We start from the raw sequence: 85571 nt of genomic DNA, 5'->3' as shown, positions 1-85571 counted from the left end.
ACTTCTGACCCGTCCGTGCCGCCCCGACCGGAGACCGCCGGGCCCGGGGCGCCTCTCACCTTCCGGGCCCGGCTCGTCCGCGGTCACCGCCGGCGGGTGATCGTCTTGTGCTCGACGTAGCCGGTCAGGCCCACCGATCCGTACTCGCGGCCGATGCCGCTGGCCTTGAATCCGCCGAAGGGCCCGTCGAAGCTCACCGGGGAGCCGTTCAGGGTCACGGTCCCGGTGCGCAGCCGGCGGGCGATCTCCAGCGCGCGCTCCGGGCTCGAGGTCCAGACGCCTCCCGACAGGCCGTAGTCGGATTCGTTGGCGATCCGCACCGCGTCGTCCTCGTCGTCGTAGGCGATCACGACCAGCACGGGGCCGAAGATCTCCTCCTGGGCGATGCGCATGCCGTTGTCGACGTCGGCGAACACGGTGGGGGTGACGTAGTTGCCCCGCTCCAGCCCCTGCGGTACCTCGGGGCCGCCGGTCACCAGCCGGGCGCCCTCCTGGATGCCCAGCTTGATGTAGTCGATCACTCGCTGCTGCTGATCGCGGCGGATCATGGGGCCGATAAAAGTGTCCGGCTCGGAGGGGTCGCCGACCTTCAGCGACTCCACCATCTCCTTCAGGGCCGTGACGACCTCCTCGTAGCGGCTGCGCGGCGCCAGGATCCGGGACTGCAGGATGCAGGCTTCGCCGTTGTTCGCCAGGGAGCCGAAGCGCAGCCCCTGCATCACGGCGGGGAGGTCGGCGTCGTCCAGGATGACGGCCGCGGACTTGCCGCCCAGTTCGAGGCTGACCCGCTTGAGCTGCTCGCCGGCGATCGAGGCGATGCGCCGGCCGGCGCGGGTCGACCCGGTGAAGGCGATCTTGTCGACGTCCGGGTGCGAGACGAGGTGCTCGCTGGTCTCCCGGTCCGCCGGGAGGACGCTGAGCACGCCCTCGGGGAGACCCGCCTCGTGGAAGAGGTCCGCCAGCAGCGTCATGCTCAGCGAGTTCTCCGGGGAGACCTTCAGCACCACGGTGTTGCCGGCCAGCAGGGCCGGGGTCAGCTTCGCCGTGGCCGCGGAGAAGGGCGAGTTCCACGGGATGACCGCGGCGACCACGCCGATCGGCTCGCGCCTGACGACGGTGTCGAAGTCCACCGAGGGGTCGGAGGGTTCGAGGACCTCCTCCCAGCCGAGTTCGCCGGCGGCCTTGAGGTAGGCCTCGACCTGGCGGGTCAGGAACGGCTGGCCGGCCTTGGTGAACCAGCCCGCCGAACCGTTCTCCGCGGAGATGGTCGCGGCGATCTCGTCGGCCCGGGCCTCGCGCAGCGCGTTGACCCTGCGGATCACCTCCTGCCGCTCCTTGGGGTCCGAGCGCGGCCACGGCCCGTTGTCGAAGGCCTCACGCGCCGCGGCAACGGCCGCGTCCACGTCCGCGTCGGCCGCCTGGGCCACGCGGCCGAGGACGGACTGGTCGTGGGGGGAGCGGATCTCGAGGAGGGGCTCCGGGTCGCTGGGGGTCACCCAGGAGCCGCCGATGTAGAGGCTGTCGCGAATGATCATCGGTTATGTCTTCCTGGCGATGGGGCAAAGGCGAAGAGGGGCGGGTGCAGGCGGGGGTGAGCGTCAGGCGGAGCGGGGTGCGGCCGGGTGGTCCGTGGAGCGGCTCACGTGAGCCCAGGCCCTGGCCTCCGCGAGTCGTGCCTCCTCCGCGCTCAGCGCGATCTCCAGGGCGTCGGCGCCGAGGAGCAGGCGGCGCGGGGGCTCCTCGGCGCCCACCACGTCGACGATCGCCCGGGCCATGCGGGCCGGGTCACCGGGTTCGTTGCCGCTGTAGGCCGCGAACCGCTCCTGCCACCGCCCGACGGTCTGCTCGTAGTCGGCGCCGATCGGGCCGGAGGTCAGCGCCGCGCCGGCGGCCCAGCCGGTACGGATGCCGCCCGGCTCCACGATGGTCACCTTGATGCCGAGCGGGGCGACCTCGTTCGCCAGGACCTCGGAGAAGCCCGCGACCGCGAACTTGGCGGTCTGGTAGGCGCTGAGGCCCGGCGTGCCGCCGACGCGGCCGCCGACGGACGAGACCTGCACGAAGTGTCCCGAACGCCGGCCGCGCAGGACGGGCAGCGCCGCCCGCGTCACGTTGACGACCCCGAAGAGGTTCGCCTCGATCTGCGCCCGGAACTCGTCCTCCGGGAAGTCCTCGACCGTGCCGGTGGTGGCGTAGCCCGCGTTGTTGACCACGACGTCGAGACGGCCGAAGCGCTCGACCACCGCGGCGACCACCTTCCGGGCCTCCGTGGGCGAGGTGACGTCCAGCGCGAGGCTCTGGAACCGCTCGGGGTGCGCCTCCGCCAGTTCCGTCAGTGCCTCCGGCCTGCGCGAGGTCACCGCGACCTGGTCGCCCGCCTCCAGCGCCGCGACCGCGAGGGCCCTGCCGAGGCCCTGGGAACCACCGGTGATCAGCCACGTACGTGCCATGGAACGTTCCTCCTGTCCTGTGACGAGCGCTCCCGGGCCGATGGGCCGAACCGCGGAAGCTGTGGAAGCTCGTCGACTAACTGCAACACCAATGTAGCAGTACTCCATCCTTTTGCAGCGACCACGATGGTGATGTACGTCTAATTGCGACTCGCTGCTAGCATGAGCGCCATCATGAGAGCCGATGCCGCACGTAACCTCGCCGTGGTCCTGCGCACCGGGGCCCGGCTGCTGGCCGAGGACCCCGGTACCTCGATGTCGGCCATCGCCAGTGCCGCCCGGGTGGACCGGACGACCGTCCACCGCCGGTTCGCCACGCGAGAAGCGCTGCTCAGTGCCGTCTTTCACGCGAAACTCGACTCCGCCGAGCGCGTTCTGGACGAGGCGCGGCTCATGGAGGCGCCCGTGGCCGTCGCCCTGCACCGCTACGTGGAGGGGATCGTCCCGGTCAGCCGCGAGTGGCCGCTCGACACGCGCCGCATGATGCGGCAGGACCCCGACGCCGACCGCCGGCGTGCGGTGCAGAGCGCGCGCCTGGACGCCTTCCTGCGGCGCGCCGTGGACGAGGGGTATCTGCGCCCCGATGCCGCCCCGGAGTGGGTGCGGGCGGTCCTCGACCAACTGGTGGACACCGTCTCCCACCGCTTTCCCGACGTGGAGCCCCCGAAGGCGGCCGACCTCGTGGTGGACGCGTTCCTCAGCGGCTTCGGCCGGTCCTGACCGCGCCGGCGGACGAGGCCCTGGCGCTCACAGGCCGAGTGCGATGGCGGTGCGGGTGAGTTCGGCGGTGCTGTAGATGCCGAGTTTGGCGCGGATGCGGCGCAGGTAGGCGTCGACGGTGTGCTTGGACAGTCCCATGTGGCGGGCGGTCTGGAGGTAGGTGCGGCCCGCGGCGATGTGGCGGAGGGTCTCGCGTTCGCGGGGGGCGAGTTCGGGGACCTCGGTCCCGGTGCCGGGGATCTCGGCGGTGTCGGTGCCGGGCTGGGGCGTGGTGGGTGCGGAGCTCATCGGGTGTCCTTCGGCGGCTGTCGTCCCTGCTCACGCCCTCGGAAGCAGGAGGTGGATGTCCGATTGGGGCGTTTTGCCCTCTATGGACCACCCTTGCGCGCCGACGTCATGACGCTGTCCGCCGACTGTCACAGACGTGTCACACCATGCCTCCGGGGGACCGGCCCGGCGGTCGCCCTTCCGGCAACACGCCTGCCATCAGCGGCAGTCGCCCTGCCCCCACCGTCAGTCGAGGGGCGGTACCGCGTCCGCGTCGAAAGGCTCCAGGCCCAGGAGCGGCGGGCGTGCGTCGGGGTCCGGCAACTGCTGCGCCGTCCAGATGCACTTGCCGTTGGGCGTGTAACGGGTGCCCCACCGCTGGGACAGCGAGGCGACGAGCTGCAGCCCCCGGCCGCCCTCGTCCGTCTCGGACGCGTGGCGGATGCGGGGCATCGTCAGGCTGTCGTCGGAGACCTCGCAGACCAGGTCGATGTCCCGCAGCAGTCGCAGCGTCATCGGGCCCTTCCCGTGGCGGACGACGTTCCCCACCAGCTCGCTGGCGAGCAGCTCCGTCGTCGGCGTCAGCTCTTCCAGCCCCCACGCCGACAGTTGCTCCCGCACGTGCCTGCGGGCCTTCCCCGCCGCCCGCGGGTCCTCGGGGAGCGGCCAGCACGCGATCCGTTCGGGAGCGAGCGCGTGGACGCGGGCGACGAGAAGGGCGATGTCGTCGCTGGTGGTCCGCCCCACGGGGAGCAGCCCGGAGGTGAGAGTGTCGCAGAGCGCGCCCAGGTCCCCACCGTCACCGTCGGCCAGCAGCCGCGCCAGGTCGCCCAGGCCCTCGTCGATCTCGCGCTCGGAGGACTCCACCAGCCCGTCGGTGAACAGCACGAGCAGGCTCTCCTCGGGGATCCGCAGCTCGATGCTCTCGAAAGGCTGCTCCGCCGCCCCCAGGGGCGGGTTCGGCGGCGCCTTCGGGAAGCGCACGGTCCCGTCGGGATGGACGACCGCGGGCGGGGGGTGGCCGGCGCGCGTCACCGAGCAGATGCCGGTGGTCGAGTCGTAGAGCACGTACAGACAAGTGGCGTACGAGTCCGCGCCGAGTCCGCCGACGATGTCGTTGAGGTGCCCCATGATCTCGTCGGGGGGCAGTTCGAGACCGGCCAGCGTGTGGACGGCCGTGCGCAGGCGGCCCATGGTGACCGCCTCGGACAGGCCGTGGCCCATCACGTCGCCGATGACGAACGCGACGCGCCCGGCGGACAGCGGGATCACGTCGTACCAGTCGCCGCCGACGTCGGCGCCCTGCTCGGTCGGCAGGTAGCGGGCGGCGAGGGTGCACGACGGCAGCGCGGGCAGTTCCTGGGGGAGCAGGGCGCTCTGCAGCTCCCGCGAGCGGGTGTGCTCGGCGTCGTACAGCCGGGCGCGTTCCAGGGCGTGGGCCACCAAGGCGCTGATGGCGCTCAGCAGGGTGCGCTCCTCGTCCGTCAGCCGCCGCGGCTGATCGAAGGCGACCACACAGACGCCGAACGTCTGCCCGGAGGCGGTCAGCGGCAGGAAGGCCCATGACCCCTTCCCGGTCAGGTGCGGGCGGTCCGCCGTGGCCGGGTAGCGCGCCGCGTACTCCCCCGGCGAGGAGACGAAGACCGGTCCGCTGGTCGAGATGGCGTCCCACACCGGGTCCTCGGCGCCCCGGGGGCGGCCTTGGAGGTTGTCGAGGAAGGGCTGCGGGTAGCCGACGGACCCCACGTTGTAGGCCCTGCCGTCCTCGAGCGCCTGCACCAGCAGCCCGGTGGCGCAGAACGGCGGCAGGACGCGCTGGGCGACGGCGTCCACCACGTCGCGCGAGGTCGTCGCCTTGGCGAGAGCCGCGGTCAGTTCGGCGATCCGGGCCGCGCGTTCGCCCGCCGCCCGCTCGGCGGCGGCGCGCTCGGCCTCGTGCCTGCGCCGGTCGGTGACGTCGGTGAAGTAGAGCGTCACCCCGTCGGGCTGCGGGACCAGCCGGACGTGGTAGCAGGAGCCCGTGTCCGGCATCCGTACGTCGAAGCTCGCGGGCGCCGCCTTGGCCGCGGCCTCCCGGCAGCGGGCCTCCAGGCCGGGGACCTGCCGGAGCGACGGCAGCGTCCAGAGCACCCGGCCGAACAACTCCTCCTCGGAGGAGCCGAGCACGTCCTCCGCCTCCAGATTGACGAAGGTGATGCGCCAGTCCTCGTCAGCGGAGAGGAAACCGTCGCTCATGTACCGCAGGGCACGGCTCAGCGCATCACGCGCGGAACGCGACTCATTGCTCTCCCACGCCGTGCCGATCATCCGGTACGGCTCGCCCCGGTCGTCCAGGACCACCTTGGCGCGGGTCTCGGTCCAGCCGTAGCTGCCGTCCGGGCGACGCACCCGGTACTCGGCCTCGAACACGCCCCGGTTCCGGATCGCCTTCTCGGCGGCGGCGAGCGTCCACCGCAGGTCGTCGGGGTGGACGACCTTCATCCAGCTCTCGACCCGGGGCACGAAGTCGGCGGGATCGGTGCCGTAGACGGCCATGGCCGCGTCGTCCCAGGCGAGTTCGCCGGTGCGGATGTTCCAGTCCCACGTTCCCACCTCGACGGCCTTCAGCGCCTGCCGCAGCCGGCTGCCGCTGGGCTCCTCGTGAGTGGGGCGGCTCGGGGGCGGGGCCTGGTCCACGCGTTCCTGCGCCCAGGCGGTCACCGCCTCGAGGAACCGCCACTGCTCCTCGGTGGGCTCCCCGGCCGGGCCGGTGACGACGGTCAGCGAACCCACCGAGCTGACGCCGTCCGAAAGTGCCACGGAGGCCAGTCCCGTGCCGGGCCAACCCATCCGCGTCGCGGGCCGGACGGCGCCGGCCGACCCGTTGGCCGCCCACACGCGGCCGTGCGTGCGCACGGCACGCGCCGGGACCACCGGGCTCTCCTGGTCGATGATCTCCCAGGGGCGAACGGACCCCGGCGACAGTCCGACCGTGGACACCATTCGCAGTGCGGACATCGGCCCGCACAGGTGGACCGTGCCGCCCAGCCCGTCCAGCTCGGCGACCGCGTGCTGCAGGGCGAGCCGGAGCACCTCGCCCTCGGCGATGCCCTTCTCGACATCGGCGAGCAACGCCAATCGGCCGTTCACCATGTAAATGTACATTTCCGGAGGAAAGCCGGCAGGTGAGGCGGGCCTTACTTCGGACCCCGGTCCTCTTGGACGTGCAGGAGGAAGAGGGCGTTCAGCACGTCGTCCGACATGCCGGCCAGGACGGCTTCCGGCGTGCTGGCCATCGCGTGTGCGATGTCGTCGACCAGGTGCGCCAGACCGTCGATGCCGGACTCCTGCGTGCCGGAGCCGGAGCCGGGGGCGCTGTCGAGGTCGGGGCCGGTGGGGTCGTGGTGGTCACCGGCGCTGCGATGGGTGGTCGTCTGGTGGTTCATGCGCATCTTCCGAACGGGGCGGGGGTTCACCGCGGCGGGAGGCCGAGATGTGCTTGCCACGGCCAAGGCTGCGTCATCGCGGCCGCGCCGGCCACGGAACGTTGGTCCTATGCCTCCCGGTACCAGGCAGCGCGCGCGGGCAGCCGTGTCCTGCCTGTCCCCGGGCAGGACACGGCCCGGCGTCAGGCGGCCCCGACGCGCCGCGCGACCTCCTTGCCCTTGATGGTGGCGTCCTCCAGGGCCCGGGCCCACGAGGCCTCGGCGAGCGGGACGAGCTCCGCCATCGCCGGGTTCGACGCCGCCGCGGTCAGTTCGGGAACGATGAAGTCCACGTCCAGGCCCATGTACTCACCGAGGATGGACCGCAGGTAGTTCTGGACGTACTCGGAGGACTCCCGCGGGGTGCCCGGCGCGTAGGAGCCGCCGCGGCTGGCGACGACGGTGACCGGCACGCCCTTCACGCTGGAGGTGTCACCGGTCGTCCGGCCGACCATGAGGACGTGGTCGATCCAGCTCTTGAGCGTCGACGGGATCGTGAAGTTGTACATCGGGGCGCCGAGGAGCACGGCGTCGGCCCGCTCCAGTTCCTCGATCAGGGCCAGACGGCCCGCGAAGGCCGCCGCCTGCTCGGGCGTGTGCGACGAGGTGTCGACGAAGGCGGCGGAGAAGCCGTGCACGTCGAGATGGGGGAGCGGGTCCGCGGCGAGGTCGCGGTAGACGACGGTGCCGTCCGGGTGCTGCTCCTGCCATGCGTCGCGGAAGGTCAGCGCCACGGTGCGGGAGCGGGAGTCGGAGCCCGGGTGGAGGGAGGAGTCGAGGTGCAGCAGGGTTGCCATGTGAAGTTCCATTTGCGTCAGACGTGTTCGTGGCCCCGTGGGGCGGCTCCCCGGCGTCACGGCGCCGGGGAGCCCGGTGGTCCGCGTCGCCGGGGGTGCGAGGCGCGGGTCCCACGGCTCCACCGTGGTGCACTCGGCTACCGCGGGCCAAAGAGGGGATTAGTCGCTTACTTTTGGTAAGTGCCTGGGCGTGGAGCGGCGACCTCCCCTGGTGTATGGGGAGTTGAAACGGCAATGGGACGGCGTGACACGCCAAGGCGCACCGCGGTGTCGCCCGGCGGGGAGGACTCACCCGGGGCGCGGCGGATCGTCGCCTCGGCGGCGCACGGGTCGCCGTAGGCGCTGAAGGGGCCGCCGGATGGGGCGGCGCCGAGCCTGTGCTCGAATGTGTGCGCCGACGTCGAAAGGCTCCCCGTTCCGGATAGGCCCGGACACCAGGAGGGGGAGGTGCGGGGCCGGGACGGGGAGCCGGCGCTGTTTCTCGCGCAAGAGTGTGGGGGCGCGCGCGGTGCGCGCGGCACGCGTCCGGCCGGCTCGTCACCGTGATGCCGGGTGTGCACCAGGGCGCGGGCGGCCTGAGTGTCGTGGAGCGGCCTCGGCGGTGTTCAGCCCTGGGCGGCCGTGGTGCCGGGGCCGGGCGCGTCGAGTGGGCGGCGGTGGGCGCCCATGCCCGGGATGCCGATGGCGGTGACGCGTTCGCCGGCGGGCCGGCCGCGGTGTCGTCCGCTGCCGGGGGCGGCGGCCGACTGCTGGCGCCGAACCGCCACGAGGACGTTGTTGAGCAGTCCGCCGGACTTCGTCGTTGGCGTGGTCTTGAGCATGGTGTTCTCCGGGTCTTTCGTGTGCCGGCGGCATCAGGGGAGGGCGAGCGACGGGAGCCGTCCGGTGCCGGGCCGTGTGAGGACGGGGCGGCTCGGCACCGGCGTGGCTCCCTGCCCTGTCGGCCGGGTTGTCCGGTCGCCGGGGCGTGCGTGGTCCGGCGGGGTGTGCCGGATCCGGTCGGGCCTCAGCGGACGGGTCCGTGGCCGTGGGACTGCCAGACGGTCACCCAGTGGCCGTGGGACCAGCGGGCCAGGCGGTGGCCGTCGTAGCGGTAGAGCTTGCCGTCGTACCCGTACCAGTACTGCACCTGGTGGTGGCCGTAGTCGTAGTGGTGGCGGGTGATCTCGTCGTGCCAGCGCCGGTCGTTGTTCCCGCCGCGGTCGGCGTTCCGGTCCCAGGGGGTGCTGCTGACGGTCACCGTCTGCCGGTCCTGGCCGGAGGGCCGGGGTGCGGCGGAGGCGGAGCCCGTGGCGCCGAGCAGGGCGGTGCCGGCGAGCGCGACCGAGGCGGTGGAGGTGGCGATGATGCGCGTCCACTTGTTCATGACTGGTTACTCCTTGCTGCGCCCCGGTGTGCGGGGCGTCGGACGACGGTCCGGCCGGTGGGCCGGTCCCCGTCGTGCGGGGGCGATTGCGCGGGGGCCGCCGGTGCGGGGCGCCTGGTTCGCAGGCGCTGGATCCGCGGGGCCGGCGTCGCTGTGAATCGCTGGTGAATGGAACCTAACAGATGATTGATGGCCGTCAATCGTTTATGGTGTGTGACCATCGCCTCGCGCAAGGAATCCGGAGAAGCGGAATAACAGGACACAAACGTCACTGACGGGGCGCCGTGGATCTCCGTCCGTGGAGCCGCCGCACGGTCCCCGAAATCGTTGAAATTCATGGATTACCCATAGACCACGATGGTTGGTGTCGCGCTACCATGTACGTATGGCAGTGAACGAGATCGCGGTTGAGGATGCCGCCGGCGGCGACCCGCTGGAGCAGCTCGGTTTCCTGCTGGCCCGGCACGGGGCCATCGCCAACGGCCGGGTCCAGCGCGCCTTCGCCTCCTGCGGTCTGACACCGCGGGCAGGTGCCACGTTGATGCTGCTCGGCAGGTGCGGATCCATGGGGCAGCAGGGTCTCGTCGCGGCGCTCGAGGTGGATCCCAGCATCATGGTCGCGATCCTGAACGACCTCGAGTCCGCGCAGCTCGTGGAGCGTCGACGGGACCCGTCCGACCGCCGTCGGCACATCGTCGCCATCACGGATCGCGGACGCGCCGTCCTGTCCGAGGCCCAGACGGCGGTGGAGGAGGTCGAACGGGGGCTGTTCGGTGATCTGTCCCCGGAGGAGATCACGGCGCTCCGCGGACTCCTGGCCCGGGTGCGCACATCACCGGGCGACGAGGTCTGCTCCGAGCAGTGACCCCGGGCCCCGGCCGGTGCCTCGCGGCGAACCGGAACGGGAACAGCACCTCCGGTGGCCGGAGGTGCTGGGGCTCTCGGGAGGCGGCGCGGAGGGGCCGGACGCTCAGTCGAGGATCACGCCGTTGTTGACGGTGCCGTTGTTGACGTTGGTGGAGTTGTTGTTACCGAGGACGATGATGATGCTGCCGTTACCGTTGCCACTGCTGTCGGGGCGGTTGCCGCCGTGCTTCCAGCCGCCGCGCCCCCGGTCGTCGTGGCCCCAGCCTCCGCCGTGACCGCCGCCGCGGCCGGCCTTCGCGGTGGCGGCGTGCGCCTCGGACGGCGTGGTGGCGGCGAACGCGGTGGTGGGGAGCAGCGCTCCTCCGGCGGCCAGGGCGGTCGCGGCGGTGAGGGTGACGAGGCGCTTGGTGTACGGGATGCGGGCCATGGTCGTTGTCCTTCGTGAGCGTCGGTGGAGGTTCCGGTGTGTCCGGTGGGCCGCCCTGGGGGCGTGAACCCGATGCCTCCAGTAAGCCGGGCGCGACGCCCGGCGTCATGTCGCTGAAATGCGGGACTTGACAGGGATTTGCGACCGGGGATATGCGGGCGCTGACCGGGTCGGCCGGTGACCATCCCGGCGACCAGGTTGACGGCCGTGGCCAGGATGCCGGTGCCGAAGACGTACGACAGCAGCGAGTGCCGACGCACCGTCGCACGGATCGCCGGGCTCGAGACGTCCGTGTCGGAGACCTGGTAGGTCACGTCGAATGTCACGGCTCGTGGCAACGGCACTTGAGATCGCCCGGAGGTTCCGGCGGCGTCCCGCCGGGTGCCGGGCCGCCCGCGCCGTCCCCGCGCGGCGGCGAACGGCGCGGGTACGGCGGCCCGTACCCGTGGTTGCGGCGCCCGCCGTCAGCCGAACTGGCCCGGCTGGTAGTCGCCGGCGGGCTGCCGGTTGATGACGTTGATGCGGTTGTAGGCGTTGATGACGGCGATCAGGCCGATCAGGGCGACGAGTTGGTCCTCGTCGTAGTGCTTGGCGGCGTTCGCCCAGACCTCGTCCGTGACGCCGCCGGCGGCGTCGGCGATCCGGGTGCCCTGCTCGGTGAGTTCGAGGGCGGCGCGCTCGGCTTCGCTGAAGACGGTGGCCTCGCGCCAGGTCGCGACGAGGTTCAGGCGCACCGAGGTCTCACCGGCCGCGGCGGCGTCCTTGGTGTGCATGTCGGTGCAGAAGCCGCAGCCGTTGATCTGGCTGGCGCGGATCTTCACCAGTTCCTGGGTCGCGAGCGGCAGCCCCGACTCCCCGGGCACCCGGCCCGCCGAGTTGATGTGCTTGAAGAACGTGAGCGCGAGGGCGTTGCCGAACAGGTTCACACGGGCTTCCATGGCGGTCTCCTCCTGCGTGGTGACGGTTACGCAGCCCTGACGTGCGGGGCTCGGGAAACGTGACACGGGCACGGATGTGACGTGGGTCTCGCGGCGGGTAGTGTCGCCACATGGCTGACGAGGAATTCGAGGACCCGCGGCTGGCCGCGATGTACGACGCCCTCGACCCCGACCGCGGCGACCTCGACGCGTACACCGCCGTGGTGCGGGAGTTCGACGCCCGCCGGGTCCTGGACATCGGCTGCGGAACGGGGGTGTTCGCACTGCGGCTGGCCGGCCTCGGGATCGAGGTCGTCGCCGTCGACCCGGCCCGGGCGGTCCTCGACGTCGCCCGGGCAAAGCCGGGTGGCGAGCGGGTGCGCTGGATCGCCGGTGACGCCACGGCGCTTCCGGCACTGCGCGTGGACCTGGTGACGATGACGGCCAACGTCGCCCAGGCGATCGCCGACCCCCGGGCGTGGCGGGAGACCCTGCGGGGGGCCCACGACGCCCTGCGGCCGGGCGGCCGCCTGGTGTTCGAGACGCGGGACCCGGCCAGGCGCGCGTGGGAGGGCTGGAACCGCGAGGCGTCGCACCGGGTCGTGGACGTGCCGGGCACCGGACCGGTGGAGCACTGGGTCGACCTTCTCGACGTCAGCGGCCCGTTGGTCACGTTCCGCTGGACCTACCTTCTCGGTGCGCGCCGGGAGGTGCTGACCTCGACCTCCACCCTGCGGTTCCGGGGGCGGGAGGAGATCGAGGCGTCACTCGCCGCGCAGGGGTACGCCCTCGACGACGTACGCGACGCCCCGGACCGGCCCGGCCGCGAGTTCGTCCTCGTCGCGCGCCGACCGGAAGCACAACCGGAACCGCGCTGATACCCGGGGCCGCACAGCGGGCACAACGGCTCTTGAACGCCCCGGCACGCCGCCCGCCGACCGGGCTCGCACGCTGCTGACGCGTACGGCCGCCGACGGAACCGGCGGCCGTACGGAGAGGGCGGCGCGGAGGTCAGCGCTTCCCGAAGACCCGCTTGCCGGAGCCGAGGTCCAGGAAGACCGTCTCGCCGGTGGCGTCGGCCAGGCCGTCGTTGTCGGTCACGGCGTAGACGTGGCCGTCACCGCCCACGGTGAGGCCCTCGAGCTTCTCCTGGGTCCACCCGTTCGTCGCCCGCAGGTCGGGCAGCACATCGTGGGCCAGCGTCTTGGGCAGCACCGGGAGCGACCCCGAGGGGGCGGCGGACTTCGGCATGCCGACCGTGTAGACGCGCTTGATCTTCGCGGCGGGGCCGTTGAGCTTGTCCCGCTCGATCAGAGCGAGCTTGTCGCCGACCGCCGTGATCTCGGACAGGCCGATCCAGTCGCCCGGGGTACCGGTGGTGCCGATCCGGTAGCCGAACCAGCTCCAGGTGCCCGACCGGACGTCGTAGCGGCCGATCCGGACGACCCCGGCCGGGTCGCCCTTGACCTCGCGCTGCAGGGTGGCCCAGACCACCTCGCGGCCGTTGCGGTCGGTGGTGGCGGTGACGCCCTCGAAGCCCTGCTTCGCCAGGCCCGCGGCGACGTCCGCCGGGAGCGGGACGACCTGGCGGGTCACGCCGTCGCGGTCGAGCCGGACCAGCTTGTTGCCGTCGCCGGTCGCGCCCTCGACGGCGAGCCAGAAGCCGCCCTGGGGGCGGGCGTGGATGCCCTCGGCGTCGTAGCCGGCCGGCTTGCCGTCGGCGTCCTTGACGGTCAGGGCCCGGGTGACGACCGCCGGCTTTCGCGAGGTGTCGATGGTCATGATCCTGGTGACGGAGTACGCCGCGTCGGTGACCGTGTACAGCTCGTGCGGCTTGCCTGGGACGGCGGACAGCGCGCCGAGCGCGCCCCATCCGATCGGCGCGCCGGCGGAGTCCGGGGCCGAGACGATGCCGGGGAACGACGGCGTGCCCTTGCCCAGTTGGAACAGGCTCACCGAGGCCCGCACGCCCACCGAGGCGTCGTCCTCCTCGCTGGAGACCGCGAGCAGGTCGCGCGACGGGATCGGCAGCAGTCCCTCAGGGCCGTTGGTGGTGGCCAGCATCTGGCGGAAGACCGGGGCGGCCGGGCGGCTGACGTCGTAGACGGCCACGAAGTTGCCGCGCTCGGAGCCGACGAAGGCGTACCGCACACCGTGGAAGGTGGCGACGACCACGCCCTCCGGCTCGGTGCCCTTCTTGCCCGCGCGGTCCTCGTCGTGCAGGCCGTAGCGCACCGCGAGGCGCTCGAAGCTGTTGCCCGCGTCCCAGACGACCTTGCCGGTGCGGCTGTCGAAGACGGTCCAGCCGCGCGTGCCGCCCTTCCAGTCGCCCTCGTTGGCGGTGGCGAAGTAGCGGTCGTCGATCCAGCTGACGGCGTCGGGCTCGCGCCGCACGTCGGTGATCGAGCCGCTCTGGTCGATGACGCCGTCCTTGACGGTGTCGATGCCGCGGACGGTGGCCGTGCCGGCGCTGAAGGCCTTGGTGATGCGGCCCGTCGGCAGGTCCACCAGGACGACGCCGTTGTTCTCCTGCAGCGTCACGGCCAGCTGGTTGCGGCCGTTGACCGCGACGTACTCCGGCTCCGGGTCGGTGGGCTCGACGATCCCGGCGGCGGTCAGCGTGGGCAGCGCGCTGCCGTCGGGCCGGGTCAGCGGCACGGCCCGGGTGCGCCAGTGCTGCGGCGAGGCGCCATCGAGGTCGACGATCCGCACGAATCCGGCCGGGGCCTGGGGCAGGTCGCCCTCCTCACCGCCGGGCGGGGTCGCCTCCTCGTCGCGCTCGTTCTCGATCGCGATCGCGGCGTACCGCTTGTCCTTGGTGATGGTGATGGAGTCCGGCTGACCGCCCAGGTCGATGCTGGTGACCCGCTCGCGGTTGCGCAGGGATATGACGTCGAGGCGCCCGGAGGGCGTGGAGTAGCCGCTGCTGGTGTTGACCACGACCAGCACGTACTGGCCGACCACGGCCACGGAGGTCGGCTCGTCCTCGGCGTCGCCGAGCTCGGTCAGCGACAACGTGCCCAGCCCGCGCGGGCTGCCCGGCTTGCTGATGTCGAGGAAGCCGATCCGCCGCGCCAGGGCGTCGGTGTAGACCAGAGTGCGGCCGTCCTCGCTGACCGCCGAGATCTCGGCGACGGTCGCGGTGGCCGGGTCCTCGCCCGCCGGGCGGTTCTGGAAGACCGGGTAGGTGGCGGTGCGCTGGAAGTCCGGCGTCACATGCGGGTGGTGGGCACTCGCCGGGCTCGCGGCCACCAGCGTGCCGGCCGCGACAGCCGCGGTCGTGAGCGCGGCGTAGGTTCTCTTGGGGAGCATCGTCTCTCCGTTGCGCTTACGGTCGGAAAGGCGATCATCTCGCCACCCGGTCAGCACCATCGGGCGCACAGGTGAACAACCGGCGAAGACCGTCCGCAGGGTGTGACCGGGACGCCCCGGTCCGTACGGGTGCCGGGAGTGCCGTCGCGGCACGGGGACGGTGCGCGCAGCGGCGGCTCCGGGGAATCCGGCGGCGGCAGCCGAGGGTCGCCGGGCTCCCCGGCGGCGCCTTGGACACCGGCCCCCGGTGCCGGGCGCCGCCTCGCGCGCGTACGCGGGACGGGCGCGCAAGAACGCCGGACGGGCGCGCATGGTCCGCCGCGGGCCCCCGGAACTACGGTCGGTGACGGACGCCGTCACCGGCGTCCGCGTACCCGACCGTGTACCGAAGGCCTCACATGACCACTGCAGACAACAGCCGCCCCGCCATCCTCCTCGTCCACGGTGCCTGGCACGGCGCCTGGTGCTACGACCGGCTCGTGCCCGAACTCACCGCGCTGGGCTGGCGCGTCGAGACCGTCGACCTGCCGAGCGCCGCGGCCGACGAGGCGAACACGGCCGGGATGTACGACGACGCGCGGGCCGTCCGGGAGCGCCTGGACGCGGTCGAAGGCCCGGTGACCGTCCTCGCCCACTCCTACGCGGGCATCCCCGCCACGCAGGCCGCAGCGGACGCGCCGAACGTCTCGCGCATCGTCTACCTCTCCGCGTTCGTGCTCGACGAGGGGGAGTCCATCGACGGCATGAGCGGCGGCAAGATCTCCGGCGCCGGCGTCGACTCGCTGTCCGCGCACGGCCACTACGAGGACCCCAAGGCCGCCTTCTACGGGGACGTCGCACCACGGGACGCGGAGGAGGCCACCGCGCGACTGGTGCTCCAGACGGCCAGGTCCTTCTGCGAACCGCTCACCGCCGCCGCGTGGAAGACCGTGCCCTCCACCTACATCCTCACCGAGCGGGACACGGCGCTCGCCCCGGAGTTCCAGGAGGCCATGGCGGCCCGTGCGCAGCGCGTCCACCGGCTGCCCTCGGGGCACTCGCCGTTCCTGTCCATGCCCGTCGAGCTGGCCAAGCTGATCACCACCGACGCCGGCCGGTGACGATCGCCGCACCCCGCCGTGCGGGCTCCCGGAGGTCGTCTCCGGGGGCCCTCACCCGGTCTCACCCGGTCTCATCCGGGCGGTGCGGTTCCGTCGTGCGGTAACGTCCGGGCGAGGACCCCATGACGCGCTTGAAGGCGTGGCTGAAGGAGCTCTCCGAGCCGTAGCCCCAGCGCGCCGCGATCGCCGCGACGGTGCGGTCGCTCGTCCTCAGCTCCCGTGCCGCGGAGCGGATGCGCCAGCATGCGAGGTACTCCAGCGGCGGCACGCCCACGGTCCTGGTGAACCGGTCGGCGAACCGGGACCTCGACATCCCGCTCCGCCCGGCGAGTTCGGCGACGGTCCAGGGGTGCGCGGGCCGGTCGTGCATCAGGCTCAGCGCGGCCCCGATGTGCCGGTCGGCGAGCGCGGTGAGCCAGGCGCCGCCCTCCGGCCCGTGCTCGGCCACGTGGGCCCTGAGCAGGTGGACCAGCAGGACGTGGGCCAGCCGCTCCGTCACGAAGGGTGTGCCCAGCGCGGGCTCACTGGTCTCCGCGCGGAGCAGTTCGAGCGCCGCCCGGATGCCCTCCGCCGCGGTGGACCCGGCGCCGACGTGGATCAGGGGCGGCAGGACGTCCAGGAGCACGGCGGCGTTGGCCTCGTCGAGGTCGAATCCGCAGCCCACGACGACCGCGTCGGGTGAGGTGCCGATCCGGACCGCGTCCCCGGGCGTGAAGCCGTCGAAGACCTCGGCGCTCGGCACCGCCGGGACCTCGGCGCCGCCCGACAGCTCGTATGCGCGGCCGCCGCCGAGCAGGTAGCAGTCGCCCGCCTTCAGGGTCACCGGTCCCGGGGTCCCGGCCACCGCGATCCGGCAGTCGCCTCGCAGCACGGCGCCGAACTTGATGTGCCGGAAGCCGGAGAAGCCGACGGCCCACGGTTCCTGGGCCTCCAGCCGCGCGAAGCTCCCGCTGCGCAGGTCGAGCAGGCCCAGGACGTCGGTCAGCGGATCGGTCACATGTCCTCCGGCGCCGTCGGCGGATGCCGCGGGCGCGTCCGTCAGCGGGTGGCCGCGGCGAGCGCGGCCCGGATTGCGTCGGCGGGCACAGGGGTCGCCGTGGCCTTCGTGAAGTCGGCCTCGCCGCCCGAGTACGGCAGACCGTAGACGGGGGTGCCGGGCTGGGAGCGCCAGCTGTCGGCGAGGGTGCCGTAGCCGACGGCATCGTAGCCGAGTGCGTCGAGGAGTTCGGCGGCGTGCGCGACGGCGGCCGGGTCGTCGCCGGCGATCGGCAGGGCGGTCCGGTCGGGTGAGCCCTTGGGGCGGGCGAGATCGCCGAGGTGGCGGAAGAAGATGTTGTTGAACGCCTTCACCACGTGGGCGTCGGGCAGGTGGCCCTGGAGCAGCCCGCTCTCCGTGGTGGTCCCGTCCTCGAGTGCGGCGATGCGGCCGTCACGCTCGGGGTAGTAGTTGCCGGTGTCGATGACCGTTTTCCCGGTCAGCGGTGCCACCGGGACCTGGTCGAAGGCCCCGAGCGGGATCGTCACCACGACCCAGTCGCCCGCCGCGGCGGCCTCGGCCGGGGTCGCCGCGCGCGTCCGGGCGCCCAGTTCGGCGACCAGACCGTCCAGGGTCTGCGGCCCGCGCGAGTTGCTGAGCACCACGTCCAGGCCCGCGTTCACGGCGAGTCGCGCCAGGGTGCCGCCGATGGATCCGCTGCCGATCAGTCCAAGAGTTGCCATGTCAATCGCAACCCCGCGCCCCGCCGTTCTGTTTCCGGCCGGCCGCAAAGACCGGGCAAAGCGGTCGGCGGTCAGTCGCCGGGGAGCAGCGTGAACACCTGCTCCACCCTTCGGGCCGGCGCCGCCTCGCCGGCGTCTTGGAGCGCGGTGCTGCCGATGGTCCTGCGCATCAGCCAGAAGCCGGCGACGATGGATGAATCTGGAACTGACCGGCCGCCGGGCCGGCGACGTCCGCCGTGCGGCCCGGGAACCGGCATCGGGTGAGGGCGGGAGCCGTCGGGTGAGTCGCCGCCCCGGGCAAGGGGCCTGACAGACCGTGACGGAGAACGCTATGCTCCCCGCGATGACGACCTACTCCCTTTCCAGATTGGGGGTCCCGTCCGCGCAAGGTGAGTGCTGATGCTCACTCCGATCGCGAACGAGGATTCCCGCCTTTCCCTCTGGCTGCGCGTGCGCGAGTTCGCCGTGCCGCCCTCCATGGTCGAGGCCGCCACCGCCCGCCGCCGCCGCGGTGACTGGAGCGGGGCGTGCGCCGCCGCCGGTCTCGACGTCGACCTCAACCTGCGTTCCCTCGCCCGCACCCACGGCCGGGAACTCGCGGCCCGGGTCCGGGCCGATCTCCGCCATCTGGCTCCCGACCTGCTGCGCTGGCACATGCCGCGGGTCGCCCCCGACGGTCTGCTGCGCCCGGGCCTGACCATCTCCCTGGCCCGGTACGGGGCCTTCGGACCGGAGGACGGGGACCGCGTGCACCTCGTGGCCAGGACCCCACCGGCATGGGCGGACGGCGGGCAGCGAATGAGCCTCGCGCTGTGGGACCCCGCCCGCCCCGAGGCCGGCGCCCTCCACCATCCGCACCCCCGGCCCCACCGGCGGTTCCGCCTCAACCTGCACCGCCACCTGTGGGACGCGCGCAGAACCGGCGAACTGCGGTTCCGCGCCGGAACCGGCCGCGGGCCCGCCGATCGGCCTCTCCTCCCGGACCCGCAGCCGCCCGGGCCACCGCCGCCGCAGCACCGCTGCGCGGCCGACCGGTGGGAGGACGAGGCGAGGATGGTGCTGCGCGCCGAGGGCCGGACCACCGGCGCCGTCACCGTGCGCCTGGGGTCCCGCCACCGGCTGCTCGTGGACGTGAGCGACGGTGGCGGCACGGGACGGCCCATCGCGCGGATCGCGACGGCCGCGGACGGCGCACGCGCCCGGGCGCTGCCCGTGTTGCCGGAGGCGGCGACCTGGGTGCCACCGGACCTCGAACTGCTTCAGGCCGGCCTGATCGACGCCGACGGGCTGCACCCGCTGGTCGCCGCCGCGCTCGTGCCCGGCCACACGCCGTCCGGCCCGTCCCTGCCGCGGGGGCGGCAGGGACAACCGCGCGTCGTGGAGTGCCGGGGCGCGCTGCACCGGATCGGCATGGTCGACGGTGTCCTGGCCGCGCTGGACCACGACCCGGACGAGATCCGCCGCGAGGAACTGCTGGTCGCGCTGACCGGCACCCCGCTGCCCTGCCTGCGGGCGATCGACCGGGCGCACCGGCGTCCGGAGTCCCTCGCCGACGTACGGGCACGTCTGGACCACGGCGACACCGTCGGCGCGCTGGCCGTCGTCGAGGGCCTGCTCGGGCCCGGCGCCGTGCTCCGCGACGGCCCGCTCCGGGACGAACTGGAGGCGGCGGCCCAACGGCGCATCGCGTACGGCCTGTTCAGAGCAGGCCTTGCCGGGCCCGCCCCCGGACGCGTCCCGCCGCGCGAGCGCTTCCCGGCACCCGGCGGCCGCTCCGGCCGGTCGCAGCCGCGGCACCGCACCTCCCGCTGACCCCGGGGCGTGCGCGGCGTCCCCGCGCAGGCCCCCGTACCCCCTTCGACTTCACGAACCCCAAGGTGACCATCCATGCCCACGCACGCCCCGTCCGCCCCGTCCGCCCCTGCCGCCCCGTCCGCCCCTGCCTCCGTCCCAGCAACCGCACCCCAACTCGAGGTCGCGGAATCCCTGTTGTCGCTGCTGCGTGACACCACCACCGAACCGCGCCCCGACACCCGACTGGAGGCCCTCACCCTGGCCGTCGCCGCCGACCTGCCGGTGCTTTTGTGGGGCGAGCCCGGGATCGGCAAGACCGCGGCGCTCACCCAGCTCTCCGCCGCGCTCGACCTGCCGCTGACCACGGTGATCGCCAGCGTCCACGAGCCCTCCGACTTCTCCGGGCTGCCCGTCGTCGGGGACGACCCCGCCGAGCAGGGCGTCCCGATGGCCCCGCCGGACTGGGCCGTCCGCCTGGTGCGGGCCGGCCGGGGCCTGCTCTTCCTCGACGAACTGTCCACCGCGCCGCCCGCCGTGCAGGCGGCCCTGCTGCGCCTCGTGCTCGAACGGCGGATCGGCGCCCTGCGGCTGCCGCCCGCCGTCCGGATCGTGGCCGCCGCCAACCCCCCTTCCTCCGCGGCCGACGGCTGGGAACTGAGCGCGCCGCTGGCCAACCGGTTCGTCCACCTGCAGTGGACCCATGACCACGACGTGGTGGTGCGCGGCCTCGGCGGGACCTGGCCCCGGGCGACGCTGCCGCGGCTCGACCCCGGAAAGCTGCCCGAGGCCGTGGACTTCGCCCGGCGCGCGGTGTGCGGGCTCCTCGCCGCCCGCCCCGGCCTCGTCCACCGCCTCCCCGGCAACGAGGCCCGGCGCGGCGGCGCCTGGCCGTCCCCCCGGAGCTGGGAGATGACGCTGTGCCTGATCGCCTTCGCGACCGCGGCCGGCGCCTCCCGGGAGGTGCTCTCCCTGCTCGTCAGGGGCACCGTCGGGGACGGCCCGGGGCTGGAACTGCTGGCGAGCATGGACCGGATGGACCTCCCCGATCCCGAGGAACTGCTCGCCGACCCCGCGGCTGCCGTCCTGCCCGAGCGCGGGGACCTGCGTCAGGCCGTACTGGACGGTGTGGTGGACGCCGTCCGCAACCGCCCGGAGAGGTCCCGCTGGGACGCGGCGTGGGCGCTGCTGGTCCGGGCCCTGGAGACCGGGGCCCCCGACCTGGTCGTCGTCCCCGCGACCACGCTCGCCTCGCTGCGCCGTGAGGACTGGGACGTACCCGAGGCCGTGGAGCGGCTCGCCGGAGTGGTGTCGCTGTCCCGGCGCGCCGACCGGGCGGCCGCCAGGTCCGGGCTCGTCGCGAAGGCCGGCCGGTGAGCGCGGACGCACCGGGGGCACTGGACCTCGAGAAGCTCTTCGCCGCCCGCCTGTACGCCGCGCGGGTCCGGCCCTACCTGGCGACCGCACTGTTCGCGCTGCATGTCGTGGAGTCCCGGCGGGTCCCGACCATGGCCGTCGACCCGCACTGGCGGTGTTACGTCTCACCGGCGTTCGTGGACCGGACGCCGCTGGAGCAACTGGCGGGGGTGTGGGTGCACGAGGTGTCCCACCTGCTGCGCGACCACCACGGGCGCGGCGACCGCGTCGCACGGGAACAGGGGCTGGAGGGCCCGGCGGAACGGCTGAGGATGAACATCGCCGCGGACTGCGAGGTGAACGACGACGCCTTCGGGGAAGGTCTGGACACGCCCCAGGGCGCCGTCATCCCGAAGTCCCTGGGACTTCCCGAGGGGAAGCTCATGGAGGACTATCTCGGGCGGTTCGGTCTCGGCCCGTTGACGCAGGACTTCGTCTGGCTGGACTGCGGCAGCGGCGCGGACGGCCTGGAACGGGAGTGGGACCTCGGACCGGCGGGCGCCGAAGGCCTGAGCGAGCAGGAACGCGACGCCGTCCGCTTCCGCGTGGCGCAGGGCATCAACGGCCGCCCGGGCCACGCGCCGAAGAGCTGGCGACGGTGGGCGGAGGAGGCGTTCCACCCGCCGCAGCCGTGGCGGCAACTGCTGGGAGCCGCCGTACGCTCGGCGGCCTCCGGCGCCGGCGCGGGCGAGGACTACAGCTACGGCCGGCCCTCGCGCCGCTCGGCCGGCGTGCCCGGTGTCGTGCTGCCGAGCCTGCGGCGCAGACCGCCCCGCGTCTGCGTGGTCATCGACACGTCCGGCTCCGTCAGCGACGCCGAACTGGGCAGCGCCCTCCTCGAAGTGACCGCGATATCCCGCGCCGTGGGAGGCCGCCGCGACATGGTCACCGTCGTGCCGTGCGACGCCGCGGCGAGAATCGCCCACCCGCTGTGCCGCGCCGAGGGCATCCCGCTGGTGGGCGGCGGTGGCACGGACCTGCGCACCGGCTTCACCAGGGCGCTGCGCACACGGCCCGGGCCCGACGTCGTCGTGGTGCTCACCGACGGCCAGACGCCCTGGCCGGCCTCGCGGCCGCCGTGCCGTACCGTCGTGGGCCTCTTCCCCCGGCACGGAACGCACCGGTCGTGGCGCGAGCACGATGCCGACCACGTGCCGGACTCGCCGCCCGACTGGGCGCGCGTGGTCCACATCGGGTCGTCCGGCACGGCGGGGTGACGGCGCCGGCGGTGCCCGGGCGGGCGTGCCCGGGCACCGCCGAAGGCGATCTCATGATCCGTCAGAATCCTTGTGCACAAGCGTTCCCCTGCGTCGGCCCCGGACCCTAAGATCACCCCGCCAGTCAGGGGACCGCGGCCGCCGGGGAGGCGACGTGAGCGACAGCGCACCTCAAGGGCAAGATCTCGAGAAGTACGGCTACACGCAGCAGTTGGCGCGATCACTGGGCTTCCGGGACCTGGTGGTCTACGGCCTGGTCTTCATGGTGCCGATCGCGCCGTTCGGCATCTTCGGCGGCGTCTTCCAGGGCTCGGGCGGCATGGTCGCCCTCGCCTACGCCATCGGCATGCTGGCGATGATGTTCACCGCTCACTCCTACGCCCAGATGTCCCGGGCCTTCCCGATGGCCGGGTCGGTCTACTCCTACGCGGGGCGGGGCATCGGCGCGCCGGTCGGCTTCCTGTCCGGCTGGATGATCCTGCTCGACTACATCCTCGTGCCGGCGCTGCTCTACTTGATCGCCGCCGTGGCGATGAACTCGCTCGTCGCCTCGGTGCCCGTGTGGATCTGGCTGATCGGGTTCGTCGTCCTCAACACCGTCGTGAACTGGCTCGGCATCGAGATGACCGCCCGGATCAACAAGATCATGCTCGTGGGCGAGCTGATCGTCCTCGTCATCTTCCTGGCCGTGGGCGTCACCGCGCTCGCCCAGGGCAAGGGCAACGGATCCGGCTTCCATGCCTTCTACGACTCCGGCACCTTCTCCTGGTCGCTCGTCTTCGGGGCGGTGTCGATCGCCGTCCTCAGCTTCCTCGGCTTCGACGGGATCTCCACGCTCGCCGAGGAGAACCGCGAATCGGCACGGGCCATCGGCCGCGCGATGGTCACCGCCCTGCTGCTCGCCGGGGCGCTGTTCATCGTGCAGACCTGGGTCGCGGCGATGCTGGTGCCCGACCCACAGGCGCTGATCGACACTGGAGACCCGGACGGCACCGCCTTCTACGACGCCGCGCGCGTCGCCGGCGGCGCCTGGCTCGGCACACTGAGTGCGCTGGCCACCGCCATCGCCTGGGGCTTCGCCAACTCCCTGGTCGCCCAGGCGGCCACCTCACGGCTGCTGTTCGCGATGGCCCGCGACCGGCAACTGCCCCGCTTCCTGGCCACCGTCGACGCCCGCCGCCGCGTCCCCGTCAACGCCACCCTCCTCGTGGCGGTGGTCTCGCTCGTCCTCGGCCTCTACATGAACTCCCGGGACGACGGCATCACCCTGCTCAGTTCGCTGGTCAACTTCGGGGCGATGACGGCCTTCCTGGTCCTGCACGTCTCGGTGGTCGTCCACTACGTCGTCCGCCGGGGCAGCCGCGACTGGTGGCGCCACCTGATCGCACCGCTGATCGGCTTCGCGATCCTCACCTACGTGGTGATCAACGCGAAGGTCACCGCCCAGCGACTGGGCTTCCTCTGGCTGGCGATCGGCGCCGCACTGCTGGTGGGCCTGCTCATCTCCGGCCGGCGCACGCAGATACCCGACGAGCCCGCCGTGGCCGAGGAGGCCGGACAGTCGTGAACGATCCCGACGTCGTACGGCTCCACCCGACCCCCGAGCAGTACGCCTACGCCTTCGGCGGCCGCGAGCCGTTGCTGCGGGTACGGCCGGGCACGATCGTGGAGCTCTTCACCGAGGACTGCTTCGGCGGCGTGGTCCGGGGCCCCGAGGACCTCCCGAGCAAGGTGTGCGAGTTCCCGTACCTCAACCCGGTCACCGGCCCGATCCACGTCGAGGGCGCCGAGCCGGGGGACACCCTGGCCGTCCACTTCGTGGACATCGAGCCCGCCCGGGACTGGGCGGTGTCCACCACCTTCCCGCACTTCGGGGCGCTGACCACGACGCATTCCACGGCGATGCTGCACGAGCCGCTGCAGGAGGTCGTCTGGCGGTACGGGATCGACCGCGAGCGCAACAGCTGCCGGTTCCGGGCACGCTTCTCCGACCACGAGGTCGAGTTGCCCCTCGACCCGATGCACGGCACTGCCGGGGTCGCCCCCGCCGCGGGCGAGGTCGTCATGAGCATCACCCCGGGCGCGCACGGCGGGAACATGGACACCCCCGAGCTGCGCGCCGGCACCACGCTCTACCTGGGCGTCAATGTGCCCGGGGCGCAGCTGGCGATCGGCGACGGGCACTGCCGGCAGGGCGAGGGCGAGGTGTGCGGCACCGCGGTGGAGGCCGCCATGCACACCGTGGTGGTGATCGACCTGCTCAAGGGCGGTGCCCCCGCCTGGCCACGCCTGGAGAACGACCGCTTCCTGATGTCGACCGGGTCGGTACGGCCGCTCGAGGACGCCTACCGGATCAGCCAGCACGACCTCGTCGGCTGGACGTCCGCGCTCACCGGCCTGCACCAGCTGGACGCGTACCAACTGGTCAGCCAGGCCGGACTGGCGCCCATCGGCAACGTGGTCGACACCAACTACACCGTGGTCGCCAAGCTGCCCAAGAGCGTGCTGGACGGCCCGCCCGCGTACGACGGCCTGCACAGGGCGCTCCGCGAGAAGGGCCTCGAGTACCTCCGCACGCGCTGAACCGCCGCCGGCGCCGCGAGGGACGGCCGGAGTACGCCGTCCGTCCCCGCCCCGGGGTCGGGGGCGGGACGGGGACGGACGGCCCGGCCTCAGCGGCGCCGGCGGCGGGAACCGCGGGTCAGCCGAACATGCCGAGCTGATACCCCCCCGCGGGCTGCTGGTTGATCACGTTGATCCGGTTGTACGCGTTGATCACGGCGATCAGCGAGATCAGGGCGACCAGCTGGTCCTCGTCATAGTGCTTGGCGGCGTTCGCCCAGACCGCCTCCGAGACGCCACCGGAGGCGTCGGTGATCCGGGTGCCCTCCTCGGCCAGCTCCAGGGCGGCCCGCTCGGCCTCGGTGAAGACCGTCGCCTCGCGCCAGGCGGCGATCAGGTTCAGGCGCACCGAGGTCTCACCGGCCGCGGTGGCCTCCTTGGTGTGCATGTCGGTGCAGAAGCCGCAGCCGTTGATCTGGCTGGCGCGGATCTTCACCAGATCCTGGGTGAGAGCCGGCAGCGTGGACTCCGCCAGCACCTTGCTCGCCGAGTTCAGATGCCTCATGACCTTGCCGGCGAGGGCGTGGCCGAAGTAGTTCACGCGGGCTTCCATGGTGAGCTCCTCTGGTGTGGATTGGGATTCGCAGTGATGACCGGGCTGCCCCGCGAGATGTGACAGCGGGGCGAAAGCGACGGCGACCGGTCAGGCGCCGACGGCCGCACGTCCCGCGACGTGGATGCGGGCCTGCTGGGCGACCCGCCGGCCGAGGTGCTCGGCGGTCGCGATGTCGGCCTTGTGGACCTCGTCCACGCCGACGTCGGTGTGCGTCTGGGCACCCGCGCCGAGGTAGATGCCGAGGCGGTTGAGGTCGTCCTCGGAGCCGGTGGTGCTGTTCCAGCCCGGGTGCAGGCCGAGGTTGACCCAGGTCATGCCGTGCTGGGCCGCGAGGATGCTGAAGTACTGCAGCGTGTGGAGCTTGTCGCCGCTCTTGGCACCGGAGTTGCTGAAGCCGGCGGCCAGCTTGTCCTTCCACGAGTGGACGAACCAGCGCTTGGAGGTCGTCTCCGCGAACTGGTGGAAGGCACCCGAGGCAGTGCCCATGTAGGTCGGCGAACCGAAGACGATCGCGTCGGCGCCGTCGAGCAGCCCCCACTGCTCCTCGGTGATCTCGTCGACCCTGACGAGGTGGACGACGGCACCGGCTTCCACGGCACCGGCACGCACCGCCTCGGCGATGACGGTCGTGTGGCCGTAGCCGGAGTGATAGGCGATCGCGACGACGGGGGTGGTCATGGACGTGCTCCTCCTGCGGTGGTCTTTCCGGCTCCCCGCGGGGGAGCCCTCATTCACCAGGACCGGACAGTGCCCGCCGCTATGACACCCACCGGCCGTTTGTGACCAGGAGCACGCCGACCGCCGAGGCGATCCCCGGACCGGTCAGCGGCACGCGGCGCCGGGCTCGAACGGGCCGGTGCCGGGGCGGTGAGGGACCCGGCGTCGGTCTTCGGGCCGGCCGCCGTGCCCTCCGGGCCGAGCGCGCCGCCCATGACCCGAGATACCCGGGGTCGTCAGCTCCAGCTCCGGGCCCACGGTCGCCGGCACCTCCGCCGGACCGGCCCACGGCATATCGCACCCTCCACGAGGCGCGCGCCCGGCCCCGCGAGCCGCCTCGACGGGGGACGGCTCCCACCGCCGCCGATCGGCGCCACCCCCGGGCCCGACACGCCGGGGGGCGGCCGGGCGGGCGGGACGACGGGCAGTGGCCGTGGATACTGCGGCCATGCGCGTCGACTTCGATCCCGAGGCCATGGGCGGCTCCGCCTTCTACCGCTTCCTGACCTCCGTGGTCGTGCCCCGGCCGATCGCGTGGATCTCCACCGTCACCCCGGACGGCCTCGCCGAGAACCTCGCGCCGCACTCCTTCTTCAGCATCGCGAGCACGGATCCGCCGATCGTGCAGTTCACGTCGATCGGCCGCAAGGACTCGCTGCGCAACGTCGAGGACACCGGCGAGTTCGTGGTGAACTTCGCCACCGAGGCGTTGATGCCGCTGGTCAACGCCACGGCCACCGATTTCCCACGGCACGTCAGCGAGTTCGACCACGCGGGCATCGAGCGCGAACCCAGCCTGCGGGTGCGGCCGCCCCGGGTCTCCGCGTCACCGGTCGTCCTGGAGTGCCGCTCGCACGCCGGCCTGCGGATGGGCAACTCCACCCTCGTCTTCGGGCGGGTGGTGCACGCCGCCGTGGACCGGGAGGTGCTGGTGGACGGCCGCCCGAGTGCTCCGTTGCTGCGGCCGCTCACCAAGCTCGGCGCCGACGAGTGGGGCACGCTCGGCGAGATCCGGCACCTGAACCGGATTCCGTACGAGGAGCCCGGCCCCCTATGATCGTCGCCGGCCGCCGGGGCCGGGGGAGGGGCTGGGCTCGTGGACGGGGACGGTTCGGTCCGCGAGGTCGTGTGGGGGCGGGAGCTGCCCCTGCGCTTCGCGCTCGTCGACGAGGAGTGGGACGGGGAGCAGACGGTGTGGGCGCGGTGCGTCGACGCCGAAGGACTGTTCAGGGACCGGGCCGCGTTCAGGGAGCGGCTGACCCTCCTCGGCTGCGCGCCCACCGGTCGGCTGCTCAGGGCCGCCGAGCGGTCCGCCGGGCACGCGCCGGTTCCCTTCGGCCAGTTGGACCTGATCGTGGACGACCTGGACGCCGAGGATCCGTACACCCACGACTACTTCACGCTGGAGGACCTCGACGTCATCGACGGCCGGCCCGCCACGGAAGACCCCTCGCGGCTCGACCTCGTCGTCGAGTGCGTGGTCACCCACGCTCCCTACTCCGGCCGCAGGCAGCCCCCGAGAGCGGATGTCATCCTGCTGAACGGCACCAGCGGCGGCCCGCTCGGGCGCTGCCGGCGGGTGGACGGCCTGTACGGTCACCGCCCGGCGCCCGCCCGGCGGCCCGTACGGCTCATCGGCTGCGAGCCCTCCCCGAAGCTGCTGCGCCGGCTGGTCGTGCCCCGCCACGGCGGCGACAACCTGTGGCTCTGGCTCCTCGACCGCACGGGCCGGCCCACCGCGGTCCAGGAGCAGATAGCGGTGGAGGCCGACGAGTGCCGCCCCTCCGCGCTGGGCGGTGCGCTGATCGACGTGACGCTCAAGGGCGGGCTGCTGCGCCGCATGCCGTTCCCGTCCGAGGCCCGGCCCGTGTGGGAGGCCTGGCACGAGGGCCCACCCCGGGAACGCAACGCATGGGCGCGGTTCCAGGCCGAGGGGCGCCGGGAGTGGCTGGGGTTCACCGAGACGTGCGCGGGCCCCGAAGAGCCCGGCACGGTGTGCGAGATGGACGGGCGGTACGTCACCGACGTCCCGGGCCTGCACTGCGCGGTCGGCGAGGCGGTCGGCGGCCCCGGCCGCCGATGGCACCAGTGCTGGAACGTGCTGCGCGGCTGCCAGTGCGGCGGCGAGGCGCCGCGCGTGCCCTTCACGCTCGTCTGGCACGACGCCGACGTGGCCCGGCACGCCCTGGCCGGCGTCAGCGTGGACACCGACGGCGAGCTGGGCTACTTCGACGCGGTGGTGCCCTTCCTGGAGCGCATGGGCGTGGCCGTGGTGCTGCGCTGACCACGCCGGCGGCGCCATCGACCCGCGGATCACCAGGCGGCGCGGCTGCGGTTCGGTCCCGGAGCCGCCGGCGGACAGGGCGCGCGCGGCCACGCGGCCCAGGCGACTGACCGCCACCCGCCCGGGCGGGTGGCGGCCCTACGCGTACGGGCCGCCCCGGAACCGGCCGGTGAGCGCACGGAGCTGACGCTGGTGCCGTACCCGACCTGGGCGAGCAGCGGGCCCTCCACCATGCGCGTCCGGATGCCCACCGCCCGGGCCGCCGCGGGCGGGCCCGGTCCGGCGCCGGAGAGCTGACCCGCCGTCACGACGGCCCCTGTCGCACGCCGGACGCCGCCGGGCGGGAGGCCCGGCGGCGGCGCGGACTCAGGGGATGCGGTCGGTGAGTTCCAGGACCGGCGGGTCGACCCGGAAGGTCTCCGGGTACTTGGCCGCCGCCCCGGTGTTCAGCACCACGACCTCCTCGTCGCCGGACAGCCAGCCCTGCTCGCGCAGGACCCGCACCGCCGACAGGGTCGCCGCTCCTTCCGGGCACAGCAGCGCCCCGTCGGCGGCGGCGCACCTGTCGCGGTCGGCGAGCAGCTCCTCGTCCTCGACGGCGACGGCCCGGCCGTCCGTCTCGTACAGCGCGTCCAGGACGAGGAAGTCGCCCAGCGCCTTAAGCACGGTGATGCCGAACGCCACCGTGCGCGCGTCCTGCCACGGCTCGCTGGTGCGTTCGCCCTTCTCGAAGGCGCGCACGATGGGGGCGCAGCCGGCGGCCTGCACGCTCACCAGCGTGGGCATCGGCCCCTGCAGCCACCCCAGGGCGCGCAGTTCGAGCAGGGCCTTGTGGATGCCGATGAGGCCGACGCCGCCGCCGGTGGGGTAGACGATGACGTCCGGGGCGCGCCAGCCGAGCTGTTCGGCGATCTCCAGCCCATGGTCTTCCTGCCCTCGATGCGGTAAGGCTCCTTGAGGGTCGCCGCGTCCATCCAGACACCGGGCTCGGCGGCGATCTTCTCCGCCACCAGCCGGCCCGCGTCGCCGATCAGGCCGTTCACCAGGTACAGGCCGGCCCCGGCGACAGCGCATTCGGCGCGGGTGATCGACGGCGCGTCCGCGGGCATCGCGATGAGCGCGTCCAGGCCCGCCCGCGCGGCGTAGGTCGCCCATGCCGCCCCCGCGTTGCCGTTGGTGGGCATGGCGATCCCGCGCGCGCCCAGCCGCCCGGATACCCCACCGACGGGGACGTTTTCGCCGCCCGGCGCTTCCTGGACAGCCGTGCGGACACCGGCGATCCCCGGCCGTTCGGCAACTACGGGATCCGCCGCCGCGAGGACGGCCGGGCGATCGGCGGCATCGGCTTCCACGGCCCCCCGGACGAGAACGGCGGCGTCACGATCGGCTACGGCCTCGTCCCCTCGGCGCGGGGCAGCGGCTACGCCTCCGAAGCCCTGCGCGAACTGCTGCTGCTCGCGCGGGCACACGGCGTCACCCGCGTGAAGGGCGACGCCGACCTGGACAACGTCGCGTCCCACCGCGTGATGACGGCCGCGGGCATGCGGCCGGCCGGACAGGACGAACGCGTCAGGTACTTCGACATCACATGGACCGGCGCGACGGCGAACACATCGCGGACCGCACCGGGGCCGCGTACCCGGGGATGACGTGGGAGCCCGAGGAGGCCTTCGCCGCTGTCGCCGACCACCACCGGGGGCGCCGAAGCGGGACGAGCCCCTCAGTTCTGCGTCCAGCGGTTCCGCAGCCGGGCGAGCTCCGTCGACCACCTGCTCCGGCGGTGGCCGCCGACCGCTTCGGAGGCCTCCGGCGGGGACACGGGCAGCCGGACCGATTCGCTGTACGTCTTCCACGCCCGGTACCAGTTGGGCGCCAGGACGGCGGCGAGCATGATGAGCGGGACGAGCACGGCGGATATCAACACGGCTGCTCCCTTCCGTGCGGCCGTCGCGCCGGCGGGGGCGCGACGGGCTGCGAGCGCGGACAGGGGTCGGGGGACGCGGGTCCGCCGACCGGACCGGGTGGAACGGGCTCCGTCCGATATCGTCCTCCCGGCCGCGGCATACGCAAATCGAGTGAACGGCCGCCGGCCGTGCCGCTCCTGGTCACCGTGCCTTCCCCCGGTCGCGACGTGGGCCGCGCCGCTGCCGCCCCCGATGCTCCGAACGGATGACGGGGTAGCGCCCTTGGCCACGGGTCGTGGGGGCCGCTCCCCTGACCGGGCCGAAACGGTCCGCCAGTGGATGGCCGCGGCGGCGCCGTGCGCGGCGGGCCGAACGGCGCGGGCTCCGCCTGCCCCGGCGGCAGGTTCCGGCGGCAGTCAATCCGCCGGATGACGGAGGCGGCCGGCCTCTGCGGTCGTAGCTGACGGCCGCGGGGAAGGTGGTTCCGCGCAGTCTTCCGCCGGGGGTGTTTCCCGCGGTGGGCGAGATGGGCAGCCAGGGACTGTGCGTGCGTTCCCCGGGGTTCGTTGACATGTGGAGATGAGGGACCAATGCCTCCTGAGATAGTCGGGCGTCGAGGCGCGTTGGCAGGGGAGAGGTTCGGGATCGGCGACAAGCCCCTCACGTTCGGGCGCAAGGCCGGGAACACGGTGGTGATCGCCAGCGTCAGCGTGTCCCGTCTGCACGCGGAGGTGCGCCGCGAGGGCCACGGTTTCGTGCTCTACGACCGGGGGAGCAGCAACGGGACGCGGGTCAACGGGGAGCGCGTCACCTCGCACGTGCTGCAGCCCGGCGACGAGATCGCCATCGGTGACGAGACCTTCGGCTTCGAGGCCGCCGACGCGATGGAGACCATCCTGGACCTCTCCCTGCTGGAGGCGCTGATGCCGCCGGCGGAGCCGGCGGAGCCCGGGCCGGTGCTGAGGGTGACGGTGGCGGGCGGCGGTCCGGTGGGGCTGGCGTTCGCGCTCCTGCTGGAGGACCTGATGGGCCGGCGGGTCTCCGTCACCGTCCATGACAGCCGTTGGACGCAGGACGGGGACCGCGTCGTCTGGAAGGACGAGGGGCAGGGCAACGTCCGCCGCCAGCAGGTCGTGACGGTGCAGAGCCGGCAGTACCTGAACCTGCCCGAGGCGGTGCAGGACCGGCTGTTCACGGAGGGCACGTACACCGAGATGTGGCCCGCGGGCCCCGACTCGATCCGGGGTCACAACCCGCGCAACATCCGCATCGCCTACATCGAGGACACGCTGCTGGACCTGGCCAACGCCAAGCGCGACCGCATCCGCCTGGTGCCCGCCCGGTTCGACGCGGCCGAGCAGCAGGAGGCGGTGGCCCGGGACCACGTCCTGGCGATCTGCGAGGGCGGGCGGTCCCGCACGCGCGAGCACTTCGCCGCCAGGTTCGGGACCGCCGACACGTCCATCTACTCGCTGGACGGTGAGCACCTCCAGGACGTGGTGCTGGGCCTTCGCGTGAGATCGAAGCTCTCCGACCCCATGACCGTCCTGCTGACGGTCGCTCAGAATCGCTTCCTCCTCAACTCGCTGCGGGGCGAGGGGTTCCTGAACATGCGCCTGACCGACGCGGAGGCGCGGGAGGTCGTCGGCATCGACCCGGTGCGTCAGGTCTTCGAGCAGTGCATCGCCTCCCGCCCCTGTGTGATGAGCCGGGACGGCCACGGGGACTTCCACTGCTCCACGCACAGCACGTTCTTCCTGCCCGCCCTCATCAAGGGCTCGGCGCTCTGGCAGCGCGTCAAGGAGTGCCTGGCGCTCTTCGACGTCGACGAGCGGGACCTGAGCGCGATCACCGCCTTCCGGCTGGACATGGTGCAGCGCCCGCGTTTCACGGCCCGCCTCCACCCGGCGACCGCGGCCACCCCGGGGACGTACGGGTTCCTGCTCGGCGACGCCGCCAACGCCATCCACTTCTGGCCCGGGCGCGGCCTCAACAGCGGCCTGGCCTCCGCCATTTCACTGGCCCGCACGCTCAGCGGCACCTGGCGCGGCAGGGCGCTGCGCGACGCGGACTTCGTACGGCACGAGGCGGCGATGTCGATGCTCCAGTACCGGCACAAGAGCCGTGCCTGGAACGCGATGATCACCACAGACGAGAACGGGGTGGGTCAGGCGATCAAGGACAAGATCGCGCGGAGCATCGAGGAGTCCGCCGCGGGAAAGCCGGACCGCGAGGCCGACATCGACGCCCTCATGGAGCAGCTCCGCGCGATCCGGGAACGGCTGGCCCCGCGCATCGCCGGGATGCCCGACGACCCGGCCCTGCGACAGCGGTTGGAGACCCTCGGCGACGAGACGCTGCGCACCCTGCGGGACAGCGGTCCGTGGGACACCGTCACCGTCGGTGGCGAGGAGGTCGACATCGACATCTTCTACCGGGACGCGCGGCCCGCCTCGCGCACGACCCCGGTGGTCACCTGAGCCGCCCGGTCAGAGGCCGACGGCCCCGGGCGGTGCGGCGCCCGGCTCGTCGAGGACGGCGGTGATCAACCCGGGGAAGCGGTCCTCCAGGTCCGCACGGCGCAGGCTGACCAGGCGCTGCCGGCCGTGCGGGTCGTTGCGGATGACGCCGGCCTCGCGCAGCGTCTTGAGGTGGTGGGAGAGCGTGGACTTCGGGATCTCTCCGTTGACCGGCTGGCAGGCCGCACCCTCCAGGGGGTGGTCGGCCAGCCGGCGCACCAGCTCCAGCCGCGAGGGGTCGCTCAGGGCGAAGAGCACATCGGTCAGCACCAGGTCCGCGGTGTCGGGGTGCGGCAGCTCCCGGGGGGCTCCAGTCATGGTTCGATAATAGTTGAACAATCGGCGTGCGTCTGCTTACTCTCGAATGGTTCGATATTTTTGGAACCATTCGGAGTACCGATATGCACACCCAGCGCCTCACGCGGCGGATGCCGCGACCGGTCGGCTTCTGGTTGCTGGCCGCCACCCTGCTCGCCTTCCTGGCCGCCTCCAGCGCACCCTCCCCGCTCTACGTGGTCTACCAGCACCAGTGGGGTTTCTCGCCGATCGTGCTCACCACGATCTTCGCGGTCTACGTGCTCGCGCTGCTGGTGGCGCTGCTCACCGTGGGAGGGCTGTCCGACCACGTCGGCCGGCGGCCGGTGCTCCTCGCGGCGCTGGTCGTCGAGGCCGCGTCCATGGTCGCGTTCCTCACCGCGGACGGGGTCGGAGCGCTGTTCCTCGCACGCGTCCTGCAGGGCGTGGCGACGGGCGCGGCGGCCGGGGCCATCAGCGCGGGGCTGATCGATCTGCAGCCGTCGCCCACCTCGCCCCTCGGCTCCCTGCTGAACACCGCGGCGCCGGCCACCGGACTGGCCGCCGGGGCACTGGGCGCGGGCCTGCTGGTGCAGTACGCCCCGGCCCCCACCCGTCTGGTCTTCGTCGTGCTGACCGCCCTGTTCCTGGTGCTCGCGGCGCTGATGCTGTTCCTGCCCGATCCCGTCTCGCCGCGACCGGGTGCCTGGGCCTCGCTGCGGCCCCGGGCGGCCGTGCCGGTCCAGGCCCGCCGGACCTTCCTGGCGGCCACGCCCTGCCTCGTCGCCACCTGGGCGATGGGCGGGCTCTATCTCGCGCTCGGCCCGTCCCTGACCGCCGGGGTGCTGCACATCGGCAGCCATCTGGTCGGCGGCCTGGTGGTGACCACCCTCTTCGGGATGGGGGCCGTGGCCTCGCTGGCCGTCCGCGACGTGACGCCGCGGCGGATGATGACCGGCGGCTCGGCGGTGCTCGCCGTGGGGACCGGGCTCACGCTGCTCGCCCTCGCCGGACCGTCCACGACACTGTTCTTCCTCGGGACCGGGCTCGCCGGCCTCGGCTTCGGCGCCGCCTTCCTGGGCGCGTTCCGCTCCCTGGCGGTACTGGCCCGGCCCACCGAGCGGGCGGAGTTGTTCGCGTCGGTCTACATCGTCAGCTACCTGGCGCTGAGCGTTCCCGCCGTGGTGGCCGGGCTCGCCGTGCCGTCCTTCGGCCTGCACGACACGGCGACGGTGTACGGCTCCGCGGTGGTCCTGCTCGCGCTGCTGGCGGCCGTCTCGGGAGCCGTCGTGCACAGGCCCCCGGTCGTGGTACCGGCGACGGCCGTGCCGGCGGAGGAGCCTTCCGCGGCGACGGGCCGGCGGACCGTGACGGCGGTCGCCTCCGCGCCGGCCGGCGAGCCGGGGTCCGGCATCTGACCGTCGCGCCGGGCGGGGCCCGGTAGGACCTCGCCGGCGGCCCCCTGGCGGGAATTGTGTCATCACTCGATGACTACACTTGATGACATCGCTTGGTGACATCAAGGAGAGTCGTGGAGAACCCCGCAACGGCAGGGCCGCCGTCCGGTCGGCAGCGCGCGCTGGTCCCGGTGCTGATATCGCTCGGCATGCTGGTCGCCGTCGTCAGCAGCCTCGGCGCGCCACTGGTGCCGACCATCGCCGCCGAGGAGCACGTGTCCCTCAACGACGCCCAGTGGTCGCTGACCGTCACGCTGCTGGTGGGCGCGGTGGTCACACCGGTGATGGGCCGGCTGGGCGACGGACCGCGCCGCCGCGCGGTGATCCTCGCCGCCCTGGTCGCGGTGCTGACCGGCTGCGTCCTGGCGGCGCTGCCGCTGGGCCTCGGCTGCCTGATCGCCGGACGAGCAATGCAGGGCCTCGGCCTCGGCCTCGTCCCGCTGGCCATCGCCACCGCCCGGGACGCCCTGCCGCCGGAGCGGTCGCGCCCCGCGGTGGCCATGCTGTCGATCACCACGGTCGCCGGGGTCGGTCTGGGCTACCCGGTCACCGGGTTGATCGCGCAGTCCTTCGGGCTGTACGCGGGCTACTGGTTCGGGGCGGCGGTCAGCGCCGCCGCGCTGGTGGCCGCCGCCATGGTCCTGCCGGCGTCCCCACGCCGCGCCGCGCCGCGACTGGACCTTCCCGGCGCGGTGCTGCTCGGCGCCGCCCTCGCCGGAATGCTGCTCGCGCTGAGCGAGGCCGAGCTGTGGGGCTGGTCCTCGGGGCGGCTGCTCGCCCTGGCCGGGCTCTCGGCGCTGCTGCTCGGGGCATGGGCCGTGCACGAGCTGCGGACCGCGCGGCCGCTGGTCGACCTGAGGCTGATCAGGGACCGCACCGTGCAGACCGCCAGTGTGACGGCGCTGGTGGCCGGTCTCGGGATGTACCTGCTGGTGTCGTCGGTCACCCGGTTCGTACAGACGCCGAGCGACGCCGGTTACGGGTTCGGGGCCTCCGTGGCCGTCACCGGGCTGGTCCTGCTGCCGTTCTCCCTCGCCAGCATGGCCGCGGGCCGGATCGTGCCGCCGCTGGCCCGGCGCGCCGGCACCGCGGTGGTGCTGCCGGTCGGGTGCGCGGTCTCCCTGGCCGCCGTGCTGACCTTCGCCCTGGCTCGCGGACAGCTGTGGGAGCTGTTCGCCGTCATGGCAGTGGCCGGCTTCGGCATCGGCTGGATGTTCGCCCTGCTCCCCGGACTGATCGTGGGCGCCGTGCCCGCGCACGAGACGGGCAGCGCGATGAGCTTCAACCAGGTGCTGCGCTACGTCGGCTACTCCACCGGAAGCGTGCTGAGCGCCACCGTCCTGCAGGCCCACACCGTCACCGGTCACGTACTGCCCACGGGCGACGGTTACCGGACGGCCGCCCTGCTGGCCTGCGCGGTATGGTCGGCCATGATCGTCGTGACCGCGGTCCTGCCGCCGAGACGCCGACGTGGTGCGGTCGCCGCTCGCGTACCGGGGGCGGCCGTCGTGCCCCGCACGCCGGACGAGGACGCGGCCCGGGAGGTGGTGCGGTGACCGACGGCTCGCCCTCGCGCAGGCGGGACGCCACGCGCAGCCGCGAACTGCTGCTCCAGGCGGCGGGTGAGCTCTTCGGCGAGCGGGGCTTCGACCGCACCACCACCCGCGACATCGGAGAGCGCGCGGGCGTCGACCCCGCGCTGATCGCCCGGTACTTCGGCAACAAGAGCGCCCTGTACATCGCCGTGCTGCGTGCGGAGACGGGTGACACGCCCCCGCCGGACCTGCTCGACCCCGAACGTCTGCGTGCCCTCTTCGAGCGCAGGGACCGGCGTGGCGCGGGCCCCGTCTTCCGGTCGGCCGTCCACGCCCACGACGATCCCGCGGTGCAGGACGCCGCTCGCGCCCAGCTCCACCTGCGTCTGGTCGACCCGCTGCGCGAGCGGTTCGCCCGCGACGGTCTGGACCGGCCGCAACTGCGAGCGGAAGTGGCGACCGCCGCATTCGTCGGGGTGCTGCTGGCCCGCGGCGCGGGAACGCTCGACGAGCTCGCGGCGGCGGACTCGGAGGAACTGCTGCCCCTGGTCCTCGCGGCGTTGCGGTCTCTCGACACGTGATCGTCCCGGCGTCCCGAGGTGCTCGTCAGCCGCTGGCCCCGCTCCCGGATGGGCCGTTCGCGGCCTGCCGCGGGCGCACTGGGTGATCGCCTCGAGCACGCCGCGGTTGTGGTGAGCGTAATCGTCGCGGCAGGTGTGGCGGGGGATGAACCCGGCCTGGATCTCGCCGGGCCAGGGCTCGTGGCCCTCGCGGCAGCGGGCGAAGCGCTCGAGGTCGCTCGCGTGCAGCTCGTGCGTCGCGGAGCGGGCCTCGTCCTCCGCACGCCGGACGGCTGGGCCTCGGCCAGGGCCAGTTGCCCGTCGGGGATCTGCCGGCGTGCCGCGGCGGGCAGACGGTGCGGGAGCGGCCCGAGGCGGGTGCGCTCCACGTCGAGGGCGCCTCGCAGCAGTTCCTCGGTCACGGGAGTGATGATCAGGTTCTCGTTCGCGTGCAGGGTGCGATGCCGGTCCATGGGCTGGGTGCGGGCCGGGCCCGTACGTTCGGTGGTGACGTGCCGGGGCGCGCGCTCAGGACGCCGGCCGCTCGCGCAGCAGGGCGTCGAGCGAGTCCAGCGCCCACGACCACGACTCCTGCGCGGTGACGGGCGTGTGGTCGAAGCCCCCGGCCAGTTCGAGGCTGACGTAGCCGTGGAAGACGCTGCCCAGCAGACGTACGGCGTGCGTCTGGTCCGGCTCCGGGAGGTCGTAGCCGCGCAGGATGGCCCGCGTCATCTGGGCGTGGCGGACGCCGGCGCTGGCGGCCGCGGTCTGCGGGTCGAGCCTCAGCTGCGCCGCCGCGTAGCGGCCGGGGTGCTCCCGGGCGTACGCCCGGTACACGTTCGCGAAGGCGACCAGGGCGTCCTTGCCCGCGCGGCCGGCGAGGGCCTCGGCCGCCCGGTCGGCGAGTTCCTCCAGGGCGAGCAGGGCGATCCTGGTCTTCAGGTCCTGGGAGTTCCTGACGTGCGAATACAGGCTCGCGACCTTGACGCCGAACCGCTCGGCGAGGGCCGAGCAGGTCACCTGGGCGAAGCCGACCTCATCGGCGAGCTCCGCTCCCGCCCGCGTCAGGCGTTCCGCGGTGAGTCCTACACGTGGCACAGTGCGCCTCCCTTCTCCGTAAAGGATTATGCGCATACCTAAAGTAATTAGGCAAACGCCTAGTGGCGATCTGGGTGTGGGCACGCAACGCTACGAACGGCCCACTCAGGATGCGGGGCAGGTCACGGCATGTAACGGTCGTCATGTGCATTTCGGGTTCGGCTGGGACCAGGGGACTCCTGGACGGCTTCTGCCGTCGCATGATCGTCCGCCTCGCCCAGGACGCCGGGGTCAACTGCCCCGAACGACCCCTGTCGTACAGGGGGCCGTGACCTCGGACGTATCCCACCCCGCACGATCCACAAACCACTCCCCAAGTTCTGCTGAAACGTGAAGGGTCGACTCGACCGCCGCCGTGTCGTGCCGCGCTGCGGTGTGCCGCGCGACGCCTCGGCATGGGCAGTGGGCCGCACCCTTCGGCTACCCGGAAGGAATGGGCTGTGAAGGCTCGTCTTGGCTTGAGCCGGGGAAGGACGCTCGTGGCCGTTGCGCTGGCCACGATCGTCACCTCGGCCCTCACCGGATCGTTGTCCGCCGTCGCGGACGGCCACTCCGGCAACTCCATAGGCTCCGACCACTGGGGTGTCATCACCCGGAACACGATCGGCTCTCCTGTCGCCGTCCTTCGGGACGGCCCGTTCGGCTCGTTCGGTGTCACCGGATCCGCCTCCCGGCCGCCCTACGGCAACGGCAGCCTGGGCATCGAGGTGGCGGACGACTCCACCTCCCTGAATCCCCCGAGTGAGAAGGTCGACTTCGGCAACGAGGTCGACTTCTACGGCGGCCGGGTCCGGGACCTGACGGCGCTCGGGTTCCACGTCTTCCAGACCCAGGAGAACGTGGACTTCGCCAACGCACGCAACCTGCCGAACATCAAGATCGAGATCAACCCGAGGCTGACGGCCGACCCCTACTCCACCATGGTGTGGCTCCCGCCCGCGGTCACGCAGACGAACCGGTGGAGCGGCCCCCTCAACGCCGTCACGACTGGCGAGTGGTTCCTGTCGGGCGGTGAACTGACGCCGCTGTGCACCCAGTCCAGCCCGTGCGACTTCATGACGCTGAGGAACGCGCTCCCGCAGGCGACCATCTACTCCGTCGCCGTCGGCAAGGGCCGCGACAACCTCTGGGCCGGCGCGGTCGACGGCCTGCGGGTCAACCGGTACGTGTACGACTTCGAGGCAGATGGCGTCAGGGCCCGCCGCGTCGGCTGACGGCCGTGACCCCTCCCGCCGGGAGGAACCCCCGGGCCGTCGCCGGAGCGAGCTCACCGGTGACGGCCCGGACCGCGTCCGCCAGGTCGCGTCAACCGCCTTTCCGCCGCGCCTCGATGACCAGCAGGGTGATGTCGTCACCGCGAGCGGCGGACCGCGGCCCGTGCCGGCCGGTCAGTGACCGCGGCCCAGGGGGGTGGACAAAGCGGACGACCAGGTCGAAGCCGGGCCGGACACGGTGCGGTGGGGCGTCCGGCGACGCGGTCAGGCGTTGCACGAGGCAGTCGACGGCCTGCCGGGCGATGGCCTTGTTGTCGGGGGAGATGGTGGTCAGCGTGATCGTGCCGTAGCGCCCCTCCTCGATGTCGTCGAAGCCCACGAGCGCGACGTCCTCCGGCACGCGCAGCCCCCGGGTGGTGAGCACCCGCAGGGCGCCGATGGCCTGGAGGTCGTTGTAGGCGAAGACCGCGTCCGGGCGGGCCCCGCGGTCCAGCAGATCGGCCATCGCCTGGGCGCCGTCCGCCCGGCCGTACCCGGCGATCAGGTCGCCGCGGCCCGAGTCCCCCTTGGAGGCCGCAGCAGTTGACCCCCTGAGTGGGCGTCGACCAGGCGCGCGGGGTCCTGCTCCCTGACGGCGTCGGCGAGCTCACCGGTTGCCTGCTTGCTCCACTCGCCCCAGCCCCCGTTCATCAGCGTCCACACCAGGACGGACGGGGTGCTGATGTGCTGGTCGACGATCTGGTGGACCTGGTCGAGGAAGGCCCGGCTCTCCGGGGTGCCGGCGGCCGCCGTGCCGCGGCTCGGCATGTCCTGCCGCGCCATCAGGCCCAACTTGTCGGCCCGGTAGTACCAGCGGTCCGGCTCGACCTTGATGTGCTTGCGGACCGCTTTGAAGCCGGGCTTCTCGTGCTGCGCGGGGTCGTACTTCAGGGCCTCGTCGGTCGGCGCGGTGTAGAGGCCGTCGGGCCAAGAGCCCTGGTCGAGGGTGGCGAGCACGAACACCGGTTTGCCGTTGAGCAGCTTGATCCGGTCGGTGCCGCCGGGGGGGCGCCGTCGGCCCGCCGGGTCGGCCGGCAGGTCAGGGGGGTGGTGCGGTCGCCCCAGAGGCGTCCGAGGGCATGCGCTCTGCGGCTGCCCGTTCCCCGCGCCCACCTGTGGAGCCCGGACGACCCGTACCTGTACGACCTCGAGGTCACCCTCACCGACGGCCGCGGCAAGGACCGCGTCGGCTCCCTACGTCGGCATGCGGTCGATCGAGGGCGGCCATGCCCCGGACCGGCGGCCCGGGGTGGCGGATCCACTGGGTGCGCGCCCGCCGCGGACATGCTGCTGCGGCGGTCCGGGACCGCCGCAGCAGCATGTGATCGACGGGGGCGGCGTCGCCGCCCGGACGTCAGTGCAGTTGACCGTCGGGGGACACCGGTGTCGTCGCTGGTTCGGCGGGGGTCGCCGCGGGGGCGGCCCAGGCGGCCTCGGCCGCCGCCGCCCAGGCGGGGTCGGCCCAGGACGTGTCGGCCCGTTCGTCGGGTTCCAGGACGTCCTCGCCGTACAGGTCCTGCAGCCAGTTGCTCTGGTAGATCGTGTCGAGGTAGCGCTCGCCGAGATCCGGCGCGATCGCCACCGACGTGAGGCCCGGCGCGCCGTTCTTCTCGAGCCAGCTCATCGCGCCGCTGACCACGGTGCCCGTCGAGCCGCCGAACAGGAAGCCGCGCCGGGCCAGCCGGTGGCAGGCGCGGATGGTGTCCGCCTCCTCGACCAGGACGACCTCGTCGACGAAGGACTCGTCGAGCAGCGGCGGGTGGACGCTCATGCCGAGCCCGGGGATCATCCGCCGGCCCGGCGCCCCGCCGAACGTCACGGAGCCCACGCTGTCCACCGCGACGACCTTCACCGGCCGGGACCACTCCCGGAACCAGCGGGCGCAGCCCATCAGCGTTCCCGTGGTGCCGGCCCCGACGAACACGACGTCGACCTCGGGGAACTGCCGCGCGATCTCCGGAGCGGTCGTCCGGTAGTGCGCCCTCCAGTTGCCCGGGTTCGTGTACTGGCTGAGCCACACGTACCGGTCGTCCGAGGCGCACAGCGCGCGGACGAAGTCCAGCCGCGCGCCGAGGTAGCCGCCGTGGGCGTCCGGCCCGGAGATGATGTGCACCTGGCTGCCCAGGGCCTTCATCAGGAGCCTGGTCGACAGGTTGCACCGTGCGTCGGTGACGCACAGGAACCGGTAGCCCTTGCTGGCGGCGATCATGCTCAGTGCCACGCCCAGGTTGCCGGACGAGGACTCGACCAGGATCGACTCCGGAGTCAGGATCCCCTCCCGCTCGGCAGTCTCCACCATCTCGGTCGCGGCTTTGAGCTTGATCGAACCGGCGAAGTTGAAGCCCTCGCACTTGAGGAAGAGTGATCGCCCGAAGATCGACTCGAGGTCGACGAAGAGCTCTTCCTCGTTGAAGGCCTGGGGAACGGATATGACTGTCACGATGGCCTCCTCATCTGCAGCGCGACTCCCGTCCAGACGGGGCAGCGCGTCAGCGGCCGCTGTGTCCTGCACTGATGAGCTTGCGTGGCTGGACCGTTGGTCTTTCCCGGAGGTACCTCCGCATGCGGCTCCTTGTCGTCCGTGGCCGTGCCGCCCGCCCCGCCGTCGGGTGCCCGGGCCCAGGTCCGGGGGCCTGGCGTCGTGGGGGCGGGTTCGCGGCCGTTCATCCGTACCGGCGCAGTTCGTGGAAGAAGTCGTCGATGACGTGCAGCTCGCCGGAACGCGCCACCTCGTCGTAGACGTACTTGCCGACCGCGAGGTCGAGGACTCCGAGGCCGAAGGGCGAGAACACCACCGGCCGGTCCTCGCGGAGCGCCACCCGTCCGGCGATCACGTCGTCCAGCGTGCCGGCCAGGAAGTCCCGGTTGCCCGTGCGCTGCTCCGCCAGGTGCGGCGACGTGTCCGCCTTCAGGCAGTGCTCGACGTCGTCGACCACGTTGGTCGAGCCGAGCACGATCTCCGGCGTGAGGTCGCGCAGCGACATGTGCAGCACGAGCGGCTTGTGCCCGAACCAGGTCATGTCCCGCACATGGGGCTCGCCCGCGACGGTGGCGAAGACCACCAGGTCGCTCGCGCGGATGATCTGCTCGGCGTTGTCGTACAGGGTGATACGTCCCGGGGCGCCCGTTTGTTCAACGTAGCCGCGGAAACCCTTCGCGCTCTCGGCCGACAGGTCGTGCACGCCGATCTCGTCGAAGTGCCAGCCGGTGCCCACCAGGTAGGTGTGGATGTAGCGGGCGATCAGCCCCGTCCCGATGAACCCCACACGCCGGGGGCGCTGGTCGGGACGGCTGAGCCGGTCGGCGGCCAGGGCCGCCATCGCCGCCGTCCTGGTGGCGCTGATGATGGAGCTCTCCAGGCACGCGATGGGGTAGCCGGTGTCGTGGTCGTTGAGGATCAGTACCGCCGAGGCGCGGGGGATGCCCGCCACCACGTTCTCCGGGAAGCTGGAGATCCACTTCAGGCCGTCCACGCGTACGTCGCCGCCGATCGAGGCGGGCAGCGCGATGATCCGGGCCGTGGGACGGTCGGGGAAACGCAGGAAGTACGACGGCGGGTTCACCGAGTCACCGGCGGAGTGCAGCCGGTAGGTGGTCTCCACCAGCTCCGTGATCTGCTTCTCGCGCCCGTGCAGCGCGCGCTGGACCTGGACACCGGGGACCACCGCGAACGGCGGTACGGTGAGCGGCCCGGAGGGTGCGGAACCGTGGGTGGTGGAGCGGTTGCCGGTCATGCGGTGGTCACCTCGACGGTCGGGGAGCAGTCGGCCAGGCGCACCGCGTCGGCCATGGCGACGAGCACTTCACGGGAGCCCTCGTACGCCTCGCGGCTGTGCGCGGTTCGGATGTTGTCGACGAGCATCAGGTCGCCCGTCTGCCACGGCTCGCGGGCGGTGTTGGCCTCGTAGACGTTGTTGAGCAGCTGGACGACGTCCGCGCCGATCGGGTCGCCGTTGCCGAAGCGGGTGTTGAACGGCAGGCCTTCGGCGCCGTACATGTCCACGAGGTACTCGTGCACCTCGGGGTCCATCGTCCATTCGTTGAGGAACGCGATCTGGTTGAACCAGCAGCGCCGGCCGGTGACCGGGTGGCGGACCACGGCACTGCGCCGCTGGCGGGTGTGCAGGGCCCCGTCCGGCTGCCACTCGAAGGCGATGGCGTTGGCGCGGCAGTAGTCCTCGACGGCGGAGCGGTCGTCGGTGCCGAAGGCCTCGGCGACGGTCGCCCCGATCTCGTCGTTGTAGCTGCGGGTGAGCAGCCAGCCCTCCCGCTCGAAGCGCTGGACGAGCTCGGGCGGCAGTGCCTCGAGCACGGTCGGCGCGTCGGCCACCGCCGTCGCCCCGCCCTCGTCCGGGGCGGTCAGGCAGGCGAACATCATCAGGCCGGGGAACTCGAGCCGGTAGCTCAGTTCGTGGTGCATGCACATCGGCTGGTTGGGCGGCCAGTTGGAGGAGGAGTACAGGCCCTCGGCGTAGGTCCGCCGGGACGCGAAGGCCTCCTTCTCGGCGGTCAGCCGGCCGGCCAGTCGCTTGACGACGCCGGCCGCCTTGTCCGCGTCGCTCAGGCCGAGGCCGCGGATCAGGACCGAGCCGTGCTCGGCGACGACCGCGCGCAGCGCGTCGCGGTGCCCGTCGGCCCAGCCCGCCGGGTCCTCGACGGCCCCGGTGCGCAGGATCGGGGGTGAGCCGGGCCGCAGCTCGAGGTCGAGCAGGGACGGAGGGGAAGCTGAGGTCGACAACTGCGTCTCCTCTCGGTTGCCGTTCATGGGGAGGCCAGGAGTTCGGCGGCGCGCAGGACCGCCTGCGCCACCTCGTCCGGGCAGGTGCGGAGGAAGTGGTGACCGCCGTGGGCGAGCTCGTACAGATCGACGTGCTCGGCCAGCAGCTGCCACTGCCGGTACCGGCGGGAGTGGTCCGCCGTGTACGGGTCGTCGGCGGCGACGACCACGGTGACCGGCGCCTGCAGCCGCACCGGCGGTGCGGAGTCCAGGGCGTCGGCGAAGTATCGGTGGGCCGCCACGCAGTCGTGGCGGTAGGCGGCGGCCACGCGCCCGGCGCGCGCCTTGTCCAGCTCGGCGAGCCGGCCGTAGCCGTCGTCGCCGCTCAGCTCGGCGGCGATCTCGGTGTCGCTGCGGGCGGCCAGCGCGTCGGCGGCGGCACGCCGCCCGGCGGAGTCGCCGAGCAGTTGCGCGCCGAGGAACACGCGCTGGACCTCCACGCCCTTGTCCTGCAGCCGCCGGGCGGTCTCCACCGCGAGGGCGGTGCCCGAGGAGTGGCCCCACAGCAGGATCCGGGACAGTCCGCGGCCGGCGATCTCCTCGACCACCGCGTCGGCGACCTGTGCCATCGGGGCGAAGGGCTCGTCGCGGGCGGCCGGGTCGTGGCCGGGCAGTTCGACGGCGTAGACCGCGCAGCCGGCGGGCCGCAGGGCCGCGGCCAGCGGCCGGAAGTTCACCGCGTTGCCACCGGCGTACGGGAAGCACACCAGGGCGCCGTGCGGCTCCCCGTCCGGCTCCGACAGGACCTGCAGCAGTCCGGGCCGGCCTGTCGTCCGGCCGTCGGCCAGCTCGGCGAGGTCGGCGAGGACCGGATGCGCGGTGACGTCCTTGAGCGAGATCGCGCGGTCCAGCAGGATCGCCAGCCGGACAGCCGACAGGGAGGTGCCGCCGCGGTCGAAGAAGTGGTCCCGGCGCCCGATCCGCTCCTGCGGGATGCCGAGCACCGCCGACCACGCCCTCGCCAGGCGCTGCTCGGCGGGGGTGCCTGGGGCCTGCCGGTCCGCCTCGGCGGAGGCGGGCCCGGAGCCCTCCTCCGCGGCGAGCGCCGTCAGGGCCTTGCGGTCGATCTTGCTGTTGGCGGTCAGCGGCAGGCTCTCCTTCCAGTGGAAGGCCGCGGGCACCATGTACGCCGGCAGGGACGCCGCCAGGTGCTCGCGCAGTACGTCCGCCGCCACGGGCCCGGGACCCGAGTAGAAGGCGACCAGCTGGCTGCCGTCGTCGCTGACGACGACCGCGCCGTCGCGCACGCCCGGCGCCCGGACCAGGGTGTTCTCGATCTCGCCGATCTCGATGCGGAAACCGCGGATCTTGACCTGGTGGTCCTTGCGGCCGAGGAACTCCAGCGTGCCGTCCGGGTGCCAGCGACCGTAGTCGCCGCCGCGGTACAGCCGCTCACCGGCGTGGTGGGGGTCGGTCAGGTACGCCTGCCGGGTGCGCTCGGGGTCGTTGATGTAGCCACGGCCCACGCAGACCCCGGAGAAGACGATCAGCCCGGGCGCGCCCAGCGGCACCGGGGAGAGGTGCTCGTCGACGACGTACACGCGGACGTTGTTGACGGGCCGGCCCAGCGGCACCCAGTCGGTGTCCGGGACCCGGTCCATCACCGCGTGGTTGGTGTCGTCGCTGGTCTCGGTCAGCCCGTAGGCGTTGACGAGCTTGACACCGGGCCGGGCGGCGAACCAGCGCTTGACGAGGTCCTTCTTCAGGGCCTCGCCGGTCACCGACACGCAGCGCAGATCCGGCAGTTCGCGCGGCTGCCGCTCCAGGGCGGACAGGACGACGTCCAGGTAGGAGGGGACGAGCTGGAGGACGTTCGCCCGTCCCTCGGCGATCGAGTCGAGGAAGCGGTCGGCGTCCAGGATCGTCTCCTGTCCCACCAGCAGGGTCCGCCCGCCGACGAGCAGCGCCGAGACCAGCTGCCACAGCGAGATGTCGAAGCACTGCGGGGCGGTCTGCGCGACCACCTGCCCCTCACCGATGCCGAGGTCGTCGATCTTGGCGTAGAGGTGGTTGAGGAATCCCGCGTGCTCGCACATCGCGCCCTTGGGCTCCCCGGTCGAACCGGAGGTGAAGTATATGTACGCCAGCTGGTCGCGGCCGACGGCCACGCGCGGGTCCTCGCTCGGGTGGTCCTCCGCGTAGGCCTCCTCGACCAGCAGCCGCTGCACCTCGGGGAGCGCGGACAGGGCCTCGTCCAGCGTGGCGGTGCTGCCGCGCTCGGTCAGCACCACGCGGCACTCGGCGCGGGTCAGGGTGTTCCTGATCCGCCCGGCCGGGAAGTGCGGCTCGATCGGCAGATAGGCCCCGCCGGCCTTGAAGACGCCGAGCACGGCGGCCAGCCAGTCCAGGTTCCGCTCGGTGACGACCGCGACGACGCCCTCGCGCTCCAGACCGCGCGCCAGCAGGGCGTGGGCCAGGCGGTTCGCGCGGGCGTTGAGGTCGCCGTAGGTCCACTGGCGGTCGCCGTGGACGGCGGCGACCGCCTCCGGGTGCGCCCGGGCCCGCTCCTCGAACAGCTCGTGCATCCTGCGGTCCGGCAGCTTCTTGTGCGGTCCGGCCATCCCGGCCAGCTGCAGCCGGTTCTCCTCCGCCGACAGCAGGCTCTTGCGGCTGTGCTCGGCGTCCAGGTCGGCGGCGATCCGCGCGAGGGCGGCCAGGTGGTAGCCGGCGACACGGGCCGCCGCGTCCTCGTCCATGACGTCGGTGGCGTAACGCAGCCGCAGCGAGAGGCGGCCGTCGCGGTCCGACGCGCTGACCCACAGCACGGTGCCGGGGGCGAGCTCGACACCACCGCCGGACAGGTCGAAGACCGTCTCGAACAGCGGCTCGGCCAGGTCCAGCTCCTTGCGGAGCGCGTCGACCGGGAAGTCCTGGAAGGCCAGCAGTTGCGACTCGGCGCCGTGCGCGTCCAGCAGCAGGGACCGCCATGAGCCGGGGCCCGCCGACAGCCGGCACGGCAGCACCGCGCCGCCCGCGGCGACGTACCCCGTCACGACGTCGGTCTCGCCGGAGAGCGCGGCCAGCACCCTGGCGTGCGCGGCCAGCAGCACCGAGCCCAGGGGGACGGTCACCTCGTCCGCCACACGGCGCACGGACGCCGTGAGGCCGTCGGGGACCGCCACCACGTGCTCGGCGGCGCCGATGACCGGTTCGGGAGCCCAGCGGGGGATCGCGGTGAACCCGCCCCTGAGGAGCACCCCGCGCCAGAACTCCCGTCCGGCGTGCGCTGCCATGTCCATCGACCTGCCTCCACTCGCGGTTTCCACGGGGCTACACACCGCTGATCAGGGCGGCGGCGCGATCGCCGCCGCTGTTCGGGTTCTTCGGGTTCTCGGGCATCTCGCGGGCCGGGTTGCCACCCCACCGGGCGCGCGGGGGGAGTTCCTCGCCCTTCATCACGAAGGAGTCCGGGGCGATCACGGCGCCGTCGCCGACGGTCACGCCGTAGTGGACGAGGGCGCCGACCCCGAGGGTGCAGCCGGCACCCAGCGAGCTGTGGTCGGACTTGAACGCGCCGTCCTCCTGGGAGTGGCTCTGGATGACGGTGCCCGCGTTGAGCGTGCAGTCGTCGCCGATGGCGGCGAGGGAGCGCTCGGGGAGGAAGAGGCCGTCGTCGAAGACCCGGCGACCGATGCGCACGCCGAGCAGGCGCCAGACGACGTTCTTGTACGGCGTGCCGTTGAGGACGTTCAGGTACTCCGTCGCGGCCGTCACCTTCCAGTAGCGCTCGTGCTGCCAGAAGTCGATGTCGTAGATCGAGCAGTACAGCGGTCGCAGACCGCGGAACCTGGTGACGACGCGCTCGCCGAGCACGATGTAGGTGACGGTGACCATCAGGACCACGACGTTCGCGAGGGCGACCGCCGCGGCGCCGTACGTGGGGTACAGGTCGGCGGCGCAGGACGCGATCAGGGCGACCAGGAAGAGCAGCAGCCACTGCAGCATCAGGTGCAGTACCGCGGTGCCGGTGTTGTGCTTGTTCTTGTCCGCGAGCAGACGCCGGAACGCGTCGCCGTTCTTCAAATGGTCGAATTTGCTGTCGCGGTCCACCGTCCGGGGAATCTCGAAGCTGGGCGAGCCCAGCAGCCCGACGTTCTCCCGGACCGGTCCCTCGACCGGGACCATGACCTTCGTGGCCAGCAGGCAGTTGTCGCCCGTCCTGCCCTGGGAGGGATAGGCGATGTGGTTGCCCAGGAAATTGTGCGGGCCGATCGCCGTCCGGGTGACGCGGAAAGAGGTGCTCGAGTAGTCCGCATTCATGATGGACAGTCCGTCGGCGACCATGGTGCCGCTGCCTACCTTGCTCAGGTACGGATTCTCGTGCTTCACCTCGGTACCGAAATTCGAGCCGGTCTGTTCCACCGGCGACAGGTCGTAGCCGATGGCGCGCAGGTAGTGCACGACGGCGGAGCTGTCACCGAACAGGACGCGGAAGAACTTCCGGTTGGTGAGGAAACCGATGGTCCGGTGGACCCCGTAGCGGAATCCGTAGAGCGGGTGCACGGTGTCGGGCTTCACGAGCGGGTGCAGCAGCCGCGGCACGGTGACCGCGACGAGCAGGCCCAGCAGCAGAGCCCCGCAGAAGAGCACCAAGGAGGCGACCAGGGCGTCGGCGTAGAAGGTCCACGTCGTCAGGGCCGTCGGTCCCGGCTCCAGCAGGGTGTCCAGGCGCGGGACCACCGCGAGCAGCATCGCCACCCCGCCGACGGCGAGCGGGATCCATACGGCCAGGAGGATCAGCAGCTGTGACAGGCAGTAGGTGACGCGGCGGATCCTGCCGCACCCCACCGGCGCGACCACGCGGTAGTCCGCCGCGCCCGGCTGGGCCGGGGAGCCGTGCCAGCGCTCGCCGGCGGGGACCGCCTGGCCGCTGTGGAGCGAGGAGGCGTGGCCGAGTTGGGCGCCGTCGCCCATGGAGGTGCCGATGTCGAGCACCGTCACCTCGCCGATCAGCACGTCCTTGCCGAGGGTGACCGGGCCGGTCTGGATGGCCATCGAGTGGCCCCGGTAGCAGGAGAAGTACGAGTCCTTGCGGATCACCGTGCCGTCTCCGATGGTCAGCAGATCGGTGCAGACCGGGACGTGCTTGGAGAAGATGGCGACACCGCGTCCTATTCGCGCGCCCATGGCCCGCAGGTACAGCACGTACAGCGGAGAGCCGACGAACAGCACCATGGGGTTCGCCCGGATCAGCGTCCGCACGCACCAGAACCGGAAGTACGCCAGGCTCCAGATGCGGATCTCCTGCGGCTTCCACCGTCCGACCAGCAGCCACTTGCCCGCGATGGGCAGGACGCAGACGCCGGCGAAGGCCGCGCCACCGAACTCCACGGACCGCAGGTAGGTGTCGAAGGGGTTCGCGCCGGCGGATATCCACTCCGCCCCGCGCGCGATCACGAGCGCGGCCAGGTACGAGTAGCCCAGGAAGAACAGCGCTTGCAGCACGCCGCACACCACGTAGCGCGGCGTGCCCTTCGCGGCCGCCACCTGGATCGGTTCCGGGACCGCAACGTCGGCGAGGGCCGGCGTGGTGGCGGGGGTCTGGGCGCCGGTCGGCGGGGTGTCCGCCATGGCCGTCGCGAGACTTCTGATGGTCGGATACCGGTAGATGTCCTTCATCGACACCGACGGCAGATCCTGGTGCTTCCTCACCCGGGCGCAGAAATGCGCCATCACCAGGGAGTCGGCACCCATTTCCGTGAAGAAGTGGCTGTCGACCGACACCCGGTCCGCGTGCACGATGCCCGCCAGGATGTCGGCGAGGATCCTTTCCGTGCCGCCGGCCGGGGCGGTGTGGGGGCCCCCGGTGGTTGAAGATTCATCGGGATCCGAAGCGGGATCGGACGCCAGGACCTCTGCAGATTTTTCCACGATGTGAGCTCCTTGAGGAAAAGTCGACCACGGGCGGCCGGTAAGGCCGGTACCCGGTGTCCCTCGCGCCCCGGCTTATGGGCCGGAGCGAGTAATCCGGAAGCCATGCGGTCGTGAGCTCTTCTCTCGCCATACAACCATATGTCGCTCCTCGTAGTCTCCGCCGTCCTCGTTCGGACTGCCACTCGAAGATGATCGAAGGGGCATGTCGCGGCCCTGGGCTGCGTAAAAGCTCGAGAAGTCACGACGAATCGACGAGTACCGTTCTGGAAAGCCGGAAAAACCACCGATTCCCAGGGTTGCGGGAAAGAGACGGAGCTGCGATAAGCGCTACCGAGAGTGGTCGTCCAGGTCAAGAGAGTTGAAAGGCGACGGCCGAGTGCTGAGGGCTCGTCACATGGCAGAGCCCGCCCGCGCACAGAGTGCGGGGGCGGGCTCTGCGGTCACGCGCAGTCGTACGTGAAGCCCGTCGTGACGGAGTGGTGGCCGGGCGCGGTGATGCGCAGTTCCGCCTGCGCCCGGTACGAGCCGTGGCCGCGGAACGTCCACAGCAGGTGCAGCCGGGCCTCGTGGCTGCCGCGGGGGACCTCCTCGTACAGCACGTCGGAGGACGTGCCGTCGTTGCGTAGCCAACGGTAACTGATGGTGCCCGGGCGGCCGTTGGTCGTGACGACCGCGACGAGGTCGACGGTCGTGTCGCAGGCGGGTGCCGACGGGGACGTCGTCACCCTCACTCCCTTGACCTGCAGGCCCGGCCCGAAGCGCTGCCAGGCGAGGAAGAGGAGCACGGCCACCAGCACCGCGGCGGCCAGGGCGTACCCGCGCGGCCACCTGCGACGTCGCGGTTCCGGCGGGACGGTCGGGGCGATCAGGCCCCGCCATACCTCGGCGGCGATGTCGGCGCGGGCGGCGGCCCCCGGAGTGACGCCGGGCCCGAAGCGCAAGACCTCGCCCTCGACCCGGTCCGGGAGGACGACGGTGCAGCCGGAGTTCACCGTAGGCGCCGCTCCGTCGGCGCCGGCCGTGGGCTCGAGCCGTGCCGTCGGCGGTGCGGACGGCGCCCAGTGCTCGGCGAGGACGGTGGCGCTGTACTCGGGATCGGCCACGGGCCGTACGGCTTCGGCGTCCTGGGGCGTGGCGTCCTGCGGCGGTGTGTCGTTCGGCGGTGTGTCCGCTGGGCCGAGACGGAAGGTGGGCTGGGTTTCCTCCGGAGGGAGGTCGCGCGACCCGCTCATGTGATCACGCACTGACGGGTGAGGATCTGCTGGAACGACTGCCCGTTGGCCGCCGCCGGATCGGTGCCCGCCACCGCTCCGAACCAACAGCCGCCGGCCCGCGGGAACGTGTGGTCGGCGGTGAAGTCGTACGAGGTCGAACCGCTGCGGGTGAAGGTCTGCGAGCCGTCCACGGTGCCGCGCTCGCCCTTCGCGTCGCTGGAGTACCACGTCACCGTGACGGTCACCGGGCGTGCATCACTGGTGCGCAGCCGGATCGCCGCCGAGGCGCTGAATGCACCCGTCTGGGTGAGCGAGGTGACGGAGACATCACTGACACTCACCGGCGGTGTCGTCGGCGTGGAGGGCGACGCCGGCGGCGTGGCCGTCACGGACGCGGAAGCCGTGGCCGATACCGTCGTGGTCGGCGTCGGCGCGGTCGGCGTGGTGACGGCGGTCGTCCCGGCGGAAGCCGGGGCGCTCTGCGGCTCCGAGGGCGACGGACTCGATGACTCGGGCGAGGGACTGCCCGGTGGAGCCGTCGTCCCTGGCGCGGCGGAGCTGCCGCGCGGGGTCGCTCTCGTCGTTTCCCCTGTCCAGTTGGCGGTCGTCTGCCGCGGGCCCTCCCCGGAGGCAACCGCGGCGAAGGTCAGCAGTCCGGCGATGATCACACCACCCGCCGCGGCGAGCATGCCCTGACGTGTCAGACGCCGGGCGCCCCCGCGGAGCACGGTGGTGGCCAGGTCGGCCGTTCCCGCTGCCGGTCCCCCCGATGGGAAAAGCAGCGGCAGCAACGCCGCGAGCGCGGCGAGCCTGCGCTGTCCCCGCTCCTCCCAGTCGTCTCCGTAGGCCGCTCCCGCGATCACCTCCAGTTCCGCGACGAACGCCTCCGCGTCCGCCGGCCGGTGCGCCGGGTCCTTCGCCATCCCGCGGAGCACCAGTTCCCGCACCGGCTCCGGGGCCAGCTCCACCGGCACCGGCGCTTCGATGTGCTGGACGGCCAGCTCGGCGAAGTTCGCGCCTCCGAACGGCTTGCGGCCGGTGAGGCACTCGAAGAACGTCGCCGTCGCCGCGTACACGTCCGCCGCGGGCGACGCCGGGCGCCCGTTCCACTGCTCGGGAGCCATGTAGGCGGGCGTTCCCACCACGGCCCCCTTGGTCCCGCTGCGCAAGGCGATGCCGAAGTCGGCCAGCTTCGACGATCCGTCCGCCGCGACCAGTACGTTCTCCGGTTTGTAGTCGCGGTGCACCACACCGGTGCGGTGGGCGGCGGCGAGGCCGAGAAGCGACCCCTTGAGCACCACCAGCGCTGCCTCGGGACCGGTGGCTCCCTCCTGGCGGAGGAGCGCCCGCAGGGCTATACCGTCCACCAGCTCCATGACGATGGCCGCGCCCTGCGGAGACTCCACGTACTCGTACAGACTGACGACATACGGTGTTTCCAGACCTCCCAGCAGCTGTGCCTCGGCTCGGAACTCCTGAACGAACTCGGGGTCGGCCCGCAGTTCGTCGCTCAGGTACTTGATCGCGACGGGCGTTGACGTGGCGTCATGGGACGCGAGCACCACACGACCGCCGCCGCCCGAGCCCAGTTCTCTGGCCTCGGTGTACCCGGGAGCCCTCCAGCCGCTCATTCACTTGTCCCCCCTGCCCGTGGCGCGGCGCCGGCGGCCGCGTCGACTTTTCCTCTCCAGACACGATTCCCGAACGACCGGTTCCCGGGGAACCCCCCACCCGGCTGAACACCCCCCGCCGACCGTCCGTAGTACGGGGGGACATGCGTTCCGATCCACCGAACGGCAACAGGGGAGGCGGCCGGCATGGCCCCATCGCGCCACGTGCTCAGCTCCGTCGTCGCAGGCACGGCCGTCTTGCTGCCGCTGACCCTGGCGGGACCGGCCGCCGCCCACGGCGCGCCGGTGTCCCCGGTCAGTCGTGCCGCCGCGTGCGCGTCCGGAAGCGGACAGTACGCGGGGACCGCCGCCTGCCGGGCCGCCGCGGCCGCGAACGGCGGGAGCCGGCCTTTCGCGGACTGGGACAACCTCCGCGTCGCCGGGGTCGCGGGCCGCGACCGCCAGGTGATCTCGGACGGGAAGCTGTGCAGCGGCGGCCTGGCCGCCTTCCGCGGCCTCGACCTGCCCCGCACCGACTGGCCGGCCACCCGGCTGACCCCGGGCGCCGGCTTCACCATGGCGTACGGGACGACCATCCCGCACCAGGGCACGTTCAGGATCTACCTCACCAAGGAGGGCTACGACCCGAGCCGCCCGCTGACCTGGTCGGCGCTGGCGAGCGACCCCTTCGTCAAGGTCACCGACCCGCCCGTGTCCGGCGGGGCCTACCGCATCAGCGGGCGGTTGCCCTCGGACCGCACCGGGAGGCACGTCCTCTTCACGATCTGGCAGAACTCCTCGACGCCCGACACGTATTACTCCTGCTCGGACGTCGTCTTCCCGGCCGCCGCGGCCAAGGCGCCGGCCAGGCCCGCCAAGCCGGCGAGGCCCGCCCGGCCTTCGGCGACCGCGGCCACCACAACGCCCGAGGCCACCGCCTCCCGCAGTACGGCGTCCCCCTCCGCGGCCCGGACCGCCGAATCCGCCGCGGCCGCCCCGGCCTCCCCGCGGGACGCGGTCCGCACACCGGCGACCCAGCCCGTGGCCGCCGAGAGTGAGGGACCGGGACGCACCCTGACGGCCCTCGCCGGCGCCACCGCGCTCGGCGGCATGGCCGCGGTCGCCCTGCTGTTCCGGCTGCGCCGCTCGCCCGGCGCCCGGCGCCGCTAGGGCGTGCCGTCACATGCCCGCCTGCCCCGCGGCGCCTGGCACGGCACCTCGCTGCGTTGTCGAATCGTCCGAGTAGCCCACTGCGAGGACGACTCTCCGCCTTGCGATGCACCGCACCAGACACCGCGGGGCCCGCCCTCCGGGCGGCCGGCGCTCATGTGACGACACGCCCTCTTGGCCGTGTCGTCACATGCCCGACCCCGGCCTTCGGCCGGGGTCGGGCGGTGGGGGCACCTCCCAGCGGTAGCTGGGAGAGCTCCTTCGACGACACGGCCTCCATCCCGAAGGGCCGCCGCCTAACTGAGGGGTTCGCTCAGCTCGATGGCGCGCAGAGCGGCCGCCAGCGCCGGTGCGTCGCCGACGTCGAGGGCCGTGTCGGTCAGTTTGATGACGTGTTCGTCGCCGTGTGCCAGGGCCCGTTCGAAGACCTCTTCGGGAGTCGGCGTGCCCGGCGCGGCGTACGAGACCGCTTCGTCCGGTGCGTACATGGCGGTCACCGCCGCGGAGGCCGTCCAGGCGGCGCGCAGGCTCGGTACCCACAGGGCGCGCGGGAGCGCGGGCAGCGTGCGCAGGACGGCGTTGGGGGCCGTGGCCGCGTGGACCAGCATCGTCTCCTCGCCGTGGCCGTGGGTGGCGTACCGGTGGGTGGCCGCCCGCACCAGTTCGGTGAGGCGGTCGCGGGCCTCGTCCGGGTCGGTGATCCCGGCCGCCCACACCGGCAGGCCCGTGACGCGGTCGAGCCGGGCCGGGAAGCCGCCGTCCCGTACGGCGATGGGCGCCACGGCGTCGAGAGCGGCGGCCGCGCTGCCCGCGCCGGGCAGCGGCGTGGGGTCCGTGACGGGGTGGTGGCGGGCGGCCCAGTAGCCCAGGCCGTGGGCGAGTTCGGCCAGCCGCGGTCCGGTGCTCTCACCGGCCAGCAGGGTGCGCACGGCGTGGCCCACCCGGATCACCGGGTGCGTGGAGCCGCCGTGGATGCCGGGCAGGAGGCGGGGCCACCACTGCGTGAGCACCTCTTGCCAGGGCTGCCCTGCGATCTCCCGGCCGAAGTAGCCGATCCAGTCCGCGGCGCGGCGTGGATCGCCGAGCGCGGAACGCCAGTTGCCCTCCGTGACCGGTTCGACGGCGGACGGGAACTCCTCGAGCTTGTGTGCGTACAGGTCGAGCCAGCGGTGCACCGCACGGGCCTGTCCGTGGGCGGCGAGGGCCTCGACGGCCATCGGCGCGTGATTGGTGAGCCGTCCGAGCCGTTCAGGCCCCGATCCGTGCAGCCGCTGGAGCGCCTCGTCCAGGGTCCCTGTCGTATCCATGGCCAGGACAGTAGGCGGGGCGCCGCGGCGGCGTAACCGGCCGCGGACGTAGGACCGGACCTAGGTCCGCTGCCGGGTTCAGGCCGGTGGGTGGCGCCGCTGTGGCCCACGCCCACGCCCACGGAACCGGCCGGGCGGCTCCAGGCCCACGGCGCCGTGCAGATGAGACCAGACCCGGCACGCCGGGGCCGGCGCGTGCAGGCGCGGACGGGGGGTGTGCCCGGCGGCCGACTCGGCGGCTTCGGGCGTGGCGGTGGCCATGCCGTCGTCGGCGTCGCGGACCAGCGCGCTCAGCGGCTCGTCCCGGCTCGCGAAGCGGCGACAGGGCGAGCGGGGCGCTCGACGCCGCCCTCGCCTGGTGCCGCGGACTGCTCGCGGGCCGGTGACGGCCGCGCCCTCCTCCTTCGCCGGGCCCCTACGGCGCCGGGACGAGACCGTCGGCGACGAGGCCGGCCAGGACGGCCTCCCCGAGCGCGTGCACCGCGGACCGCGGACGCACCATCACGGTGAACTCCTTGATGAGGTCCGCCTCGTCGACCTGCAGCAGGTCGATGCCGTGGATGTCCCTGCCGCCCACGGTGGCGCGGAACACCAGCACCGTCGACGGCGCCTCGGTGCCGTCGGCGCTGGTCTCGACCGTGCCGTCGAGGGTCCCGACGTAGTGGAAGTCCTCGAAGGTGCGCAGCAGGACGCCGAAGAGCCCAAGCACCATGGGCTTGCCCTCGAACGGCGTGAACTTCACCGGGCTGTAGAGGCGGATGTCCTCGTGGAGCAGCTCGTCCAGCGCGCCGAGATCGCGGCGCTCGACGGCGGACCGGAAGCGGTCGGCGGCTGTCATGGCTCCTCCTGGTCGTCCGGCTCCGGACGTCGACACTCAGAACATTGATTACTCCGTTTCTTGAGTATCATGGGGCGCGGCCACACGGAAGAGCGAGGCACGGCCGGACAGGCGGACGGAAGGGAGCGGGGATGGCCCTGCGGCACGCGGTGCTGGCCGCGCTCCTGGACGGGGAACTCAGCGGCTACGAGCTGGCGAAGGCTTTCGACATCGGGGTGGCGAACTTCTGGCACGCCCTGCCGCAGCAGCTCTACGCGGAGCTGGCCAGGCTCGACAAGGAGGGGCTCATCGCCGGCCGGGAGGTCGTCCAGGACAGCCGGCCCACCAAGCGCCTCTTCCACGTCACCGAGGCCGGGGTCGCCGAGCTGGAACGGTTCGCGGCGGCGGTCGGCAAACCCTCCTTCGTCCGGGACGACCTGCTGGTGGCGGTACAGGCCGCCGACGTCGTGGACGCGGGGGAGCTGATCGCCCGGCTCGGCGAGCGGGCCGCCTTCGCCGACGCCAAGATCGAGCTGTTCGAACGGCTCCTGGTGCGGATGCGCGGCGGCCGCACCGAGGAGGAGTTCCTCGGCCGCGGCCGCCGCGTCGGCCCCTACCTCACCTGCCTGCGGGGCCTCGCCTTCGAGGAGGGCAACCGGGACTGGTGCCGGCGGGCCGCCGAGGTCCTTCGGCTGCGCGCCCGCGTCGCCGAGGAGCGCTGACGGGCCGCCGCGCCGGTTTCGTCACGCCCGCAAGGCGGCCGTCAGCCACGCGACGGCCGGGGCCAGCGCGGGCGGTGCGTCCTGGCCGGCCACCTGCGCCAGCAACTGCCAGTAGCGCTCGTAACGGGAGTCGTGGGAGATCTCCAGCCGTTCGGCCAGCCATGCCCGGAACTCGGGGCCGTCCGCCCGGCCCGACAACTGCGCGTAGACGCCGACGAGTTCCTCCACGACGGGCCGGGCCGACGCCGAGGCCGGGTCGACACCCGCCGCTACAGCGCCGCCCGCGCGCTCCCGCAGCAGTTCGGCCGTCCGGCGGGCCGCCGCCGGGTCCGGCTGCCCGCCTTCGGCGAGCGCACGGCTCTGGTCGGCGACGGCGCGGCGGACGCCGGCCCTGAACTCCTCGTCCTGGATCAGCTCTGCCAGCTCCACCCAGGCGCCCACCTGCTCCGGCGCGGCGTCGTCGGGGAGTTCGGGCATCGCGGCGCGCATCATGGCCGGGAAACCGGGGTCGACGTCGATGCCGCTCACGATGTGGTCGACGAACTCGTCGACGAGGCGGCGGCGTTCACGTTCCGAGAGGGTGGCGAGTCGGTGCATCAGTTCCGTCTCCTGTGGTGAGGCCCCGCGCCCCGCGACCGTCCGCAGCACCGTCTGGCGGATCCGCAGCATACGGATCTGCACCTCCAGAGCCTCGGCGTGGGCCGCGGCGACCTCGGCGACGGTGACCTTGCTGTCCAGGATCGAATGGACGGAGGCGAGGTCGATGCCGAGGTCGCGCAGCGTGCGCACCAGGGCCAGACGGTCGAGCGCGGCACGGTCGTAGAGCCGGTAGCCGGCGGGTGTCCGATCGGTCGGCGGCACCACCCCGGTGTCCGACCAGTACCGGATGGTCTTGACCGTCAGACCGGTCAGCCGGGCCAGCTCACCGATGGTGTAGAGGGTGTCGTCGTCCATGTCCGCCATCCTGGGGTCTCCCGCCGCGGGAGACTCAAGCATGCGCCCCGGGCGCTCGCGCGCTCATGTCGCGATGCGTCCGCCGGGACGGCCGTGGTCTGACGCGCCGCGGCTTCGCGGCCGCCGCGGGCGTGCAGGCGGCCTCCCTGGCGGGGTGGCTCGTGCCGGTGCTGGTGCTCGCCCTGAAGCCGCTCGCGTCGTGACCGCCGACGCCGCACGTCACCAGGCGCGGGCCTCGCGCAGCAGCAGGTCGCGGACGAGGCCGAGGTGGGGGTGATGGCCGGAGCCCGGGCGCTGGACCAGGTAGGCGGTGTTGATGGGCGGGTCGGCGGGGTCGAGCAGCGGCACGAGCGTCCCCTCCGCCAGGGCGGCGGCGCACAGGTAGCGGGGGAGGACGGAGAAGCCCGCGCCCGCGGCGACGGTGGCCAGCACGCCGCGCAGGTCCGGGACGGTCACGGCGGCCTGCCCGGTGAGGCGGCGGCCGAAGACATGACGCCAGTAGCGGCGGGCGATGGGCAGGTCCTCGGCGTACGAGACGAGCGGGACGCCGCTCAGCGCGCCGGGACCGCCGGACGCCACGTCCAGCCGGGCCGCCCGTGACGGGGCGGCCACCAGCACGAACTCCTCGTCCATAAGAGGGACGGCGCTGAGCAGGCGGCCCCGCGGGCGGTGCGTGGAGATCACCAGGTCGTGCTGTCCGGCCCGCAGCGACTCCAGCAGGTCGTCGGTGAGCCCGGTGCCGATCCGCAGCCGTACGCCGCGCTCCACGAGCGGTGCGAGCGCCGGCAGCACGCGCTCGCACAGCAGCTCCGCCGGGCCGCCGAGGCGGACCGGCTCGGCGGGCAGGTCCGCGTCCCCGTGCCCGCGGTCGGCGACGGCGGCGAGCGCGTCGAGCGGCTCGGCCACCCGGCCGGCGAGCTCGTCGGCGAAGGGCGTCGCGGCGACCCCGCGGGGCAGCCGCTCGAACAGTTCCCGGTCCAGTTGCCCTTCGAGCGTACGGATCTGGGTGGTCACCGTCGGCTGGGAGAGCCCCAGGAGCCGCGCGGCGGCGGTGAAGGAACCGGCGCGGTGCACCGCCAGGAAGGTGCGCAGCAGCGTCAGGTCCAGCGATCCCCCTCCCGGGGCCCGGTGCTCCGGGCGCATTCCCGGCGACCCATTGGAATCCGTATGGCTCATGGTAGTGATCCTATTGGAATCCAATGGGAGGTCCGCCCTACCGTCGTGCTGTCGGCCCGCACCGAAGCGGGTCGGCGGCAACCGAGCACCCCAAGGAGACCTGACAGCATGGCGAAGATCCTGTTCGTCCTGACCGGCGCCACGTCCTGGACGCTGTCCGACGGCACCGGGCACCCGACCGGCTTCTGGGCCGAGGAGGCCGCGACCCCCCACCGGATCCTCACCGCCGCGGGGCACGAGGCCGTGGTCGCCACCCCGGGCGGCGTCGTCCCGGCCGTGGACCGGGCGAGTCTGGCCGCCGAGGTCAACGGCGGGGAGGAGGGCGCCCGGGCCGTCGCCGAGGAGCTGGAGACGATGACGGCGCTGCGGCACCCGATCAAGCTGGAGGAGGCGGACCTCGACGACTACGCCGCCGTGTTCTACCCCGGCGGGCACGGCCCGATGGAGGACCTCGCCGTCGACCCGGTCTCCGGACGCCTGCTGACCGCCGCCCTCGACTCGGGCAAGCCGCTGGGCATCGTCTGCCACGGCCCCGCGGCCCTGCTCGCCGCCGAACGCGCCGATGGCAGCTGGCCCTTCGCGGGCCACCGGCTGACCGCCTTCAGCAACGCCGAGGAGACCCAGGCCGGACTCGCCGACCGGGCTCCCTGGCTCCTGCAGGACCGCCTGGTCGCCCTCGGGGCGGACTTCCAGGAGGGCGAGCCGTGGGCGCCCCACGTGGTGTCCGACGGCAACCTGATCACCGGTCAGAACCCGGCGTCCTCCGGCCCGCTGGCCGAGCGTCTGCTCGCCGCGCTGGGCTGAGGCTGGACCAGCCCGCCCGGCGCCCCCGAGGATGGGGTGCCATGAAGGTGGAGAGCGTGGCCGACGCCGACGCCCTGGCGTGCCTGGCGCACGAGGGCCAGACCGACCGCATCGGCGTCCCCTACATCGAGCACGTCCGGGCGGTCGCGGCGGGGCTCGCCGCCTTCGGCCCCGAACTGCAGATGGCCGGTCTGCTGCACGACGTCATCGAGGACACCCCCTGGACCGCCGGCCGGCTGCGCGCCGCCGGCGTCCCGGACCGGGTCGTCGCCGTCGTCGAGCAGGTCACCAACGAGCCGGGCGTGCCCTACGAGGACAAGCTGCGGCGGATCGCCGCCTGCCGCGAGGCGGCCCTGGTGAAGATCGCCGACAACGCCCACAACAGCCATCCGGACCGGGCCGCACGCCTCGACGAGGCGCAGCGGCTGCGGCTGGCCGCCAAGTACCGCCGAGCACGCGCGATCCTGTGGCCCGCGGTGCCCCGTGAGGACGTCGCCACGATCCTCGCGGCCGTCAACACTGCGCTGCTGCCGGACCTCCCGCCGGCCTGCGGAGCGCGGTGACCACCCGCTGCAGGCCGGCCAGCCAGATCGCGGCGTCGACGGCGTAGTACAGCAGCGGGTCCGGGGCCCGGCCGCCCGAGGCCGCGCAGACGTCCGCGATGACGGTGTGGTCGGTCGGCACGCTCCGCTGCGGGGCGTCGTCGGGCGCCGGACGCATGGCCCCCGAGCGCAGGTCGTACGTCAGCGGCAGGGTCGTCAGCCGCAGATGGTGCGCCGCGTCCCGCAGGTGCGCGGCGCTGAGGGGCCACGCCGCCAGCGCGCCCGGCGGGCAGTGGTCCACCAGGGTCTGCCCCATGGTGAGGACCCGGTTCCCGGCCAGCACGATCGCCTGGAAGTCCGTCGGCAGGGGCGGGCCCGCGCCGGGGGTGTCGCGTTCGGTGGCGAACTGCGCGTAGCTCGCCTCCGCGATGAGCTGGGCGAGCCGGGCCCTCCGCAGCGCGTCACCCATCGTCCCGGTCCCGGTGATGCAGTCGGTGATCTGGGTGACCGCCCGGGTTCCCTGGTCCAGCAGCCGCGAACAGGCCCGTCCCAGCTCGCCCGTGCCGCCCCGCGGCCAGGCCAGCAGTCCGACGAGGATGCCGGTCAGCGCGCCCGTGACCACGTCCACGATCCGGAACGCGGCGAATTCCGGACCCGTGGGGGCGATCTGCGTGAAGGCGGTGGCCACCGCGACCGTGAGGAAGGCCTGGCTCCACCCGAGACCGAGCACCGGCCCCGCGGTGAACGCCAGGAAGAACACCGGCGGCATCGCGACCGCGTACACCAGCGGCCGGTCGCCCACGAACAGCAGCAGCGCCGCCGCCAGCGCGGCCCCCACCACCGTGCCCCGCACCGCGGGGAGTACGGTCGTACGGGTACCGGCGGCACTGGTGCGCATCACCGTCAGGGTGGTCAGCAGCGCCCAGAAACCGTGCGACAGTTCGAGCCCACCCGCGATCAGCCGCGCCACGGCGAGGGCCAGCGCGATGCGCACGGCGTTCTGGAAGTAGACCGAGCGCGGCGTGAGATGGACCCGCATCCGGTGCCCGTACAGCGCGACGGGCGACTGCCCCGCGTACCAGAACGGCCCCAGCCGTTCCGCGGGCCGGGTCGCCTCGGGCCGCACGGGCGCGCCCAGCGCGATCCGCACGGAAGTCACCAGGAAGGCCGCGGTGTACGCGATGTCGAGCGCGATCGCCCCGTCCCGCACCGTCGTCGCGGAGGCCGCCCCGGACACCGGCCGGCGGACCCGGTGCTCCTCGAAGGCCGTCGCGGCGGCCGCGCACGGGGCGACCGGGGGCGCCGGGCTCTCGCCCCTCAGGGCCAGGGCGGCGCCGTGGCAGGCGGTGGCCGAGGCCAGCAGCATCCGTGACCGCGCGGGATCGGGACCCGGCGTCCGCTCCGCCGCGTCCTCGGCCAACTGCCCGGTCTGCGCGAGCAGGTGCCGCACGTACGCGGCCCCCTGGCACAACGCCCGGTCGCGCGCCCCCGCCGACACCGGTCGCTCGTCCTTCGGCACGTGGCTCATGCGCAGTTGCTGCGCCGTCTCCAGCAGATGTTCCGGACGCTCGGACACCACCGGCGGCTCCAGCGCCAGCGCCCGCAGCGCCCGCGCCGCGGTCTCGCACGCGTGGGCGAGCCGGTCCTGGTAGCGGCCTGGCGACGGGTCCGGCCACACCGACACCTCGGCCGCCGCCATCAGCAGCACGCCGACCACCAGTCCGGACAGGCGCAGGCCCAGCGTCTGCGGCTGGTACGGGGGAAAGCACGGCAGGATGTAGAACAGCTGCAGGCCGTTGGCGAGCCCCACCAGCTTCGGCCCGCCCACCCCCGCGTACGTGACCGCGAAGCCGACCCCGAGCATTCCCAGCGCCGCCGTCCAGTCGCTCACGGCCAGTGCCGTGCCCAGGGCGACCAGCAGCGCGGCCACCGGCAGCGCGGCCAGCAGCGTCCGGGCACGCTCGCCCGGCGTACCGGGCACGTACGACAGGGCGCCGGAGGCGACCGCGCCGAAGAGGGCGTAGATCGCGACGATCGGGTCGCCGAAGCCGTAGCGCGCCACGAAGAAGCTCAGGCACGCCACCAGCGTCACCCGCGCGGCACGGCGCACCGCCCGGAGGCCCGGATCACGCGCCCGCACCCACTCCAGCCCACCGCGACCGGGCACTCGCGGCCTCCTCGCTGCTCGGGTCCACGACTCGCCGGACCCCTTCAGATCACCGTAGGCCGGGCAGGACCGCCCGGCCACCGCGTGGCCCGGCGGCGTCCGCGCCTCACAGGCGTACGGTGACCAGCGCGATGTCGTCCGCCGCGCCCCCCGTGACGCCCAGCCGGGCCAGCAGGGCGTCCGCGAGTCGCTCGGCGCTGAGCTCGGGCTGCTCGGCGAGCGCCGTGGTCAGCCGGGCCAGGCCGGTGTAGATGTCCTCCTTGCGGCGCTCGATCAGCCCGTCGGTGTAGAGCACCAACGTGTCCCCCGGGCGGTACGGCACGACCGCCTGCGGGCGGGCGACGGGGGAGGGACGGGCACCCAGGGGCGGGTCGGTGGCCTGGTCCAGCAGCTCGCAGCGGCCGTCGCCGTGGAGCAGCACCGGTGGGGGATGCCCGGCGCTGCTGTAGCTGATCGTGTGTCGCGCCTTGTCGATCAGGGCGCTGACGGCGGTGGTGGCCACCGCGCCGTCGACGCAGCGGGCGTACAGGCCGACGACCTCCAGGGCCCTCGCGGGACCGTCGACGGTGCGCATCGCCGCGCTCAGCGCGCTGCGCAGCATCCCCATGACGCTGGCGGCCTCCAGCCCGTGGCCCACCACGTCGCCGACCGCCACCGCGTAGCAGCCCGGCGAGAGGTTGACCACGTCGTACCAGTCGCCGCACACGTTCAGCGAGCCCGCGGCCGGCAGGTAGCGCACCGCGATGTCCTCGTGCCGGGCCAGATCGGGCGAGTGGAGCATGGCCTCCTGCAGCGTCAGGGCGACCTGCCGTTCCCGGGCGTGGGCCTCGCGCAGCTGGTCGTTGAGGCGCTGCAGTTCGCGGGCCCGCGCGTACAGCTCGGCCTCCATCGCCTGCTCCCGCTCGCTCAGCTCGGAGCCCTGCAGCCCGTGCCGGTGCCGGCGGGCCTGGACGAACGCCGTCACGTCCTCCACCCGGTGGATGATCCACGCCACGGTACCGTCCGGCCCGAGGACGGGGGTGTTGATCGGGCTCCACCAGCGCTCCTCGAACCTCCCGGGCTCGGCCGTCACCGGGATGTCGTACTTCTGCGGCGCCATCGTGTCGCCCTCGCGGGAGGTCAGCACCCGGTGCAGGGAGGCGCTGAGGTTGCGCACCCCGTCGGCCAGCGGGTCGGCGGGGTTGTCCGGGAACGCGTCGAAGATGTACTGCCCGATCAGGTCGTCCCGGGTGCGCCTGGTGGCCTCCAGGTAGGCCCGGTTGACGCCCACGATGACGAGCGTCGCGTCCAGCACCAGGTAGGGGCTGGGCATCGCCGCGAACAGCGCACCGTAGTCGATCTGCGGTGTCGCCTCGGTGTGCTGCTCGTCGTCCCCCCTGTCCGGCAGGGTCACCCGACCAATCTATAAAACGTTCGCCCGGGCGGCCCGCCCAGCGACCCCGGGCTTGGCCGGGCGTCCGCGGGATCAGCCCGAGGCGAGCGAGGTACGGGACTCCAGGTCGCGCCGCGTGGCGTCGCCGTACTCGCCGCTCTCGTCGCCGCGGACGCCGTACCAGACCTGGAAGCGGGCGACGGCCGCGGCGAGGCGCCGGTCGAACCGGCCGTCGACGGCACCGCCCGCGTACACGTCCGGGATCCGCAGCAGCCGGGCCTGGAGCTCGCTGACGGCCGGTCCGGAGTCGCCCTCGCGGAGCACCCCGCCGACGGCGCCCGTGCCAGGGGAGCCGGGAGCGGCGGCCGTGGGCGCGCCGGACGCGGCGGGGGCGGCCCCTTGCGAGGGGCCGCGATGGAGGACGCCGGGGGAGAACAGGGCGAGGGCGAGGGCGAGGGCGAATCCGGCGGCGCCCCCGGTACCGGTGAGCACGGCGAGGTCGCAACGCTCGCGTGGTGCGGGGAGAGCGGCGGAGCCGTCCCGTCCGCCCCACCGCCCGGGGATCCGTTCCGTGGGGCGCGGACCTCGGCGGGGGCGGCGCGGTGCGCGGCAGCGGCTGGGTGTCGGGACCGTCCTCCCGGGGCGGGGTGGATCCGCCGGCGGGGCGGAAGAGGCCGAGGGAGTCCTCCCACGGCTCGTCCGGCCCTCCGGCCGTCTCCCGCGCGGGGATGACGCGCGTCGGCTCGATCATGCGGCGCCGTGACGGTCTTCCGCCGGACGGGTTCGGCACAGCGGTCCCCCTGTTCTCCCCCCTTCATCCGTTACGGGCCGACCACGTGAGGACCGCCGGTGGGCGCAGGCTCCGGGAATCGCCGAATTCGCCGCGGCCCGGGCATCGTTGGGGTATGCGTGCGGCCGGCCCGGCGGCGCCGGCGCGGAACCCTGATGACCTTGTGCGGGCCCGTCGCCTATCGTCGTGGCTGCGGAGACCGCTCCGCGGGTGACGGCACCGAGTGGAGGACGACTGTGCGCTACCGGGACCTGGGACGCAGTGGGCTGAGGGTGTCGGAGATCGGCTACGGAGCCTGGGGGATCGGGGCGTCCGCGTGGGTGGGCGCGACCGAGGACGAGTCCGTACGCGCCCTGAACCGCGCCGTCGACCTCGGGGTGAACCTCATCGACACCGCCCGCGGCTACGGCGAGAGCGAGCGGATCGTCGGGCAGGTCGTCCGCGAGCGCGCCCGGGCCGGCGATGAGATCCTCGTGGCCACCAAGGTGCCTCCGAAGAACCGCCTGTGGCCCGCCCCCGACGGCGTCGACCCCGCGGAGGCGTTCCCCGGCGACCACATCCGCGAGAGCCTCGACACCAGCCTGCGGGCCAGTGGGCTCGACCACTTCGACGTGCTCCAGTTCCACGTCTGGAGCGACGAATGGGTCGGCCGCGGGGACTGGGCGGAGGCCGTCGCGGACCTGAAGCAGCAGGGCAAGATCCGGCTCTTCGGGGTGTCGGTCAACGACCACGAGCCGGACAACGCCCTCGCCCTGGTCCGCAGCGGGCTCGTGGACACGGTGCAGGTGATCTACAACGTCTTCGACCAGGCGCCCGCGGACGCGCTGCTCCCCGCCTGCCAGGAGCACGGCGTCGGCGTCATCGTCCGGGTAGCCCTCGACGAGGGCGGCCTGACCGGCCGGATCACCGCCGGGACCACGTTCCCCGAAGGCGACTTCCGCAACCGCTACTTCCGCGACGACCGTCCCGCGCAGGTGGAGCGGCACGTGGACGCCATCGTCGCCGACCTCGGCATCGACGAGGACGACATGGCGGAGACCGCCCTGCGCTTCGTGCTGAGCGCCCCCGCGGTCTCCACCGTCATCCCCGGCATGCGGTCGGTGCGCAACGTCGAGCGGAACACGGCGCTCAGCGACGGACGCTTTCTGACGCCGGAACAGCTCGCGGTCCTGGCCCGGCACCGCTGGGAGCGCAACTTCTACGGCTGACCGGCCCGACCGCCCGCGGCATGAACGCCCCGGCCGGGGGAAGGCGCGCTTCCGGACGGAACGGCTCGTTCACGGAGGTGGCCATGGCAGCCTCGACGGCTCACGCCGACCCGCCGGAAACGTTGCGGACCGATGTGCCGGCCCGGCTGGGCCCGCCCTCCGGGCGGGCGGCGCTACTTTGACGACAGGGCCACTAGAGCGCGCCGCGTTCCACGCAGCCGCGCAGGAACGCGGCCTGCCCGGCGTGCTGCAGGTCGTCCGACACCACGCTGACCAGCCGTACCGCGAGCGTCACCGGAGGATCCCAGCTGGTGTCGACGACGCGCGGGAAGTCCGTCTCGCGCAGCGTCCGCAGATAGCCCAGGGTGTGCTCGTACACCGCGTCGTGATAGCCGGTCAGCAGCTCGCCCGACTCCACGCGCAGCGCGGCGACGTCCTTGGGGCGGTGGCCGTACCCGGTGTCGTACGGCGCGAAGGGCAGACCGAACCGGTCGGCCCAGCCGCCGTCGGTCCACAACTGCCCGGTGCCGGCGACGCCGGCCACGTGATCGTCCTGAACGCGCGTCAGGTGCCAGATCAGCCAGGCGATCGAGTTCGCCCCCTTGTCGGGGCGCGCGTGCAGGGCGTCCAGGGACATGCCCTCGACGGCCTCGTGCACGGTCTCCTGGATCCTGCCGAAGGCGTCGGCGAGCAGGTCTGCGCTCTTCATACGTGCTCCCTCGTGCTCCCTCGGTCTCCTGCGCCGGGCGGCCCCCCGGTGCCACTCAGCCCACGCTAGGCGTGCCGCCCCGCCACGGCCACCAGACACTCCAGCACCCGGCGCGGCGGCTGACTCGCGGCACCGTGCGGGCGGCGGCACACGCCCCGGCTCCGCCCTTGCCTCCGCGGAGGTACGCGGTCGCGCGGCTCAGCCTCGCGAGCTCCACCGGCGGCCCTGTGCCTCGTGCCGCCGGTGGCCCTTCCGGTCGCCTTCGTCCGCCTGGGTGAGTCCCCCGGCCCGCCGAACTCGTGGGCGTCGTCCTGATCGACCGCGGGCGGCCGGCGGCGCCGGGGGCCGGCCGGACCGCGCGTCAGCGGATCGCCAGGACCAGGGTCACGACGTAGTGCTCCTCCATCATTCCGTCCGGGAAGTGCCGCAACAGGCGCTCTCGTTCGGCGGCGAGGAAGACCCGGGCACGTTCCTCGCCGAGCACCAGGAACGCCGACTGGGTGCCGATGTTCGCCAGATGCACCTCGACGGGCACCCGCCGGGACCACGGCAGCCGGTGCTCGGCGAACCCCGGCCCGTCCGGCAGCCGCCCCGAGCGGGGATGCGACAGCGGCCCGAAGAACCCGCCCAGCCGCTCCTGCTCGGCGGCGATCCACGGCACCGAGACGTCGGGGTCGTTGCGCCACAGCGCGAACGCGCCGCCCGGCCGGAGCACTCGCAGGGCCTCCGGAACCGACCGCCGCGGATCGGTCCAGTGCCACGCCTGGGCGTAGGTCACGAAGTCGAAGGCGCCGGAGGCCAGCGGCAGCCGGTCGCCGTCCCCACGCACCAGGCAGACGTCCGGCAGGTCACGGCGCAGCTCCGCGGCCATGCCGTCGCCGGGTTCCACGGCCACGACCCGGGCGCCGCGCTCGTGCAGCAGCGCCGTGGCGATACCCGTCCCCGCGCCCACGTCGGCGACCAGGGCACCGCGCAGCCGGTGCCCCGCGAGCTCCTCGACGGCATCGAGGAGGGCCGGCGGGTAGGAGGGACGGTTCGCGGCGTACCGTCCGGCTGCCCGGTCGAAGGAGCGGGAGCGAGGTGAACTGGTCATGCCCCCATGATCCTCCGCCCCGGCCGGCCGCAGGGCGCGGTCCCGTGCGGGTCCGCGGCCGGCCGGTCAGTCCCAGCGTCCGGATCCGTGGGCCGCGGCACCCGCGGCGGGCCGGATCCACCGCGTGGCCAGGAACGCGAGGCAGCTGACGGCGGCGATGAGCAGACCGGGACCGATGCCGCCGCCGCTGCCGATCGCGCCCAGCGCGGTCGGATCGCTCGCGGTGCCCGGGTAGACCGGCGCGCCACCCGGAGCCGTCGGCGCCCCGGGCGCCCCGGGAGCCGCCTGCCGCGCGCCCTGGCCGTTGCCGGAGCCGCCGGAACCGCCCCCCGAGCCGCCGCCCGCCTCACGGGTGGGGGAGCCGGCGAAGGCGGGCGGTGCCGCGCCCGGCGCGTCCGCACCGGCGGGCGGCGCCGGGGCGTCACCGCTGTCCGTGGCGCGCGGCAGGCTCACACCGAGCGCCGCCATCGCCGTGGTCACCGGCTGGAAGAACGTGATCCCGCCGGCGGTGCAGTCGCCGCTGCCGCCCGAGGTGATCCCGAGCGCGAAGCCCTGGGCGAACAGCGGGCCGCCGCTGTCGCCGGGCTCGGCGCACACGGAGGTCTGTATGAGACCGCTGACCGTGCCCTCGGGGTAGTTGACCGTCGCGTTCAGCCCGGTGACCTGACCGGAGTGCAGCCCGGAGGTGCTGCCGCTGCGGAAGACCTCCTGCCCCACGAACGGGTCGGCCGCGCCCGTGATCCGCGCCACGCGTCCGGCGCCGACCCCGACGACGCTGCTGTGGTCGGAACCGTCGTTCTGGTACTGGACGAGCGAGAAGTCACCGCCGGGGAAGGAGGTCGAGACGGTGGTGCCGACGGGGTTGGTCCCCTGGTTGTCGGCGAACCAGCCGGTGCCCGGCGGGCCGCAGTGGCCGGCCGTCAGGATGAAGTCCGTCGTGCCGTTGGTGACGTTGAAGCCCGCGGAGCAGCGACTGCCCCGGGTCAGGATCGGCGCGGCGCCCGCGGTCCTGGTCGTGAAGGAGGCCTCGGTGCGCTCCATGCGCACCTGCCCGCCGATGCCGTCCGCCACGGACCGCAGCCGTGCCCACCACTCGGCGGAGACCGTACTGTCGGCCAGCACGACGACCTCGTTGGACACCGGGTCGACCGACCATGCCGTGCCCGGTACGCGCGGGGCCTCGCGCAGCCGCCCGGCCGCGTTCCGCAGGTCGCGCATGCTGTAGCGGACGACCTTTGCCCGGGCGCCCGCCCGGGCGACCTCGGCCGCGGTGTCCTCGTCGGTCACGGCGACCACCGGGCGGCCCTCGTCGTCCACCCAGCTCCCGCCCGTCCGGACGTCGCCGAGGCGCGCCGCCAGATCTCTGGCCAGGCCCGCCGCGTCCGTCGCGCCCTGCGCGCCGGCCGGGGCGTCCAGGACCTGGCTGCCGCCCCTGGTCCGCGTGCCGTCGGGGGCCGCCCCGAAGGCCTGCGACATCATCACTCCGCCGCAGACGACTCCCGCGACGGCCACGAGTCGCAGCGCGCGCTGCACCTGACGCCGTGTGCGCCTCACCGTGCCCCCAATATCCGCTTCCGTACTGCAGGTCACCGGCATGGACTGCCGCGGGTCCCGAGTGGGGACCCGGCCTTCCATACGTGCGGGGGAGCCGCCGCGCTCACCGCGCGCCGGCGACGATCCACACGCGTGGAGGTGCCCGGGCCGGCGCAGCGCCCTATCGTGGCCTGGTCGCCGGTGCCGGCGACCAGGCGAGGCATCAGGGGACGACATAGGTGGTCAGTTCGAGGCGGTCGTCGAGGTCGGCCGTCCCGTCGCGGAGGTCCTCGCCTTCCTCGCCGACGGGCGCAACGCCCCCAAGTTCAGCCCGCGGGGGCAGGAGATCGTGCGCACGCCGGACGCCCCGACCGCGGTCGGCACGGTGGTCGCCGGCACCGTGAAGGATGCCGGGATGAAGTCCCACCGGGAGTTCGGTGTCACCGAGTCCGACCCGCCCAACCGGATCCGCTGGACCGAGCAGTCGAAGAACCCGGTCACCGCCGAGGGCGGCTACGACCTGCAGCCCGTCTCCGAGACCACCACCCGGGTGCGGAGCTTCGACCATCTGGAGGGGCACGGGCTCGGGAAGCTCCTGGCGGGCCTGGCCCTGAGCGCCGCGCGCAAGGACGCCCCGGCGTTCGGGCTGCGGATCAAGGCCGCCGTCGAGGCCTCCTGACCCCCGGGTCCCACCAGGCCGCAGGCCCGTGCCGCCGTCGCGGCAGGGGTCACCCGGGTCCGCCGCCGACAGCAGACCCGGGTGACGTACTCGGTGGCCGCGCCCGCCGCTGCCGGGCGGCGTGGCGGCTCAGTAGCGCAGCACCGCCGCGATCCGGTCGTGCTCCGCGAGGCTGTCCGGCGCCACGAAGTGGACCTCGGCGCCCTTGTCGAGAGCGGTCTCCACCAGTTCGTCCACGATGTCCTCGCGGATGCCGTCCTCGAAGCCGCCCGCCTCCGGGCCGTCGCCGTCCACCGGGGTGAGGTGACCGTCGCTCAGCCGCACCGCGCGCTGGAAGTCCTCCTCGACCACGACGAGTTCGGCGCGGCCCTCGCACACGGACTCCCACACCTCGTCCAGCCCGGCCGCGAAGATCCTGCGGCTGCGGGCGTCCACCAGCCTGCGGCCGATGCGTTCCGCCTCCCGCTCGGCGAACTCCTTCTGCGCCGGGGCGAGTTCCTGGAGCAGCGTCTGCGCGGGGCCGTTCGCCAGACCGCCCTTGTGCACGACGGCCACCGCGGCGTCGGCGGCGGTGCCGACCTCCTTGAGCAGGGCGACCGCGTCCGGCAGCCCGACCAGGTACAGCGGCCGGCCGTCGGCGGCGAGGAGCGAGGCGAGGGCGCTGTCGACCGACCGCAGGAAGCGCCGCGTCTCCTCGTCCCGGAAGGTGCTCGGGTGGTCGCCGACCTGCTCCTGCCGCTCGGGGTCCCACTGCACGGGGTCCGGCTCCAGGGGGAAGCCCTGCGCCTCCTGGGGATGCAGCGTCTGGCCGCTGCCGCTCCACAGGGTGGCCCGGTCGGCCGCCACCGTGACCACCCAGTACGGGCGGGCCCTGGCCTTCGCGGCGACCAGGTTGCGGGTGAGGAAGCTGTCGCTGAGCACCACGCGCTCCGGGACGGCCCGGGGCAGGGTCCAGATCTGGTGGTCCCGCTCCGTGGCGTACATGACGAGCCCGTCCAGCGAGTAGCGCAGGTCGACTTCGGCCGCGGCGGCCTTGAGTTGCGTCTTGATGGCCATCCGGGCCCGGCGGGACGCCTCGGGATCGTGCTCGATCCGGCGCTCGGCCTCCGCGAGAAGATTGCGCAGCCGTACGGCGTCCTGGGCGTTGTCCGGTTCGCGCCGGTGCGTCGGCATGGTCAGCGACACCGCCGGATACGGCCTGGTCGCGCGCAGTTCTCGCAGGGTCCCGGCCGTCAGGGCATAGGTTTCCATGATCGCCTCCCTGAGAGGTCCGCGGTTGCTCCCCGCGGACGGGGGCACCCCACACCCCGAGCGTCGCACACCAGGCGGGCCGCCGCCTGCCGGGGAAGGCGGCCCGGAGGCGCGGCGTTCAGGCGTGGTTGCGGTGGTGCGCGCCGAAGCCGGAGTCCCAGGCCCACATGTGGGTGCAGCCGGGGCACTGCAGATGCAGCACGGGCCCCTTGTTCGACAGCAAGTAGCGCCAGTGGTCGGGGCAGTTGCGGCCCTCGGCGCAGGTGGCGCACTCCCGGTGGTCCGCACAGCGCGGGCAGGGCACCCACGCCCGCCGGCCGGGGTCGGCCGTGGGGTCAATCGGAAGCAGCACCGTCGTCCTCCCCGGGCTCGGCACGGGGCGGCAGCACACCGGCTGCCACGAGCGTGCGGTACACCGCCTCCTGCTCCTCGTCGAGGCCGGAGTAGAGCAGCCGGTACGCGGCCTCCTCCTCGTGGAGCACTGCCACCGGGTCCCAGTCCTCGCCGAGGGCGGCGAGGACCTCGGCCCCGCGACGGGTCTCGTGGTCGGTGAAGTCGAGCTCGAACGCCTGGAGGCGGTCCGGGGTGTCGTCGTCGTTCATGTCGCCCGCTCCCGGGGCAATCGGGGATGAATCCACTCTGTGTAACAAAGTGCCGTGCCCGGGGGAAAGCTTTCCCGGCCCGATGTGACGAAGCGCATGCGGCTCCGCCGCTGGTCAGGGACGTACCAGCGGCGGAGCGCCAGGGGGCCGGGGCCCGGCCGGGTGGCCCGGGCCCCGGTCAGGAGCGCCGGGCGGCCTTGCGGCGGACCGTTCCCAAGAACAGGAACGGCCTGCGGGGGGCCGCCTGCGTGGCCTTGGTCCGCTTCGTGGCCGTACCGGCCCTGGCGGCCTTCGCGGCCGTGCGACTTCGGGGTGTCCTGAACGCCTTCGCGATCCCGGACGTCCTCGCGCCGCCCGCGGGCTTCGCCTCCGGGGCGTGGCCCGGGGCCGCCGGGCGGACCTGGTGCACGACCCGGCCGAGGCGGCGCCCGAAGAGCAGGTAGCCCAGCAGGGCACCCGCGGTGTTCATGATCACGTCATCGACGTCGAAGGCGCGACCCTGCACCACGGCCCCCTGCGCCAGTTCCACGAGGATCATCACCAGGCCGGTCGTCACCACCACGCGCAGCGCACCGCGCGCCTTCGGCGCCAGCACCGGGAGCAGCACACCGAAGGGCATGCCCAGCAGCACGTTCCCACCGACCTGCCGCACCGCGCCGGCCACCGTGTACCGCTCGTAGTACCGGCGCAGCGAGGCTCCGGGCTGCAGGTTCGCGTGCGCGAGCCCCTCCGAGGCGTACGACGGCGCAAGCGTCGCCCGGGCCAGTACCGCACCGAACACGACCATCGCCGCGAAGGCCAGCGCCATCGCCGCCCAGCGGGCCAACGAGGCCGGCCATGTCCGGCGCCCCGATTCCCGTGAATCCGGCGTACGCCCGCGCACCACCAACCGAACCACGGACTTCCCCCTCCTCTGGTCTGTTCCGGTCAAGGTCTCCCCGTGTCACAGACCGGATACCCCGAGTGCCGCCCGGGATGCCGGGTGAGCGCCCCGCCGCGTCGGTCAACTCGGGGGCGCCGCCTGCCGGGAAGGGGGCGACGGCGCAGAGGACGAGGAACCGCCCGCTCGCCCGGCCGCAGGCACCAGGGCCGGCGACCGGGTGATCGCCAGGACGGCCGCGTCGTCGCCGAGGCTGCCGCCCGCGTAGGCGAGGAGGTCGGCGCACAGGCGCTCCACCAGCGCCTCGGGATCTTCGGCCGGCTGCCCGGCGAGCCGCCCGGCCAAGGGGTAGAAGGTTCCGGCCACGTCGCGTGCCTCGACGACTCCGTCGGTGTACAGCAACAAGGTGTCGCCTGGCTCGAAGGTGAACGTGCCCACCGTGGGCTCCCCGCCGGCGAACTGCGACAGCCGCAGCGGCGGCGCGGGCGCGGGCATCTCGAGCGGGGTCACGCGCCCGTCGTGGAGCCGCAGCGGCGGGGGATGACCACAGGTGACGAGGTAGACCACCGGCTCGTCGTCCGGGATGTCGGCGACGACCGCGGTGACGAAGGACTCCACCTCGTCCTCGGTCGGCTCGTCCTCCGCGGCGGGGTCGGTGAGCTCGGAGGAGATGGCCTGCTCCAGCCACAGGACCAGGGCCGGCAGGTCGGCCTGCCGGTGGGCCACGGCGCGGAAGGCGCCCAGAGTCAGCGCGGCCTCGTTCACCGCCTCCATGCCCTTGCCGCGGACGTCGCCCACGATCACCCGGGTCCCGGTGTCCGTGCGCACGGCCGCGTACAGGTCCCCTCCGATCTGCGCCTCCTCCTCCGCGGCGAGGTAGACCGAGGCGATACGCAGCGTCCCGATGCGCCGGGGGATGGGCCGCAGCAGCACCCGCTGCGCGGTCTCGGCCACCGAGCGCAGCCGGGTGACCTGCTGCTCGTGCTTCACCCGCAGATGGGCGAAGAAGGTCGCCAGCACCGACATCAGGGCCAGCGTGGCGACCTGCGCGGAGTGGTTCAGGTCCAGGGGCGTCGTGCGCATCCCCGCCACGACGATCTGCGCGACCACCGCCACCCCGCCGACGATCGCGGTCGTCCTGGTACTCGCGAACGACGCGGTGATCGCGGGGGCGGCCACCAGGAACGGCCCCAGATGGACGTCCGGCGGGGACATGATGTCCACGACGGTGACCAGCAGGATCAGCGTGAGCATGGCGGCCACCAGCAGATACCCGGGCCGCCACGACTTCCCCCACCGTTCCAGGCGTCGTGCAACGTCCATGACTCTTGGATACACCCGCGTCCGCGGCCCTGCCCGCCCGTGCCGCCCCGCCTCAGGAGCGCCACTTCTCCCGTACCAGCACCTCCCGGATGGGCCAGTCGGTCCCGGTGTGCCGCAAGCCGGAGGGGTAGCGGCCGCCGCACACGAAGTCCGGGGTGGTCGGGCCCGTCCCCGAGTCGTCCAGTGCATTGACGTGGTCGGCGTGCGCCACCGCGGACGGCGGGCCGAGGGCGATCCGGCGGTTCACGATCAGGTGCCGCCGCACGGGAGAACAGGCGCATCGTCGAGGCGAGCCGTCCGGCGATCTCGGCGGCGGGACCGGCGATGCCGCCCGCGGAGATGCAGTCGGTCCGGCCCTCAGGGGCGAAGAGCGCGACGTACGCCGTCCGGTCGCCGTCGTCGACGACCGCCGCGTAGCCACTGATCGGCTCGTCGACGGCCGACCGGTCCAGCAGGTTCTCCCGCTCCGTTCGCGTCGTCATCGGCACCGTGTCGGGCGGGAGACGCTTGCGGCTACGTCATTCGGGCAGCGGGATGCGCATGCTCACCGAGCCCCGCAGGTCCAGCCACGCGGCGGACGGCCCACGGACCAGCCGCAGGATCACGGTGTCGCAGCCGGGACAACGCGCCACCAGTCCGGGGGCGTGGTCGTACACCCGCAGCGAGGCCACCGGCCCGGTCCGCCCGCAGCCCACGCAGCGGCCCTCGGCGGCCGTCATGTCCACCGCGAAGATCTCCCGGAGCGGTCCCGCCAGCGCGTTGCCGTCGGTGTACGCGTCCGTGCCCTGTGCGCTCATCCCAGCCTCCCGTCGGCCCGGCCGTCCCGCCGTCACCCACCCTACGCAGCCGCCGCCCGCCCCGCCCGCCGGATCTCGTGTCGCCGAACGCCCGCCGCTTCCCCAACGGGAGCGGCGTTCTGCTGCAGCTCGTCGTCGGCTGGCTCACTGGCTCGCGCGGCAAGAGCGGCGGCTCGCTCCCCCTCACGCTCTCCGCACGGCGGAGACGCAGGTCAGCCCCAGGATTCTCCGTCGCTCTCCGGTCGCGGGGAGCGACGCGGAGACCGGCGGCGGCCATATCCCGGACGGCGAGCACGTCATCGCACCTCAGCGGATGAGGGCGGCGACCCCTTCGACGGCTGCCTTCGCGGCCGCTGCACCCCGGCGCGGGGTCCGGCGAGCGCGGCCGCGAGCGGCCCGCTCGCGCGGAGACCCCGCACATCCTGTCAGCGACGGCCTTCCCTGACGCCTCGCTCGTAGACGTGCCGGGCGCGTTCGCGGCCGAAGACGATGTTCTTGATGGTCATGGGCGTGGCCGTGGCGCAGTCGGCGGGATTGTTGTCTTTGCGTGCCATGGCGGTGGCGATCCAGAGGCCGCCGCCGCGGTGCCAGCCCCGGATGGTGAGGTAGTCACCCCAGTCCCCCTCCTGCGGTGTCTGCGATTCGCTGGGGCAGGCGTTGCCCTTGCCAGGGAGGAAGTAGTCGACGGCCGGCGGGAAGGGGGTGATGTCGTCGAAGACGGCGATCGCCGCGCCGGGGAAGTAGTGACGGTTTCCCGTGCCGCCGCCGAAGGTGTCGATGTAGCCGATGTTCCCGCGCTCGTCCGGGGCGATCGCCGGATAGGCGTGGCCGATGCCGCGGCTGTACACGTCGTGGCTGGGACCGACCCTCAGGCCGGACTCGCGGACGGTGGTGATCCTGACGTACGGGAAGGGGCGTCGTGTGCCGTATTGCTGTGCCACCCACGCGAACCACAGGTAGCCGCGGGCGCGTGCCGCGAACACGCCGCCGGACGTGGTTTCGACGCACCAGTTGGTGACCACCCGGTCCTGGCTGCTGCAGTCACCGCCCATCCCGGGCACCTGCCAGGTCATGTAGCGGAAGGGCGGGACGGCCCGGTCCACGGTGGTCACCCACCGGGACTTCTCCGGCCAGACCAGCAGGCGCAGCCGGCGGCCCTTGCCCTCCGGCAGGGCGGTGGCCGCCGCGTAGGCGATGTCGGTGATGCCCTGGGGGACCCGCAGTTCCCCGTCCTCCTGGTATCCGGGACCCCCGATGGTGTCGGTGCGGGTGATCGCGTCGTAGTGCGCCGGTCGCCCCGCGGCCAGGTCCGCGCGGGAGACCCGCAGCAACGCGGCGGCCAGGACGTCGTAGTCCTTGGTGCCGTCGTGGAATCTGATGACGCGGGTGGTCAGGTACAGGTAGCGGCGGCCGATCACGATGTCGTTGTAGTCGAGGTTCAGGTCGTCGGACCAGCCGAAGGTGGCCGGGGTGATCGTGTACGGGCGCCAGTTGACGAAATCCCCGATCGCGGAGTTCGCGAGGACCAGGTGGCCACCGCCCGGAGCATTGTCGAGGGCAGGCATGTACTGCAGCACCCAGTGCTGCCGGTGGTAGCGGTGGTCGGCCTTGGTGACCTGGTCGCAGCAGAAGTGCGGGCCGAAGATGGTGAACGGGTCCAGTCCGTGCCAGATTCTGCCGTTGTCGCGGGAGAACTCGGCGTGCATGTTGGCGGTGGCGAAGATGTCCCGGCGCGACTGGTCCGTGCTGGGCTCCGGTTTCGAGTACTCGACACCGGTCGTCACGGGAACAGTTGTGTCGCGGAACAGCGTCAGCCGCTTGGGGTCCGTGGGCGGTGGAGCCGGGTTGTGGTCCGGGTCCGGCACCGGCGGCCCCAGCCGCGGGGACACATCCGGCACCAGGACCGGACCCGGGGCGACGGGCCCTGGTCGCCGCCGTGGGTGGCCCAGCCGGCCCGGCGTGCGCCGGGCACGGGGAGCCGGGGCCGGAGGACCGGTCCACGCGTGCACCACGGGCCCCGGCCGCAGCAGCCCTGTCAGGGCACGTTGCGGCCCCGGTGTCGACCACTGCTGCGCCCCGCCCACCGATGGTGCGGCTCCAGCCGCGGAACTCCCGGAACCGACAGCGGCGATATCGGAGAGCAGCAACACGGTCGTCAGGAAGGCGAGCCAGACCCGCCCCCGGCCTCTGGCGCGCGAAGCACCGTGAATATTTGTCATATTTTTCACAAAAGGTAATATCATGGCCATTTGCGAGGCGAGCAACCGACGGGCCGGGAGAGTCCGCCGATTGGCCCACCACGAATCGCCGAGGCAGGTCACGGATGTCGCCGGCCGCCGCCCCAGGGGCTTGGTATGTGCAAATCGCCTGGGCAATACGGCGATTTCGAGACCTCGTGGTGCGGCCGGGGAGGGCGGCGCCCCGTGGACTCGGACTCCTGACAGGCTGGGAGGATGGCGCCGTGGCAGGTGGTTTCACCTACGAGCAGGTCGGGGTGACCGGACCGGCGGGCCCACGCCGCCGGGGTTCCACCGCCTGCACGAGCGGATCCGGCTCGGCGAGGGCCCCGAGGTGTTGGCCGCGGCCGGACGGGCGCTGATGGGGTGGCGGATGCACCGGGCGACCGGACTGCGGGTGCCCGCCGGCACCCTCCTACAGCGGCGGCGCCGAGGCCCCGAACGGCTCACCCCTGCCTGCGCGGGGAGGACCTGATGCGACCCACGGACCTGCTCGAAGCATTCGGCTCAGCTTGACGTTTAACCTCGCTGCGCCTTGTGTTCCTTGATCGACTCGGCGCGTTTGACGGTCTTGCCGACGTCGTGACGCTTGGCGCGGTGCTTGTTCTTCGAGCCAGGTGGTCGTCCGGGGCCGGCCCGTGTGGGTTTCGGTGCGGCCGCAGGATGGGCCGCCGTCGCTCGGAGGTTGCGAAACCCGCGGCGGACGCGGGCTGGGGTGATGCGACGGGGTTCGGTGCGTCGTTCCCAGGGCCGGCGTAGGTCCTCGGTGAGGGGTCGGGCGAGGCGGAGCTGGGTGTGAGCGGCGACGATGAGCCAGGTCCACAGGTCGGCGGTATCCGAGTGGCGGATCTTCGGGGCGGTCCAGCCGAGGGTTTGCTTCATCAGTCGGAAGGTGTGCTCGAGGTCGAAACGACGGAGGAACGACTGCCACCAGCGGTCCGCTTCCGCGGGTGTGGCGTCGGTAGCCGAGACCCACAGCCAGACGGGTTTCGGCTCGCGGTCGCCTGGCAGGTACTCGACCTCCAGGCGAAGCAACGTGCCGTGCAGGATGGGTAGTTCCTCGTCAGCGTGGTTGAGCCAAGGACCGCGGTGGGTGAGTCTGGGGTGCATCCTGTTCCAAGCCGTCGCTTTTGCTTTGCCGTAGCGGGTGGTGTCCGTGGATGTGGTGATGTCGGGCTGGTGCCAGGTGTCGGGCTTGGCGAAGGTCAGGACGCCGCCGTGCCTGCGGGGTCGCCCGCCTTTCGGTCCTACCCGGGCGGGGCCCGGATCGCGGAGCATGACGCGGTCCGAGCGCAGGCGCCCGACCAGGACGACCGGCAGGTCTGTCAGGGCGTGGGAGAGGTAGGCGACGTCATAGCCGCTGTCCATGACGATCAGGATGTCGGGGTCGCCCGGCCGCCAGTGCCCGACAGCCATCAATCGGCCGACGACTTCTCGGAGTTGGCTGGCGGTGACCTGGGTGGCGTCGTCCGCTTGGCCCAGACGGACCGCGTCCAGGAGAGCGACCCAGGAGGTGCGGCCGGTCTCCAGGGCGGCGACAAAGGAGTAGGGCCAGCCGGGAATGAACTGGTCGGTGCTGCGGTCTCCGCGTCCGTAGACGTGGCAGAACAGCCGGTCGTCGCTGGTGGGCGCGTCGGGTCGCAGCCAGTGCGACACATCCACTGCAAGCACGATCCGCCCGTCGGCCGCCCTCGGCAGCGGAAGGCCTGCCAGGGCGCGGCGTAGTCGTGTCGGCTCGATCCAGCCCCGGTCCAGGGCCGCGTACAGGGCACCGTGCCCGCGCTGGTGCTCGGCGGCCAGCGACAGTTCGACCAGGGTCTTCACCGGCCCGTCCGCACACAGCACCGCATCGGTGAGCTCGAAGAGCGTGTCCGCACGGGCGTACAAGCAGTCGTAGAACTCGACCCGAAAGCGGGACAACACGTCCAACGCTTCACGTCCGGGCACATCGACGGGCAGACTCATGGGCAGCGGCCGTTCTCTCGCATTTCGTGACTCGACATCTCGAAGCGTGGAGAACGGCCGTTCCTGCTGTCCCAGGAAGAACCACAGGTCAGCAGGACGGGTGACCTGCGAGGTTAAACGTCAAGCTCAGAAGCTGTTTCACATCTTCACCGTGCGTAAGTAGTACTGGTGAGCGCGAAGCGGGACGCCGCGAACCTCCGCACCCGAGGGTGTGACGACGAAGCTGCTGCCGCGCACATGTACCACCGCCGCGAAGCAGGCCTCATCATCGACCAGATCATCGTGCCGCCCCGCAGTGATCAGCCAGCCTGACCAAGACCCAGCCGCAACCCGGACAAAAATCCACCCCCGGTCCTCTGACGCTGACGGCTTGGTTCTCACCCGACCCGACCCGACCCGACCCGCACCGGCCGGACGCCGCGATCGCCCGCGCTTGGCAACGCCTGGAGCACACGCAGGGCCGATTACGGATCAACGACCCAGCCTGCGAACTGGATGTCAGCCGGAGCTACCTGAACAGGCGGTTCAACGAGTAGATCGGCCTCTCGCCAAAGGCGATGGCCGAGCAATGCTCAAGACCTGTGGATCGGTCCGGGAGGGTACGCGGAGGGCGTACCTTCCCGAATGATCCTGTGATGGTCACCGAGTAGGCCCGCGTTCGTAGCGCGGGTCGGAAAGCGGCTCGGCGGCCGGGCTGTCGCCGGCCACCGTGACCCGGCTGACGAAGCAGCGGAGCGACGACCACACCGCCTTCCAACAGCGCGACCTGGCCGAGTCCGAGTATGTATACGTGTGGGCGGACGGAGTGCACCCCAAGGTCCGGCTCGGGCCGGCGCACTCCTGCGTCCTGGTATTGATGGGCGTGCGCCTGGACGGCACCAAGGAGCTCATCGCGCTGGCCGAGGGGCTACGCGAGTCCACCGAGTCGTGGGCTGACCTGCTGCGCGACTGCCGCCGCCGGGGCACGCGCGATCCCGAGTTGGTGGTCGGCGACGGCGCGATGGGCCTTTGGCAGGCCCTGGCCGAGGTGTTCCCGGCTGCCGCTCGTTCAGATGAGGCAGCAACACCGTGAAACGGCGGCCGAGTTGGGGCAGCATCTCCTCCGTGATCGCCATATCAGGCCAACGAGTTGCTGATCGCAAAGCAATAGGTTGATTCTTGACGGCTTCGACAAGGCCCGGAACGTCACGAACGCCCTGCCGAAGTCCGCACAGCCGGGCGCGACGAAGGCGATGCAGGAGATCTACAACGCCGAGGACCGCGCCCACGCCGAGAAGGCAATCAAGGCGTTTGCGAAGACCTACGGCACCAAGTGGCCCAAGGCCGTCGCGAAGATCACCGACGCCGAGGAACTACTGGCGTTCTACGACTTCCCCGCCGAACACTGGAGCCACCTGCGGACCACGAACCCCATCGAATCGACGTTCTCCACTGTCAAGCTCCGCACCAAGGTCACCCGCGGCGCCGGCAGTCCGGCCGCCGCCCTCGCCATGGTGTTCAAGCTCGTCGAGTCCGCGCAGGAACGCTGGCGCGCGATCACCGGTGCCCGCCTCGTCGCTCTCGTCCGCTCCGGCGCCAGGTTCGAGAACGGCGTCCTCGTCGAACGTGAGGAGACGGCAGCAGTCTGACACACAGTGACCGGCCATAGGATGCGCTCGTATCACCGAGACGGGGACAGTGGCAGACCATGGACAACGGCACCCGCAGCGAACTCCTGAGCCGCCTGGCCGAGACGATTGAGTCCGTCACGGTCGGGCATCCGGTGCGCGTGGCCATCGACGGGCCGCCTGCCGCTGGCAAGACGACCCTGGCCGACGAACTTGCCGTTGTCCTGCGCGCACAGGGCCGCGAAGTCATCCGCGCGACGATCGAGGGCTTCCTGTTCCCCAAGGCGCAGCGCTATCAGCGCGGCGAGTACTCGCCCGAGGGCTGCTACTTCGACAGCCACGATCACGACACGATGTGCCAGGTCCTGCTCGACCCGCTGGGCCCAACCGGTGACCGAAAGTTTCAGCAGGCGGTCTACGACCGAGGCACCGACACCGCACTGTCTCTCCCCATCACCGAAGCACCCGCGGACGCCGTGCTGCTTTTCGACGGCGTCTTCCTCTTGCGCCCGGAGCTGGCTGGCCGTTGGGACCTCAGCATCTTCGTGTCTGTCACGTTCGAACGGACGCTAGATCGCGCCCAGACCCGAGGCGAGGCGCTGGCCGGATCCGCGGCCAGCACAGCCGAGATCGAGCGGGCCTGGCACAACCGTTACATCCCCTCCCAGCAGCTTTACTTGGCCACGGCCCGCCCAACAGACCACGCCGACATCATCGTCCACAACGATGAACTCCAGCGGCCGGCCTGGGAAATCCGATCGGGCTGATCAGATCCACAGAATTTGACAATTACTCGCGATGGCCCACGTCCTGCGCCCTGCTCACCTCGACCGACTCCCGGCTCAGCCTGATCAGCGAGGCATACGGCTACAGCGACCAGGCCCACCTCGACCGGGAACTCCGCGCGCCGGCCGGATGCACGCCGACGGAGCCCGGCGGGTCGCCGGTCCGGATGTAGGGGCTCAGTCCTCGCCTTCCGCGTCGTCCTCGTCGACTTAGATTGGTTCATTGATCCGTTCGAGGCTCTCCTCGTATCGCCGCGTTCGCGGATCGCTCACCCCGAATATCCGCTGGGCCCGCTCCAGGGTGTCCTCTGCCAGAACCCCCGCGTGCGCGTATCGCTTGAGCGCCCGCAAGGTGAGGGCCAGGTCGCCCGCGACGCTGAGTGTGTCCTGGTGATTGGCGCCGAGGATGTTCCTGTATCTGCGCAACAGGTCCTGTTGCTGCAGCAGCGCCTCGTCGTATCGCCCGCGTCTGAAAAACAGTCCGGCCTGGTTGCCCCGCAGCCGCAGTACGTCGGGATGATCTGGCCCCAGGACTCGATCGCCCCGTTCGATGGCCGACTCGTAGAGAACCTCCGCCCTCTCGAATTCGTCTTCGCCGAACGTGACCAGGCAGCCGGCGAGGTTGCCGGTGGCGACAATGGTGCGCTGATGCTCCAGCCCGAGCACCCGTTCGCGCCGGTCGACCACGTCCTCCCAGAGGGCCCGGGCACGGCCGTGATCACCGGAGGCGAACACGTTCCCGGCGAACCGGTCGTTCAGCGCGATGAAGTCCGGATCATCGGGATCCCGGAAGCCGTCCCACACGCTCTTGACGAACCATCCGGCGGTGAGCCCGGCCAGATGGTCACCGCCCAGATACGTGTAGCGGAGAATTCCGGGAACGATGGCACGGAAGGTCTCGGACTGCGCCCCGAGCCGCACGGCCGACCCGCCGAGCATGCCGAGGGCACCCACCGCCAGCTTGAAGGATCCCCAGTGCGCCCGGTCGTCCGGATCCAGGCGCGAGAGGTATCCGTGGATCGCCAGGAAATCGTGAAGCTGCTCCTGGCCCGCGCCGTCGACGACGTCGGCCCGGAGAGCGTCCGCGACGCTGGGCAGGGCCCGGAGACAGGCTCGTAGTCTCTCGTTAGGCGGAGCCGCGAGCATCCCGAACCCGATCGCCGGCTCCGATCGGATGAACTGCAAGAGTTCTTCGAGGCGCGGTAGAAGCAGGCGGTTGTCGGTGTAGACGTGGATCTCGTCGCCCTCCTCCATGCTTTGCTTGAGTTCCTCCAGTCCGTCGAGTGTCGCCGGATCCACGGAGGTTCCGTCGAGCATGATCGACGACGCTGTCCGCCAGTCAGGGTCCCTGTGCAGGCGCCCCCGGGCCTGGTCGATCAGGATCTCGATCGTCTGATTGATCGCCCAGGTGAACTTGAGGCCGAGATCGGTGTCTGCCATCCGGAGCCTGAAGCCGAGATCTCCTACGAACTCCGGGCGGGTCTTCTCCAGGTTCTCGGCGACGGCACGCCCGTGGTTGCAGATCTGCAGGGCCGTTTCGAGATCCTGTCCCGCCGCGCAGCGAAACCTGATCGCCGTCTCATACGCTCTCAGGAGAGGGCGGAGGTACCGCTCCTCGCCGTCCTCGACGAGCTCCTCGTAGACCGCGACGGTCCTGGAGATCGCGGTGACCGCGTCGTCCATTCTGCCGAGGACGTAATAGCTCACGGCGAGTCCGTCGGTCTGGGCCGCCAGTTCGCTGAGGGAGGCGGCCCTGTCCTGGTCCACGAGTTCCTCGGCGAGAAAAGCGCTGTACTGGTGCAGCATGAGGGACTCGTTCGGCTCATCGTTGCGGGCGAGGGCGTCGGCGAGCCCTGCCGTGATCTGGGTCATGTACGGCAGATAGGCCTTGTACGCCTTGTAGCCCCAGTGAGCCAGCTCCTCGTAGCCCTGGAAGGCCTGGCGAGACACGGTGAGAGCCTCGGGCGCGCGCTTCGCCCTGCGCAACTCAGCGCTGTATTGTCCCTGCGCAAGCGACAGGAAGTGGAGGTGCTTCCCGCGGTTTTCGGCGGCGAGTTCCGTCAGGTAGCCCACCGCGCGTTCGGCCGTGCGCAGGGCTTCTTCGTATTCGTCGGCGGCCGCGAGAGCGCCGGCCAGATTGTGCAGCGCGGCCGCCAATGTTTCCCGCCAGTCTCCTCGGCCGGATTTGACCGCGCGCTCGAGGTAGGCGATTCCGCTCCTGACGGCGTCCAGAGCCCTGGTCGCCTCGCCGAGATAGCGCAGGCGGTTACCGTAGTTCAGGTAAACGGCATACACGTCCTCGGGTTCACCCGAGGCGGCGCGGTAAGCCACACCCCGAGCCGCGAGCGCGGCCCCGAGCCCGTCGAGTGCCTCGTGCGGGTGCGGCACGGTGAAGTGAGCGTCGTACGCGGCCTCGTTGATGACATCCGCCCCCGTCAGGTAGGGCAGGCCGAGCGCGGCGGTCAGCTGCCGTGCCGCCCTCAGGTCCTGCCGCCCGGCGAGTTCCACGGCGACGTCCACCAGGCGCCGCAGGTGCGCCTGGAGCAGTTCCGAGAGCGATTGCGAGGCGTCGGTGTTGTCGACGAGTTGGGCGAGGGACTGCCCCAGGTGGGTTCTGAGATCGTCACTGACCTCGGGGTAGTCGTCCGCGGCGAGCGCGAGGGAGTTCAGCAGGCGCGCGAGATACGCCGGGTGCTCCGCGACCGCGCGCGATACGACGAGTCGCTCGACGAGGGCAGCGCGGCCCTCCGTGGTCGCGAGCAGGTGAGAGGCGATCAGATCTGGTTCGATGGGCGCGAGCAGGGTGCCTGGGGCTCCGTCCGCGACGGCTGCGGCCGGGTAGCGCCGGTGCAGCGCGTTAGCGACGTCCGTGCGGGTCTGCTCCGGCTCGCCCTTGAAAGCGGGTGTTGATTCGAGCAGTTCCACAAGATCCTTCACGGTCGGAGCCGTGAGAGTCATGACGCAGAGCGCCTGCTTCGCCCGGCCGCGATCCGCCAGCGCGCTCGCGCCGTCCGTATGCGCCGTGCTCGACCTGGCCAGACGGTCGACTTCGACGTCGATGACCGTGTCAAGGAGCAGACGCGCCGAGTCGTCGGCGGCGGAAATGGGCACCGCCCGGCCGGAGGCCGTCAGCAACGCGGCGACGTGGACCAGCAGCGGCCGATCGTACGCGGAGATCCGCCGGACCTCTTCGGCCGGCAAATCCCGAGGGGTATCCGGTCCGCCGACGGCCTTGCTGAAGGAGCGATAAGCGGCCTCGGCGTGCCGTTCGCGGACATCCTGCTCATCGAACGCCTGGGTGGTCAGGTCGAAGGAGCCGGTGAGCAGCGAAGGGAGATCGACATTGCGGGGACGGAGCCGCCCCGGCCAGGCCTCCTCGCTGCGGGTGATGACGAGGAGCCGGATCGAGGCGCCGAGGTGACCGTCATGGAGCGCCTGCTGATAGAGGTTCTCGATGAACGTGCCCAGCATTTCGTGCTGGTGCTCGGCATAGTCGAAGACGATGAAATGCGGCGTGGCGAAGCTGTGCGTGCCGGAGAGCTTGTCGTAATCGGCGAATCCAGCCTGCCACATCGTCCGCAGGTCCCGGGTGAGCCTTCGGCAGGCCTCGGCGGCGATCCTGGACTTGCCCACCCCGGCCGGACCGGTCAGCCGTCCGATCCTGATATCCGGTCTCGGCGGCAGATCGTTCGCCCAGTCGACGATGCTGTCGAGCACCGAGCCGCTTTGGCCGTCGTTGACGAACTCGACCTGGCGGAACCGGTAGTTCACAAAGGCGAAGAGGCTCGCGTCAGAGAGCCGCGGCGGGGCACCGGACCAGCCCTCGGTGCCGAAGACCGACGGCCGCGCCGACAGATCGACGAGGGGAAGGCCCTGTAGCGGTTCGAGTGCGCTCACTGCGTGCTGCCGGGCCGCCGACAGGACTGCGGCGATCGAGACGCCGCGCAGGCGGCCGTTCCACTGAGTGGGGACGCTCGTCACGATGCCCAGCAGATGCCCGCCCGGGCCGATCACGCCCGCCCCCGAGATCCCGCCCCAGTCCTCGTCGGCCCGCGGCTTCGGGTCGATGACCTGAATCGCGATCGCCGTGTCGTCGTCGCCGACCACGGGGGCGAGGTTCACCCGCACGACGGTCGGCTTGGGCGACGTGGAGCCGGATTCGATGCCCGCGACCGGGTATCCGATGATCCTGCAGTTCTCCAGCGCCTGGACGCCGTGGTGGGTGCCTCCGCGGGCGGCGGTGCCCCTGGGCTCGTCCAGGTCCGGGACTATGAGCAGTGCGGCGTCGAGACCGTCAGCCTTCAGCGGAACGATCTCCGTGACCGCCGCCGGCGACGTGGATCCCTCCAGCCTGACCGTGAACTGCCGCGCGGGAACGCGGCCGCCGGCGTACTCGGACGCCTTCGTCACGACGTGCTGGGCGGTCAGGACGAGGCCGCGGGCGAGCAGAAACCCGCTACCGAGGAACACTCGGCCGTCGGCCGCGTCGAATCTGATTTTGGCCACTCGGGCGGCGAGGTTCTCGGCCATTTCAGTCGTTATCCGGGATCCGCACCGAGGGCGTGACCAGAAGCGGGCCCTGGTTCGCGTCGGAATCGACGAAACCGGGGTCCAGAGTGAGCGTCAATCTATGAGAGTGCGTTGACGCAGAAATTTTGCTTCCTTTGGCGACCACGAGCCAGCTGATACCCGCGTCGGCCGCGGCTTGTTTGGTCACCTCGACCGTGAGCTCAACCTCGATCGCCTTTACCTGTAATGGCATGAGCGGATCACGCTGGCCGTGAGCGACAGCGAGTTCCCTGCGAAGGCTCGCCAATACCTCACTCAGAGGAAGTCCGTCAGACATGACCGGATCGTACCGGAGACACCGCCGTCAAGCAGTGGCCAGCATCAGGACCGGTCCCCGCTGCCACAGAGCACCGATGACGGTGCCGCTGAGACCGGCCAGCAGGATCCCAGCGATGGCGGTTTTGGCGG

General features: G+C 72.5%; 73 protein-coding genes and 6 pseudogenes. 28 read left to right on the top strand and 51 right to left on the bottom strand.

Annotation, left to right across the window (positions count from 1 at the left end):
• Nucleotides 1–83: 83 nt before the first annotated feature.
• Entirely contained in the window at nucleotides 84–1535 is a 1452-nt protein-coding gene (locus AC3EUJ_RS23880) for an aldehyde dehydrogenase (RefSeq protein ID WP_431964560.1), read from the bottom strand.
• A gap of 63 nt (nucleotides 1536–1598) precedes the next feature.
• A complete protein-coding gene (locus tag AC3EUJ_RS23875; protein ID WP_431964559.1) occupies nucleotides 1599–2450 on the bottom strand; it encodes an oxidoreductase in 852 nt (283 codons plus the stop codon).
• A 174-nt stretch (nucleotides 2451–2624) separates the two neighbouring features.
• Here AC3EUJ_RS23875 and AC3EUJ_RS23870 point away from each other — a divergent pair, with 174 nt between their 5' ends.
• A complete protein-coding gene (locus tag AC3EUJ_RS23870) occupies nucleotides 2625–3170 on the top strand; it encodes a TetR/AcrR family transcriptional regulator (protein WP_431964557.1) in 546 nt (181 codons plus the stop codon).
• A 27-nt stretch (nucleotides 3171–3197) separates the two neighbouring features.
• Here AC3EUJ_RS23870 and AC3EUJ_RS23865 read toward each other — a convergent pair whose 3' ends face one another.
• The 6 genes from AC3EUJ_RS23865 to AC3EUJ_RS23840 form a co-directional block, all read right to left on the bottom strand.
• Entirely contained in the window at nucleotides 3198–3458 is a 261-nt protein-coding gene (locus tag AC3EUJ_RS23865; protein ID WP_431964555.1) for a response regulator transcription factor, read from the bottom strand.
• Between the two features lie 225 nt (nucleotides 3459–3683).
• Nucleotides 3684–6581 (bottom strand): SpoIIE family protein phosphatase, encoded by a 2898-nt coding sequence (locus AC3EUJ_RS23860; RefSeq protein ID WP_431964554.1) that lies wholly within the window; start codon nucleotides 6579–6581, stop codon nucleotides 3684–3686.
• Between the two features lie 32 nt (nucleotides 6582–6613).
• A complete protein-coding gene (locus AC3EUJ_RS23855) occupies nucleotides 6614–6862 on the bottom strand; it encodes a hypothetical protein (protein WP_431964553.1) in 249 nt (82 codons plus the stop codon).
• Between the two features lie 182 nt (nucleotides 6863–7044).
• On the bottom strand, nucleotides 7045–7698 hold the full coding sequence (locus AC3EUJ_RS23850; RefSeq protein ID WP_431964551.1) for an FMN-dependent NADH-azoreductase: 654 nt from the start codon (nucleotides 7696–7698) through the stop codon (nucleotides 7045–7047).
• A 605-nt stretch (nucleotides 7699–8303) separates the two neighbouring features.
• Complete coding sequence (locus tag AC3EUJ_RS23845; protein WP_431964549.1) at nucleotides 8304–8519, bottom strand: hypothetical protein; 216 nt, start codon at nucleotides 8517–8519, stop codon at nucleotides 8304–8306.
• Between the two features lie 185 nt (nucleotides 8520–8704).
• On the bottom strand, nucleotides 8705–9064 hold the full coding sequence (locus tag AC3EUJ_RS23840) for a hypothetical protein (RefSeq protein WP_431964547.1): 360 nt from the start codon (nucleotides 9062–9064) through the stop codon (nucleotides 8705–8707).
• Nucleotides 9065–9449: 385 nt separating this feature from the next.
• On the opposite strand from AC3EUJ_RS23840, the gene AC3EUJ_RS23835 reads away from it, so the two are divergent.
• Entirely contained in the window at nucleotides 9450–9929 is a 480-nt protein-coding gene (locus AC3EUJ_RS23835; RefSeq protein ID WP_431964545.1) for a MarR family winged helix-turn-helix transcriptional regulator, read from the top strand.
• Nucleotides 9930–10034: 105 nt separating this feature from the next.
• Here the strand turns inward: AC3EUJ_RS23835 and AC3EUJ_RS23830 are convergent, their stop codons facing one another.
• From AC3EUJ_RS23830 to AC3EUJ_RS23820, 3 genes and pseudogenes are all read right to left on the bottom strand, one after another.
• Entirely contained in the window at nucleotides 10035–10358 is a 324-nt protein-coding gene (locus tag AC3EUJ_RS23830; protein WP_431964572.1) for a hypothetical protein, read from the bottom strand.
• 173 nt (nucleotides 10359–10531) lie between these two features.
• Nucleotides 10532–10702 (bottom strand): annotated as a pseudogene (locus tag AC3EUJ_RS23825) (DUF1345 domain-containing protein); the annotation flags it as partial.
• Nucleotides 10703–10822: 120 nt separating this feature from the next.
• The gene (locus AC3EUJ_RS23820; RefSeq protein ID WP_431964543.1) at nucleotides 10823–11296 is read right to left on the bottom strand and encodes a carboxymuconolactone decarboxylase family protein; all 474 of its coding nucleotides are present in this window, start codon (nucleotides 11294–11296) and stop codon (nucleotides 10823–10825) included.
• Between the two features lie 110 nt (nucleotides 11297–11406).
• Between AC3EUJ_RS23820 and AC3EUJ_RS23815 the strand changes: the two genes are divergently transcribed.
• Nucleotides 11407–12153 carry a class I SAM-dependent methyltransferase gene (locus AC3EUJ_RS23815; protein ID WP_431964541.1) on the top strand — a complete coding sequence of 249 codons (747 nt, stop codon included), beginning with the start codon at nucleotides 11407–11409 and terminating at the stop codon, nucleotides 12151–12153.
• Between the two features lie 133 nt (nucleotides 12154–12286).
• Here the strand turns inward: AC3EUJ_RS23815 and AC3EUJ_RS23810 are convergent, their stop codons facing one another.
• Nucleotides 12287–14587: an esterase-like activity of phytase family protein gene (locus AC3EUJ_RS23810; RefSeq protein WP_431964539.1), complete on the bottom strand. Its 2301-nt coding sequence runs from the start codon at nucleotides 14585–14587 to the stop codon at nucleotides 12287–12289.
• Between the two features lie 398 nt (nucleotides 14588–14985).
• Between AC3EUJ_RS23810 and AC3EUJ_RS23805 the strand changes: the two genes are divergently transcribed.
• Nucleotides 14986–15687, top strand: a complete 702-nt coding sequence (locus AC3EUJ_RS23805; protein WP_431964538.1) for an alpha/beta fold hydrolase — start codon at nucleotides 14986–14988, stop codon at nucleotides 15685–15687.
• Nucleotides 15688–15748: 61 nt separating this feature from the next.
• On the opposite strand, the gene AC3EUJ_RS23800 is transcribed toward AC3EUJ_RS23805, so the two are convergent.
• Nucleotides 15749–16684: an AraC family transcriptional regulator gene (locus AC3EUJ_RS23800; protein WP_431964536.1), complete on the bottom strand. Its 936-nt coding sequence runs from the start codon at nucleotides 16682–16684 to the stop codon at nucleotides 15749–15751.
• 41 nt (nucleotides 16685–16725) lie between these two features.
• Nucleotides 16726–17406, bottom strand: a complete 681-nt coding sequence (locus tag AC3EUJ_RS23795) for an NADPH-dependent F420 reductase (protein WP_431964534.1) — start codon at nucleotides 17404–17406, stop codon at nucleotides 16726–16728.
• A gap of 399 nt (nucleotides 17407–17805) precedes the next feature.
• Between AC3EUJ_RS23795 and AC3EUJ_RS23790 the strand changes: the two genes are divergently transcribed.
• The 5 genes from AC3EUJ_RS23790 (at nucleotide 17806) to AC3EUJ_RS23770 (ending at nucleotide 24413) form a co-directional block, all read left to right on the top strand.
• Nucleotides 17806–19218, top strand: a complete 1413-nt coding sequence (locus tag AC3EUJ_RS23790; protein WP_431964532.1) for a hypothetical protein — start codon at nucleotides 17806–17808, stop codon at nucleotides 19216–19218.
• 75 nt (nucleotides 19219–19293) lie between these two features.
• On the top strand, nucleotides 19294–20574 hold the full coding sequence (locus tag AC3EUJ_RS23785) for an AAA family ATPase (protein WP_431964530.1): 1281 nt from the start codon (nucleotides 19294–19296) through the stop codon (nucleotides 20572–20574).
• Nucleotides 20571–21830, top strand: a complete 1260-nt coding sequence (locus AC3EUJ_RS23780) for a vWA domain-containing protein (RefSeq protein ID WP_431964528.1) — start codon at nucleotides 20571–20573, stop codon at nucleotides 21828–21830. The genes AC3EUJ_RS23785 and AC3EUJ_RS23780 overlap by 4 nt, the downstream gene beginning before the upstream one ends.
• 154 nt (nucleotides 21831–21984) lie before the next feature.
• A complete protein-coding gene (locus AC3EUJ_RS23775; protein ID WP_431964526.1) occupies nucleotides 21985–23397 on the top strand; it encodes an APC family permease in 1413 nt (470 codons plus the stop codon).
• Nucleotides 23394–24413, top strand: coding sequence for an acetamidase/formamidase family protein (locus tag AC3EUJ_RS23770; protein ID WP_431964524.1), 1020 nt, complete (start codon nucleotides 23394–23396; stop codon nucleotides 24411–24413). The genes AC3EUJ_RS23775 and AC3EUJ_RS23770 overlap by 4 nt, the downstream gene beginning before the upstream one ends.
• A 118-nt stretch (nucleotides 24414–24531) precedes the next feature.
• On the opposite strand, the gene AC3EUJ_RS23765 is transcribed toward AC3EUJ_RS23770, so the two are convergent.
• The gene (locus AC3EUJ_RS23765) at nucleotides 24532–25005 is read right to left on the bottom strand and encodes a carboxymuconolactone decarboxylase family protein (protein WP_431964522.1); all 474 of its coding nucleotides are present in this window, start codon (nucleotides 25003–25005) and stop codon (nucleotides 24532–24534) included.
• Nucleotides 25006–25095: 90 nt separating this feature from the next.
• The gene (locus AC3EUJ_RS23760) at nucleotides 25096–25686 is read right to left on the bottom strand and encodes a flavodoxin family protein (RefSeq protein ID WP_431964520.1); all 591 of its coding nucleotides are present in this window, start codon (nucleotides 25684–25686) and stop codon (nucleotides 25096–25098) included.
• 487 nt (nucleotides 25687–26173) lie between these two features.
• Here AC3EUJ_RS23760 and AC3EUJ_RS23755 point away from each other — a divergent pair, with 487 nt between their 5' ends.
• Nucleotides 26174–26782 carry a flavin reductase family protein gene (locus AC3EUJ_RS23755; RefSeq protein ID WP_431964518.1) on the top strand — a complete coding sequence of 203 codons (609 nt, stop codon included), beginning with the start codon at nucleotides 26174–26176 and terminating at the stop codon, nucleotides 26780–26782.
• Between the two features lie 39 nt (nucleotides 26783–26821).
• Nucleotides 26822–28009, top strand: coding sequence for a barstar family protein (locus AC3EUJ_RS23750; RefSeq protein ID WP_431964516.1), 1188 nt, complete (start codon nucleotides 26822–26824; stop codon nucleotides 28007–28009).
• 366 nt (nucleotides 28010–28375) lie between these two features.
• Here the strand turns inward: AC3EUJ_RS23750 and AC3EUJ_RS23745 are convergent.
• A pseudogene (locus AC3EUJ_RS23745) lies at nucleotides 28376–29193 on the bottom strand (threonine synthase).
• 24 nt (nucleotides 29194–29217) lie between these two features.
• Between AC3EUJ_RS23745 and AC3EUJ_RS23740 the strand changes: the two are divergent.
• A pseudogene (locus AC3EUJ_RS23740) lies at nucleotides 29218–29658 on the top strand (GNAT family N-acetyltransferase); the annotation flags it as partial.
• A 71-nt stretch (nucleotides 29659–29729) separates the two neighbouring features.
• Here the strand turns inward: AC3EUJ_RS23740 and AC3EUJ_RS23735 are convergent.
• On the bottom strand, nucleotides 29730–29933 hold the full coding sequence (locus tag AC3EUJ_RS23735; protein ID WP_431964514.1) for a hypothetical protein: 204 nt from the start codon (nucleotides 29931–29933) through the stop codon (nucleotides 29730–29732).
• A 603-nt stretch (nucleotides 29934–30536) separates the two neighbouring features.
• Between AC3EUJ_RS23735 and AC3EUJ_RS23730 the strand changes: the two genes are divergently transcribed.
• A complete protein-coding gene (locus AC3EUJ_RS23730) occupies nucleotides 30537–32393 on the top strand; it encodes an FHA domain-containing protein (protein WP_431964512.1) in 1857 nt (618 codons plus the stop codon).
• A 9-nt stretch (nucleotides 32394–32402) separates the two neighbouring features.
• On the opposite strand, the gene AC3EUJ_RS23725 is transcribed toward AC3EUJ_RS23730, so the two are convergent.
• A complete protein-coding gene (locus tag AC3EUJ_RS23725; RefSeq protein ID WP_431964510.1) occupies nucleotides 32403–32750 on the bottom strand; it encodes an ArsR/SmtB family transcription factor in 348 nt (115 codons plus the stop codon).
• Nucleotides 32751–32833: 83 nt separating this feature from the next.
• Here AC3EUJ_RS23725 and AC3EUJ_RS23720 point away from each other — a divergent pair, with 83 nt between their 5' ends.
• The 3 genes from AC3EUJ_RS23720 to AC3EUJ_RS23710 all read left to right on the top strand — a co-directional run bounded on the left by AC3EUJ_RS23720 (nucleotide 32834) and on the right by AC3EUJ_RS23710 (nucleotide 36299).
• A complete protein-coding gene (locus AC3EUJ_RS23720; protein ID WP_431964508.1) occupies nucleotides 32834–34144 on the top strand; it encodes an MFS transporter in 1311 nt (436 codons plus the stop codon).
• Nucleotides 34145–34257: 113 nt separating this feature from the next.
• Nucleotides 34258–35739 carry an MFS transporter gene (locus AC3EUJ_RS23715; RefSeq protein WP_431964506.1) on the top strand — a complete coding sequence of 494 codons (1482 nt, stop codon included), beginning with the start codon at nucleotides 34258–34260 and terminating at the stop codon, nucleotides 35737–35739.
• A complete protein-coding gene (locus AC3EUJ_RS23710; protein ID WP_431964504.1) occupies nucleotides 35736–36299 on the top strand; it encodes a TetR/AcrR family transcriptional regulator in 564 nt (187 codons plus the stop codon). The genes AC3EUJ_RS23715 and AC3EUJ_RS23710 overlap by 4 nt, the downstream gene beginning before the upstream one ends.
• A gap of 248 nt (nucleotides 36300–36547) precedes the next feature.
• On the opposite strand, the pseudogene AC3EUJ_RS23705 reads toward AC3EUJ_RS23710, so the two are convergent.
• Nucleotides 36548–36751: pseudogene (locus tag AC3EUJ_RS23705) on the bottom strand (lipase); the annotation flags it as partial.
• Between the two features lie 55 nt (nucleotides 36752–36806).
• On the bottom strand, nucleotides 36807–37376 hold the full coding sequence (locus AC3EUJ_RS23700) for a TetR/AcrR family transcriptional regulator (protein WP_431964502.1): 570 nt from the start codon (nucleotides 37374–37376) through the stop codon (nucleotides 36807–36809).
• A 479-nt stretch (nucleotides 37377–37855) separates the two neighbouring features.
• Between AC3EUJ_RS23700 and AC3EUJ_RS23695 the strand changes: the two genes are divergently transcribed.
• The gene (locus AC3EUJ_RS23695; protein ID WP_431964500.1) at nucleotides 37856–38590 is read left to right on the top strand and encodes a hypothetical protein; all 735 of its coding nucleotides are present in this window, start codon (nucleotides 37856–37858) and stop codon (nucleotides 38588–38590) included.
• Between the two features lie 91 nt (nucleotides 38591–38681).
• On the opposite strand, the gene AC3EUJ_RS23690 is transcribed toward AC3EUJ_RS23695, so the two are convergent.
• The gene (locus tag AC3EUJ_RS23690; protein WP_431964570.1) at nucleotides 38682–39131 is read right to left on the bottom strand and encodes a substrate-binding domain-containing protein; all 450 of its coding nucleotides are present in this window, start codon (nucleotides 39129–39131) and stop codon (nucleotides 38682–38684) included.
• The gene (locus AC3EUJ_RS23685; RefSeq protein WP_431964498.1) at nucleotides 39131–39586 is read right to left on the bottom strand and encodes a hypothetical protein; all 456 of its coding nucleotides are present in this window, start codon (nucleotides 39584–39586) and stop codon (nucleotides 39131–39133) included. The genes AC3EUJ_RS23690 and AC3EUJ_RS23685 overlap by 1 nt, the downstream gene beginning before the upstream one ends.
• Between AC3EUJ_RS23685 and AC3EUJ_RS23680 the strand changes: the two are divergent.
• A pseudogene (locus tag AC3EUJ_RS23680) lies at nucleotides 39497–39766 on the top strand (hypothetical protein); the annotation flags it as partial. The gene AC3EUJ_RS23685 and the pseudogene AC3EUJ_RS23680 overlap by 90 nt on opposite strands.
• A 217-nt stretch (nucleotides 39767–39983) precedes the next feature.
• Here the strand turns inward: AC3EUJ_RS23680 and sbnA are convergent.
• From sbnA to AC3EUJ_RS23645, 7 genes are all read right to left on the bottom strand, one after another.
• On the bottom strand, nucleotides 39984–41069 hold the full coding sequence (sbnA, locus tag AC3EUJ_RS23675; RefSeq protein ID WP_431964496.1) for a 2,3-diaminopropionate biosynthesis protein SbnA: 1086 nt from the start codon (nucleotides 41067–41069) through the stop codon (nucleotides 39984–39986).
• A 223-nt stretch (nucleotides 41070–41292) separates the two neighbouring features.
• Entirely contained in the window at nucleotides 41293–42363 is a 1071-nt protein-coding gene (sbnB, locus tag AC3EUJ_RS23670; protein ID WP_431964494.1) for a 2,3-diaminopropionate biosynthesis protein SbnB, read from the bottom strand.
• Nucleotides 42360–43394 (bottom strand): TauD/TfdA family dioxygenase, encoded by a 1035-nt coding sequence (locus tag AC3EUJ_RS23665; protein WP_431964492.1) that lies wholly within the window; start codon nucleotides 43392–43394, stop codon nucleotides 42360–42362. Before AC3EUJ_RS23665 ends, sbnB begins: the two co-directional genes overlap by 4 nt.
• Nucleotides 43391–46645, bottom strand: coding sequence for a non-ribosomal peptide synthetase (locus tag AC3EUJ_RS23660; protein WP_431964490.1), 3255 nt, complete (start codon nucleotides 46643–46645; stop codon nucleotides 43391–43393). Before AC3EUJ_RS23660 ends, AC3EUJ_RS23665 begins: the two co-directional genes overlap by 4 nt.
• 31 nt (nucleotides 46646–46676) lie before the next feature.
• A complete protein-coding gene (locus AC3EUJ_RS23655; protein ID WP_431964568.1) occupies nucleotides 46677–49280 on the bottom strand; it encodes a Pls/PosA family non-ribosomal peptide synthetase in 2604 nt (867 codons plus the stop codon).
• A 440-nt stretch (nucleotides 49281–49720) separates the two neighbouring features.
• Entirely contained in the window at nucleotides 49721–50512 is a 792-nt protein-coding gene (locus AC3EUJ_RS23650; RefSeq protein WP_431964488.1) for a hypothetical protein, read from the bottom strand.
• Nucleotides 50509–52125: a serine/threonine-protein kinase gene (locus AC3EUJ_RS23645; RefSeq protein WP_431964486.1), complete on the bottom strand. Its 1617-nt coding sequence runs from the start codon at nucleotides 52123–52125 to the stop codon at nucleotides 50509–50511. Before AC3EUJ_RS23645 ends, AC3EUJ_RS23650 begins: the two co-directional genes overlap by 4 nt.
• 186 nt (nucleotides 52126–52311) lie before the next feature.
• On the opposite strand from AC3EUJ_RS23645, the gene AC3EUJ_RS23640 reads away from it, so the two are divergent.
• Complete coding sequence (locus tag AC3EUJ_RS23640; RefSeq protein WP_431964484.1) at nucleotides 52312–53274, top strand: lytic polysaccharide monooxygenase; 963 nt, start codon at nucleotides 52312–52314, stop codon at nucleotides 53272–53274.
• A 296-nt stretch (nucleotides 53275–53570) separates the two neighbouring features.
• On the opposite strand, the gene AC3EUJ_RS23635 is transcribed toward AC3EUJ_RS23640, so the two are convergent.
• The gene (locus AC3EUJ_RS23635) at nucleotides 53571–54581 is read right to left on the bottom strand and encodes a questin oxidase family protein (RefSeq protein ID WP_431964482.1); all 1011 of its coding nucleotides are present in this window, start codon (nucleotides 54579–54581) and stop codon (nucleotides 53571–53573) included.
• A gap of 415 nt (nucleotides 54582–54996) precedes the next feature.
• Nucleotides 54997–55419 (bottom strand): nuclear transport factor 2 family protein, encoded by a 423-nt coding sequence (locus AC3EUJ_RS23630; RefSeq protein ID WP_431964480.1) that lies wholly within the window; start codon nucleotides 55417–55419, stop codon nucleotides 54997–54999.
• 131 nt (nucleotides 55420–55550) lie between these two features.
• On the opposite strand from AC3EUJ_RS23630, the gene AC3EUJ_RS23625 reads away from it, so the two are divergent.
• Nucleotides 55551–56120: a PadR family transcriptional regulator gene (locus tag AC3EUJ_RS23625; protein WP_431964478.1), complete on the top strand. Its 570-nt coding sequence runs from the start codon at nucleotides 55551–55553 to the stop codon at nucleotides 56118–56120.
• A gap of 21 nt (nucleotides 56121–56141) precedes the next feature.
• On the opposite strand, the gene AC3EUJ_RS23620 is transcribed toward AC3EUJ_RS23625, so the two are convergent.
• Entirely contained in the window at nucleotides 56142–57074 is a 933-nt protein-coding gene (locus tag AC3EUJ_RS23620) for a MerR family transcriptional regulator (RefSeq protein ID WP_431964476.1), read from the bottom strand.
• A gap of 65 nt (nucleotides 57075–57139) precedes the next feature.
• Here AC3EUJ_RS23620 and AC3EUJ_RS23615 point away from each other — a divergent pair, with 65 nt between their 5' ends.
• Nucleotides 57140–57277, top strand: a complete 138-nt coding sequence (locus tag AC3EUJ_RS23615) for a hypothetical protein (protein ID WP_431964474.1) — start codon at nucleotides 57140–57142, stop codon at nucleotides 57275–57277.
• A gap of 16 nt (nucleotides 57278–57293) precedes the next feature.
• Here the strand turns inward: AC3EUJ_RS23615 and AC3EUJ_RS23610 are convergent, their stop codons facing one another.
• Nucleotides 57294–58250: a LysR family transcriptional regulator gene (locus AC3EUJ_RS23610; protein ID WP_431964472.1), complete on the bottom strand. Its 957-nt coding sequence runs from the start codon at nucleotides 58248–58250 to the stop codon at nucleotides 57294–57296.
• 108 nt (nucleotides 58251–58358) lie between these two features.
• Here AC3EUJ_RS23610 and AC3EUJ_RS23605 point away from each other — a divergent pair, with 108 nt between their 5' ends.
• Nucleotides 58359–59054: a type 1 glutamine amidotransferase domain-containing protein gene (locus AC3EUJ_RS23605; protein WP_431964470.1), complete on the top strand. Its 696-nt coding sequence runs from the start codon at nucleotides 58359–58361 to the stop codon at nucleotides 59052–59054.
• A 41-nt stretch (nucleotides 59055–59095) separates the two neighbouring features.
• Complete coding sequence (locus AC3EUJ_RS23600; RefSeq protein ID WP_431964468.1) at nucleotides 59096–59617, top strand: HD domain-containing protein; 522 nt, start codon at nucleotides 59096–59098, stop codon at nucleotides 59615–59617.
• On the opposite strand, the gene AC3EUJ_RS23595 is transcribed toward AC3EUJ_RS23600, so the two are convergent.
• The 3 genes from AC3EUJ_RS23595 to AC3EUJ_RS23585 all read right to left on the bottom strand — a co-directional run bounded on the left by AC3EUJ_RS23595 (nucleotide 59568) and on the right by AC3EUJ_RS23585 (nucleotide 63627).
• The gene (locus AC3EUJ_RS23595) at nucleotides 59568–61763 is read right to left on the bottom strand and encodes an FUSC family protein (protein ID WP_431964466.1); all 2196 of its coding nucleotides are present in this window, start codon (nucleotides 61761–61763) and stop codon (nucleotides 59568–59570) included. The genes AC3EUJ_RS23600 and AC3EUJ_RS23595 overlap by 50 nt on opposite strands.
• A 106-nt stretch (nucleotides 61764–61869) precedes the next feature.
• Nucleotides 61870–63075: a PP2C family protein-serine/threonine phosphatase gene (locus AC3EUJ_RS23590; RefSeq protein ID WP_431964566.1), complete on the bottom strand. Its 1206-nt coding sequence runs from the start codon at nucleotides 63073–63075 to the stop codon at nucleotides 61870–61872.
• Nucleotides 63076–63228: 153 nt separating this feature from the next.
• Nucleotides 63229–63627 carry a peptidoglycan-binding domain-containing protein gene (locus AC3EUJ_RS23585; protein WP_431964464.1) on the bottom strand — a complete coding sequence of 133 codons (399 nt, stop codon included), beginning with the start codon at nucleotides 63625–63627 and terminating at the stop codon, nucleotides 63229–63231.
• 534 nt (nucleotides 63628–64161) lie between these two features.
• Here AC3EUJ_RS23585 and AC3EUJ_RS23580 point away from each other — a divergent pair.
• Nucleotides 64162–65133 (top strand): aldo/keto reductase, encoded by a 972-nt coding sequence (locus tag AC3EUJ_RS23580; protein ID WP_431964462.1) that lies wholly within the window; start codon nucleotides 64162–64164, stop codon nucleotides 65131–65133.
• 193 nt (nucleotides 65134–65326) lie between these two features.
• On the opposite strand, the gene AC3EUJ_RS23575 is transcribed toward AC3EUJ_RS23580, so the two are convergent.
• The 3 genes from AC3EUJ_RS23575 to AC3EUJ_RS23565 form a co-directional block, all read right to left on the bottom strand.
• A complete protein-coding gene (locus tag AC3EUJ_RS23575; protein ID WP_431964460.1) occupies nucleotides 65327–65842 on the bottom strand; it encodes a mycothiol transferase in 516 nt (171 codons plus the stop codon).
• A gap of 361 nt (nucleotides 65843–66203) precedes the next feature.
• Entirely contained in the window at nucleotides 66204–66935 is a 732-nt protein-coding gene (locus tag AC3EUJ_RS23570; RefSeq protein WP_431964459.1) for a class I SAM-dependent methyltransferase, read from the bottom strand.
• A gap of 66 nt (nucleotides 66936–67001) precedes the next feature.
• Nucleotides 67002–68489: a S1 family peptidase gene (locus tag AC3EUJ_RS23565; protein WP_431964457.1), complete on the bottom strand. Its 1488-nt coding sequence runs from the start codon at nucleotides 68487–68489 to the stop codon at nucleotides 67002–67004.
• Between the two features lie 214 nt (nucleotides 68490–68703).
• Here AC3EUJ_RS23565 and AC3EUJ_RS23560 point away from each other — a divergent pair, with 214 nt between their 5' ends.
• Complete coding sequence (locus AC3EUJ_RS23560) at nucleotides 68704–69147, top strand: SRPBCC family protein (protein ID WP_431964564.1); 444 nt, start codon at nucleotides 68704–68706, stop codon at nucleotides 69145–69147.
• A gap of 129 nt (nucleotides 69148–69276) precedes the next feature.
• Here AC3EUJ_RS23560 and AC3EUJ_RS23555 read toward each other — a convergent pair whose 3' ends face one another.
• The 8 genes from AC3EUJ_RS23555 to AC3EUJ_RS23520 form a co-directional block, all read right to left on the bottom strand.
• The gene (locus AC3EUJ_RS23555) at nucleotides 69277–70398 is read right to left on the bottom strand and encodes a baeRF3 domain-containing protein (protein ID WP_431964455.1); all 1122 of its coding nucleotides are present in this window, start codon (nucleotides 70396–70398) and stop codon (nucleotides 69277–69279) included.
• Nucleotides 70399–70516: 118 nt separating this feature from the next.
• Nucleotides 70517–70747: a hypothetical protein gene (locus AC3EUJ_RS23550; protein ID WP_431964562.1), complete on the bottom strand. Its 231-nt coding sequence runs from the start codon at nucleotides 70745–70747 to the stop codon at nucleotides 70517–70519.
• Entirely contained in the window at nucleotides 70734–71000 is a 267-nt protein-coding gene (locus AC3EUJ_RS23545) for a DUF6400 family protein (protein ID WP_431964453.1), read from the bottom strand. The genes AC3EUJ_RS23550 and AC3EUJ_RS23545 overlap by 14 nt, the downstream gene beginning before the upstream one ends.
• Before the next feature lie 178 nt (nucleotides 71001–71178).
• Nucleotides 71179–71808: a VanZ family protein gene (locus tag AC3EUJ_RS23540; protein WP_431964451.1), complete on the bottom strand. Its 630-nt coding sequence runs from the start codon at nucleotides 71806–71808 to the stop codon at nucleotides 71179–71181.
• Between the two features lie 195 nt (nucleotides 71809–72003).
• Nucleotides 72004–73203: a PP2C family protein-serine/threonine phosphatase gene (locus AC3EUJ_RS23535; RefSeq protein ID WP_431964449.1), complete on the bottom strand. Its 1200-nt coding sequence runs from the start codon at nucleotides 73201–73203 to the stop codon at nucleotides 72004–72006.
• A 52-nt stretch (nucleotides 73204–73255) separates the two neighbouring features.
• Entirely contained in the window at nucleotides 73256–73468 is a 213-nt protein-coding gene (locus tag AC3EUJ_RS23530) for a hypothetical protein (RefSeq protein WP_431964447.1), read from the bottom strand.
• A gap of 253 nt (nucleotides 73469–73721) precedes the next feature.
• On the bottom strand, nucleotides 73722–74000 hold the full coding sequence (locus AC3EUJ_RS23525) for a DUF6510 family protein (RefSeq protein WP_431964445.1): 279 nt from the start codon (nucleotides 73998–74000) through the stop codon (nucleotides 73722–73724).
• Nucleotides 74001–74425: 425 nt separating this feature from the next.
• Entirely contained in the window at nucleotides 74426–75784 is a 1359-nt protein-coding gene (locus tag AC3EUJ_RS23520; protein WP_431964443.1) for a hypothetical protein, read from the bottom strand.
• Nucleotides 75785–76241: 457 nt separating this feature from the next.
• Between AC3EUJ_RS23520 and AC3EUJ_RS23515 the strand changes: the two genes are divergently transcribed.
• A complete protein-coding gene (locus tag AC3EUJ_RS23515; protein WP_431964441.1) occupies nucleotides 76242–76712 on the top strand; it encodes a DUF1990 family protein in 471 nt (156 codons plus the stop codon).
• Nucleotides 76713–76756: 44 nt separating this feature from the next.
• On the opposite strand, the gene AC3EUJ_RS23510 is transcribed toward AC3EUJ_RS23515, so the two are convergent.
• Complete coding sequence (locus tag AC3EUJ_RS23510; protein WP_431964440.1) at nucleotides 76757–78202, bottom strand: NF041680 family putative transposase; 1446 nt, start codon at nucleotides 78200–78202, stop codon at nucleotides 76757–76759.
• Nucleotides 78203–78881: 679 nt separating this feature from the next.
• Between AC3EUJ_RS23510 and AC3EUJ_RS23505 the strand changes: the two are divergent.
• Nucleotides 78882–79830: pseudogene (locus tag AC3EUJ_RS23505) on the top strand (transposase); the annotation flags it as partial.
• Nucleotides 79831–79889: 59 nt separating this feature from the next.
• Nucleotides 79890–80576, top strand: coding sequence for a cytidylate kinase family protein (locus AC3EUJ_RS23500; protein ID WP_431964436.1), 687 nt, complete (start codon nucleotides 79890–79892; stop codon nucleotides 80574–80576).
• A gap of 228 nt (nucleotides 80577–80804) precedes the next feature.
• Here the strand turns inward: AC3EUJ_RS23500 and AC3EUJ_RS23495 are convergent, their stop codons facing one another.
• On the bottom strand, nucleotides 80805–85124 hold the full coding sequence (locus AC3EUJ_RS23495) for a tetratricopeptide repeat protein (protein WP_431964434.1): 4320 nt from the start codon (nucleotides 85122–85124) through the stop codon (nucleotides 80805–80807).
• A gap of 1 nt (nucleotide 85125) precedes the next feature.
• Nucleotides 85126–85440, bottom strand: coding sequence for a trypco2 family protein (locus AC3EUJ_RS23490; RefSeq protein WP_431964432.1), 315 nt, complete (start codon nucleotides 85438–85440; stop codon nucleotides 85126–85128).
• Nucleotides 85441–85571 lie beyond the last annotated feature (131 nt).

The organism is Actinacidiphila sp. bgisy160 (assembly GCF_057707815.1).
This window is presented reverse-complemented; position numbering and strand designations above follow the sequence as displayed.

What these genes read in the sequence shown, in the direction of transcription:
- AC3EUJ_RS23880 (WP_431964560.1), bottom strand. Translation starts at nt 1,535, where the DNA reads ATGATCATTCGCGACAGCCTCTACATCGGCGGCTCCTGGGTGACCCCC.
- AC3EUJ_RS23875 (WP_431964559.1), bottom strand. Translation starts at nt 2,450, where the DNA reads ATGGCACGTACGTGGCTGATCACCGGTGGTTCCCAGGGCCTCGGCAGG.
- AC3EUJ_RS23870 (WP_431964557.1), top strand. Translation starts at nt 2,625, where the DNA reads ATGAGAGCCGATGCCGCACGTAACCTCGCCGTGGTCCTGCGCACCGGG.
- AC3EUJ_RS23865 (WP_431964555.1), bottom strand. Translation starts at nt 3,458, where the DNA reads ATGAGCTCCGCACCCACCACGCCCCAGCCCGGCACCGACACCGCCGAG.
- AC3EUJ_RS23860 (WP_431964554.1), bottom strand. Translation starts at nt 6,581, where the DNA reads ATGTACATTTACATGGTGAACGGCCGATTGGCGTTGCTCGCCGATGTC.
- AC3EUJ_RS23855 (WP_431964553.1), bottom strand. Translation starts at nt 6,862, where the DNA reads ATGAACCACCAGACGACCACCCATCGCAGCGCCGGTGACCACCACGAC.
- AC3EUJ_RS23850 (WP_431964551.1), bottom strand. Translation starts at nt 7,698, where the DNA reads ATGGCAACCCTGCTGCACCTCGACTCCTCCCTCCACCCGGGCTCCGAC.
- AC3EUJ_RS23845 (WP_431964549.1), bottom strand. Translation starts at nt 8,519, where the DNA reads ATGCTCAAGACCACGCCAACGACGAAGTCCGGCGGACTGCTCAACAAC.
- AC3EUJ_RS23840 (WP_431964547.1), bottom strand. Translation starts at nt 9,064, where the DNA reads ATGAACAAGTGGACGCGCATCATCGCCACCTCCACCGCCTCGGTCGCG.
- AC3EUJ_RS23835 (WP_431964545.1), top strand. Translation starts at nt 9,450, where the DNA reads ATGGCAGTGAACGAGATCGCGGTTGAGGATGCCGCCGGCGGCGACCCG.
- AC3EUJ_RS23830 (WP_431964572.1), bottom strand. Translation starts at nt 10,358, where the DNA reads ATGGCCCGCATCCCGTACACCAAGCGCCTCGTCACCCTCACCGCCGCG.
- AC3EUJ_RS23820 (WP_431964543.1), bottom strand. Translation starts at nt 11,296, where the DNA reads ATGGAAGCCCGTGTGAACCTGTTCGGCAACGCCCTCGCGCTCACGTTC.
- AC3EUJ_RS23815 (WP_431964541.1), top strand. Translation starts at nt 11,407, where the DNA reads ATGGCTGACGAGGAATTCGAGGACCCGCGGCTGGCCGCGATGTACGAC.
- AC3EUJ_RS23810 (WP_431964539.1), bottom strand. Translation starts at nt 14,587, where the DNA reads ATGCTCCCCAAGAGAACCTACGCCGCGCTCACGACCGCGGCTGTCGCG.
- AC3EUJ_RS23805 (WP_431964538.1), top strand. Translation starts at nt 14,986, where the DNA reads ATGACCACTGCAGACAACAGCCGCCCCGCCATCCTCCTCGTCCACGGT.
- AC3EUJ_RS23795 (WP_431964534.1), bottom strand. Translation starts at nt 17,406, where the DNA reads ATGGCAACTCTTGGACTGATCGGCAGCGGATCCATCGGCGGCACCCTG.
- AC3EUJ_RS23790 (WP_431964532.1), top strand. Translation starts at nt 17,806, where the DNA reads ATGCTCACTCCGATCGCGAACGAGGATTCCCGCCTTTCCCTCTGGCTG.
- AC3EUJ_RS23785 (WP_431964530.1), top strand. Translation starts at nt 19,294, where the DNA reads ATGCCCACGCACGCCCCGTCCGCCCCGTCCGCCCCTGCCGCCCCGTCC.
- AC3EUJ_RS23765 (WP_431964522.1), bottom strand. Translation starts at nt 25,005, where the DNA reads ATGGAAGCCCGCGTGAACTACTTCGGCCACGCCCTCGCCGGCAAGGTC.
- AC3EUJ_RS23760 (WP_431964520.1), bottom strand. Translation starts at nt 25,686, where the DNA reads ATGACCACCCCCGTCGTCGCGATCGCCTATCACTCCGGCTACGGCCAC.
- AC3EUJ_RS23755 (WP_431964518.1), top strand. Translation starts at nt 26,174, where the DNA reads ATGCGCGTCGACTTCGATCCCGAGGCCATGGGCGGCTCCGCCTTCTAC.
- AC3EUJ_RS23725 (WP_431964510.1), bottom strand. Translation starts at nt 32,750, where the DNA reads ATGACTGGAGCCCCCCGGGAGCTGCCGCACCCCGACACCGCGGACCTG.
- AC3EUJ_RS23720 (WP_431964508.1), top strand. Translation starts at nt 32,834, where the DNA reads ATGCACACCCAGCGCCTCACGCGGCGGATGCCGCGACCGGTCGGCTTC.
- sbnB (WP_431964494.1), bottom strand. Translation starts at nt 42,363, where the DNA reads ATGACCGGCAACCGCTCCACCACCCACGGTTCCGCACCCTCCGGGCCG.
- AC3EUJ_RS23665 (WP_431964492.1), bottom strand. Translation starts at nt 43,394, where the DNA reads ATGAACGGCAACCGAGAGGAGACGCAGTTGTCGACCTCAGCTTCCCCT.
- AC3EUJ_RS23660 (WP_431964490.1), bottom strand. Translation starts at nt 46,645, where the DNA reads ATGGACATGGCAGCGCACGCCGGACGGGAGTTCTGGCGCGGGGTGCTC.
- AC3EUJ_RS23650 (WP_431964488.1), bottom strand. Translation starts at nt 50,512, where the DNA reads ATGAGCGGGTCGCGCGACCTCCCTCCGGAGGAAACCCAGCCCACCTTC.
- AC3EUJ_RS23645 (WP_431964486.1), bottom strand. Translation starts at nt 52,125, where the DNA reads ATGAGCGGCTGGAGGGCTCCCGGGTACACCGAGGCCAGAGAACTGGGC.
- AC3EUJ_RS23640 (WP_431964484.1), top strand. Translation starts at nt 52,312, where the DNA reads ATGGCCCCATCGCGCCACGTGCTCAGCTCCGTCGTCGCAGGCACGGCC.
- AC3EUJ_RS23635 (WP_431964482.1), bottom strand. Translation starts at nt 54,581, where the DNA reads ATGGATACGACAGGGACCCTGGACGAGGCGCTCCAGCGGCTGCACGGA.
- AC3EUJ_RS23630 (WP_431964480.1), bottom strand. Translation starts at nt 55,419, where the DNA reads ATGACAGCCGCCGACCGCTTCCGGTCCGCCGTCGAGCGCCGCGATCTC.
- AC3EUJ_RS23625 (WP_431964478.1), top strand. Translation starts at nt 55,551, where the DNA reads ATGGCCCTGCGGCACGCGGTGCTGGCCGCGCTCCTGGACGGGGAACTC.
- AC3EUJ_RS23620 (WP_431964476.1), bottom strand. Translation starts at nt 57,074, where the DNA reads ATGGACGACGACACCCTCTACACCATCGGTGAGCTGGCCCGGCTGACC.
- AC3EUJ_RS23615 (WP_431964474.1), top strand. Translation starts at nt 57,140, where the DNA reads ATGTCGCGATGCGTCCGCCGGGACGGCCGTGGTCTGACGCGCCGCGGC.
- AC3EUJ_RS23610 (WP_431964472.1), bottom strand. Translation starts at nt 58,250, where the DNA reads ATGAGCCATACGGATTCCAATGGGTCGCCGGGAATGCGCCCGGAGCAC.
- AC3EUJ_RS23605 (WP_431964470.1), top strand. Translation starts at nt 58,359, where the DNA reads ATGGCGAAGATCCTGTTCGTCCTGACCGGCGCCACGTCCTGGACGCTG.
- AC3EUJ_RS23600 (WP_431964468.1), top strand. Translation starts at nt 59,096, where the DNA reads ATGAAGGTGGAGAGCGTGGCCGACGCCGACGCCCTGGCGTGCCTGGCG.
- AC3EUJ_RS23590 (WP_431964566.1), bottom strand. Translation starts at nt 63,075, where the DNA reads ATGCCCAGCCCCTACCTGGTGCTGGACGCGACGCTCGTCATCGTGGGC.
- AC3EUJ_RS23575 (WP_431964460.1), bottom strand. Translation starts at nt 65,842, where the DNA reads ATGAAGAGCGCAGACCTGCTCGCCGACGCCTTCGGCAGGATCCAGGAG.
- AC3EUJ_RS23570 (WP_431964459.1), bottom strand. Translation starts at nt 66,935, where the DNA reads ATGACCAGTTCACCTCGCTCCCGCTCCTTCGACCGGGCAGCCGGACGG.
- AC3EUJ_RS23555 (WP_431964455.1), bottom strand. Translation starts at nt 70,398, where the DNA reads ATGGAAACCTATGCCCTGACGGCCGGGACCCTGCGAGAACTGCGCGCG.
- AC3EUJ_RS23545 (WP_431964453.1), bottom strand. Translation starts at nt 71,000, where the DNA reads ATGAACGACGACGACACCCCGGACCGCCTCCAGGCGTTCGAGCTCGAC.
- AC3EUJ_RS23540 (WP_431964451.1), bottom strand. Translation starts at nt 71,808, where the DNA reads ATGGCGCTGGCCTTCGCGGCGATGGTCGTGTTCGGTGCGGTACTGGCC.
- AC3EUJ_RS23535 (WP_431964449.1), bottom strand. Translation starts at nt 73,203, where the DNA reads ATGGACGTTGCACGACGCCTGGAACGGTGGGGGAAGTCGTGGCGGCCC.
- AC3EUJ_RS23525 (WP_431964445.1), bottom strand. Translation starts at nt 74,000, where the DNA reads ATGAGCGCACAGGGCACGGACGCGTACACCGACGGCAACGCGCTGGCG.
- AC3EUJ_RS23515 (WP_431964441.1), top strand. Translation starts at nt 76,242, where the DNA reads ATGGCCATTTGCGAGGCGAGCAACCGACGGGCCGGGAGAGTCCGCCGA.
- AC3EUJ_RS23510 (WP_431964440.1), bottom strand. Translation starts at nt 78,202, where the DNA reads ATGAGTCTGCCCGTCGATGTGCCCGGACGTGAAGCGTTGGACGTGTTG.
- AC3EUJ_RS23500 (WP_431964436.1), top strand. Translation starts at nt 79,890, where the DNA reads ATGGACAACGGCACCCGCAGCGAACTCCTGAGCCGCCTGGCCGAGACG.
- AC3EUJ_RS23495 (WP_431964434.1), bottom strand. Translation starts at nt 85,124, where the DNA reads ATGGCCGAGAACCTCGCCGCCCGAGTGGCCAAAATCAGATTCGACGCG.
- AC3EUJ_RS23490 (WP_431964432.1), bottom strand. Translation starts at nt 85,440, where the DNA reads ATGTCTGACGGACTTCCTCTGAGTGAGGTATTGGCGAGCCTTCGCAGG.